107 protein-coding genes (1 of these 107 only partly in view) are annotated in these 111,610 nt (G+C 70.7%); 48 read left to right on the forward strand and 59 right to left on the reverse strand.

Annotated features, from left to right (window positions below):
- The 17 genes in view from fabG to LPC04_RS01120 are tightly spaced (each overlapping or abutting the next) and all read right to left on the reverse strand, a layout consistent with a single transcriptional unit that may run on beyond the window.
- Positions 1-451, reverse strand: partial view of a 3-oxoacyl-ACP reductase FabG gene (fabG, locus tag LPC04_RS01040; RefSeq protein WP_275680320.1) — the 5' portion only. It extends 302 nt beyond the left edge of the window; the window shows 451 of its 753 coding nt (coding positions 1-451); its start codon is at positions 449-451; its stop codon lies beyond the left edge, outside the window.
- Complete coding sequence (locus LPC04_RS01045) at positions 448-945, reverse strand: hotdog family protein (protein WP_275680321.1); 498 nt, start codon at positions 943-945, stop codon at positions 448-450. The genes fabG and LPC04_RS01045 overlap by 4 nt, the downstream gene beginning before the upstream one ends.
- Complete coding sequence (locus LPC04_RS01050; RefSeq protein WP_275680322.1) at positions 942-2,123, reverse strand: beta-ketoacyl-ACP synthase; 1,182 nt, start codon at positions 2,121-2,123, stop codon at positions 942-944. Before LPC04_RS01050 ends, LPC04_RS01045 begins: the two co-directional genes overlap by 4 nt.
- Entirely contained in the window at positions 2,120-2,683 is a 564-nt protein-coding gene (locus LPC04_RS01055) for a DUF3261 domain-containing protein (protein ID WP_275680323.1), read from the reverse strand. The genes LPC04_RS01050 and LPC04_RS01055 overlap by 4 nt, the downstream gene beginning before the upstream one ends.
- Positions 2,671-3,903 (reverse strand): NAD(P)/FAD-dependent oxidoreductase, encoded by a 1,233-nt coding sequence (locus LPC04_RS01060; RefSeq protein ID WP_275680324.1) that lies wholly within the window; start codon positions 3,901-3,903, stop codon positions 2,671-2,673. The genes LPC04_RS01055 and LPC04_RS01060 overlap by 13 nt, the downstream gene beginning before the upstream one ends.
- Positions 3,900-6,266: an MMPL family transporter gene (locus LPC04_RS01065; protein ID WP_275680325.1), complete on the reverse strand. Its 2,367-nt coding sequence runs from the start codon at positions 6,264-6,266 to the stop codon at positions 3,900-3,902. The genes LPC04_RS01060 and LPC04_RS01065 overlap by 4 nt, the downstream gene beginning before the upstream one ends.
- A complete protein-coding gene (locus LPC04_RS01070; protein WP_275680326.1) occupies positions 6,263-6,889 on the reverse strand; it encodes a LolA family protein in 627 nt (208 codons plus the stop codon). The genes LPC04_RS01065 and LPC04_RS01070 overlap by 4 nt, the downstream gene beginning before the upstream one ends.
- Positions 6,886-7,305 (reverse strand): acyl-CoA thioesterase, encoded by a 420-nt coding sequence (locus LPC04_RS01075; RefSeq protein WP_275680327.1) that lies wholly within the window; start codon positions 7,303-7,305, stop codon positions 6,886-6,888. The genes LPC04_RS01070 and LPC04_RS01075 overlap by 4 nt, the downstream gene beginning before the upstream one ends.
- Complete coding sequence (locus tag LPC04_RS01080; protein WP_275680328.1) at positions 7,292-8,842, reverse strand: HAL/PAL/TAL family ammonia-lyase; 1,551 nt, start codon at positions 8,840-8,842, stop codon at positions 7,292-7,294. Before LPC04_RS01080 ends, LPC04_RS01075 begins: the two co-directional genes overlap by 14 nt.
- Complete coding sequence (locus LPC04_RS01085) at positions 8,835-9,830, reverse strand: LpxL/LpxP family acyltransferase (RefSeq protein ID WP_275680329.1); 996 nt, start codon at positions 9,828-9,830, stop codon at positions 8,835-8,837. Before LPC04_RS01085 ends, LPC04_RS01080 begins: the two co-directional genes overlap by 8 nt.
- Positions 9,827-10,564 carry a glycosyltransferase family 2 protein gene (locus tag LPC04_RS01090; RefSeq protein ID WP_275680330.1) on the reverse strand — a complete coding sequence of 246 codons (738 nt, stop codon included), beginning with the start codon at positions 10,562-10,564 and terminating at the stop codon, positions 9,827-9,829. The genes LPC04_RS01085 and LPC04_RS01090 overlap by 4 nt, the downstream gene beginning before the upstream one ends.
- Positions 10,561-12,399, reverse strand: a complete 1,839-nt coding sequence (locus tag LPC04_RS01095) for an ApeI family dehydratase (RefSeq protein WP_275680331.1) — start codon at positions 12,397-12,399, stop codon at positions 10,561-10,563. The genes LPC04_RS01090 and LPC04_RS01095 overlap by 4 nt, the downstream gene beginning before the upstream one ends.
- Positions 12,392-13,015 carry a COG4648 family protein gene (locus LPC04_RS01100; protein WP_275680332.1) on the reverse strand — a complete coding sequence of 208 codons (624 nt, stop codon included), beginning with the start codon at positions 13,013-13,015 and terminating at the stop codon, positions 12,392-12,394. Before LPC04_RS01100 ends, LPC04_RS01095 begins: the two co-directional genes overlap by 8 nt.
- Complete coding sequence (locus tag LPC04_RS01105) at positions 13,012-13,266, reverse strand: acyl carrier protein (RefSeq protein ID WP_275680333.1); 255 nt, start codon at positions 13,264-13,266, stop codon at positions 13,012-13,014. The genes LPC04_RS01100 and LPC04_RS01105 overlap by 4 nt, the downstream gene beginning before the upstream one ends.
- Positions 13,263-13,538 (reverse strand): phosphopantetheine-binding protein, encoded by a 276-nt coding sequence (locus tag LPC04_RS01110; RefSeq protein WP_275680334.1) that lies wholly within the window; start codon positions 13,536-13,538, stop codon positions 13,263-13,265. The genes LPC04_RS01105 and LPC04_RS01110 overlap by 4 nt, the downstream gene beginning before the upstream one ends.
- The gene (locus tag LPC04_RS01115) at positions 13,525-14,337 is read right to left on the reverse strand and encodes a lysophospholipid acyltransferase family protein (protein ID WP_275680335.1); all 813 of its coding nucleotides are present in this window, start codon (positions 14,335-14,337) and stop codon (positions 13,525-13,527) included. The genes LPC04_RS01110 and LPC04_RS01115 overlap by 14 nt, the downstream gene beginning before the upstream one ends.
- Positions 14,330-15,091: a beta-ketoacyl synthase chain length factor gene (locus LPC04_RS01120; RefSeq protein WP_275680336.1), complete on the reverse strand. Its 762-nt coding sequence runs from the start codon at positions 15,089-15,091 to the stop codon at positions 14,330-14,332. The genes LPC04_RS01115 and LPC04_RS01120 overlap by 8 nt, the downstream gene beginning before the upstream one ends.
- A gap of 438 nt (positions 15,092-15,529) precedes the next feature.
- Between LPC04_RS01120 and LPC04_RS01125 the strand changes: the two genes are divergently transcribed.
- Genes LPC04_RS01125 through LPC04_RS01135 form a run of 3 tightly spaced genes read left to right on the forward strand, consistent with a single transcriptional unit; the run spans position 15,530 to position 17,995 of the window.
- Entirely contained in the window at positions 15,530-16,048 is a 519-nt protein-coding gene (locus LPC04_RS01125) for a DUF6622 family protein (RefSeq protein ID WP_275680337.1), read from the forward strand.
- A gap of 43 nt (positions 16,049-16,091) precedes the next feature.
- Positions 16,092-17,189, forward strand: a complete 1,098-nt coding sequence (locus LPC04_RS01130; protein ID WP_275680338.1) for a sensor histidine kinase — start codon at positions 16,092-16,094, stop codon at positions 17,187-17,189.
- A complete protein-coding gene (locus LPC04_RS01135; RefSeq protein ID WP_275680339.1) occupies positions 17,186-17,995 on the forward strand; it encodes a LytR/AlgR family response regulator transcription factor in 810 nt (269 codons plus the stop codon). Before LPC04_RS01130 ends, LPC04_RS01135 begins: the two co-directional genes overlap by 4 nt.
- On the opposite strand, the gene LPC04_RS01140 is transcribed toward LPC04_RS01135, so the two are convergent.
- Positions 17,925-18,359: a hypothetical protein gene (locus LPC04_RS01140; protein WP_275680340.1), complete on the reverse strand. Its 435-nt coding sequence runs from the start codon at positions 18,357-18,359 to the stop codon at positions 17,925-17,927. The genes LPC04_RS01135 and LPC04_RS01140 overlap by 71 nt on opposite strands.
- Positions 18,360-18,501: 142 nt before the next feature.
- Between LPC04_RS01140 and LPC04_RS01145 the strand changes: the two genes are divergently transcribed.
- The 4 genes from LPC04_RS01145 (at position 18,502) to LPC04_RS01160 (ending at position 22,925) form a co-directional block, all read left to right on the forward strand.
- A complete protein-coding gene (locus LPC04_RS01145) occupies positions 18,502-20,301 on the forward strand; it encodes a glutamine--tRNA ligase/YqeY domain fusion protein (RefSeq protein WP_275680341.1) in 1,800 nt (599 codons plus the stop codon).
- 98 nt (positions 20,302-20,399) lie between these two features.
- Complete coding sequence (locus LPC04_RS01150; RefSeq protein ID WP_275680342.1) at positions 20,400-20,723, forward strand: hypothetical protein; 324 nt, start codon at positions 20,400-20,402, stop codon at positions 20,721-20,723.
- Between the two features lie 279 nt (positions 20,724-21,002).
- Positions 21,003-22,133 carry a SphA family protein gene (locus tag LPC04_RS01155; RefSeq protein ID WP_275680343.1) on the forward strand — a complete coding sequence of 377 codons (1,131 nt, stop codon included), beginning with the start codon at positions 21,003-21,005 and terminating at the stop codon, positions 22,131-22,133.
- Between the two features lie 168 nt (positions 22,134-22,301).
- Positions 22,302-22,925, forward strand: a complete 624-nt coding sequence (locus LPC04_RS01160) for a chalcone isomerase family protein (protein ID WP_275680344.1) — start codon at positions 22,302-22,304, stop codon at positions 22,923-22,925.
- 66 nt (positions 22,926-22,991) lie between these two features.
- On the opposite strand, the gene gloA is transcribed toward LPC04_RS01160, so the two are convergent.
- The 3 genes from gloA to LPC04_RS01175 are packed head-to-tail and all read right to left on the reverse strand — an operon-like array spanning position 22,992 to position 25,668.
- Positions 22,992-23,387 carry a lactoylglutathione lyase gene (gene gloA / locus LPC04_RS01165; RefSeq protein ID WP_275680345.1) on the reverse strand — a complete coding sequence of 132 codons (396 nt, stop codon included), beginning with the start codon at positions 23,385-23,387 and terminating at the stop codon, positions 22,992-22,994.
- Positions 23,384-24,451, reverse strand: coding sequence for a tRNA dihydrouridine synthase (locus tag LPC04_RS01170; protein WP_275681900.1), 1,068 nt, complete (start codon positions 24,449-24,451; stop codon positions 23,384-23,386). The genes gloA and LPC04_RS01170 overlap by 4 nt, the downstream gene beginning before the upstream one ends.
- A gap of 20 nt (positions 24,452-24,471) precedes the next feature.
- Positions 24,472-25,668 (reverse strand): aminotransferase class V-fold PLP-dependent enzyme, encoded by a 1,197-nt coding sequence (locus LPC04_RS01175; RefSeq protein WP_275680346.1) that lies wholly within the window; start codon positions 25,666-25,668, stop codon positions 24,472-24,474.
- Positions 25,669-25,749: 81 nt separating this feature from the next.
- On the opposite strand from LPC04_RS01175, the gene LPC04_RS01180 reads away from it, so the two are divergent.
- Positions 25,750-26,226 (forward strand): hypothetical protein, encoded by a 477-nt coding sequence (locus LPC04_RS01180; RefSeq protein WP_275680347.1) that lies wholly within the window; start codon positions 25,750-25,752, stop codon positions 26,224-26,226.
- 7 nt (positions 26,227-26,233) lie between these two features.
- Here LPC04_RS01180 and LPC04_RS01185 read toward each other — a convergent pair whose 3' ends face one another.
- Positions 26,234-26,458 carry a hypothetical protein gene (locus tag LPC04_RS01185; protein ID WP_275680348.1) on the reverse strand — a complete coding sequence of 75 codons (225 nt, stop codon included), beginning with the start codon at positions 26,456-26,458 and terminating at the stop codon, positions 26,234-26,236.
- 208 nt (positions 26,459-26,666) lie between these two features.
- Between LPC04_RS01185 and LPC04_RS01190 the strand changes: the two genes are divergently transcribed.
- Together LPC04_RS01190 and LPC04_RS01195 are read left to right on the forward strand one after the other, a co-directional pair.
- Positions 26,667-27,251 (forward strand): GNAT family N-acetyltransferase, encoded by a 585-nt coding sequence (locus tag LPC04_RS01190; protein ID WP_275680349.1) that lies wholly within the window; start codon positions 26,667-26,669, stop codon positions 27,249-27,251.
- Complete coding sequence (locus LPC04_RS01195; RefSeq protein ID WP_275680350.1) at positions 27,248-27,697, forward strand: FKBP-type peptidyl-prolyl cis-trans isomerase; 450 nt, start codon at positions 27,248-27,250, stop codon at positions 27,695-27,697. The genes LPC04_RS01190 and LPC04_RS01195 overlap by 4 nt, the downstream gene beginning before the upstream one ends.
- Positions 27,698-27,703: 6 nt before the next feature.
- On the opposite strand, the gene LPC04_RS01200 is transcribed toward LPC04_RS01195, so the two are convergent.
- Positions 27,704-28,648 (reverse strand): hypothetical protein, encoded by a 945-nt coding sequence (locus LPC04_RS01200; RefSeq protein WP_275680351.1) that lies wholly within the window; start codon positions 28,646-28,648, stop codon positions 27,704-27,706.
- A gap of 103 nt (positions 28,649-28,751) precedes the next feature.
- Positions 28,752-29,825, reverse strand: coding sequence for an AraC family transcriptional regulator (locus tag LPC04_RS01205; protein ID WP_275680352.1), 1,074 nt, complete (start codon positions 29,823-29,825; stop codon positions 28,752-28,754).
- A gap of 136 nt (positions 29,826-29,961) precedes the next feature.
- Between LPC04_RS01205 and LPC04_RS01210 the strand changes: the two genes are divergently transcribed.
- From LPC04_RS01210 to LPC04_RS01235, 6 genes are all read left to right on the forward strand, one after another.
- A complete protein-coding gene (locus LPC04_RS01210; protein WP_275680353.1) occupies positions 29,962-31,137 on the forward strand; it encodes an alkane 1-monooxygenase in 1,176 nt (391 codons plus the stop codon).
- 51 nt (positions 31,138-31,188) lie between these two features.
- On the forward strand, positions 31,189-32,865 hold the full coding sequence (locus tag LPC04_RS01215) for a GMC family oxidoreductase (protein ID WP_275680354.1): 1,677 nt from the start codon (positions 31,189-31,191) through the stop codon (positions 32,863-32,865).
- 38 nt (positions 32,866-32,903) lie between these two features.
- Positions 32,904-33,179, forward strand: coding sequence for a hypothetical protein (locus LPC04_RS01220; RefSeq protein ID WP_275680355.1), 276 nt, complete (start codon positions 32,904-32,906; stop codon positions 33,177-33,179).
- Positions 33,180-33,389: 210 nt separating this feature from the next.
- Positions 33,390-36,995, forward strand: a complete 3,606-nt coding sequence (locus LPC04_RS01225) for a patatin-like phospholipase family protein (RefSeq protein WP_275680356.1) — start codon at positions 33,390-33,392, stop codon at positions 36,993-36,995.
- Positions 36,992-37,621 carry a hypothetical protein gene (locus tag LPC04_RS01230; RefSeq protein ID WP_275680357.1) on the forward strand — a complete coding sequence of 210 codons (630 nt, stop codon included), beginning with the start codon at positions 36,992-36,994 and terminating at the stop codon, positions 37,619-37,621. The genes LPC04_RS01225 and LPC04_RS01230 overlap by 4 nt, the downstream gene beginning before the upstream one ends.
- A 5-nt stretch (positions 37,622-37,626) precedes the next feature.
- Positions 37,627-38,403 carry a hypothetical protein gene (locus LPC04_RS01235; RefSeq protein ID WP_275680358.1) on the forward strand — a complete coding sequence of 259 codons (777 nt, stop codon included), beginning with the start codon at positions 37,627-37,629 and terminating at the stop codon, positions 38,401-38,403.
- A gap of 22 nt (positions 38,404-38,425) precedes the next feature.
- On the opposite strand, the gene LPC04_RS01240 is transcribed toward LPC04_RS01235, so the two are convergent.
- Positions 38,426-39,181 (reverse strand): DeoR/GlpR family DNA-binding transcription regulator, encoded by a 756-nt coding sequence (locus tag LPC04_RS01240; RefSeq protein ID WP_275680359.1) that lies wholly within the window; start codon positions 39,179-39,181, stop codon positions 38,426-38,428.
- A 75-nt stretch (positions 39,182-39,256) separates the two neighbouring features.
- Here LPC04_RS01240 and LPC04_RS01245 point away from each other — a divergent pair, with 75 nt between their 5' ends.
- Positions 39,257-39,877 (forward strand): NUDIX domain-containing protein, encoded by a 621-nt coding sequence (locus tag LPC04_RS01245; protein ID WP_275680360.1) that lies wholly within the window; start codon positions 39,257-39,259, stop codon positions 39,875-39,877.
- Here the strand turns inward: LPC04_RS01245 and LPC04_RS01250 are convergent.
- Positions 39,874-40,500, reverse strand: coding sequence for a TetR/AcrR family transcriptional regulator (locus LPC04_RS01250; protein WP_275680361.1), 627 nt, complete (start codon positions 40,498-40,500; stop codon positions 39,874-39,876). The two genes, LPC04_RS01245 and LPC04_RS01250, sit on opposite strands and share 4 nt — an antisense overlap.
- A gap of 116 nt (positions 40,501-40,616) precedes the next feature.
- Between LPC04_RS01250 and LPC04_RS01255 the strand changes: the two genes are divergently transcribed.
- Positions 40,617-42,017, forward strand: a complete 1,401-nt coding sequence (locus tag LPC04_RS01255) for an MFS transporter (RefSeq protein ID WP_275680362.1) — start codon at positions 40,617-40,619, stop codon at positions 42,015-42,017.
- Positions 42,018-42,086: 69 nt separating this feature from the next.
- Entirely contained in the window at positions 42,087-42,947 is an 861-nt protein-coding gene (locus tag LPC04_RS01260) for a HEAT repeat domain-containing protein (RefSeq protein ID WP_275680363.1), read from the forward strand.
- On the opposite strand, the gene LPC04_RS01265 is transcribed toward LPC04_RS01260, so the two are convergent.
- Complete coding sequence (locus LPC04_RS01265) at positions 42,948-44,837, reverse strand: ABC transporter ATP-binding protein (protein ID WP_275680364.1); 1,890 nt, start codon at positions 44,835-44,837, stop codon at positions 42,948-42,950.
- Positions 44,838-45,088: 251 nt separating this feature from the next.
- Between LPC04_RS01265 and LPC04_RS01270 the strand changes: the two genes are divergently transcribed.
- Entirely contained in the window at positions 45,089-46,201 is a 1,113-nt protein-coding gene (locus tag LPC04_RS01270) for a GGDEF domain-containing protein (protein ID WP_275680365.1), read from the forward strand.
- Between the two features lie 6 nt (positions 46,202-46,207).
- Here the strand turns inward: LPC04_RS01270 and ypfJ are convergent, their stop codons facing one another.
- The 3 genes from ypfJ to LPC04_RS01285 form a co-directional block, all read right to left on the reverse strand.
- Positions 46,208-47,125: a KPN_02809 family neutral zinc metallopeptidase gene (gene ypfJ, locus LPC04_RS01275; RefSeq protein WP_275680366.1), complete on the reverse strand. Its 918-nt coding sequence runs from the start codon at positions 47,123-47,125 to the stop codon at positions 46,208-46,210.
- Positions 47,126-47,195: 70 nt separating this feature from the next.
- Complete coding sequence (locus LPC04_RS01280; RefSeq protein ID WP_275680367.1) at positions 47,196-47,624, reverse strand: PilZ domain-containing protein; 429 nt, start codon at positions 47,622-47,624, stop codon at positions 47,196-47,198.
- 221 nt (positions 47,625-47,845) lie between these two features.
- Positions 47,846-48,367, reverse strand: coding sequence for a DUF1993 domain-containing protein (locus LPC04_RS01285; RefSeq protein WP_275680368.1), 522 nt, complete (start codon positions 48,365-48,367; stop codon positions 47,846-47,848).
- Positions 48,368-48,543: 176 nt separating this feature from the next.
- Between LPC04_RS01285 and LPC04_RS01290 the strand changes: the two genes are divergently transcribed.
- Positions 48,544-49,065: a BON domain-containing protein gene (locus LPC04_RS01290; RefSeq protein WP_275680369.1), complete on the forward strand. Its 522-nt coding sequence runs from the start codon at positions 48,544-48,546 to the stop codon at positions 49,063-49,065.
- Here the strand turns inward: LPC04_RS01290 and LPC04_RS01295 are convergent.
- From LPC04_RS01295 to LPC04_RS01325, 7 genes are all read right to left on the reverse strand, one after another.
- On the reverse strand, positions 49,047-49,898 hold the full coding sequence (locus tag LPC04_RS01295) for a glycoside hydrolase family 16 protein (protein ID WP_275680370.1): 852 nt from the start codon (positions 49,896-49,898) through the stop codon (positions 49,047-49,049). The genes LPC04_RS01290 and LPC04_RS01295 overlap by 19 nt on opposite strands.
- Positions 49,898-50,953: an ABC transporter ATP-binding protein gene (locus tag LPC04_RS01300; RefSeq protein WP_275680371.1), complete on the reverse strand. Its 1,056-nt coding sequence runs from the start codon at positions 50,951-50,953 to the stop codon at positions 49,898-49,900. Before LPC04_RS01300 ends, LPC04_RS01295 begins: the two co-directional genes overlap by 1 nt.
- Positions 50,954-50,955: 2 nt before the next feature.
- Entirely contained in the window at positions 50,956-52,305 is a 1,350-nt protein-coding gene (locus LPC04_RS01305; RefSeq protein ID WP_275680372.1) for a GH1 family beta-glucosidase, read from the reverse strand.
- Positions 52,306-53,172: a carbohydrate ABC transporter permease gene (locus LPC04_RS01310; RefSeq protein ID WP_275680373.1), complete on the reverse strand. Its 867-nt coding sequence runs from the start codon at positions 53,170-53,172 to the stop codon at positions 52,306-52,308.
- Positions 53,169-54,077, reverse strand: a complete 909-nt coding sequence (locus LPC04_RS01315) for a carbohydrate ABC transporter permease (RefSeq protein WP_275680374.1) — start codon at positions 54,075-54,077, stop codon at positions 53,169-53,171. The genes LPC04_RS01310 and LPC04_RS01315 overlap by 4 nt, the downstream gene beginning before the upstream one ends.
- 2 nt (positions 54,078-54,079) lie before the next feature.
- Positions 54,080-55,378 (reverse strand): ABC transporter substrate-binding protein, encoded by a 1,299-nt coding sequence (locus LPC04_RS01320; RefSeq protein WP_275680375.1) that lies wholly within the window; start codon positions 55,376-55,378, stop codon positions 54,080-54,082.
- Between the two features lie 261 nt (positions 55,379-55,639).
- Positions 55,640-55,882 (reverse strand): hypothetical protein, encoded by a 243-nt coding sequence (locus LPC04_RS01325; protein ID WP_275680376.1) that lies wholly within the window; start codon positions 55,880-55,882, stop codon positions 55,640-55,642.
- 191 nt (positions 55,883-56,073) lie between these two features.
- On the opposite strand from LPC04_RS01325, the gene LPC04_RS01330 reads away from it, so the two are divergent.
- The gene (locus tag LPC04_RS01330; protein ID WP_275680377.1) at positions 56,074-57,006 is read left to right on the forward strand and encodes a sterol desaturase family protein; all 933 of its coding nucleotides are present in this window, start codon (positions 56,074-56,076) and stop codon (positions 57,004-57,006) included.
- 11 nt (positions 57,007-57,017) lie between these two features.
- Here the strand turns inward: LPC04_RS01330 and LPC04_RS01335 are convergent, their stop codons facing one another.
- On the reverse strand, positions 57,018-58,079 hold the full coding sequence (locus LPC04_RS01335) for a LacI family DNA-binding transcriptional regulator (protein WP_275680378.1): 1,062 nt from the start codon (positions 58,077-58,079) through the stop codon (positions 57,018-57,020).
- Between the two features lie 70 nt (positions 58,080-58,149).
- Entirely contained in the window at positions 58,150-59,655 is a 1,506-nt protein-coding gene (locus tag LPC04_RS01340; RefSeq protein WP_275680379.1) for an FAD-dependent monooxygenase, read from the reverse strand.
- A gap of 288 nt (positions 59,656-59,943) precedes the next feature.
- Between LPC04_RS01340 and LPC04_RS01345 the strand changes: the two genes are divergently transcribed.
- Positions 59,944-60,486 carry a DUF924 family protein gene (locus tag LPC04_RS01345; RefSeq protein ID WP_275680380.1) on the forward strand — a complete coding sequence of 181 codons (543 nt, stop codon included), beginning with the start codon at positions 59,944-59,946 and terminating at the stop codon, positions 60,484-60,486.
- A 2-nt stretch (positions 60,487-60,488) separates the two neighbouring features.
- Here LPC04_RS01345 and LPC04_RS01350 read toward each other — a convergent pair whose 3' ends face one another.
- Both LPC04_RS01350 and LPC04_RS01355 read right to left on the reverse strand, forming a co-directional pair.
- A complete protein-coding gene (locus LPC04_RS01350) occupies positions 60,489-60,902 on the reverse strand; it encodes a DoxX family protein (protein ID WP_275680381.1) in 414 nt (137 codons plus the stop codon).
- 167 nt (positions 60,903-61,069) lie between these two features.
- Positions 61,070-63,067: an aminotransferase class I/II-fold pyridoxal phosphate-dependent enzyme gene (locus LPC04_RS01355; RefSeq protein WP_275680382.1), complete on the reverse strand. Its 1,998-nt coding sequence runs from the start codon at positions 63,065-63,067 to the stop codon at positions 61,070-61,072.
- Positions 63,068-63,627: 560 nt separating this feature from the next.
- Between LPC04_RS01355 and LPC04_RS01360 the strand changes: the two genes are divergently transcribed.
- The gene (locus LPC04_RS01360; protein ID WP_275680383.1) at positions 63,628-65,487 is read left to right on the forward strand and encodes a DEAD/DEAH box helicase; all 1,860 of its coding nucleotides are present in this window, start codon (positions 63,628-63,630) and stop codon (positions 65,485-65,487) included.
- Positions 65,488-65,590: 103 nt separating this feature from the next.
- Here LPC04_RS01360 and rsgA read toward each other — a convergent pair whose 3' ends face one another.
- Entirely contained in the window at positions 65,591-66,673 is a 1,083-nt protein-coding gene (gene rsgA, locus LPC04_RS01365) for a ribosome small subunit-dependent GTPase A (RefSeq protein WP_275680384.1), read from the reverse strand.
- 397 nt (positions 66,674-67,070) lie between these two features.
- Here rsgA and LPC04_RS01370 point away from each other — a divergent pair, with 397 nt between their 5' ends.
- Complete coding sequence (locus tag LPC04_RS01370) at positions 67,071-67,526, forward strand: YybH family protein (RefSeq protein WP_275680385.1); 456 nt, start codon at positions 67,071-67,073, stop codon at positions 67,524-67,526.
- 1 nt (position 67,527) lies between these two features.
- Here LPC04_RS01370 and LPC04_RS01375 read toward each other — a convergent pair whose 3' ends face one another.
- Positions 67,528-69,684, reverse strand: coding sequence for a M3 family metallopeptidase (locus tag LPC04_RS01375; protein WP_275680386.1), 2,157 nt, complete (start codon positions 69,682-69,684; stop codon positions 67,528-67,530).
- Positions 69,685-69,842: 158 nt separating this feature from the next.
- On the opposite strand from LPC04_RS01375, the gene LPC04_RS01380 reads away from it, so the two are divergent.
- The 3 genes from LPC04_RS01380 (at position 69,843) to LPC04_RS01390 (ending at position 72,866) form a co-directional block, all read left to right on the forward strand.
- On the forward strand, positions 69,843-70,373 hold the full coding sequence (locus LPC04_RS01380; protein ID WP_275680387.1) for an SRPBCC family protein: 531 nt from the start codon (positions 69,843-69,845) through the stop codon (positions 70,371-70,373).
- Positions 70,374-70,452: 79 nt separating this feature from the next.
- Complete coding sequence (locus LPC04_RS01385; protein WP_275681901.1) at positions 70,453-72,534, forward strand: prolyl oligopeptidase family serine peptidase; 2,082 nt, start codon at positions 70,453-70,455, stop codon at positions 72,532-72,534.
- Between the two features lie 53 nt (positions 72,535-72,587).
- Entirely contained in the window at positions 72,588-72,866 is a 279-nt protein-coding gene (locus tag LPC04_RS01390; protein WP_275680388.1) for a GNAT family N-acetyltransferase, read from the forward strand.
- Here the strand turns inward: LPC04_RS01390 and LPC04_RS01395 are convergent.
- Entirely contained in the window at positions 72,863-73,867 is a 1,005-nt protein-coding gene (locus LPC04_RS01395; RefSeq protein ID WP_275680389.1) for a bile acid:sodium symporter family protein, read from the reverse strand. The genes LPC04_RS01390 and LPC04_RS01395 overlap by 4 nt on opposite strands.
- 69 nt (positions 73,868-73,936) lie before the next feature.
- On the opposite strand from LPC04_RS01395, the gene LPC04_RS01400 reads away from it, so the two are divergent.
- Entirely contained in the window at positions 73,937-74,833 is an 897-nt protein-coding gene (locus LPC04_RS01400) for a LysR family transcriptional regulator (RefSeq protein WP_275680390.1), read from the forward strand.
- Between the two features lie 28 nt (positions 74,834-74,861).
- Here LPC04_RS01400 and LPC04_RS01405 read toward each other — a convergent pair whose 3' ends face one another.
- The 3 genes from LPC04_RS01405 to LPC04_RS01415 are packed head-to-tail and all read right to left on the reverse strand — an operon-like array spanning position 74,862 to position 77,383.
- Positions 74,862-75,233 (reverse strand): VOC family protein, encoded by a 372-nt coding sequence (locus LPC04_RS01405; protein ID WP_275680391.1) that lies wholly within the window; start codon positions 75,231-75,233, stop codon positions 74,862-74,864.
- Between the two features lie 43 nt (positions 75,234-75,276).
- Positions 75,277-75,588: a hypothetical protein gene (locus LPC04_RS01410; RefSeq protein ID WP_275680392.1), complete on the reverse strand. Its 312-nt coding sequence runs from the start codon at positions 75,586-75,588 to the stop codon at positions 75,277-75,279.
- A 25-nt stretch (positions 75,589-75,613) separates the two neighbouring features.
- Positions 75,614-77,383, reverse strand: coding sequence for a long-chain fatty acid--CoA ligase (locus LPC04_RS01415; protein ID WP_275680393.1), 1,770 nt, complete (start codon positions 77,381-77,383; stop codon positions 75,614-75,616).
- 214 nt (positions 77,384-77,597) lie between these two features.
- On the opposite strand from LPC04_RS01415, the gene LPC04_RS01420 reads away from it, so the two are divergent.
- Positions 77,598-78,164 carry a 3'-5' exonuclease gene (locus LPC04_RS01420; protein WP_275680394.1) on the forward strand — a complete coding sequence of 189 codons (567 nt, stop codon included), beginning with the start codon at positions 77,598-77,600 and terminating at the stop codon, positions 78,162-78,164.
- Positions 78,165-78,261: 97 nt separating this feature from the next.
- On the opposite strand, the gene LPC04_RS01425 is transcribed toward LPC04_RS01420, so the two are convergent.
- A complete protein-coding gene (locus LPC04_RS01425) occupies positions 78,262-80,100 on the reverse strand; it encodes a hybrid sensor histidine kinase/response regulator (protein WP_275680395.1) in 1,839 nt (612 codons plus the stop codon).
- A 274-nt stretch (positions 80,101-80,374) separates the two neighbouring features.
- Between LPC04_RS01425 and LPC04_RS01430 the strand changes: the two genes are divergently transcribed.
- Positions 80,375-81,250 carry a hypothetical protein gene (locus LPC04_RS01430; RefSeq protein WP_275680396.1) on the forward strand — a complete coding sequence of 292 codons (876 nt, stop codon included), beginning with the start codon at positions 80,375-80,377 and terminating at the stop codon, positions 81,248-81,250.
- A 620-nt stretch (positions 81,251-81,870) separates the two neighbouring features.
- Here LPC04_RS01430 and LPC04_RS01435 read toward each other — a convergent pair.
- Positions 81,871-82,518 (reverse strand): bactofilin family protein, encoded by a 648-nt coding sequence (locus tag LPC04_RS01435; protein ID WP_275680397.1) that lies wholly within the window; start codon positions 82,516-82,518, stop codon positions 81,871-81,873.
- Positions 82,515-82,853 carry a hypothetical protein gene (locus LPC04_RS01440; RefSeq protein ID WP_275680398.1) on the reverse strand — a complete coding sequence of 113 codons (339 nt, stop codon included), beginning with the start codon at positions 82,851-82,853 and terminating at the stop codon, positions 82,515-82,517. The genes LPC04_RS01435 and LPC04_RS01440 overlap by 4 nt, the downstream gene beginning before the upstream one ends.
- Positions 82,854-83,338: 485 nt before the next feature.
- On the opposite strand from LPC04_RS01440, the gene LPC04_RS01445 reads away from it, so the two are divergent.
- The gene (locus tag LPC04_RS01445; RefSeq protein ID WP_275680399.1) at positions 83,339-84,112 is read left to right on the forward strand and encodes a DUF72 domain-containing protein; all 774 of its coding nucleotides are present in this window, start codon (positions 83,339-83,341) and stop codon (positions 84,110-84,112) included.
- On the opposite strand, the gene LPC04_RS01450 is transcribed toward LPC04_RS01445, so the two are convergent.
- Positions 84,099-85,028: an SHOCT domain-containing protein gene (locus LPC04_RS01450; protein WP_275680400.1), complete on the reverse strand. Its 930-nt coding sequence runs from the start codon at positions 85,026-85,028 to the stop codon at positions 84,099-84,101. The genes LPC04_RS01445 and LPC04_RS01450 overlap by 14 nt on opposite strands.
- Before the next feature lie 97 nt (positions 85,029-85,125).
- Positions 85,126-86,154, reverse strand: coding sequence for a UDP-N-acetylmuramate dehydrogenase (gene murB, locus LPC04_RS01455; protein ID WP_275680401.1), 1,029 nt, complete (start codon positions 86,152-86,154; stop codon positions 85,126-85,128).
- Positions 86,155-86,212: 58 nt separating this feature from the next.
- Between murB and LPC04_RS01460 the strand changes: the two genes are divergently transcribed.
- Positions 86,213-86,707, forward strand: a complete 495-nt coding sequence (locus tag LPC04_RS01460) for a YajQ family cyclic di-GMP-binding protein (RefSeq protein ID WP_275680402.1) — start codon at positions 86,213-86,215, stop codon at positions 86,705-86,707.
- Positions 86,708-86,722: 15 nt separating this feature from the next.
- On the opposite strand, the gene LPC04_RS01465 is transcribed toward LPC04_RS01460, so the two are convergent.
- Positions 86,723-88,414, reverse strand: coding sequence for an AAA family ATPase (locus tag LPC04_RS01465; protein WP_275680403.1), 1,692 nt, complete (start codon positions 88,412-88,414; stop codon positions 86,723-86,725).
- On the opposite strand from LPC04_RS01465, the gene LPC04_RS01470 reads away from it, so the two are divergent.
- From LPC04_RS01470 to LPC04_RS01490, 5 genes are all read left to right on the forward strand, one after another.
- Positions 88,413-89,594 (forward strand): acyl-CoA dehydrogenase family protein, encoded by a 1,182-nt coding sequence (locus tag LPC04_RS01470; RefSeq protein WP_275680404.1) that lies wholly within the window; start codon positions 88,413-88,415, stop codon positions 89,592-89,594. The two genes, LPC04_RS01465 and LPC04_RS01470, sit on opposite strands and share 2 nt — an antisense overlap.
- Before the next feature lies 1 nt (position 89,595).
- The gene (locus LPC04_RS01475) at positions 89,596-90,735 is read left to right on the forward strand and encodes an acyl-CoA dehydrogenase family protein (protein WP_275680405.1); all 1,140 of its coding nucleotides are present in this window, start codon (positions 89,596-89,598) and stop codon (positions 90,733-90,735) included.
- Positions 90,736-90,835: 100 nt separating this feature from the next.
- Complete coding sequence (locus tag LPC04_RS01480) at positions 90,836-92,677, forward strand: ATP-binding protein (RefSeq protein WP_275680406.1); 1,842 nt, start codon at positions 90,836-90,838, stop codon at positions 92,675-92,677.
- Between the two features lie 44 nt (positions 92,678-92,721).
- Complete coding sequence (locus LPC04_RS01485; RefSeq protein WP_275680407.1) at positions 92,722-93,162, forward strand: hypothetical protein; 441 nt, start codon at positions 92,722-92,724, stop codon at positions 93,160-93,162.
- A gap of 170 nt (positions 93,163-93,332) precedes the next feature.
- Positions 93,333-94,328, forward strand: coding sequence for a bifunctional riboflavin kinase/FAD synthetase (locus LPC04_RS01490; protein ID WP_275680408.1), 996 nt, complete (start codon positions 93,333-93,335; stop codon positions 94,326-94,328).
- Between the two features lie 4 nt (positions 94,329-94,332).
- Here the strand turns inward: LPC04_RS01490 and LPC04_RS01495 are convergent, their stop codons facing one another.
- Positions 94,333-95,556, reverse strand: a complete 1,224-nt coding sequence (locus tag LPC04_RS01495; protein WP_275681902.1) for an NADH:flavin oxidoreductase/NADH oxidase family protein — start codon at positions 95,554-95,556, stop codon at positions 94,333-94,335.
- A 102-nt stretch (positions 95,557-95,658) separates the two neighbouring features.
- Between LPC04_RS01495 and LPC04_RS01500 the strand changes: the two genes are divergently transcribed.
- Positions 95,659-96,171, forward strand: a complete 513-nt coding sequence (locus tag LPC04_RS01500) for a MerR family transcriptional regulator (protein WP_275680409.1) — start codon at positions 95,659-95,661, stop codon at positions 96,169-96,171.
- A gap of 221 nt (positions 96,172-96,392) precedes the next feature.
- On the forward strand, positions 96,393-99,263 hold the full coding sequence (gene ileS / locus LPC04_RS01505; protein ID WP_275680410.1) for an isoleucine--tRNA ligase: 2,871 nt from the start codon (positions 96,393-96,395) through the stop codon (positions 99,261-99,263).
- A 466-nt stretch (positions 99,264-99,729) separates the two neighbouring features.
- Here the strand turns inward: ileS and LPC04_RS01510 are convergent, their stop codons facing one another.
- Positions 99,730-101,445, reverse strand: a complete 1,716-nt coding sequence (locus LPC04_RS01510) for a YXWGXW repeat-containing protein (RefSeq protein WP_275680411.1) — start codon at positions 101,443-101,445, stop codon at positions 99,730-99,732.
- 529 nt (positions 101,446-101,974) lie between these two features.
- Here LPC04_RS01510 and LPC04_RS01515 point away from each other — a divergent pair.
- Positions 101,975-103,618 carry an alkaline phosphatase family protein gene (locus LPC04_RS01515; protein WP_275680412.1) on the forward strand — a complete coding sequence of 548 codons (1,644 nt, stop codon included), beginning with the start codon at positions 101,975-101,977 and terminating at the stop codon, positions 103,616-103,618.
- Between the two features lie 27 nt (positions 103,619-103,645).
- Entirely contained in the window at positions 103,646-104,032 is a 387-nt protein-coding gene (locus LPC04_RS01520; protein ID WP_275680413.1) for a hypothetical protein, read from the forward strand.
- 28 nt (positions 104,033-104,060) lie between these two features.
- Here LPC04_RS01520 and LPC04_RS01525 read toward each other — a convergent pair whose 3' ends face one another.
- The 3 genes from LPC04_RS01525 to LPC04_RS01535 all read right to left on the reverse strand — a co-directional run bounded on the left by LPC04_RS01525 (position 104,061) and on the right by LPC04_RS01535 (position 105,864).
- Positions 104,061-104,477 carry a hypothetical protein gene (locus LPC04_RS01525; RefSeq protein WP_275680414.1) on the reverse strand — a complete coding sequence of 139 codons (417 nt, stop codon included), beginning with the start codon at positions 104,475-104,477 and terminating at the stop codon, positions 104,061-104,063.
- A 16-nt stretch (positions 104,478-104,493) separates the two neighbouring features.
- Positions 104,494-104,739 carry a hypothetical protein gene (locus LPC04_RS01530; protein WP_275680415.1) on the reverse strand — a complete coding sequence of 82 codons (246 nt, stop codon included), beginning with the start codon at positions 104,737-104,739 and terminating at the stop codon, positions 104,494-104,496.
- A 75-nt stretch (positions 104,740-104,814) separates the two neighbouring features.
- On the reverse strand, positions 104,815-105,864 hold the full coding sequence (locus tag LPC04_RS01535; RefSeq protein WP_275680416.1) for a sigma-70 family RNA polymerase sigma factor: 1,050 nt from the start codon (positions 105,862-105,864) through the stop codon (positions 104,815-104,817).
- Positions 105,865-105,977: 113 nt separating this feature from the next.
- Here LPC04_RS01535 and LPC04_RS01540 point away from each other — a divergent pair, with 113 nt between their 5' ends.
- Together LPC04_RS01540 and LPC04_RS01545 are read left to right on the forward strand one after the other, a co-directional pair.
- Positions 105,978-106,586, forward strand: coding sequence for a dihydrofolate reductase family protein (locus LPC04_RS01540; RefSeq protein WP_275680417.1), 609 nt, complete (start codon positions 105,978-105,980; stop codon positions 106,584-106,586).
- Positions 106,583-106,849: a hypothetical protein gene (locus LPC04_RS01545; RefSeq protein ID WP_275680418.1), complete on the forward strand. Its 267-nt coding sequence runs from the start codon at positions 106,583-106,585 to the stop codon at positions 106,847-106,849. Before LPC04_RS01540 ends, LPC04_RS01545 begins: the two co-directional genes overlap by 4 nt.
- 48 nt (positions 106,850-106,897) lie before the next feature.
- Here LPC04_RS01545 and LPC04_RS01550 read toward each other — a convergent pair whose 3' ends face one another.
- Positions 106,898-107,566, reverse strand: coding sequence for an energy transducer TonB (locus LPC04_RS01550; protein WP_275680419.1), 669 nt, complete (start codon positions 107,564-107,566; stop codon positions 106,898-106,900).
- Positions 107,567-107,836: 270 nt separating this feature from the next.
- On the opposite strand from LPC04_RS01550, the gene lspA reads away from it, so the two are divergent.
- The 4 genes from lspA (at position 107,837) to LPC04_RS01570 (ending at position 111,496) form a co-directional block, all read left to right on the forward strand.
- Positions 107,837-108,346, forward strand: coding sequence for a signal peptidase II (lspA, locus tag LPC04_RS01555; protein WP_275680420.1), 510 nt, complete (start codon positions 107,837-107,839; stop codon positions 108,344-108,346).
- A 5-nt stretch (positions 108,347-108,351) separates the two neighbouring features.
- Positions 108,352-109,176: a creatininase family protein gene (locus LPC04_RS01560; RefSeq protein ID WP_275680421.1), complete on the forward strand. Its 825-nt coding sequence runs from the start codon at positions 108,352-108,354 to the stop codon at positions 109,174-109,176.
- A 27-nt stretch (positions 109,177-109,203) separates the two neighbouring features.
- Entirely contained in the window at positions 109,204-110,139 is a 936-nt protein-coding gene (locus LPC04_RS01565; protein ID WP_275680422.1) for an LON peptidase substrate-binding domain-containing protein, read from the forward strand.
- A 109-nt stretch (positions 110,140-110,248) separates the two neighbouring features.
- Complete coding sequence (locus LPC04_RS01570; RefSeq protein ID WP_275680423.1) at positions 110,249-111,496, forward strand: YncE family protein; 1,248 nt, start codon at positions 110,249-110,251, stop codon at positions 111,494-111,496.
- Positions 111,497-111,610 lie beyond the last annotated feature (114 nt).

A 111,610-nucleotide genomic window follows, 5' to 3' on the forward strand; every position in this document is an offset into this window, starting at 1 on the left:
CCGACACCGAGGCCAGCGTGACGATGCGCCCCGGCTTGCGGCGCTGGATCATCGGCATCACGACCGGGTTGAGCACGTTGAAGAAGCCGTCGAGGTTGGTGTGGATGACGGCGTCCCACTCCTCGCCGCTCATCGCCGGGAACGCGTTGTCGCGCGCGATGCCCGCGTTGCAGACGACGCCGTAGTAGGCGCCGTGCTGCTCGATGTCGGACAGCAGCGCGGCCGACGCGGCGGCGCGGTCGGCGACGTCGAACGCCAGCACGTGGGCCTCGCGGCCAAGCGCCGCGATCTCGTCGCACACCGCGCGCGCCTGCTCGAGGCCCGTGCGGCAATGCACCACGACGTCGTGGCCGTCGCGCGCCACCGCGAGCGCGATCGCGCGCCCGATGCCGCGGCTCGCGCCGGTGACCAGCACGCGCTTGCGCTCGGCTGCCTTGTTCGTCTCAGTCATCGTTGTCCTTCCCTCGGGCCGTTCTGCGTCGACCCTTCCCCTGAATCTTGCGGCGGCTCGAACACGTTCAAGCGCCCGCTCGCCACCACGCGGCCGGCCTGTTCGATGCGGCAATCGAACACGCCAAGGCCGTTCTCTCCCGTCAGCTCGCACTGCGCGAACACCCGGAGCTCGGTGCCGGCCTCGAACGCCGGCACCATGGCCTCGTAGCGCCGGCTGCCCAGCAGGTAGCCGATTCTCGGCGATCCGCCGGCCGTGCGGGCGCGCGCGCCCGACCAGGCCGCGATCGCCTGCGCCATGTACTCGATGCCGACCCACGCCGGCACGCCGTCGGCGCCCTCGAACGGGCCGCCGGCGGGCACGCGCAGGCGCGCCTCGATGCGCTCCTCGTCGCAGTGCTCCACGGCGTCGAGCAGGCTCATCGCGCCGCGGTGCGGCACCCAGGCGTCCATGGCATGCGGCGGCCACGGCCCGTCGTTGCGGCCGGCGCTCATGGCTGCGAGAACAGCAACGACGCGTTGCTGCCTCCGAAGGCGAACGAGTTGCTCAGCACATGGCGCACCGGCCGGCCCAGCGCCATGCCCGGCGCCACCGGACGCAGCGCCGGCAGCGCGGGGTCGGCGACGCCGTCCCACCAGTGCACCGGCAGCCGGCCGTCCGGGTTGTCGACCAGCGCGTGCCACGCGAACGCGGCCTCGATCGCGCCGGCCGCGGCCAGCGCGTGGCCGGTCAGCGGCTTGGTGGAGCTCACCGGCACGTCGCGGCCCAGCACGCGGTCGACGGCCAGGCTCTCCATCGCGTCGTTCTGCGGCGTGGCGGTGCCGTGCAGGTTGACGTAGTCGACCTCGCGCGGCGCGACGCCGGCCCGTGCGAGCGCGCGCTGCATCGCCTCGGCGGCACCGCGCCCGCTGGGCTCGGGCGCCGACATGTGGTGCGCGTCCGCGCTCTCGCCCCAGCCCGCGAGTCGCACCGGTCCCTCGTCGCGTCCCATCAGGAACAGCGCGGCGCCTTCGCCGATGTTGATGCCCGCGCGGTTGGCCGACAGCGGGTTGCAGCGTTCGGCCGACACCGCCTCCAGCGCCGAGAAGCCCGCGATCGTGAAGCCCGACAACGCATCGCCGCCGCCCGCGACGACCGCGTCGACCAGCCCCGAGCGCAGCAGCCGCGCGCCGCTGGCCAGCGCCTTCGCGCCCGACGAGCACGCCGTGGAAATGACGAAGGCGGGCCCGCTGGTGCCCAGCTCCCGCGCGACGCATTGCGCCGCGTTGCCCATCTCCTGCAGCGCGTAGTCGTAGCCTGGCGGCCAGCCGAAGCCGGCATGCACCTGTCGGATCGCGGCGACGCCTTCGTCGAGGCCCGCGGTGCTGACGCCCAGCACCACCGCGACGCGCGACGGCCCGAAGCGGTCGACCGCGGCCTGCACCTGCGGGCGCAGCGGCGCCAGCGCGGCCAGCAGCAGCGCGTTGTTGCGGCTGCGCTGCTTCGCCGGAAGGCCGGCCACGGACGGCAACGGCGTCGCCACGCAGCCGAGGTTGAGCATGCGGCCCGGGGTATGCGCATCGGTGGGCGCGACGCCCGAGGGCGCGTCGGCCCACAGCGCAGCGCGGATCGCCTCGGGCGTGTCGCCGAGCGCGCAGACGCAGGATTGGGCTTGCAGGTAGATGGCGGTCATGGTCCGGGGGTCGCGTCGCTGGCGGCGCGCGACTCGATCTTCAGCTTGAAATGCTCGCGCCGCTGCTCGAGCTCGACGACCTGCGGCGCCGTGCGCGTGATCACCGTCACGACATCGCCGTCCTGGCGCAGCGTGCGCACGTCGCCTGCCTCCGCGAACGTCCAGCCCGCCGGCAGCGCGGCCTGGATCGCGGCGACCGGCCACAGCGTCAGCTGCAGGTCGCTCAGGATGCGCGCGCCGGAGACGGCCTGCGGCCACCAGGGCGCGCGTTCCTCGGTCAGCGTCGTGCCGTCCCACGCGAGGCGCGCGGCCACCTGGCCCATCGCCACGACGCCCAGTTGCACGTGCTGCGCGTCGGCCTCCAGCAGCACGTCGAGCTGCTGGTCGTGGCCGGGCGCCTGCAGCGTCAGGTGCTGCTGCAGATCGACCGGATGGCCCAGCAGCGCCGGCGCGAGGCGCAGCTGCGGCGCCTCGTGCGCGCTCGCGCGCGGCGGCGCGGACGCGCAGGCGCCCAGCGCGCCCAGCGCGCCCAGCGCGACGATCGCGATCAGTCGCTGCACAGTTCCTCCAGCACGCTCAGGCGCCGCTTGGCCTGCGCGACGTACGGATTGGCCTGGTCCCACGCATAGCCCGCGAGGATGGACGAGATCATGCGGCGGATGTCGGGCGTGTGGCGCTGGTGGAAGATGATCTTCTGGAAGCCGCCCGCGTACCACGCGTCGACGAACGCGCGGAAGGTGTCGACGCCGGCCTTCAGCGGCACGGCGTAGTCGGCCTGCCAGTCCACCGCCTCGCCGGCGAACTCGCGAGCGATGCACTGCGTGGCGAGCGACGCCGACTTGAATGCGATCGTCACGCCGCTCGAGAACACCGGATCGAGGAACTCGCCCGCGTTGCCCAGCAGCGCGAAGCCCTTGCCCCACAGCGACTTCACGTTGGCCGAGTAGCCGACGATCTGGCGCGCCGGCGTGTCCCATTCGGCGTCCTTGAGCAGTTCGCCCAGCGTGGGCACCTCGGCCAGGATCGCACGCAGGCGCTCGGTCTCGGTGCCGGTGTACTGCGCCAGGTACGCCTGTTCGGCGACGACGCCGATCGAGCAGCGGCCGTTGGAGAACGGGATCGTCCAGAACCAGACGTCCGCGCGGGTCGGATGCACCGTCACGCGGATCTTCTGGCGATCGAACGAGCCGCCCTGCGGGATGTGGTCGGCCACGTGCGTGAAGATCGCGCCGCGCACCGGGAAGCTGGACGGCGTCTCGAGCTTGAGCAGGCGCGGCAGCGTGCGGCCGAAGCCGCTGGCGTCGAGCACGAAGCGGGCCTCGACGTGCAACTCGTTGCCGTCCGCGTCGCGCGCCGACACGCGCGGCCGCTCGCCCTCGAGATCGATCGCGGTCACCTCGTGGCGGTAGCGGATCTCGGCGCCCATGCGCGCGGCGGCATCCGCCAGCACCTTGTCGAAGGTCGCGCGCTGCACCTGGTAGGTCGTGGCCCAGCCGTCGGAGAACTTGTCGCGGAAGTCGAAGTCGGTGTACTTGTCGCGCCATGCGAACGCGGCGCCGTTCTTGTACTGGAAGCCGGCCTCGACGACGTCGCGCAGCATGCCGGCGGCCTCGATGTATTCCATGCTCTGCGGCAGCAGGCTCTCGCCGATCGAGAAGCGCGGGAACTGCTCGCGCTCCAGCACCAGCACGCTTCGGCCCTGCTGGCGCAGGAAGCCGGCGGCGACGGCGCCCGCGGGGCCCGCGCCGATGATGAGGACGTCGGGGGATTCGAGAGTCATGGAAGCTTCGCGGTAACGGGTGCGGGTCGATAGAACGGTGCGGAGAACCACACCAGGAGAATGCCGAAAAGGAGCGTCAGTCCGAACGAGCGTAACGCCGGCGTGCTCGACAGCGCCAGCAGCCCGAACGACAGCCACGTGCCGCCCGCGCCGAGCACGACGGCCAGCCAGGCGGCGCCGGCGTCGGCGTCCTCGCGTTCGAGCAGGAAGATGCCGTAGTCGATGCCGATGCCCAGCAGCAGCGCCAGCGCGAGCACGTTGAACAGTTGCAGTGGCTGGCCGAACAGCGCGAGCAGCGCCAGCGTGCCCAGCGTCGCGACGGCCGTGGGCATCCACGCGCGCCACGCGCGGCGGCCATAGCGCCAGCTCAAGGCGAGCAGCACGGCCGCGTGGCCGGCGACCAGCAGCAGGCCCATCATGTGGCGGTAGCGTCCGAGCAGCGCCGAGACCGACTGCACCTGGTCGACCCAGCGCACGCCGGCCAGGCCGTCGGCGCTGCGCGCGATGTCCGGCAGGGACGCGAGGTCGCGCACGCCGCGCAGCATCACGACGCTCGCGAACGCGGTGCCGTCGGCGCCGCGCGGCACCGAGCCGATCCACAGCGCGCGGCCGGCCGTCGCCGCCGGCGACGCGAGCCAGCGCTCCAGCGTCAGCGGCGCGGCCTCGAAGCGCGCGCGCTGCTGCGACTCGCCCAGCACCTGGTCGACACCGGCGATCACGCCGTCCTCGACGCGCCGGGTCAACGCGGCATCGCTCGCCTGGAGTGACAGCGACGGCACCCAGTCCGACAACGCGCGATAGCCCGCGAGCTCGCCGCCGGCGACGCGCGCGTCGAGACGCATCTTCAACGCCTCCTCGCGCCGCAGCACGTCGTCGGCGCTCGTGCCGCGCACGACGAAGAACTGCGCGGGACTGGGCAAGCCCAGCAGGCGGCCGATCTCGCGCTGCGCGTCGACCAGCGCCGGCGGCGAGTTCTGCAGCTGGCGCAGGTCGTCGCTGACGCGCAGGCCGGCGATGCCTGCGCCGCAAGCCAGCAAGAACGCGGCGTGCACGATCCACGTTGCACGCGTCGCGCCGAAGCGCGGATAGCGCACGAAACTGGCGGCGATCCAGCGCGCGAAGGCGCTGCCGCGCGGCGTGCCGCGGTCGATCCACGGGAACCAGCACACCGTCGTCGCGAAGCTGGCCACGATGCCGACGACCGAGAACAAGGCCATCTGGCGCAGCCCCGGGAACGGCGGCAGGCCGAGCGCGACATAGCCCAGCACGCTGGTCAGCAGCGCGAGCGCGAGGCCGGGCAGCAGCGTCGACATCATGCGCAGCGGCGGCGTGTCGGGCGCGCCCTGGCGGTTGGCGAACCAGTACAGGCCGTAGTCCTCGGCGCAGCCGACCAGGCTGGCGCCGAAGACGAGCGTCAGCAGGTTGACCTCGCCGAACACCCACGCCGTCACCGACAACGCCGACGCCATGCCCACCAGCAGCGACACGGCCATCAGCAGCCGCGGCCACAGCGAGCGGAACGCGAGGATGGCCAGCAGGAGCACGCCGGCGACCGAGCCCCAGCCGATCGTGTTGATCTCGAAGTGCGCACGCGCCGCGGCGACCTCGGCATGCAGCGGGACGCCGCCGGCGATCACCTTCGCGCCGGGCACCGCGGACGTCGCGGCGGCCTGCGCCTTCGCGAGCGCGTCCGCGATCGGCGACTCGCCCGTCAACGCGAACGCCGGCCCCGTCGTCTCGCGAAACAGCGCCACCCATTCGAGGCCGCCGTCGCTCAGCGCCAGCCGGCCGTCGCGCGGCCGCGCCCGCGTGTCGCTCGCGCGCGCGAGCCACCACTGCGGCCACAGGCCCAGCGGGTCGGCGTTCCAGTCGGCCAGGCGCAGGCCGCCACCCGGTTGCGCAAGCGCGGCGAGCGCGCCCTGCACCAGCGACTGCGGCGCCGCCCGTTCGAGCTGCGCGCGCTGCGCGGGCGCCAGCAGGCGGTCGCGGTACGGCGCGTAGAACGCCATCGTGTCGCGCAGCGCGTCGGGGCCGGCCATCACGCTCGGCTTCAACTGCGCGGGGCCAGCGTCGATCGACTGCTGCCATGCGTCGGCGGCCCTCGTCGCGCCCGCCCAGTCGGGCGCGCCGACCAGCACGACGACCTGGCGCGTGACCTGGCCGGCAAGCTGCCGCGTGGCGCGGTCGACCTCGGGCGCCTGCTCGTCCTGCGGCAGCAGCGCCATCACGTCGGTGCCGAAGTGGCCGGCGCGCCAGAACGCCCACTGGTGCGCGGCCACGACCACGCAGAACGCCAGCCACAGCCACGCCGCCGCCTGCCAGCGCAGGCGGTGCAACGGACGCTCGCCGGGCCGCAGGCTCATCGCAGGCGTGCCGCCTCGTCCGAGCTCAGCGCCGCGGACGGCACCTGGTGCGAGAAGCGGATCTGCGTCGTGTCGCCGCGCGCCTCGTCGATGCGAACCGTCTGCACGTCGCGCTCGCCCGCGAGCGTCGCGCGTACAAGGAATTTCGCGAGGTTGGCGTCGCGCGGCGTCAGCGCCAGCGTCCAGCCGTTGGCGCCGACGGGCTGGGCGACGACGGCGAACTTGTCGGCGAGCGCCTCGGGATCGGCCGCCAGCAGCGAGAAGATCAGCTCGTTGACCTGCTTGACGCCGGGCTCGGCCTGCGCGTCCACGAGGTCGCTGGCGCTGCCGTCGGCATTGCGCGTGAACAGCCGCGTCCTCGTCACGACCAGCGTGGACTCGAACGGCAGCTTCGTGTGCCACCACACGCCCTGCCCGCGCGCGACGAGGAACTCGCCCCTCGACACCAACGGGTTGCGGAAGCCCTTGAGCGTCTTGGTCTGCTCGAACTCGCCCTTGAGCACCGGCGAGACCTTCAGGCGCTCGCGCATCAACCTGGCGAAGTCCACCGCGGGCTGCGCGAAGGCGCACGTCGCGAAGACGCCGGCCGCCGCCAGCACGATGAGGCGCATGGCCTTGATCACGGCGATACCCCCAGCCGTTCCCACAGGATGCGCGGGCACACGTACTGCATCTCGCGCGTCGCGATGTCGACCGCGACCTGGATCGACGTCGCGCTGTTGACGCGCTCGCCGGTCGTCGCGTCACGGATCGCGTAGTCCATCTTCAGCCGGTTCTCCCACTCGACGATCTCGGCGCGCACGATGAGACGCTGGTCGAACGTCGCCGGGCGGCTGTACTTCAGGCGCAGGTCGACGATGGGCCAGGCGTAGCCCGACTCGCGCATCCGCTGGTAGCCGTAGTCGAACTTGTCGAGCAGCGCGCAGCGCGCCAGCTCGAGGTACTTGACGTAGTGGCCGTGCCAGACGACGTCCATCGAGTCGATGTCGAAGAACGGCGGCACGACCTCGATCTCGTGCCAGAGCTCAGGCGTGGTCATGCAGGGTCCATTCGCGGGCGCGGATTGCGGTGAGCAGCGCGATCAGGTCGGTGTCGAGCGCGCGGTCCTCGGCGACGAAGGCGACGCGGCGTTCGAGGTCGGCCTGGAACGCCTGCAGCGCGGCGCCGGGCACCACGTCGTCCTGCGCGCAACGCAGCGCGACGCCCTGGCGCGCGGCGACCAGCATCGCGGCGCAGACCTGCTCGGTGAGCTCCAGCACGCGCAGGCAGTCGCGCGCGGCGATGGTGCCCATGCTGACCTTGTCCTGGTTATGGCACTCGGTGGAGCGCGAGAACACGCTGGCCGGCATCGTCTGCTTGAGCGCCTCGGCCGTCCACGCCGACACGCTGATCTGCAGCGCCTTCAGGCCATGGTTGATCGCGGCACGCGGGCCGGTGGCGCCGGACAGGTTGGCCGGCAGGCCGTGGTTGTAGCGCGTGTCGACGAGCAGCGCGAGCTGGCGATCGAGCAGGTCGGCCACGTTGGCGACCGCGTTCTTCAGGCTGTCCATCGCGAACGCGATGTGGCCGCCGTAGAAATGGCCGCCGTGCAGCACCTGCTCGCGCTCGCCGTCGATGATCGGGTTGTCGTTGGCCGAGTTGAGCTCGTTCTCGATCAGCTGGCGGAAGAACGGCAGCGCGTCCTCCAGCACGCCGACGACGTGCGGCGCGCAGCGCAGCGAGTAGCGATCCTGCAGGCGCTGCTCGTTGCGCGCGGCCGGCTTGTCGGACTCGATCGCCAGGTCGGCGCGGATGCGCGCGGCCACGCGCTGCTGGCCCGCGTGCGGCTTGACGGCGAACAGCGCCTCGTCGAAGTGGTGCGCGTTGCCCGCACTCGCCAGGACGTTGCACGCAGTGATTCGCGATGCGAGCCGCGAGACGTATTCGGCGCGTTCGTAGGCCAGGCACGCCAGCGCGGTCATCACCGCGGTGCCGTTCATGATCGCCAGGCCTTCCTTCGGCCGCAGCCGCAGCGGCGCGCGGCCCAGCGCGGCAAGCGCCTCGGCGGCGGGCTGCACGCGGCCGCGGAACAGCACCTCGCGCTCGCCGCACAGCGCCGCGGCCACGTACGACAGCGGCGTCAGGTCGCCGCTCGCACCGACCGAGCCTTCGGCGGGGATGCGGGGCAGCACGTCGTGCTCGATGAACGCGGCGAGCTGATCCAGCAACTCGACGCTGACGCCCGAGACGCCCTGCGCCAGCGACTGCAGCCGCGCGGCCAGCACCGCGCGCGTCTCCTCGGCATCGAGCATGCGGCCCAGGCCCACGCCGTGGTACGCGAACAGGTGGTGCGGCAGTTCGGCCACGAACTCGGGCGGGATCACGACCGTGCACGAGTCGCCGTAGCCGGTCGTCACGCCGTAGACCACGCCGTCCTCGCGCAGCAGGCGCTCGAGGAAGTCGGAGCCGCGGCGGATGCGGGCCAGGAACGTGGGGTCGCGGGAGAGCTCGGCGCGGGCGTCGCGCGAGGCGACGGCGCAGACGTCTTCGATCGTCAGCGCGCGGCCGTCGAAGGTGATGGACCGGGAATCAGTCATGGCGCGTGGGCGTGGGAGGCGCGGCGAGCGCCCCGGGTTGATTCCAGAAGGAAAAGAAGTTGAACCACTCGTACGGCGCCCGCGCCAACAGGCGCTCGATGCGGCCCGCGAACTCCGCGGCGTAGGCCGCGCACGCGCCGAGGCGGTCGCCGCGCGGCAGCACGACGCGCTCGGCGAGGCGTTCGAAGACGACCTCGTGCGTGTCGCCCTGGCGGATGCAGCCCAGCGCGTAGAGCGGGCACTTCAGCAGCGAGGCCAGCATGTAGGCGCCGGTCGGGAACGGCGCGGCGTGGCCGAGGAAGGGCACCTGCACCGCGCTCGCGCGTCCGGCGACGATGGGCACGCGGTCGCCCGCGATCGCGACGAACTCGCCGCGCTCGACGCGTTCGGCCAGCAGCACCGCGGTGGCCGGCGTGATCTCGGTCACCTGCATCAGCGCGATGCCGCGCCCCGGCGACAGCCGCTCCAGCATGCGGTTGAACTGCTGCGCGTGCACGGTGTGCACCAGCACGGTCAGCTTCATGCCGGGCGTGGCCTCGGCCGAGGCCTGGCACATCTCGAGGCAGCCCATGTGGGCGGTCACCAGCAAGCCGCCCTGCTTCGCGCGCACCATCGCGTCGATCGCCTCGCGGCCGACGAAGCGGATGCGGTCGAGCCGGTAGCGGCCGCCGACCGCGAGCATCTTGTCGAGGATGGTCTCGGCGAACGACAGGAAGTGGCGCAGCGTGTCGCGCCGGCCGGGTGCGTGGCCCAGCGCGCCGGTGGCCTGCTCGAGCCGCTGCAGGTATTCGAGCGAGGCCTCGCGCGCCGCGCGGCTGACGGCCCAGTACCAGAGCACCACCGGGTACAGCACGACGCGGAACGGCAGCCGGCCGCCGACGCGAAACAGCGCGTACATCAGCCACATGCCGCCGGCAAACGTCTCCTCGCCGATCGCCGACCAGTGCCGCTGCCCGGTGCCCGACGTGCGTTGCTGCACCGTGCTCATCGTGCCACCTTGCGCCACAGCAGCATCGGCGCGCGCAGCAGCATGCCGAACGCCAGGCGCGTGTGCATCTTCGTGATCAGCCAGTTGTCCAGCCCGAGCCGGAAGTGCGACAGGCCGTCCTGCGGATACGTGACGCGCGTGGGGATGCTGACGATGCGCAGCCCGCGCCAGTGCAGCCGCACCAGCACCTCGGGATCGAAGTCCATGCGGCGCCCGAGCCGCGCCTCGCCGAACAGCCGGACGACCGGCGCGAGCGGATAGACGCGGAAGCCGCACATCGAATCACGGATCTCCAGCGACAGCGAGTTGATCCATACCCAGATGTGCGTGGCATAGCGGCCGACGAGCCGGCCCATCGGCACCGACTCGTCGTAGACCGGCACGCCGCAGATCACGGCGTCGGGCTCCGCGGCGGCTTGCGCGAGGAACTTCGGGATGTCGCCGGCGTCGTGCTGGCCGTCGGCGTCGATCTGCAGCGCGTGCGAATAACCGGCGTCTGCAGCGGCGCGCAGGCCGGCCATCATCGCGCCGCCCTTGCCCTGGTTCAGCGCCAGCCGCACCAGCGTGACGTCGGGCGCCTGCGCGAGCGCGTCCAGCACGGCGGCGCAGCCGGCGGAGCTGCCGTCGTCGACGAGGATGCAGCGCAGCCCGTGCGAACGCACGTTGGCCGCGACGGCGCCGACCGCCTCGCCGTGGTTGTAGACCGGGATCACCGCGACGGGATCGAACGTCACGCGGCCCCCGCCTCGGCGAACACGATGCGGCCGCTGGAGTGGCGGCCGGCCGTGGAGCGGTACTCGAACTGCAGCGTCGCGGTCGCGGCGTTCCAGTGCAGTTCCAGGTCGATGGTCATGCCCGGCAGCGCCGGCTGCGAGAACTTCAGCGCGTCCATGCGGATGAAGCGCGCCGGCATCGCGAAGCGTTGGCGCGCGAAGACGATGGCCCAGTCCACCTGCGCCACGCCGGGCAGGATGGGCGCGCCGGGAAAGTGGCCGTCGAACACCAGCAGGTTGGACGACAGCGCCAGCGAGGCCTGCGCGTGCGCGGCCTCGGCGATGCGCCATCGAGGCGTCGGCCGCTGCGGCCGCGCGGCCACCGGCGGCGCGAACAGCGCGCCCAGCAAGGCCTCGGTCGTCTTGCCCTGCGCGTTGACGGGCAGCGCGTCGACGAAGCGCCAGCGCCGCGGCAGCGCGACGCGGTCGACCGCTGCCAGCAGCAGCGCGCGCAGTTCGGCGGACAGCGCCGGCTTGCCGACGCGCCGCAGCTTCGCGCGGCCGGCCTCGGTCAGCGCGGCGACCACCGCCGGCCGCAGCGCATGCGCCACGGCGGCGCCCGCGTCGTCGACCACCGGCGGCTCGTCGGCCAGCATCAGCACGCGCGCCTCGGCGACGTCGCCGCTGCCCGCCAGGCGCCGCTCGATCGCGGTGAGCGACACGCGCTTCTCCTCGATCTTGACGATGCGGTCGGCACGGCCGTGCAGCTCGAAGCCGTCCATGCCGTCGCCGGCCGGTGTCGCGCGGTCGGACGTGCGCCACCAGTCGAGGTCGGGCAGGTGCGGCGAGCGCACGCTGAGCTCGCCGTCCTCGATGCGGAACGCGATGCCCGGCAGCGGCTGCCAGGTGTCGCCGTGGCGCGCGCGCTGGCGCCAGGCGACGCCGCCGGTCTCGGAGCTGCCGTAGACCTCCACCGGCGCGCAGCCCAGCAGCGCCAGCGCGCTGTCGGCGGCCTCGGGCGGCAGCGGGCCGCCGGACGAGAACACCGCGCGCAGGTTGGCCCGCGCGGCCGACCAGTCGGCCGCCTCCGGCAGCCGGCGCAGGTGCGCGGGGCTGGCCACGAGCACCGCGGGCGACGCGATGCGCTGCGCGATCTCCTCGTTGAAGGCGAGGCGCTCGGCCGCGAACGGCCGGCCGGCGGCGAGCGGCCACAGCACGCGAAACAGCAGGCCGTAGATGTGCTGGTGCGTAACGGTGGCCCAGACCAGCGGCGCGGCGCCGTCGGCCTCGCGCGCGAGGCCCGCCACCGCATCGCCGGCGGCGACCGTCTCCGGCGCGAGGTTGACGGGCGCGAGGCCGGTGTCGCACAGCGTGCCGAAGCGCAGCTCGAGCGCGTGCACTTCGGCGTCGAGTTGCGCGAGCCGCTTGGGGATCGCGAGCGGCTCGCCGCTGGTGCCCGAGGTGTGGACGATCAGCTGCGTGGCCGCGCGATCGAGCGGCTCGAACGCGGCCGCGCGCGCGGGTGCGGGACGCGCGAGCGCGCCCGGCAGGTCGCCGAGGAAGCCGTCGCAGTCCGCGCGCAGGCGGGCGACGGTGTCGTCCTGCATGTCGCCCGGAACGATCACCGTCTTGCCGGCGTGCCAGGCGCCGAACAGCGCGGCGGCGAAGTCGAAGGTGTCCTCGGCGAACAGCGCCCAGCGCGTGCCGCCCTGAGTGGCAAGCAGGTCGCGCCAGGCGCCGGCCTGGCCGGCGAAGTCCGCTGCAGACAGTGGTTCGCACGCGCGCCAGGCCACCGCGGTCGAGGCGGCGGCGCGGGGCAGTCCGGTCAGCGGCCGCCAGCCGGCCGCGTCAGCCATGCGCCGCCCCGTCGGCGGCAATGCGCGCACGCACGCGGCGGCGCACCAGCCACTCCCCGCCCATCAGCAGGCCCATCGCGATGTACGACAGCAGCCCGTTGTAGAGCGCCCAGGCGCCTGCGCTGGCCCACAGCGCGGTGGCTGCGGCGATGAGGCCGTTGACGACGAAGAAGCCGCACCACACCTGCGTGACGCGCCGCGTGTAGGCCACCGCCGCGGGCGGGAAGTCCGGCTCGCGCAGGCGCGCCAGGCGTTCGACGACGCTCGGGCCGCGCCACAGGCTGCTCGCGAACAGGCCCAGCATCACGAGGTTGACGAGCGCCGGATAGAGCTTCAGCGGCCCCCACTGGTCGCCCAGCGCGCCGGCGACGGCGAGCACGCCGGCCAGCGCCGCCGCGACCAGCCAGAACGACTCGCGCGTGACCCACGCGCGCGCCAGCGCGAGCGCGACCAGCAGCAGCGCGATCCAGCGCGGGCTGACGTGCCCCAGCGCCAGGTACACGACGACCGGGTACGCCAGGCTCACGGCCAGCAGCACCGCGGCCAGCAGCGGCGGCGTCCTGCGCGCGGTCGCGGCGGCCGGGGCCGGCGTGGCGGTGGCCATCGAGGAGATCACGCGTGCGGCTCGTGCACGAGTCCGTACAGCGCGTCGACGACGTCCTGCACCGTGCGCACCGACTTGAAGGCCTCGGGCTGCAGCCGCTTGCCGACGAGCGGCTTGAGCTGCACGATGAGGTCGACGGCGTCGATCGAGTCGATGTCCAGGTCCTCGCCGAGGCGCGATTCGCGCGTGATGCGCGACGGCTCGATGTCGAAGGTCTGGTGCAGGATCTCGACGATCCGCGCGAAGATGTCGTCCTTGGTCATTGCGGGTTTCCTTGAGCCTTGCCCTGCGAGATCACGAAGGCGGCCAGCGCCTTGACGCTCGCGAAATGCGCGCGCACTTCCTCCGACTCGGCCGACAGGCTCACGCCGTAGCGCTTCTGCAGCGCGAGGCCGAGCTCGAGCGCGTCGATCGAATCGAGGCCCAGGCCGTCGACGAACAGCGGCGCGCTCGCGTCGATGTCGTCCGGCGTGACGTCTTCCAGCGCCAACGAGGAAATGATGAGTGCCTTGATGTCGTTCTCAAGCTGCTGCATGGGGTCTCTCAGCGCCGAGGAGGCGCGCCAGTTCGTCGGTGAGGCGGCGTGCGGCCAGCGCTTGCGCGCCGTCCTCGGCCAGGTGGGAATCGATCGGGATGTCCTCGCCGACGTCGATCGTGAAGTGCCCGGCGCGCGGCGGCACGCGCCACCACTTGTCGGTCTTGGCCAGCATCGGCTGCGAGCAGGTGATGCGCACCGGTGTGATGGACAACGCGCCGCGCACCGCCAGGTTGGCGGCGCCGCGCTGCAGGCGGCCCAGCGGGCTGCCGGCCGGCGTGCGCGTGCCCTCGGGGAAGACGATCAGGTTGTTGCCGGCGCGCACGGAGGCGACGCAGTCGTCGATCATGCCCGGGCCCGAGTCGTTGCAGACGAAGCCGGCGGCGCGCACCGGGCCGAGCGTGAACGGATTGCGCAGCAGCGCCGCCTTGACGATGCAGTCGGCGTCGCGCACCAGCGCCATCAGGAACACGACGTCGATCAGCGACGGATGGCTCGCGAGGATCAGCAGCCCGTGGCGCCGCAGCCGCTCGCGGCCGCGCACCTCCACGCTGCACAGGCGAAAGCCGCACATCATCGCGACGAACGCGCGGAACAGGTGATGGATGACGCCGCGCATCAGCGCCGAGCGGCGCCGGCGATGGCGCACGACGACCAGCATCAGCGGCGCGACCACGACGCCCAGCAGCAGCCCGCCGACGCCGAACAGCGCGAACGAGAAGCCGGTGGCCGCGACGCGCCACCAGCGGTTGAGCAGCGAGCTGCGCTCGATCTGCCCGATGACCGCGGCCTCAGACATCGCGGCTCCACACACAGCGGCGGCCGTCGACCTGCTGCACCAGTTCGGGCGCGTCGGACAGGCCGAACCACAGCGCCTGCAGGCTGGCCGGCAGCTGTGGCGGCATCGCGCCGGCGTCGCCGCCCGCCGCCTGCCAGTCCAGGTGCAGCGCGCGTTCGCCCGCGCGCGGGCGGCGCAGCTGCCAGGCCCAGGCGAAGTGCGCCGACGGCTCGTCCTCGAACGATGCGTAGCCCGCCGGCAGCGGCGAGTCGTAGACGATGAGGCTGGCGCTGCGCGCGCCGTCGTCCAGCAGCGCCATCGCCTCGACCACGCCCGCCGCGGCGGTGGCGCGGCCCGCCGCGATGGCCGACGAGTTGCGGCGGTCGCCGCGGGTCAGCGCGATCATCGCGCCGATCGCGTTGTGCACCGACAGGCCGAAGGCCGTGGGCGACAGCGCGTCGCCGCGCGCCTGGTCGGCCAGCAGCTCGAGGCAGCGGCCCGTCTCGCCGTAGCGCGATGCGTAGACGGTGGGGTTGTCGTCGGGATCGGCATCCTCGGGCAGCGTGACCGCGCCCGCCAGGTCGATCGCGGCCTGCGCGGCCAGCCGGCCCAGCGGCGCGAAGCGCCGGCGCAGCATCGGCGCGACCGCCGCCAGCGCGACCTGCGGCTCGCCCTCGGGCAGCCATGGCGCGGCCGCCCACTGCGACCAGCGCTGCGGCGTGTCCACGCCGGGCGCGCACGCCGCCCAGGACTCGATGACGAATGAAAGACTCAATTGGCTAGCCCTGACGCCGACGTTCGCCGCGGCCCGCGGCGTCGCTTTTGTGTTGTCCGCGGCTTCGCACCGCCTGACCTCCTGGCTCGCGTCGCTGCCCGGCAGGAACCCCTGCCGAGGTCGCGCTCGCGGCCTCCCCTTCCAGCGTCCCATTTTAGCCTCGGCCGGGGGGTATTTCAGGTGACGGAAAGCTAGTCGCGCACCTCCATTCACGAGGGAGCGCGGCGCATTTCACGCGAATCGACCGCAGGATGACGCTTGCGATCAGGGTTCACCCCAAAGGCGTCGCGCGGGCGACATCGCGCTCGCCGCGATTGGCGCCGTCCGGCGCGCATCCGGCGACGCCGGCTGTCGACTCGTCGCCTGCCGCTGGCGGCCCGCGGCCGGGGTCGCGACCATGCGTGCATTCCCGTTCGACACCTCACAAGGAACCACGCCATGCCCTCGCCGCTCGACATCGTCTCCCACACGCCCATCGCCGTCTGGATCGCCCTCGCCGTGCTGGTGATGGTCGGCCTGCGCCAGACGCGAACCACGAAGATGTCGGCCGGACGCGTCTGGCTCGTGCCCTTGCTGGTCGGCGCGGCCTCGCTGGCCGGCGCGCTGCGCGGCTTCGCCGGCGCCGGCGAGCTGCTGACCGGCGGCTGCTGGGCGATCGGCGCCGCACTCGGCTTCCTGTCCAACCGCTCGCTGGACCTGCCGCGCCGCGTCAGCGCCAACGACGACGGCAGCTTCACGATCGGCGGCAGCATCGCGCCGCTGCTGCTGTTCGTCGGCGTGTTCATGGTGCGCTACGTCGTCAACGTCGCGCTGGCGATCCAGCCGGCGCTCGCGCACGATCCCGTGGCCGCCGCGGCCGCCGCGATCGCCTACGGCCTGACCGCCGGCCTGCTCGCCGCGCGCTCGCGCAAGATCTGGATGACCCGGCGCGACCGCGTCGACCTGGTCGCGGCCTGAGGTCACAATCGACGGCTCCTGCCTTGCGAAGCTCTCCGCCAGCGTGCTGTTCCCTTCCAACGCCTCGCCCCTGACGCCGCCCGTTCGTGGCGGCGTGCTGCGGCACGGCCCGATCGTGGCGCTGGCCAACGCCGCGATCGCCGGACTGATGGCGACGATCAACGGCGGCCATTTCGGCCACCTGCTGGTCTATTCGGAATGCATCGGCCTGTCGATCTGGGGCCTGATCGAATTCGGCAGCCGCCTGCTGCCGGCGCAGCCTTCGGGCTGGCCGGGCGGCTGGGGCGGCATCGCGGTGGTGGCCGGGAGCTGCGCGCTCGGCTACGGCATCGGCGTCACCGTGGGCGATGCGATCTTCGGCTACACGTCCTGGGCCAATTACTTCCGCAGCCCCGTCCTGCTGATGCGCGACTTCGGGCCCACGGTGGTGTTCTGCACGGTGGTCGTCGCCGCGTTCTACGCCCACGGCCAGGTGCGCGCGCAACGCGCCCGGGCCGCCGCGGCGGCGCACGAGGCCACGCTCGCGCGGCTGAGCCTGCTGCAGTCGCAGCTCGAGCCGCACATGCTGTTCAACACGCTGGCCAACCTGCGTGCGTTGATGGCCGCCGACCCGTCGCGCGCGCAGGACATGCTCGACCACCTGATCGCCTTCCTGCGCGCGACGCTGGCCGCGAGCCGCCTGGCCGAGCATCCGCTGGCCGACGAGTTCGCGCGCATCGAGGACTACCTCGCGCTGATGCGCGTGCGCATGGGCGAGCGCCTGCGCGCCGGCGTCGCACTGCCGCCCGAGCTGGCGGCGATCGCCGTGCCGCCGCTGCTGCTGCAGCCGCTGGTCGAGAACGCGATCAAGCACGGGCTCGAGCCGCAGCGCGGCCCCGGCGAGCTGCGCGTCGACGCGGCGCTCGACGGCGCGACGCTGGTGCTGACGGTCGCCGACTCCGGCCGCGGCCTGGACGCCGCCGCCGCGGCGCGCGCCCGCGAGCCGGCCGACGCGGGCGGCGGCTTCGGGCTCACGCAGATCCGCGAACGCCTGCAGACGCTGCATGGCGACGCCGCCAGCCTCACGCTCGCGCCGCGGGCCGAAGGCGGCACGCGCGCCGAGATCCGCGTTCCCCTGCCCGCCCGGAAGCCGACCGCATGACCACCGCCCTGATCGCCGAGGACGAGCCGCTGCTCGCGCAGGCGCTGCGCGCCGAGCTGGCGCGCGCCTGGCCCGGGTTGAAGGTGCTGGAGCCGGCCGTCGACGGCGACGAGGCCGTCGAGCGTGCGCTGGACCAGCGTCCCGACATCGTCTTCCTCGACATCCGCATGCCCGGCCGCAGCGGGGTCGAGGCGGCCGAGGCGATCGTCGAGGAATGGCCGGACGACGCGGGCGCGCTGCCGCTGATCGTCTTCGTCACCGCCTACGACCAGTACGCGCTGCAGGCCTTCGAGCGCGCCGCGGTCGACTACCTGCAGAAGCCCGTGCAGCCGGGCCGGCTGGCCGCCTGCTGCACGCGGCTGAAGGACATGATCGCGCTGCGCGCGGCGGCCACGGCGTCCGCCCCTGCCGACGACGCGGCGCTGCTGGGCCGCCTGCGCGCGCTGCTGGGCGCGTCGCCGGAGGCGTCGGCACCGGAAGCGCCGCTGGCGATCCTGCAGGCCAGCATCGGCGCGACGCTGCACATGATCCCGCTGGCCGAGGTGGTCTATTTCGAGGCGGCCGACAAGTACGTGCGCGTGGTCACCGCGACACGCGAGGCGCTGATCCGGATGTCGCTGCGCGAGCTGCTGCCGCGGCTGCGTGCCGAAGAGTTCTGGCAGATCCACCGCGGCACCGTGGTGCGCGCCGACGCCATCGCCACGGCCAACCGCGACGATTCCGGCAAGGTCTTCCTTACCTTGCGCCAGCGACCAGAACGGCTGGTGGCGAGTCGCCTCTACGCGCATCTGTTTCGCGGGATGTGACCGACGCGGCCTGGCCGCGCATCGCCCTGTCCCAGCGCTGCAGGCGCTCGGGGCTGACGTCGAAATGCTGGCCGAACAGCAGCGGGCCCTGGCGCGCCATCATCGTTGCGACGCGCGCAGCGGCGGGGTCGCCGGCATCGGCCGCGGCCGACAGCTGCGCATAGGCCTGCGGCCACTGCTGCGCCTCGTACGCTTCCATCGCCATGCGGAATCGCCCCTGCGGCACATCCCCATTGCCGCGCAGGCCCGCGCCCGTCAACGCGATGCAGGCGGCGACGATCGCCGTCGCGCCGATCAGCACTTGTGCGCCGGTATCGATCCAGCGGGCCGTCGTGCTCATCGTCATCGTCATCGCGTGCTGCATGGTGCTCTCCTCGTTTTCGTGGCGAGTCGACCTTCCGACTGCCGAGCCGCGAGTATGGAAAACCGGCGGCCGCCAAGCCATCCCCCTTGAGAGGGGACGGCCTGCCGCCATCTGTAACTCCGCCAACTAGAATCGCCGGGACATGAACACGCCCAAAGCCCCCAACGCCTCCGTGTCGGCCGACGAAGCCGTCAAGCCCGCCAATTTCCTGCGCAACGTCATCGAGCGCGATCTCGAGGCGGGCACGTACGCGAATCGACAGTGGGGCGGCGGCCCGGGCGATGCGGCCAGGCACGCGGCCGGCGTGCCCGACGCGGCGCGCGTGCGCCTGCGCTTCCCGCCCGAGCCGAACGGCTACCTGCACGTGGGCCATGCCAAGAGCATCTGCCTGAACTTCGGGCTGGCGCGCGACTACGGCGGCGTCTGCCACCTGCGCTTCGACGACACCAATCCCGAAAAGGAAGAGCAGGAATACGTCGACGGCATCAAGGAGAACGTGCGCTGGCTGGGCTTCGATTGGGAGACCTCGTTCGGCAACAACCTGTTCTACGCCAGCGACGACTTCGACTTCATGTACCGCGCCGCCGAGGCGCTGGTGCAGGCCGGCCTCGCCTACGTCGACGAGCAGTCCGCCGACCAGATCCGCGCCAACCGCGGCGACTTCACGACGCCGGGCACCAACAGCCCGTTCCGCGACCGCACGCCCGTGCAGAACCTCGAGCGCCTGCGCGAGATGCGCGACGGCAAGCACGCCGACGGCGCGATGGTGCTGCGCGCCAAGATCGACATGGCGAGCCCCAACATCAACCTGCGGGACCCGGCGCTTTACCGCATCCGCCGCGCGCACCACCACAACACGGGCGACAAGTGGTGCATCTATCCGATGTACACGTTCGCGCATCCGATCGAGGACGCGCTCGAGCGCATCACGCACAGCATCTGCACGCTCGAGTTCGAGGACCAGCGCCCGTTCTACGACTGGCTGCTGGAGCGTCTCGTCGAGCTCGGGCTGCTGGCGCATCCGCTGCCCAAGCAGTACGAGTTCGCGCGCCTGAACCTGACCTACGTCGTCACCAGCAAGCGCAAGTTGCGCCAGCTGGTCGAGGAGAACCACGTCAGCGGCTGGGACGATCCGCGCATGCCCACGCTCGTCGGCATGCGCCGCCGCGGCTACACGGCCGGCGCGCTGCAGCTGCTGGCCGAGCGCACCGGCGCGACCAAGAACAACACCTGGATCGACTACGCGTGGCTGGACATCGCGCTGCGCGACGACCTCGAGGCGAAGGCCGCGCGCGCGATGGCCGTGCTCGATCCGATCCCGCTCAAGCTCACGAACTGGTCCGACGTCTTCGGCAGCGCCGCCACCGAGCCGTGCAGCGCCCCGGCGCATCCGCACCATCCCGACATGGGCACGCGCCAGTTCGCGCTGTCGCCCACCGTGTGGATCGAGCGCGACGACTTCCTCGAGGTGCAGACCAAGGGCTACCAGCGCCTGTTCCCGGGCAACAAGGTGCGCCTGAAGTACGGCGTCATCGTCGAGTGCACAGGCTGCGAGAAGGACGCCGACGGCAACGTCACCGCCGTGCTTGCCACCGTCGTGCCCGACACGAAGAGCGGCACGCCGGGCGCGGACCTCGTCAAGGTCAAGGGCACGATCACGTGGGTGTCGGCGCACGACGGCGTGCCCGTCACGCTGAACCTGTACGACCGCCTGTTCGCGGTGCCGCAGCCGGGCAGCGCCGACTCGCTGACGTCGGAGCTGAACCCCGACAGCATTAAGGTCACGCAGGGCTACGTCGAGCCCTCGGCCGGCAGCCTGCCCGCGGAGACGCGCGTGCAGTTCGAGCGCCACGGCTACTTCGTGACCGATCGCGTCGACCACCGGCTGGACAAGCCGGTGTTCAACCGCGTCACGACGCTCAAGGACAGCTGGGGCAAGTAAGCCTGCAGTCATCCTGGCCCTTGATATGGGCCGCGCCGTCCTCAATTGAGGCTCAAGGGCGACGCACGTCGCCCGTTGCCTGACCTCAAGGAGTCGTGATGGCTGCCGCCGCGCTGAAGAACCGTATCGAGAACCTGATCGCCATGGCCCAGTTGCTGGAGCGCGTGGACGCCAACCCGACGATCGTCGGGGCGCAGCAGTACCTGAACCTCGTCAACACGGTCAAGACGCTGCTGGGCGAGGACGACCTGCCCGAGGACGCCCTGCGCGCCGTGCTGCGCGCCTGCCCGGCATCGGCCACGCTCTACGAGAACCTGCACTACGACCGCTCGGGGCTGTCGCAGTCGCCGCTGGACGCCGCCGTCAGCTCGGAAATGGCGGCCACGGAGCTGATCTCCGGCCTGCGCGCCCGCATGCATTGACGCTTGCACGCAACAGTTACGACGTGCCGTCGCTGAAGCGACAGACACTCGACTGAGCTCCCCTCACATTCGAGCCGGCAATTGCCGGCTCGAGTCGTTTCCTGGGCACGACTCCGCTTCCGGCGCACGCCCTCTTGCGGTGCATCTGTCAACAACGCGCGACATTTTTCGGCGTACCTCCCACGGTACGTGCACTTGTTCGCGCAAATGGCATGCCCGCGGGGATTTAGCGCGACTAGACTCCGCCCATTGGAAAAACGAGTACGGAGACAAACTCACATGGCATTCCTGAACAAGAACACCGCCCTGGCCATCGCCGCCCTGGTCGCCTGCGGCTCGGCCGCCGCCACGGAAGACTATGACCTGCGCTACGCGCCGGGCTACGGCGCAGCCGACATGTCGGCCCCGTTCGAAGGCGGCTGGGTCTTCCAGGCACATGCCTACGTCTACAGCGGCAACGTCCGCGGCACGCAGACGGTCAACACCGACCTGACCGGCGCCATCTCCGCCGCCATCGGCAGCCCGCTGCCGCCGAACTCGGCCGGCGCCCACACCGTCATCCGCACGAACGACCAGCAGAACGTCAATGGCGTGCTGGCTCGCCTGAGCTACATGAGCGCGACCACCTTCCTCGGCGCGACCATCGGCGGCACCGCGCTGCTGCCGCTGATCAACAAGGGCAGCGAAGCGAGCGTCACCAACATCACCACGACGCTGACCGGCATCGCCGCGACGCTGCCGGCCCCCAACCAGGCCGGGCTGATCGGCCTGGTCAACGCCGGTGCCGCCCAGCAGGGCAACGCGCTGGCCGCCGCCAACTCCAACAAGACCTGGGGCCCCGGTGACCTCGAGGTCTCGCCGATCCTGCGCTGGAGCACCGAAGCCACGCAGACGCTGTTCGTCATGACGGTCGTGGCACCCACCGGCGACTACAACGCGAACCGCGCCGCCAACCCGAGCGCCGGCAAGTTCTGGACGTTCCGTCCGGCCGTGCAGTTCAGCTATATCGGCGACGGCTGGGACGTGGGCACGCGCGTCGCGTATTCGTACAACTCGCGCAACGTCGAGACGCACTACAAGAGCGGCGCCTACATGAACTGGGACCTGGCGCTGATGAAGTCCGTCAGCGAATCGACCCGCGTCGGCCTCTCGGCCTACGCCGTCGACCAGCTGAACAAGGACACCACCAACCTGACGGCCGCCCAGTTCGCAGCCAAGGATCCGGCGTTCCAGGCGCGCGAGGAAGGCACCCTCAACGAGAAGGGCCGCATCTTCGGCGCGGGCCCGGAAGTGGCCTACATCCACGGCGCCGGCGACTACCTGCTCGAAGGCCGCGTCATGAAGGAATTCGGCGACCAGACGCGTCCGAAGGGCTTCACGGCGATCGTGTCGCTGTCCAAGCCGTTCTGATCGGCGGGAAGAAGTCACGGCTGACCGCGCCGGCATCGCGCCCCGCGTTCAGCGCGCACCGATTCCGTCCGAAACAAGGGTTGCGACGTCCCGTCCCAGGAAGTCCGGACGGCGTCGTTCCCGCGCGGCACTGCAAGTCGCCGCGCCCAGAGTGAGGGTGAGTTGACCATGAAGAAGCAAACGTTGCGCCGCCTCGTGTCGGCACTGGTGTTGGGTTGCGCCGTCTCCGGCGCCTGGGCCGAGATCGACGTGTCCGGCGTGCCGCTGGACGAGACGGTCACCGTGGCCGGACAGCAGTTGCACCTCAACGGCGCCGGCTACCGCAAGCGCGGCTACTTCAAGATCGACGTCACCGCGCTGTACCTGCAGCAGAAGGCGACCACGCTGGAGGCCGTCGAGAACGCCGCCGGCCCGAAGCGCGTGCAATTGACCATCCAGCAGGACGTCACCGGCTCGCAGGCCTCGCGCTACTTCCTGATCGACTTCGAAGCGTCGGCCACGCCGGCGGAATTCGCCAAGCTGATCACCGAGGTCTCGCAGGTGGGCGACATCTACAGCTCGCTGCCCAAGATCAAGAAGGGCGACGTCGTCGTCATGGACTGGATCCCCGGCAAGGGGCTGCTCGCCACGCTCAACGGCAACGTCCTGCAGGCGCACGGCACGCCGTCGCCCTACATCAACAGCGAGCTGCTGGCCAAGGTGATGCTGCGCATGTACGTCGGCGGCAAGACGCCGGCCGAGCTGCACGACAACCTGCTGGGCCTGTCCAGCAGCATGCGCGACAAGAAGTAGTCGCGCCGCGACAGATCTCGAGGCCCTGACGCGTGGAAGCGCGTCGGGGCCTTTGCTCATCGCCGCCTAGACCTGGATCAGCTCGATCTTGTAGCCGTCCGGATCCTGCACGAAGGCGATGAACGAGGTGCCGCCCTTGACCGGCCCCGGCTCGCGCGTGACCTTGCCGCCGGCGTTGCGCACGCTGTCGCAGACGGCCGCGACATCCGGCACGCCCAGCGCGAGGTGGCCGAACGCGGTGCCGATCTCGTAGCCGGCGACGCCGTAGTTGAAGGTCAGCTCGATCTCGGCCGAGCCGACCTCGCCGTTGCCGTCGTCGGCGCCGTAGCCGAGGAAGGCCAGCGTGTACTGCTGCTCGGGCCGGTCGGTGGTGCGGCGCAGCGTCATGCCGAAGTGGCGCGTGTAGAAATCGATCGAGCGCTGCAGGTCGCCGACGCGCAACATGGTGTGGAGGAACTTCATGGCATCTCGAGGCTGTGGAGGGGGATCGCCCGCACGTTAGCAAACATCGCCGCGCCGAGTGCCGCAGGGTCATTGACCAGGCGCAGCTCGTCGTACGCGCGCTGCGCCTGCGGGTAGCGGCGGCGCAGCAGGTTGAGCCACTGCTTGAGCCGCCCCGCGCGATGGCGCGGCTCCACGCGGGCGCTCACGAGGCGCCAGAACTCGGCGAGCTGCGGCAGCAGGTCCTCCCAGGCGACGGCCGGCGGCGCGCCGTAGTCGGCGGGCGACTGCGGGCCGCCGGCCGAGGCCTTGACGTAGCCGCGCGCGTCGAGCGGGGCCTCGGTCGCATGGCGCGGCAAGGCCGTCGACGGCACGTGGCCCGCGCGACGGCTCGCGCGGATCGCCCGCGCCAGGCCGGGGTCGGCCACCATGCCGCGACCGAGCATGAGGCCGTCGCAGCCGGAGACGCGGCGGCAGCGCTCGGCGTCCTCGGGCGTCCAGATCTCGCCGTTGGCGATCACGGGGATCGCGACCGCCTCGCGGATCGCCGGCACGCGCTCCCAGTAGGCCGGCGGCCGGTAGCCGTCGGCCTTGGTGCGCGCGTGCACGACCAGCTCGCTCGCGCCCCCGCCCGCGAGCGCCTGCGCGCACTCGCGCGCGAGCGAGGCGTCCTCGTAGCCCAGGCGCATCTTGGCCGACACCGGCAGCGCGGCCGGCACCGCGCGCCGCACGGCCTCGACGATGCGCCCCAGCAGCGCCGGATCCTGCAGCAGCGACGCGCCGCCGCCGTGGCGGTTGACGACCTTGGCGGGACAGCCGAAGTTGAGGTCGATGCCGTCGGGCCGGAACGCGGCCAGCGCCGCCGCGTTGTCGGCCATGCACGCCGGATCCGACCCCAGCAGCTGCGGCCGCACGGGCACGCCCGCGCGCGTGCGTCCGCCCTGCAGCAGCTCGGGAACGATGCGCGTGAATACCCGGTCGGGCATCAGCATGTCGGTGATGCGGATGAACTCCGACACGCAGCGATCGATGCCGCCGACGGCGGTCAGGATCTCGCGCAGCGGGTGGTCGAGGAGCCCCTCCATCGGGGCGAGCAACAACAGGCTCACGCCGGCCACTCGTCGACCGAGTCCGCCAGGCGCTCGTAGTCCGACTCGTCGTTGTAGACCTGCGCCGCGAGCCGCACGCAGACGTGGCCGTCGATCGCGAGCACCTGCGCCTCGATGCGGCGTTCGAGGAACAGCCAGTCCTTCAACGCTGGCGCCGCGGACTCGCCGAGTGCATCGATGCGCGCCGGCAGCGCCACGCTGGCCATGCAGCCGACCATGGACTCGGGCGTCGTGAACGGTTGGCCCCAGCGCGCCGACAGCTCGTGCGCCATGCGCCAGACGAGGTCGTGGTTCCACGTGCGCATCGCAGCCAGGCCCAGCACGTCGCGCATGAACGCGATGCCCGCCGGCGCCGACAGCATCGCCGACGGATCGCGCGTGCCGGTCCAGTCGAACTCCTGCGCGAGGCCGACGTCGAGTCCCCACGAGATCGTCGGCGGATGGATCGCGACGCGATGCGCGGGCGCCACCCACAGGAAGCCGCAGGCGCGCGGCGCGAAGGCCCACTTGTGCAGGTTGCCGACATACCAGTCGGCGCCGAGCGACGAGATGTCGAGCGCGATCGCGCCCGGTGCGTGCGCGCCGTCGATCAGCACCGGCACGCCGCGCGCCTTGCAGCGCGCCGTCATCGCCGCCACCGGCAGCGTCAGGGCCGTGTGCGACGAGATGTGGTCGAGGATCGCGAGCCGCGTGCGCGGCGTGAGCGCGCGTTCCACGGCGTCGACGCAGGCATCGGTCGGATCGCCCTGCACGGGAAACGGCGTCGCCACGATGACGACCCGCGCGCCCGCGCCGCGCGCGACGAACTCGGCGGCCTTGATCACAGCGCCGTAGGCCTGGTCGAGCACGACGATCTCGTCGCCCGGCTGCAGCGCGATCGAGCGCAGCACGGCGTTGATGCCGGTGCTGGCATTGTCGACGAACACGAGGTCGTCGCCGCGCGCGCCGACGAATTCGGCGACCGCGTCGGCGGCCTGGCGCAGCAGCAGGCGCGGCGCGCCGGGCTCGTCGGCCGTCACGCGCATCAGCTCGCGGAACAGGAAGGCGGCCGGCTGCGCCTCGATGCGGCGCTGCCAGGCCTGCTGCGTCTCCAGCACCACGCGCGGCGTGGCGCCGACCGTGCCGTGGTTCAGGTAGGTGATCGCGGGATCCAGCCACCAGTGGGTGAGGAAGGAACGGCCGAAGGTGGGCACGGGTTTTCCAGAGCGCGGAGAAGCGGCGATTGTCGCCCGCCGCGCAGGTATAAAGCGCATCACCACAACAGGGAGGACACGATGGACAACAACCGTTTCGCGCCGCCGAAGGCGAACGTCGAAGGCGCCTACAGCGAGGTCGCGGCCGCGCCGCCGTTGTGGAACCCGAACGCCGCGGCGAGCTGGAGCCTGCTCTTCTCGCCGATCTTCGGGACCTGGCTGCACCTGAGGAACTGGCAGGCGATGGGAGACCACGAACGCGCGGGCCATGCGCGCAAATGGCTCATTGCGTCGTTCGTCATGCTGCTCGTGTCCATCGTGCTGGCAGTCTTTCTTCCGCCCCATCTCGGGGGCGTGACCCGCATCTTCAACTTCGCCTTCCTGATCGCGTGGTACTACGCCGCCGCCAAGCCGCAGGTCGCGTTCGTCAAGGGGCACTACGGCGACCACTACCCGCGCCGGGGATGGCTTGTTCCGATCGCGACGGCGATCGGCGTGATCGTCGCCTCGCTGGCGGCGCTCGTGGCGCTGGCAATGATGCTCGGCGCGCGCGCCTGAGCCCGGTTCAGTGCAGGTCGCTGAGCTGGACCGCCGGCGACGCGTACTCGCGGCCGACGCTGCCCTGCGCTCGCAGGAAGCTGGCGCGCGCGCCCTCGGTCATCGCGTCCCACTTCACCTCGCCCTGGTGGTCGCACGGGAAGGCCAGTGCGCGGCCCGAATGGAACAGCGACTGGAAGCGCAGTTCATAGCGGGCGAGGGATTCGGCGGCGGGCAGCGGGTCGGGGATCATGATGGCCTCGGGTGTTGCTGGTGAGGACTCGCGGCGTGGCAAGGGCGCCAGGATGAGTTCAGTGTGCGCGCCGGCCCGCGCGCACGATATCGGCGAACTTCCATCGGCAGGCTAGTCGCCGGCCTCGTCCGCCTGTAGTCGCGGCGGACGACGTCTTGTCAGTGCGCGTCTGACACACTGGCGTTCCGCTGCTCATCCGCACACGCCCGTGACCGCCCCGCTCATCCGCCCCGCCACCGTCGACGACGTCGACACCCTCTGCCGCCTCGGCGCCGCCACCTTCCGCGAGACCTACCGCCCCATCAGCGATCCGCGCGAGGTCGATGACTACGCCGACGAGCATTTCACGCGCGCCAGGATCGAGGCCTGGCTGCACAGGACGGACGCGCGCACGCTGCTCGCGTCCTTGGCGGACGCGCCGGTCGGCTACGCCCACGTGCGCCGCGCCGCGGTGCCCGACTGCGTCGCCGACCCCGAGGCCGTCGAGCTGTCTCGCCTGTACCTGTTGGGCTCGGCGCAAGGCGTGGGGCTCGGCAGCGCGTTGATGGCCGAGGCCATCGCGCAGATCGCCGCGCTGGGCGCCCGCACGGCGTGGCTGGGCGCGTACGACCGCAACGTCAAGGCGCTGGCCTTCTATGCGCGCCACGGCTTCGTGCAGGCCGGCACGCACGCGTTCGAGTTCGGCGGCCGGATCCACGCCGATCCGGTGCTGACACGTGCTGTGACACCGGCCGCGCGAGGCCCGTCTATCATTCGCGCCTCGCAAAACATTCCCCGGAGATTGCCCCGATGACTTCCCGCCTGAGTTCCGTCCGCCTTGCCGCCGCGCTGGCGATCGCCGCCGGCTTCACCGCCGTCGCCCACGCCGACGACGCCACGGCGCTGAACGCGGCCGCCAAGGAGCCGGGTGCGGTCGTCACGGCCAGCGGCCTCGTGTTCAAGTCGCTCAAGGAAGGCACCGGCGCCAGCCCGAAGGGCACGGACGTCGTCAAGGCCAACTATCTCGGCAAGCTCCCCGACGGCACCAAGTTCGACGCCTCGGCCGACCACGGCGGCCCGATCAGCTTCCCGCTCAACCGCGTGATCGCGTGCTGGACGGAAGGCCTGCAGAAGATGAAGGTCGGCGGCAAGGCCAAGCTGACGTGCCCGTCGGCCATCGCCTACGGCTCGCGCAGCATGGGCCCGATCCCGTCGAACGCGACGCTCGTGTTCGAGGTCGAGCTCGTCGGCATCAACTGACGACCGTCAGGGCTTGTCGTCGGCGTCCGTGTGGCCCGGCACCAGCCCCATGCGCTGGTGCAGGCCGGCCAGCATGGTGTCGAAGATCGTGCGGTGCGTGTCGGGCACCTTGGCGAGGATGACGTCGCGCCAGTCGTCGTGCGCGCAGTCGCCGGTGCCCACGCAATGCAGCGCCACCTCGACGCCGCCGCGGCAGTTGCCCACCAGCTCGCAGCCGACGATCTCGGCGCCCCACTCGTGCAACTGGCGGTCGGTGCCGTCGTCGCCGGCGGAGTTGCCGACGTCGAGGAAGTCGGCGTTGTTCCGCAGCGCCTCGGCGGCGGCCCAGCGGTCGCCGGTCTTGAGCGCGGCGTCGATGTCGGCATCGGCCGTCTGGCGCGCCGCCGGCGACACGATGCCGCGGCCGTCGGGCGGCATCAGGAAGTCGCGGCCGCCGCGCTGCTCCATCGCCACCTTGTACAGCGACTGGATGTCGGGGTAGGTCTCGAGCACGCCGGTGCAGCGCTTCTCGATGTCCTCGATCAGCGCCACCGCGCCTTCGTGGAACGCGTCGTTGCCCGTGTGCGTGGCGGCGATGCCCTTGTGCTGGTTCAGGTCGTTGCAGCGCTTCCACGCGAGCAGCGCGTAGAACTTGCCGCCTTCCTGCGGGCGGCCCATCGCCTGGCCGATGAAGTCGAGGTAGTTCGTGGCGCCCTCGAACTCGCTGCGCATCCGGGCCGAGCGCGCGTTCTGCTCAGTGCCGGCCTGCTGCGACGGCGTCAGGCTCCCCCCGCCGCCGGCGGCCGCGGTGCCGCTCGCGGATACGACGCCGCTCGCTGGCGCGGCCGTCCGCGGCTTCAGGTGATGCACGCGCCTGGACAGGTTCACCAGCGCGACGCAGCCGAGGATCACCAGCACCAATCCCGCCGTCGAGAGCTTGTGATCGCGGATCCACAGCAGCACCTGGTTCATGCGCGGGCTCCCGCGCGCGCGTCACGCGCGACGGCGCGCGAAGGGCGGAGGGTGGACAGGATCAGGGGCATGCGGCGTCCAACGAGAAGCGGACACCCATTCTCTACGAGGCCGGTGCCGGCCCGCCGCCGGTCTCGCGCAGTTCGCGCGGCGTCGCCCCGAACCAGCGCCGCACGGTGCGGCTGAAGTTGGAGGTGTCGGCGTAGCCCAGGCGCGCGGCGATCTCCTCGACCGGCTCGGCGGTATGCAGCAGCATCCACAGCGCGCGCTGCTTGCGCGCGGCGTCGAGCAGTTGCTGGAAGGTCGCGCCGTCCTCGTGCAGGCGGCGGATCAGCGTGCGCGGCGAGATGCCACAGCGCGCGGCGACGTCGGCCATGCGGGGATAGGCGCCGGAACCCGACACATTCGCGACGCTCGCCAGCAGCCCGGCCACGCGCTGCGCTAGGCTCGCGCCGGCGACCTCGGCCAGCGCCTCCTCGCACTCGCGGCAGGCGCCCGCATGCGCCTTCGCGTCGGCGCCGATGCAGGGGAGCGCCAAGTCGCGCTGCACGAAATGGAATGCGAAGGCCGGGCGGTCGAAGCGGATGTCGGCGACGCCGAAGCGCTGGTACTGCTCGCGCCAGGCGGGCGTGGCCAGCGGCAGCTCGATGCGCAGGTCGGCCGGGATCTGCCCGACGGCCGTCTCGAGCATGCGCAGGATCGCCGACAGCACCGTGTCGATGACGAAGGTTCGCACCCTGGCGCCGAGATCGGCGCGCTCGGTGGCCTGCATCGTCATACCCGTGGCCGTATCGACGCAGGTCCAGGCCATCGCGTCGTTGCGCGTCGTGCCGTAGCGCGCGAGCGTCGTCACGGCCTCGCGCAGGTCGCGGCTGGTTACGACCGCATAGCCGAGCGCGCCGTGCGCGGACACGGGCGCCCCGCCGCCCAGGTCCAGCCCCAGCCACGGCCGGCGCGTGGCCGCCATCGCGCCCTCGGCCAGGCGCACGATGGTGTCGCGGCCGAGGCGCTTGTCGTCGGTGACCAGCGTCGCCCAGTCGAGGCCGGCCGCGGCCAGCACGCGGTCGCCGTCGACGTCCGCGTGCTGCAGCAGCATGCGCAGCAGGCGGGCGTAGATCGGCGGCACGAGCGACGTCGGCTGCGGCAGCGGGGGATGGGCAATGTCGGGGCGCGGCATGTTCCAGGATGGGGCGGCCGTCTCAGTGTCTTCCCTTGAAAGGGGCGCTCGACGGCCTGTTTGTCACTTTATGACGATTTGTTGGCAGCTGCATCGGTGTCAGCCCCGGACCGGCGCCACCAAACTGGCCGCCACGATGAGTCTCGCCACTGCTCCCGATCCAGCCGTGCCCTACGTCGACCGCAAGCGTCACGCCTGGGTGTTGTCGCTGCTGGTGCCCACGCTGGTCGGGCTCGGGCCGGTGCTTTACCGTGCCTGGCCGATGACGCTGATGTTGTGGCTTCCGGTCATCTTCGTCTATTGCGTCGCGCCCCTAATCGACCTCGCGCTGGGCGCCGACACCAGCAACCCGCCCGAGGACGCGGTGCCGCAGCTGGAGGCGGATCCGTTCTATCGCCGCGTCACCTACGCGCTGGTGCCGCTGCTGTGGGGCGCGTTCGTCTACGGCGCCTGGTTCTGCATGCGCACGCCGCTCACCTGGGCCGGGCAACTGGCCATCGTGATGACGACGGGCATGGTCGGCGGCTTCTGCATCAACCTCGGGCACGAGCTGGGCCACAAGAAGTCGAAGCTGGAGCGCTGGCTCGCCAGGATCGTGCTGGCGCCGACGTTCTACGGCCACTTCACGATCGAGCACAACCGCGGCCACCATCGCGACGTCGCCACCGCGGCCGACCCGGCCTCGTCGCGCATGGGGGAGGGCATCTGGCGCTTCGCGCTGCGCGAGATGCCCGGCGCGTTCCGGCGCGCGTGGCAGCTCGAGCGCGCGCGCATGAAGGTGGACGGCCTGCCGTTCTGGTCGCTGCACAACGAGCTGCTGCAGCCGGCGCTGATCACCGTCGCGCTGTGGACGACGCTGGCCGCCTGGCTGGGCCCGCAGGTGCTCGTCTTCCTGCTGCTCGCGTCGCTGTGGGCCAACTTCCAGCTGACCACGGCCAACTACATCGAGCACTACGGCCTGCTGCGCCGCACCGAGGCCGACGGCCGCGTCGAGCGCACCGAACCGCGCCATTCGTGGAACAGCAACCACCTGTTCTCGAACTGGGCCGTGTTCCACCTGCAGCGCCACTCCGACCACCACGCGCACCCGATGCGGCGCTACCAGTCGCTGCGCCACTTCGACGACGTGCCGCAGCTGCCCAACGGCTACTTCGGCATGTTCACGATCGCGTACTTCCCGCCGCTGTGGTTTGCGCTGATGGACGCGCGGCTGGTCGCTGCTGTCCACTCGGATGCCTCGCGCATCAATTTCCATCCTCGCAGGCGTGCCGCGCTGATGCGCAGGCACGGGCTGGTCGATTTCCCCACATGATTCCCGTTCAAGAGGTCTTCGTTGACTGAGCAAAAGAAAGAAGAGCCAAGCATGAATTTCGACTACATCATCGTGGGCGGCGGATCGGGCGGCTGCGTGCTGGCGGCGCGGCTCAGCGAGGATCCCTCGGTGTCGGTGGCGCTGATCGAGGCCGGCCCGGTCGACAGGAACATCCTCATCCACGTGCCCGCCGGGCTCGCGCTGCTCGCGCAGACGAAGACGGCGAACTGGAACTTCGACTCCGTGCCGCAGAAGGGCCTCAACGGCCGCACCGGCTGGCAGCCGCGCGGGAAGGTGCTGGGCGGCTCGAGCTCCGTCAACGCGATGATCTACATCCGCGGCCATCGCGCCGACTACGACCACTGGGCGGCCGAGGGCAACGAGGGCTGGTCCTACGACGAGGTGCTGCCCTACTTCAGGCGCGCCGAGCACAACGAGCGCATCCACGACGAGTACCACGGCAACGACGGCCCGCTCAACGTGATGGACCTGCGCAGCCCCAGCCGCTATGTCCAGGACTTCATCCAGGCGGGCCGCGAGGCCGGCTATCGCATCACCGACGACTTCAACGGCGCCGACCAGGAAGGCATCGGCCCGTACCAGGTCACGCACAAGAACGGCGAGCGCTTCAGCGCGGCCAAGGCCTACCTGACGCCCAATCTCGGTCGCAAGAACCTGACCGTGTTCACCGACGCCCACACCACGCGCATCCTGTTCGAGGGCAGGCGCGCGACCGGCGTCGAGTTCCGCCGCGCGGGCCGCCTCGAGCAGATCGGCGCGAACCACGAGGTGCTGATGGCCGCAGGGGCCCTGCAGACGCCGCAGATCCTGATGCTGTCCGGCGTGGGCCCGGCCGCGGAACTGGGCCGGCACGGCATCGGCGTCGTCCACGACCTGCCGGGCGTCGGCCAGAACCTGCAGGATCATCTCGACGCCACGCAGGTGATGGTCGCGCCGCAGATGAAGGAGAGCTTCGGCGTCTCGTTCGGCGGCATCGCGCGCGTGCTCAAGGCCATCCCGCAATGGCGCCAGCATCGCCGCGGCATCCTCACGACCAACTTTGCGGAGGCCGGCGGCTTCATCAAGAGCCAGGCCTCGGAGCCCATCCCCGACCTGCAGCTGCACTTCGTGATCGCCAAGCTGGTCGACCACGGCCGAAAGACGGTGCTGGGCCACGGCTACTCGGGCCACGTCTGCGTGCTGCGCCCGCGAAGCCGCGGCAGCGTCACGCTGGCGAGCGGCGACCCGATGGCCGCGCCGCGCATCGACCCCAACTTCCTCGGCGACCCCGACGACCTGCAGCGCATGGTGCGCGGCTTCCGCCTGATGCGCGAGATCTTCAACCAGCCCGCGCTCGCGCGGCTGGGCGGCAAGGAGCATCCGCGCTCGGCCAACGCCACCACCGACGCCGAGATCGAGCAGTTCATCCGCAACTACGCCGACACCATCTACCACCCGGTGGGCACCTGCCGCATGGGCCCGGGCGCGGCGATGGACGTGGTCGGCGCCGACCTGCGCATCCACGGCCTGGAGGGCATCCGCGTGGTCGACGCCTCGATGATGCCGCGCCTCATCGGCGGCAACACCAACGCCCCGACCATCATGGTGGCCGAGAAGGCCTCCGACATGATCAAGGCCGCGCGGCTGGCGCGCGATCAGGCAGATCCCCAGACGCTGCAACCCTTCGCCGACACCGAGTCGCCGTCGATCGAGTCACTGGCGGCCTGAGCCCGCCGCTCGGCGGCCACGCCGACGCCCCTACTTCTATGGATGGCGCGAACGCAGCCGACGGTTCACCCTCGTCGAAGCGCTCGCTGGCCAGCGAAGCGTCCTCCAGGGTGGCGTCGGGCGTGGTCTCCCATGCGCTGTTCGAGCCGCTGACGACACGCATCTCCGGCTATTTCCTCTTGCGCAGCCGCAGCCCGGCCAACATCTTCGCGATCCTGCAATGGCCGAAGGGCGTGGTGGATGCCGTGACGCGAAAACGGGGCCCGCAGCAACAGGAGCGAGCCAGGAACGGCGTCTGCGTGCGGGTGGATTGAGCGGCGGTGTCGTGGGCCGCCCGCGCGCGTCATGCGCGTCTTCATCCCATGACTGGAGGATGCCTCACCGAACGGGCGCTCACATACTCGCTCCACAAAAGAGGACCCAGGGAGTGCGCCATGACAACAAGCAGCCCGGGCAGCGGCAAGCCCGACGCGTTCGACGACGTCGCCGCCCCTGACCATCGCATCCACGGGAGGGCTTGAGGCATGGCCAATCCGAGCCTGAAAGGCGCAGCGGCGAACCTGTATGACAACGTCTCCGCCGCCCTTCTGCGGGAGTACCTGTATCTCGGAAAGATCACGCCCTCGCAGCGAATCGACCTGCGCAACGCGCTCGCGAATTACCGGCAGAGGCGCCGGACGGCAGTGGAAGCGGACCCCGAATGGCTCCGATCCGATCAGGACCTGCTGCAGTTCCTCTACGAATCCATCCATTCGTCGCCCGAGCGCGAACGACCGACGGCGCTCTGCTTTTCGGGCGGCGGCATTCGCAGCGCGACGTTCTGCCTGGGCGTCCTGCAAGGCTTGGCCCGCCAGGACAGGTTGCACCAGTTCCGCTACCTGTCCAGCGTCTCGGGCGGCGGCTACATCGCCAGCTGGCTGACCAGCCTGCTGGGACAGAAGGGGGCCACGTTCGACAGCGTCACGACCATGCTGGCCGACACCGCCGGCGGCTCGGCCCCGGCGATTCCTCCCGGGCCGGCGCGCGATCCCATGACGGGCGGGCCGCACGACGCCATCAGCCGACTCCGCGCCTACAGCAACTACCTCAGCCCCGTGCTGGGGCTCTCGGGCGACATGCTCGCGCTCATCGCGACCTTCGTCCGCAACCTGGTGCTGAACCTGTGCGTCTGGCTGCCCCTCATGGCGACGTTGCTGCTGCTGCCGCGGATCTTCGTCCTCTGGATGCTGACGCCGCCCGCCCAGGTCTGCGTCGTGTATGCCAGCCTGGCGGCCGCCATCCTCCTGATCGTCTGGGGCGTCGCCTACATGGTGGCCGACATGCCCAGCGGCATCGGCCCCGGCAGGCCCGTGCGCGACCGATTCACGCTTGGCTGCTTCATTCCCGTGACGCTGGCGGCCTTCCTGTTCAGCCTGGTCGGCGTCTGGGGCGACCTCTGGTCGGCCAGCGCCTGGTGGCCTGGCGTGGCGGCGGCCGCAGGCGCCGGAGCCAACCTGGTGGGCATCTGCCTGGGCCTGCTGTTGCGCAAGCGCCGGCCCAATGCGCCCTTCAAGACGCAGGGGTTCACCGCGCTGCTGCTGATCGCCTGCGGAGCCGTCGGCGGCATCATCCTGGACCTCGCCCTCAGCTATGCGCACCACCAACTCGGCAAGGCGCAGGCGCCTGCGCTGCTCTACGCCACGGTCAGCGTTCCGTTGATGCTGGGCTGCTTCTGGGCCCAGATCACGCTGTGCGTCGGCATCACCGCGCGCTGGACGGACGAGAACATGCGCGAATGGTGGAGTCGAGCCAGCGGCCTCTGGTTGCGCGTCGCGCTCGGCTGGGTGGGCTTGTTCGCGATCGTCTTCTATCTGGCGCCGATGGCGCTCGCCATGCTGAGCAAGTCGCTCCCCGCCGGCGCGCAGCTGTCTCTTGGCGGCCTCATCGCAGGGGGTCTCACCAGCGCGATCGGGTATTGGAGCAAGAACGGCGACACGCTGAAGAAAAAGGGCGCGAGCCTTCTGTCCCGATGGGGCAGCCTCGTGTTCGACGCGATCGCAGGCGTCGTGCTGCTGGCGATCCTGGTCGCGATGAGCCTGGGGGTCTCGCAACTGCTGCAGACCTGCGGGCCGTTCGCGAACGAGCACGTCTGCCGGACCACGCTCTCGGCCCAGGCCGATTTCCTGCGCGAGGAATGGGCGCTCGAGGACGCCGCGATGGACGACGGCGACCGCCCCGTCGCCGCCGAGGCCGCCGTCTACGACTTCGTGGCGCTTCACGCCTCCTTCACCCACGCGCTGGCCCTCTGCGCGCTCTGCGCGATCATCGGCGCGGGACTGTCCGTGACGATCGGCGCGAACGCCTTCTCGTTGCACGGGATGTACGGCAATCGCCTCGTCCGCGCCTATCTCGGCGCGGCTCGCCGCAATCGGGATCCGCATTGGCTGACCGGCTTCGACCCGCGGGACAACTTCCGTCTTTCCAGGGCAGGCCGCACCAGGGCGCGCCGCGGCAAGGTGCTGTTCCCCGTCATCAACATGGCGCTCAACCTCGTGCAGCCTTCGAGCACGCGGATGGCGTGGCAGCAGCGCAAGGCCGCCTCCTTCACCGCCACGCCGCTGCATTGCGGCAGTGTCGGAACCGGCTACGTGCGCACGCCGTGCTACGCCGGCCCGCGAGGCATGTCCCTCGGCCGCGCGATGACGATCTCCGGCGCGGCAGCGTCGCCCAACATGGGCTATCACAGCTCGCCGCTCGTGACGATGATCATGACGCTGTTCAACGTCCGTCTCGGCTGGTGGGTCGCCAATCCTCGGCTCAAGTTCGCGCGGTCCTGGCGGCAGAAGGAGTTCATGGGCCTGCGCGCGCTGACCAGCGAGGCCTTCGGCTTCACGACGGACGATCGTCGATCGGTCTACCTGTCGGACGGTGGCCATTTCGAGAACCTGGGTCTCTACGAGATGATCCGCCGGCGCTGCCATCACATCCTCGTCGTCGATGCCGGGTGCGATCCGCATTACGAGTACGCCGACCTGCTCGGCGCCGTCCGCAAGATTCGCATCGACTTCGGCGTGCGCGTCGAGTTGCCCGATGTCCTGCCCGGCCAGCCCGGCGCCCGACGCAATTGCCGCATGGCGGTCGGCAGGATCCGCTATTCGGACCGCGACGCCGCTCCAGGCGCGACAAGCATCGATGGCTTCATCTACATCCTGAAGCCTCTGCTCACCGGCAGGGAACCGCTGGACCTGGGCGACTATGCGAGAAGCGCGCGCCCGGGCGAAGGGCCTTTCCCGCAGCAATCGACAGCCGATCAGTTCTTCAGCGAGTCGCAGTTCGAGAGCTACCGGATGCTGGGGCTGCAGTCGGTGCTGGAGGTCTTTCCGAAGGCAGGGGGCGGCCTGTGGCCCCGCCCGGTCAATCCCAGGCCCGGAGCGCCGGGCCCGAGGTTCCCGATGGGCGCGTCGAACGACGCCGGTCCGCCGCCACCGGATGACGAGACGATTCCGGAGCCCCCGCCGCCGCCGCCGTCCACCGGCATCGCGGGCATGGTGCAGGGCGTCGGCCCCGGCGTCGCGCTGGCAACCGCGCTCACCGTCGGCGGCACCGTGGGCGTGGTCGGCACCGTCAAGCTCTCGTCGAACCAGGTCAGCCTGTCCGCGCAGGATCGCAAGCTGCTGCGGGACGCCGCCGAGCAGAAGAATCCGCCGCCCGTGGCGCAGGCGCCCGCCTCCGGATCGCCGCTCGTGGTGTTCGACGGCGGCGCATCTCCTTCACCGCCGGAGCCGGATGCAGCCATCGCCCAGGTCGTCGAACAGGCGCGCGACGCCGCCCAGGCGTCCCGCAAGGCCGCGGAGGCGGCGGCGGCGGCGGCTTCCCATGCCGCCGCGTGGACAGCCCGTGTGCCCAGCGCGCCGTCCGGGCCGGACTACTCGAGCCGGCTCAGCGACATGTCGATCTCGTTGGAACGGATGAACTACGCGCTGAACGGCACGCCGATGTCGCCTGCCGCCGCAGCGTCGTCGGCCGCTGCCGGGAAGCCCGCGAGCGGAACGGTCGTCGACGGCCTGAACGACATGAAGAAGAAGTTGACGAGCATCGACAGCGCCGTCAACCGCCGGGTCGGAAGAACGACGGGAGTGTCCGAGCAATGACGCCATCCACCGCCAGCCTCTCGCGCGCAAGCGCTTCTCTTGCCATCGCGCTTGCACTGGCCGCCTGCGCCGCCACGCCGCCGGCCCTGCGCGTCGGCGTCTACGCGCAGGTGGCGACGCCCGCCGAACTCGCGCCCACGGCCGCCGGGCAGCCGGCCTCGGCACCGCCCATCGATCCGATGGCGGGACTGGATTGCGGTGCGGGCTGGAAAGCCACCGAGATCCCGCTGCCGGCAGGGCTGCCGGACGACGGCCCGCGATCGACCCTCCACGTCGCGCTGGTGCACGCGCTCGCACCGGAATTGACCTGCGTCACGCTAGAGCTCGACGCGCCCTTGCCGGAGAAGACGAGCTGGCGGGATTGGCTGAGCCGGCCCGACGCGGACCACAAGCAGAGCTGGAAGATCAACGTGCCGCGGTTGAAGGCGGATCAACTCTATGTCTGGCGCATCGAGCAGTTCAGGAAGTCGAACGACACCCCCTTCGACCACTGCCACGTCGTGACCCGCATCGACATCAGCTGCAAGCAGGACGCCGCCTGCCCTCGACACATCGACCTTCCGCTCCAACTCCCCGACCCGACGGCGCTCGACATCGTCAGCGACTGCGGCAGCCAGCAGAGGTGATCGCCATGCCCTTCCGCCCAGGCCTCATGCGACGGACCGGCATTGCCGGACTGGCGGGCGCGCTCGCCGTCGCCGCCAGCGCGGCGCCGCGTTCGGCCGACCAGGTCAAGCACGACCAGGCGTGGCTCGCGGCGCTCACGCAGGACCTGCACGACGACCTGCAGAGGCGAAAGGATCTCGACGCGTCCAAGGCGCTGCGCCGCCTCGAGCACCTGCGCCTGGTGTACGACCGCACGAGTGTTGCGCACGTCATCGTCCAGGGCGGCGCGGGCGGCACGACCGTCCATGTCAGCGAGGGCTGGATCGCGCTGGCCGAGGATGTCGCGTTGGCCGACCTGGTGGCGAGATCGACCACCGGGTCGACCATGTCGAGCCAATGCAACAGCGAGTACCTCAACTACATCGCCACGATCGTGAAGTCCAATCGCGCCTACGAACGCGGCGACCTGAGCACGCCCCAGGCCATCGAGGACTTCCACCGCTACGTCGATGCGGATCACCCGGAAGCGACCCATTGCCGCGAGCTGGCGGCCATGGCATGGCGCGACACGTGGCGGCCGCGCTGGCTCGAGGTGCGCACGCGCGTCGAGGCCGGGCTGCTGTGGTGGATGAGCTACGACCTCAATTGCCGCGCTCGCGTGGACATTGTCGTTCCCTGCCCGTTCAGCGGCGCCGAGGATCGCGACGCGATCGCTCTCGTCGCGGAACTCGGCACGCAGAAGGATCTGGAACAGCCCGTCAGGTTGCTGCGCCTGAATGCCTTCTCGGAGGTTCCGAACTAGGCCTGTCGGCGCCCGTCGATGTTCAGACCTTGCGCAGCTGGACGCCGCCCGCGAGCAACGCGCGCGTCACGCGCGCGGGCGTCTCGCGCGCGACGGCCAGCAGGCTGATCTCCGGCAAGGCCGCCACGACGAAGGGCGACGCCGCCATCAGCTTCTCGGGCGACGCGAGCACCACCGTCTCGGCCGCGCGGGCGTGCAGCGCGCGCTTGACGGCGGCCTCCTCCGCGTCGCCGGTGCTCAGGCCCGCGTCGGGGTGGACGCCGGTCACGCCGAGGAAGAACAGGTCGGCGCGCAGGCGCGATGCCGCGGCGATGACGTCCGCGCCCACGTTGACCATCGAGTGCCGGAACAGCCGGCCGCCCAGCAGCAGGATCTCGACGCCCGCGTGCTGCGCGAGCTCGATCGCCACGGTGGGGCTGTGCGTGACGACGGTCGCGCGCAGGCCCGGCGCCAGGTGGCGCGCGACCTGCAGCGCGGTCGTCCCGCCGTCGAGGATCACGACCTGCCCCGGCTCGACCAGCGAGGCGCCGAAGCGCCCGAGCGCGACCTTGTCGGCGGTCGAGACCTGCTCGCGCACCGCGAGGTCCCCCATCGCCGCTGACGCCGGCAGCGCGCCGCCGTGCACGCGCTGCAGCAGGCCCTCGGCGGCGAGGTCCCGCAGGTCGCGGCGGATGGTGTCCTCGGAGGTGCCGAGCTCCTGCGCGAGCGCCTTGGCGACGAGCTGGCCCTCGGCGGCGAGGCGCGCCAGCAGCAGCTTCTTGCGTTGGGTGGTGAGCATGCGTCCTTCACGAAACCGGGGATTTGGCGGAATCGCGCGTTTGCACGATACTGCACGAAACTACGCAATCATGCCATGCCTTCGCCGAACGTCGATCCGAGTCCCTTCGCCGGCAACGCCGACATCCGCATCCTCGAGCAGCGCGTGCTGGCGCACGACTGGTACCTGCTGCGAAAGACGACCTTCGAGCACCGCCGGCGCGATGGCCGCCTGCAGGTGGTCAGCCGCGAGACCTACGACCGCGGCAACGGCGTCGCCCTGCTGCTGTTCAACGCGCCGCGCGGCACCGTCATCCTGATCCGCCAGTTCCGCTTCCCGTGCTGGGTCAACGGGCTGGCCGACGGCATGCTGATCGAGGCCTGCGCTGGCCTGCTCGATGGCAACGACCCGGTCGCGGCGATGCGGCGCGAGGCCATCGAGGAGACGGGCTTCGCGGTGCAGTCGCCGCGCAAGGCGTTCGAGGCCTACATGAGCCCGGGCTCGGTCACCGAGAAGCTGCACTTCTTCGTCGCGGCCTATGACGATGCCGATCGCCGCCACGCCGGCGGCGGCGACGCGCACGAGGGCGAGGACATCGAGGTGCTGGAGCTGCCGCTGCGCCGCGCGCTGGAGATGATCGCCAGCGGCGAGATCCAGGACGGCAAGACCATCATGCTGCTGCAGCACGCGGCGCTCGTCGGCCTCGACAAGCTCTAGCCGTCGACGCAGGCCTGGATCGCCGCGCCGATGGTCGCGACGGTCTTGCGCCGCGTCGCGTCGCCCAGCAGCGGCGAGCCGAGGGCGTGCTTCATGGTCGCCAGCCCGATCAGGTAGGACGCGATCAGCGCGGCGCGCAACTCGGCGTCGCGCCCGCGCAGCAGCCGGGACAGCGGCAGCACGAAGTCGGCGTGGAAGCGGGCCGAGACGCGCTCCTGCGTGGCCGGGCTGCCGGACGCGCGCAGCAGGATGCCCAGCGCGTCGAACCTGGCCTCGCGGCGCTCCTGGCTGCCCTCGATGACGAGCGTGGCGATGACTTCGCCGAACGTGCTCATGTCCATGCCGTCGAAGTGGTCCTTGATCGCGAACGCGTCCACGATCGCCTCGTCGAACAGCTTCTCCTTGCCGCCGAAGTAGCGGTTGACGAGCGCGGCGTCGACGCCGGCGTCGGCGGCGATGTCGCGCGTGCCGACGTTCTCGTAGGCGTCCTGCGCGAAGCGGACGCGCGCCGCCGCCAGGATGCGCGCGCGGGTGTCGCCGGCGTTGCGGGCGGGCTTGGGCAGCGCGCTCATCGCGGCGGGCAGGTCGGCAACGGTTCGCAGCATCTTCTGGCGGGAGGGCATTCGAGGCACGGGGTGGGGGCGATTCCGGCATTTTGTCAGCAGCCGATGACATCTACAAGGCCGACGCTTCGTCAGCGGGCGAAGCACCGCGGTCGTCGCGTCGCTACGATGACGCCATGAGTTCCGACACCAGGTTCCTCGCCGCCGCGGCCGATCGCCCCGCCCCGTCCTTCGCGCTGGTCGTGCTCGCCACCTCGATGGCCTTCGTCGTCGGCCAGCTCGACGTCACGATCGTCAACGTCGCGCTGCCGGCGATGGGGCGCGAACTGGGTGCGGGCGTCGACGGGCTGCAATGGGTCGTCGACGCCTACGCCGTGGCGTTCGCCGCGTTCATGCTGTCGGCCGGCGCGCTGGGCGACCGCTTCGGCGCGCGGCGCGCGTTCCAGTGGGGCATGGGCCTGTTTGGCCTGGCCTCGATCGCCTGCGCCGCGGCGCCCGGCATCCTCGCGCTCGACGCCGCGCGCGTGCTGCAGGGACTGGGCGCGGCCGTGATGCTGCCCAACTCGCTCGCGTTGCTGAACCACGCGCTCGCGCACGAACCCGCGCGGCGCGCGCGCGCGATCGGCTACTGGACGGCCGCCGGCGCGATCTCGATCGCGCTCGGCCCGGTGCTGGGCGGCCTGCTGGTGGCCGGCGTCGGCTGGCGCGCGATCTTCTGGGTCAACGTGCCCCTGTGCCTGGTCGGCGGCTGGCTGTCGACGCGCCTGCGCGAGACGCCCACCGCCGGTGCGAAGCCGCCACTCGACATCGCGGGCCAGGTGCTGGCGACGCTCGCGCTCGGCGCGCTGATCGCCACGCTGATCGAGGCGCGCGCACTGGGCCTGCACGACTCGCGCATCTGGCTCGGCGGCGCCACGACGCTCGTGCTGGGCGTCGCACTCCTGTTCGTCGAACGGCGCGCCGCGGCGCCGGTGATCGCCACCGACCTGTTCGCGCTGCGCGACTTCCGCAACGCCGTGTTCTTCGGCACGGTGGTCAACGGCACCTACTACGGGGCGATCTTCGTGATCGCGCTGTTCCTGCAGACCGCGCGGCACTACACGCCGCTGCAGGCCGGCCTCGCCTTCCTGCCGCTGACGGCCGGCTTCTTCCTGTCCAACGTGCTCAGCGGCAGCGCCATCACGCGCTTCGGCACGCGCAGGCCGATGATCGTGGGCGCGCTGGTCGACCTGCTCGGCTTCGGCGTGCTGGCGCTCGCCTCGACGACGCGGAGCCTGCCGCTGATGCTCGCCGGCTTCCTGCTGATCCCGAGCGGCATGGGCCTGGCGGTGCCGGCGATGACGACGACGGTGCTGTCGTCGGTCGACAAGAGCCGGTCGTCGCTCGCGGCGGCGATCCTGAACACCGCGCGGCAGTCGGCCGGCGCGATAGGGGTGGCCGTATTCGGCGCGCTGGCGCACGGGGACGCGGGGCAGATCGGCCTCGGGTTGCGGATCACCTGCGCGGTGGCGATGATCCTGCTCGGCTTCGCGGCGCTGGCGGCGGCACGGCTGAAGGGCGTGCCGCCGCACGCCTGAACGCGCGCCGCGCGCGCCCTGCGGCGGCGGCGTCACGCGGGCGTCACGGTCGCGCCCGACAGTCGCGGCATGCGACGCATCGTCAAATCCCGCATCCGCGGCTGGACCACCGACTGCCTGGTCCACCTCGCGCTGGCCCACGGCTCGGCGCCGCGCGGGCGCGCCGCCATCGCGATCCTGCAGGCGCGCGGGACGCCGGAGATGCTCGCGCGCATCGAGGCGCTGGTGCGCAGCAGCAGCGTGCGTCGGCGCGTGCTCGGGCTGGAGATCGCGGCGCAACTGCGCGCGCCCGGCCACGCGCACGACTACCAGGCCGATCCCTACGCGCTCGAGGCGACGCAGGCGATGTTCGTCGAGGCCTTGCGCGACGCCGATCCCCGGGTGCTGCGATCGGCCATCAGCGGCCTGGGCCACCAGCCGCTGCCCGCCGCGCTGCCCGCGCTCCTCGCGCACCTGCGCCATCCCGACCTGCGCGTGCGCTTCGCGCTGGCCTACACGCTGGGCAGCTATCCCGGCCCGCAGGCGACGGCCGCCCTGATGCACCTGGCCATCGACCGCGACGACCTCGTGCGCGAATGGGCGACCTTCGGCATCGGCACCCTCAGCGAGGCCGACGACGACGCCATCCGCACGCTGCTGTGGACGAACGCGCACGACCCCTACCGCGACGTGCGCGGCGAAGCCGTGGTCGGCCTCGCGCGCCGCAGCGACCCGCGCGTCATCGAGCTGCTGAAGACACGCCTGCTGGACGACGACTGCCGCGTCTACGAACTCGAGGCCGCCGAGGAGATGCCCAGCGCCGAGCTGCTGGAGCCGCTGCAGCGCCTGCGCGACGACGCCGAGCAGCGCCAGGATCTCGACCCGTTCTGGCATCGCCACCTGCTCGAGGCGATCGACGCCTGCGCGACGATTGCCGACGCCACCGCCTGATCACTCGGCCTCGTCTTCCTCGGTCACGAGCACGTCGGCGCGCTGCGGCGGCGCGTCCGCGTCGACCTCCTCGCCGAGGAAGCCGCCGCTCTGGTGCGCCCACAGGCGCGCGTAGAGCCCGCCCTTGGCCAGCAGCGAGCGGTGGTCGCCCTCCTCCACGATGCGGCCCTTGTCGAGGACGACGAGGCGATCCATCGCGGCGATCGTCGACAGCCGGTGCGCGATCGCGATCACCGTCTTGCCCTCCATCAGGCTGTAGAGGCTGGCCTGGATCGCGGCCTCGACCTCGGAGTCGAGCGCGCTGGTGGCCTCGTCGAGCAGCAGGATGGGCGCGTCCTTGAGCATCACGCGCGCGATCGCGATGCGCTGGCGCTGGCCGCCCGACAGCTTGACGCCGCGTTCGCCGACGTGCGCGTCGTAGCCCTTGCGGCCCTTGGCGTCGGCCAGCGTCGCGATGAACTCGCCGGCCTCGGCGCGGCCCGAGGCGGCGATCATCTCGGCCTCCGTCGCGTCGGGACGGCCGTAGAGGATGTTGTCGCGCACCGAGCGGTGCAGCAGCGAGGTGTCCTGCGTCACCATGCCGACGTGCGCGCGCAGGCTGTTCTGCGTGACCCGGGACACGTCCTGGCCGTCGATCAGCAACCGTCCCGACTCGACGTCGTAGAAGCGCAGCAGCAGGTTGACCAGCGTCGACTTGCCCGCGCCCGAGCGGCCCACCAGGCCGATCTTCTCGCCCGGCTTGATCGTCAGCGAGAAGCGGTCGATCACCTGGCGCTTGCCGCCGTACGCGAAGCCGACGTCCTCGAACTTCACCTCGCCGCGCGGCACCGCCAGCTCGGTGGCGTCCGGCGCGTCGACGATCGCGTGCGGCCGCGACAGCGTGTTCATGCCGTCGGTGACGGTGCCGATGTTCTCGAACAGCGAGGCCAGCTCCCACATGATCCAGTGCGAGATGCCGTTCAGGCGCAGCGCCAGCGCGGTCGACGCCGCGACCGCGCCCACGCCCACGCGCCCCTGCGTCCACAGCCACAGCGTGACGCCCGCCGTGCTCATGATCAGCCCCATGCTCAGCACGTGGTTCACGATCTCGATGCCGGTGATGTAGCGGCCCTGCTGGTAGGCCGTGACGATGAACTCCTGCATCGCCTGCTTCGCGTAGCTCGCCTCGCGGCGCGCGTGCGAGAACAGCTTGACCGTCGAGATGTTGGTGTAGGCGTCGGTGATGCGCCCCGTCATCAGCGAGCGCGCGTCGGCCTGCAGCTGGCCGACCTTTCCGAGCCTCGGCACGAAGTAGCGCAGCGCGCAGCCATACAGCGCCAGCCACGCGAGGAACGGGCCGAGCAGCCACAGGTCGAAGCCGCCGACGACGGCGATCATCGTGACGAAGTAGATGACCACGAAGACCAGGATGTCGGTGATCGTCGTGACGACGTCGCGCACGCCCAGCGCCGTCTGCATCACCTTGGCCGCGACGCGGCCGGCGAACTCGTCCTGGTAGAAGCTCATGCTCTGCGCGAGCATCATGCGGTGGAAGTTCCAGCGCAGGCGCATCGGGAAGTTGCCGAACAGCGTCTGGTACTTCAGCGAGGCCTGCACGGCCACCAGGAGCGGGCTCAGCGTGAGCAGCGCCGCCAGCAGCAGCAGCTTGCCGCGTTCCTGCGACCACAGCTGCGCGGGCTGCACGTGGCTCAGCCAGTCGACCACGTGGCCCATCACGGCGAACAGCAGCGCCTCGAACGCGCCGATGGTGGCCGTCAGCAGCGTCATGCCCAGCACGAAGCGGCGCACGCCGGCCGAGCAGGCCCAGATGAACGGGAAGACGCCATTGGGCGGCGGCGGCGGCTCGCCGTCCGGCCAGGGGTCGACGAGTCTTTCGAAGTAACCGAACAAGCGAGGCTCCTGAGGCTGGCGCCGGGCTGGAATGCGGCGCGCAACCCGCAAGGCTACGCGAAATCGCGCCGCCGCGTGACGCATTGGGCACCTGCCCCGGCGCGCAGGCGGATAACCGGCGCCTGCAGCCACGATCATGGGACGGTCTCCATCGACGACGTGCCCGGAACGAGGCGCGCGCAAAATGGGGTCGTCCGCCAGAAACCGCCTGCCGAACGAGGGTTCGAGCCCGCGAGCCAGCCCGAAAGGCCATGGTGCAGAACAGCGACGTCGTCTACAGCGCCACCCAGCACATCGACCGGCTCATGCGCCGCGTCGTGCTGCTGATGTTCGGCGCGGGCGTGCTGGCGGTGCTGGCGATCTGGCACATGGAGGCCGCGGACGGCACGATCGACGCGATCGACCGCGTCGGCTATCCGGCGATGGTGATCGTCTTCAGCGTCAGCCTCGTGGCGCTCTGGCGCGTTCCACGCGTGCTCGCCACCGTGCGATGGCTGGGCTTCCTGACCATCACGCTGCTGCTGATGCTGGACCTGTGGAACCAGACCCACATGCCCGGCCCGCTGCTGGACAACTACAACTCGCTGACGCTGTGGAACTGGCTGCCGCTGTGCTACGCGATGGCGTTCTTCATGCTCGCACCGCGCCACGCCTTCCTGGCCGCGGCCGCCATGCTCGCCTTCTTCGCGGCGTGCACGCTGCTGCGCACCACGGCCCACACGCCCTACGCGGCGCAGGACCGCTCGCTGATGCTCAACACGCTGATCTCGCACGCGGTGCTTGTCGTCTGCCTGACCGGCATGGTGTGGCTCAAGCACGTCGTCACCGTGCAGGGCGAGCAGGCGACGCGGCTGAACCTGCTGGCCGCCACCGACCCGCTCACCGGCCTGGCCAATCGCCGCCTCACGCTGCAGCTGCTGGACCAGCTCGCGCGCGACGGCCGGCTCGACCTCGCCCCGGTGGTGATGCTGTGCGACCTCGACCACTTCAAGCACATCAACGACGGCTGGGGCCACGCGATGGGCGACCAGGTGCTGGTGGCCGTCGCGAACGCGCTGCGCGCGAGCACGCGCGACGCCGACACCGTCGCCCGCTGGGGCGGCGAGGAGTTCCTGATCGTGCTGCCCGTCTCGCGCGACGTCGACGCCTCCGCCCTCGCGGAACGCCTGCGCGCGCGCGTGGAGGCGCTGCAGGTGGCCGACCGCCACCAGTGCCCGGTGCCGGTGACGCTGAGCATCGGCATCGCGCCGCTGGCGGCCGGCGAGTCGGGATCGAGCTGGCTCAAGCGCGCCGACGAGGCGCTCTACCGGGCCAAGAACGACGGCCGCAACTGCTGTCGCGTCGCGGAACCGCCGGAGGCCTGACCACGCTCACTGCGACCCGGCCTTGAACGTGTCGCACTGCTCGATCTGCCCGGTCTCGTAGCCCTGCTTGAACCAGTGCACGCGCTGCGCGCTGGTGCCGTGCGTGAAGGTGTCGGGCTGGACGGTGCCGCTTGCCTTGCGCTGCAGCGTGTCGTCGCCGATCTGCGAGGCGGCGTTCAGCGCCTGGTCGATGTCGCCGGCCTCGATGATGTTCTTGGTGGCCTGCGCCCGGTTGGCCCAGATGCCGGCGAAGCAGTCGGCCTGCAGCTCGAGACGCACCGACAGCGCGTTGGAACGTACCTCGCTCGAGCCGCGGCGCGCCGCGTCCACCTTCGCCGAGATGCCCATCAGCTTCTGCACGTGGTGGCCGACCTCGTGCGCGATCACGTAGGCCTGCGCGAAGTCGCCCGGCGCGCCGAGCTTGGTGCGCAGCAGGTCGTAGAAGCTCAGGTCGATGTAGACTTTCTCGTCGCCGGGGCAGTAGAAGGGCCCGGTCGCCGATTCGCCGCGGCCGCAGGCGGTGGGCGTCGAGTCCCGGAACAGCACCAGCTTCGGATCGCGATACGTGCCGCCGCGCTGCTGGAAGACCTGCGTCCACACGTCCTCGGTGTCGGCGAGCACGATGGACACGAAGCGCTTCATCGGGTCTTCCTGCCCGTGCGCCACGGGCGCCCCGGGTTGGCCCGTCTGCGCAGGCACGGGCGCCGGCGCGCTGTGCTGGACAGGGGCGCCGCCGCCGCTGATCACGCCGAGGATCGTGAGCGGATTGATGCCGAAGATCCAGCCGCCGATCAGTGCGATGACGATCGTGCCGATGCCGATGTGGCCCATGCCGATGCCGCCGAAGCCGGAACCGCCGCCTCCGCCGCCCTGGTCGCGCAAGTCCTCGACATTGTCGCTCTCGCGCTGGCCGTCCAGTTTCATGGTTTGCTCCTTGGGCGTTGGTTGCGACGCCAGGGGGCAATTGTCGGGCCGACTCGGCAGCGCGGCGAAACTATTGCAGGCCGCCGCTCGCGCCCGGGAACTTGTGCGCGAACTTGGCGATCCACTCGCCGGCCGCTTCCTCGGAGCTCAGCTCGCGGCCCTCGGCGCGCGCGATCGAGCGCCGGTAGTCCTCGATGTAGCAGACCTGCGCGACCATGCGGGCGCGGAAGACGTCCTCGGCATCGAGGAAGCTGACGCCCACCTCGTGGCCGCTGCCGTCCCGGCACGGGCGGCACCACGCGACGCGGGCGCGCGCCTCGAACGCCGGCTCGACGTAGGCGATGCGCACCTCGATGAGCGAGCCCGGCTCGACCGGCACGTCCGAATGCACCGCCAGGCCGCCGAGGCTGATGTCCTGGGTCTGGAAGGCGGCGCTGCCGCGCTGCGCCGTCCTGATCTCGATCGGGACGTCGAGCGGATGCCGGATGAACTGCCTCATGCCTGAAACTTCCTGGTGTTCGGCTGCTGTCGCTGAGAGGGCAGGCAGACGATTTGTACGACTCGGAGCGAAGCCCCGCACCACCAATGGTTGTACAGATGTTCGACGGCCAACGGGCGGATTCGAACGTGGGATTCCCTCCAGATCCGCGCTTTGCCCGGCGGTGGCCATGAAAAAGAGGCCCCGCGGGGCCTCTCGATCACGCAAGCGGGGCGAAGCGTTCACTTGCCTTGCGAGGCGCCGCCGCTGAGGTAGTCCTTCTTGCCGATCTCGACGCCGCCGTGGCGCAGCAGCGCGTAGGCCGTCGTGATGTGGAAGTAGACGTTCGGGTTGGCCCACTGCGTCAGGTAGACGTCGCCCTTGAACTCCATCTTGCGGTCGCGCAGCTGCAGCACGATGTCGCGCCCGGCGGCGCCTTCGAACTGGGCTTCGGTGAGGGTGTCGAGGAAGGCGATGGTCTTGTCGAGGCGGGCCTGCAGCTCGGGGAAGCTCTTCTCGTTGTCCTCGAACTTCGGGATCTCGACGCCGGCCAGGCGGGCGGCGGCACCCTTGGCGTTGTCCGTGGCGATCTGCACCTGCGACGTGAACGGCAGCATGTCGGGATACAGGCGCGACGCGAGGAAGGCGGCCGGATCGATCTTCTTCGCTTCGCAGTGCGCTTCGGCCTTGGCGATGACGGCCGAGAGGTTCTTCAGCATCGAGCGGTACGAGGTCACCGTGGCGGTATACATGGACAGGGACATGACGGGTCTCCGGATTTCGGGTTTGACGGGAAAGGCCGTCATTGGAGCGCAGCGGGGCCGTTCTTGCTCGCCGCCGCCGGATAGCCCTTTTCGGCTGCGGCGCCGGTGGGCCGCTGCCGCGCGGCGGGCAATGAGCGCCGCAGGCAGACGCCGCCGACATCGCTAAGATCCCGCACATGGCCTCGTCCACGCGAAGAATGACCGTCCTGCTGATCGGCTTGCAGCTGATCGCATCCGTCGCACAGGCACAAGCCGCCTCGGCGCCTGCCGAACGCAAGAACTGGTTCGACGACCCGTTCATCCAGGCGACCCACGGACTCCCCGGCTGCCCGATCCCCGATCCCCCGCTGCTGACCGAGCCCGAGATGCAGCACGAGACCCACTGGCGCGCCGAACGCGGCACGAGTTGCTACCGGTCGGGGCGCTGCCGCCTGCCCAACGCCTATCTCTACGACAAGGAGATCGCCCCGCGCGTCGTCAAGGCGATCGATGCCGCAGGCGGCTACGAGAACACCACGATCTGGGTCGAAGGCCAGCGCCGCTGGGTGTGGCTCAAGGGCTGCGTGTCGACGCAGGAGCAGGCCGCGGAACTCGAGCGCATGGTGCGCCTGATCGACGATGTCGAGGCCGTCATCCCGCAGCTGATCGTCGGCACGACGATGCCGCCGGGCCGGCCGGTCTATCGGCTGCCGCCCTGAGCCGGCGCCTGCCAGACGCGCACGTAGTCCACTTCCATCGTCACCGGGAAGATGCTGTCGTCGATGGGGCCGCCCAGGTCGCCGCCGATCGCGATGTTCAGCAGCAGGAACTGCGGGCCGTCGAACGGCCACGCGCGCGCGGCGCCGGCGGCGCCGACGTCCAGGCGCGGATAGGTCAGGTTGTTGACGCCGTCGACGCCGAACGTGATGTCGCGCTCGGTCCAGAGCATCTGGTAGCGGTGGAACGCGTCGCAGGCGTCGGCCAGCGTCACCGCGGCGCCCACGCCGTGCGCGCCGCTGCCGGCCGGCGTGTGGATCGTGCTCATCACGCGGCCCGGGTTGCGCCCGATGTGCTCCATGATGTCCAGCTCGCCGTTGGCCGGCCAGTCGCCATGCGTGCCCAGCATCCAGATCGCCGGCCACGTGCCGAGGCCGCAGGGCAGCTTGGCGCGGACCTCGAAGAAGCCGGTCGTCCATTCGGCGAGGCCGCGCGTGAACAGGCGCGCCGACGTGTAGCGCTGGCCGCCCCAGTCGATCGCCGCGGAGCGCGTCTCCTTGCGCGCCGTGATGACGAGCCGGCCGTCGCGCACCACCGCGTTCTCGGCGCGCGGGCCGGCGTAGTACTGCTGCTCGTGGTTGAACCAGCCCTTCTGGTTGAAGAAGGTGTCGTAGCCCCACTTCTTCGGATCGGGCAGGCCGTCGACGTCGAACTCGTCGCTCCACACCAGCTGCCAGCCCGGCGGCGGCTTGAGCGTCTCGGGCGGCGGCGGCGCGTTGGCGGCCGCCGCGGCGCCGGCGAGTGACGCCAGCGAAGCCGCCAACAGGCGCCGCATCACTGCACCCGCCTTCCGCCGGCGTCGAACGCCAGCACCGATCCGGCGACCGGCATCAGGCCCACGCTCGCGCCCGCGGCGAGCTGCGAGTGGCTCGCGTCGACCTTGGCGTGCAGCAGGTCGGCGACGCCGTCGACGCGCAGGTGCAGCACCGACACGTCGCCCAGGTGCTCGGCCATCACCACCGTCGCGGGCACGCCGTTGCCGAGCGCGGCCACGCGCAGGTGCTCCGCGCGCACGCCCGCGCGGGACGCGCCCGCGGGCGCGGCGGGCAGCAGCAGGGACCACAGCGCGCGGTGCACGGGGGCGGCGTCGGGGCCGGGTGCGTCGACGAGGTTGATGCGCGGAGCGCCGAGGAAGGCCGCGACGAACTCGTTGGCCGGCGCGTTGTAAAGCGACAGCGGCGCGCCGAGCTGCTCGATGCGGCCCTGGTTGAAGACGGCGATGCGCGTGCCCATCGTCATCGCCTCGACCTGGTCGTGCGTGACGTAGATCATCGTCGTTCCGAGTTCGCGATGCAGGCGCGACAGCTCGATGCGCATGTTCACGCGCAGCGCGGCGTCGAGATTGGACAGCGGCTCGTCGAACAGGAACACGCGCGGCTTGCGCACGATCGCGCGGCCGATGGCCACGCGCTGGCGCTGGCCGCCCGAGAGTTCCTTGGGCATGCGCCCGAGCAGGTCGGCGATGCGCAGCACGTCGGCCGCACGCCTGACCTGCTCGTCGCGCTCCTTGCGGCCGACGCCGGCCATCTTCAGGGCGAAGCCCATGTTCTCCGCCACCGTCATGTGCGGATAGAGCGCGTAGTTCTGGAACACCATCGCCGCGCCGCGGTCGGCCGGATGAATGTCGTTGGCGCGCTGGCCGTCGATCAACAGGTCGCCGCTGTCGATGCCTTCGAGGCCCGCGATCATGCGCAGCATCGTCGACTTGCCGCAGCCCGACGGCCCGACGAAGACCAGGAACTCGCCGTCGTAGACGTCGAGGTCGATCCCCTTGATCACGTCGACCGTGCCGAAGGACTTGCGCACGTTGCGCAGGCTCACGCGTCCCATCGTCAGGGCCTCGCCGGGCGCAGCGCGCGGCTTGCGGCGACCAGGTCGCGGTACCACAGCGCGCTGTCCTTGGGCGTGCGCGCCAGCGTGGCGTAGTCGACGTGCACGATGCCGAAGCGCTTGGCGTAGCCGCTGCTCCACTCGAAGTTGTCCATCAGGCTCCAGACCATGTAGCCGGCCATCGGCACGCCCGCGGCGAGCGCCCGGCCCACCGCGGCGATGTGCGTGGCGAGGTAGTCGATGCGGTCGGCGTCGTGCACGTGTCCGTCGGTGGTCGGGTCGGGGAACGCGCCGCCGTTCTCGGTGATGTAGGTGGGCGGCAGCGCGTATTCGCGGTGCATTGTCATCAGGAGTTCGTACAGGCCTTCGGGATAGATCTCCCAGCCCATGTCGGTCTTCGGGTACGGCTTGTCCTTGGCCTCGACCGGGCCGGCGGCGCTGGACAGCGCGCGCGAGTAGTAGTTGATGCCGATGTAGTCCATGGGCGTGGCGATGACCGCCAGGTCGCCGGCCTCCACCACCGGCGCGTCGGCCCCGAGCTCGGCCAATACCTCCGCCGGGTATGCGCCCTTGAACAGCGGGTCGGCGTACCAGCGGCGGCCGCGCGCGTCGTCCAGCCTGGCCTTGGCCTGGTCGGCGGCCGAGTCGGTCAGCGGCATCGTCCAGGCCATGTTCAGCACGATGCCCAGCTTGGCGGTGGCGCCTTCCGCGCGCAGCGCTCGCAGCACCAGGCCGTGGCTCAGCAGCAGGTGGTGCGCGACCTGGATCGCCGTCCTGCGCGACTGGATGCCCGGCGCGAACGTGCCCTCCTCGTTGCCCAGCACCGCGACGACCCACGGCTCGTTGTGCGTCGTGATGGCCGCGAGCCGGTCGCCGAGCCGGCGCTGGATGCCGAGTGCATAGTCGACGAAGCGGTGCGCCGTGTCGCGCGACGCCCAGCCGCCCTTGTCCTGCAGCGCCTGCGGCAGGTCCCAGTGGTTCAGCGTGAGATGCGGCGCCAGCCCGCGCGCCAGCAGGCCGTCGACGAGGCGGTCGTAGAACGCGAGGCCCTTCTCGTTCCACGCGCCCTCGCCCAGCGGCTGCACGCGCGGCCACGACACCGAGAAGCGGTACAGGTCGACGCCGAGGCCGGCGATCAGGTCGAGATCCGGGTCGAGCCGGTGGTAGTGGTCGCAGGCGACGTCGCCGTTGCTCGCGTCGGCGATCACGCCGGGGACGCGGCAGAAGCGATCCCAGATCGATTCGCCCTTGCCGTCCTCGAAGGCGGCGCCCTCGATCTGGAACGCGCTGGTGGCCACGCCCCAGACGAAGTCGGGCGGAAACAGGCGGGTGAGGTCGTTGGTGTTGGGCATTTACTTCACTGCCCCGGCGGTCAGGCCGGCGATGAGTTGGCGCGACGTGATCGCGAACAGGACGATGAGCGGAATCGTGGCGATGGCGGAGCCGCACATCAGCGCGCCCCACTCGGTGTTCATCGTCGATTGCAGGCTGCGCAGCGCGAGCGGCAGCGTGTAGTTGGGCAGGCTGCGCATCACGACCAGCGGATTGATGAAGTTGTTCCACGACGTGATGAACGTGATCAGCGCGAGCGTTCCCAGCGCCGGCTTCATCAGCGGCAGCACGATGCGCCAATAGATCGCGAACTCGCCGCAGCCGTCCATGCGCGCGGCCTCGACCAGTTCCTTCGGCACGGCCGACGACGCGAACTGGCGCATCAGGAAGATGCCGAACGCGCTCGCGGCGCCGGGCACGTACAGCGCGCGCTGCTGGTCGATCCAGCCGAGGGCGTCCATGATCATGAAGGTCGGGATCATGTTCATGAACGACGGCAGCAGCATTGTCGCCATCACGAGCGCGAACAGCGGCTTCTTGAAGCGGAACTCCATCAGCGCGAACGCGTAGCCGGCCATCGAGCAGAACAGCAGCGTCAGCCCGGTGGCCATCAGCGCGACGTAGATGCTCCAGCCGAGGTTGTTCCAGAACGGGATCCGCTCGGTCAGCAGCTTGAAGTTGTGCGCGAGGTCGTTGCCGAACCAGACCGGCGGCGGCAGGTTGAAGATCTCGCCGCGCGAGTGCGTCGCGAACACGAACATGAACCAGAACGGCGCAAGCATGAACAGCGCGCCGATCGCGACGATCAGATAGGCGATCCAGCGCGCCGCGAGCGCGCCGGGCTCCTGCCGGCCGATCCCGGGGACGGTGCCTGCCGCGGCGCTCATCGCAGCCCCTTGCGCGTGCGGAACGCGAGGTTGGTGATCCACGTCAGCAGCGCCACCACCAGGAACAGCAGCCACGACATCGCGCTCGCGCCGCCAAAGTCGTTGAAGTCGAAGGCCTCGCGGAACAGGTAGACCGCCGACGTCATCGCCGCCTGCTGCGGGCCGCCCTTGCCACCGGTCAGGATGAACGGCTCCTCGAACAGCTGCAGTCCGCCGATGACGCTCAGCGTGACGCCGAAGAAGATCATCGGCTTGATGCTGGGCAGCGTGATGTGGAAGAACTGGCGCCAGCGGCTTGCGCCGTCCAGCGTCGCGGCTTCGTAGAGCTCCCCGGGGATGGTCTGCATCGCCGCGAGGTACAGCACCGTGTTGAAGCCGACATAGCGCCAGAACACGATGAACGCGATCGCCGGCTTGATGCGGCCCACGTCGTGCAGCCAGTCGACGTGCGACATCCCGAACAGCTGCGCGAGCGCCGCGTTGACCATGCCGTAGTCCTGCGAGAACAGCGCGTTGAACATGATCGCGATCGCGACCGTCGACGTGATGTAGGGCAGGAAGTACACCGCGATCACGCCGTCGCGCAGGCGCTTGAACGCGGTGTGGATGAACGCGGCCAGCGGCAGCGCGACCAGGTGCTGCGGCACGCCCGAGGCGACCGCCAGCCACAGCGTGTTGCGCAGCGCCTTCCAGAACCAGGCGTCCTGCAGCGCGAACGCGAAGTTGGCGAGGCCCACGAACTCCATCGCCTTCAGGCCGCCGGTGGGCTCCCACGACTGGAACGCGAGGTACAGCGAGAAGCACAGCGGGAATACGCCGAACACCGCGAACAGGATGAGGAACGGGCTGATGAAGACGTAGGGCGCCCACTTGGGCGACAGGCGGAGAAAGACGGGCAGGCGCATGGTCAACGCTTTGCGCGAAGTTCGAGCAGGCGCGCCACGTCCGACAGCGCCTGGCTGATCGGCATGCCGTCGTCGAGCACGCTGTCAAGCGCGGCGTTGACGGCGTCCTCGGCGAACTTGGCCTGCTTGTGGACGGCGGTCGCGGTGATGTGCCGCGCGGCCTCGCGCCACAGCTCGCGCGCGCGCTGGCCGCCGAGGAACGGCTGCGGCTCGTCGATGAGCGGGTCGTCCTGCGCGGCCAGCAACGCGGGGAAGGCGTCCTGGGTCTCCAGCGCGGCGAGCTGGCGCGACGGGTCCAGCGTCATCATCTCGATCAGCTCCCAGGCGAGCGCCTTCTTGGCGGGGTCGGAATCGCGCGGGATCGCGTAATACGTGCCCCCGTATGAGACCCAGGTGCTCTCCGGCAGCTGCGTGGCGCGCCACAGCCCCTTGGTGGCGGGCGCGACCCAGTTGGCCATCTGGCCCACCATCCACGAGCCGCCCAGTTCGGTGGCCGTCATGTTGCGGCGGAACCCCTCGGCCCACTCGTTGGTCCAGGTCTCGAGGTGGCCCTCGAGGTGGTTGCGCCGCATGCGCAGCGACAGCTCGAAGGCACGATGGAAGCGCGGCGTGTCCACCAGCACGTTCGAGTCGCTGTCGAAGTAGATGCCCTGGCCCTTGCGCAGGCCGCCGCGGATCATCAGGTCCTTGAACGTGCGGACATTGCCGATCAGGTTGGCGCCGGTCGCCTTCTTGATCCTGATGCCGGCGTCGACGTAGGCGTCCCACGACGGCTGCATGTCGGCCGCGGCGACGCCGGCGCGATCGAGCAGGTCCTGGCGATAGAGCATCGTGCCCGGGCCGATGTCGGTCGGCGCGGCGACGACCTGCCCCTTGCGGTTGATCGCCTGGTCGTAGGCATAGGCGACGAAGCGCGCGCGATGGCGCCCGATGTCGTAGCGCGGCTGCAGCAGGTCGGACAGGCCGCCGCCGTCGGAGAACTTGCCGACGTACGACGCCTCCAGCGCCATCACGTCGGGCAGGTAGACCGCGGTCGACAACGCCGTCGTCATCGCCGTGTGGTGGTCGTCGTACTGCCGCATGACGACGTTGATGGCCACGTCGGGATGGCGCTTCGACCATTGCGGGATCGCATCCTTGACGATCTGGTCGACCAGCGGGAACGCGGCCACCGTCAGCGTGCGGGCCGGCGCGGCGCGGGCGCCGGGCACGACCGCCGCGGCCAGGCCCGCGGCCAGCACCGTGCGGCGCGTGGTCGCGAAGGTGCGGGGGCCCGGCTCGACGTCGGAAGATGTTGTCATCGGGCCCCGACGCGCGGGCAGGCGGGCGCGTGTTCGCGGGCGCGCGGGGCGGGCGTCGTCTGCATGGTTTGTCTCGGCTGTTCTTTTGTCGGCAACGGGAAAGCGCTGGTTTGAAAGCGCTTTCAGCATTGTCGACTGCGGCGCTGTGCGGACGTTACAGCGTAAACCCGAGCATGGATGGCCGCGCGGCGAACGCGTCGTCGCGTCGCCATCTTGCAAGCGCTTTCACGACGCCGCCGGCGCGGCGCGGACCGCCTCGGCTCACCGGCCCCAGCGCCAGCCAGGCTTCTCGCCCTTGAGCAGACAGATGCCGACCAGCGCCGCGCAAAGTCCGGCGACCGCGAGGGCGAACCCCAGCGGATCCCGGTCGGGCCGGAACAGCACGGCGCTGCCCGCGAGCAGCGCGATGAAGCAGGCATACACGAGCCAGCCCTGCCATGTGGTGGCCGGTCCCCAGCCCCAGCCGTAAGTCTTCGCCTTGAACCAGGGACGTGGGTTGCTCATGGTCGACTCCTGTTTGGAACTTCGATGACATCCATCGATCGAGGCAGTGTTGCCGGCCGGGAGTAAGGAACGCATATGGAGCGCGGTCATCCGCCGTTTCGCGAACGCCGGCCGCATTTCGTCGCAACCGGATCGCCGAGCGCGACCATCCCGGCGATCATCCCGATCTCGCCCGATCTTCCGGACCAGCAATGACTCCTCTCGAGCACTTCTCGCTGTTCGTCGCCGCACCCGGCGTGTTCGTGCTGGCGTTGATCGAAGCCATCGTGCTGGCGCGCTCGCGAGGCGTCGACTGGCGCTCGTTCGCGATGTCGCGCTTCGACCTCGTCGCGCGGATCGCCTTCGGGCTGCTGGTGCCGGTGTCGATCGCGCTGCCGCTGCTGCGCTGGGCCGTCCATCACCGGGTGGGCAACATCGCGATCGACAATGCGGCGGCCGTGCTGTGGCTCTTCGTCGGCCAGGAGTTCTGCTATTACTGGTACCACCGTGCGGCGCACCGGGTGCGCTGGTTCTGGCTCGTGCATTCGGTGCATCACTCGCCCAACGAGCTGACGCTGGCCGCGGCGTTTCGCATCGGCATCTTCGGCAAGCTGACGGGCACCTCGCTGTTCTTCGTGCCGCTGGTCTGGCTGGGATTCGACGTGCGCACCGTGTTCTCGGTGCTGACGCTGAACCTGCTGTACCAGTTCTGGATCCACGTGACCTGGATCCCGCGCCTGGGCTGGCTGGAGGTCGTGCTCAACACGCCGTCCTCGCACCGCGTGCACCATGCGTCGAACACCGAGTACCTGGACGCGAACTTCGGCGGCGTGCTGATCGTCTTCGACCGCCTGTTCGGCACCTACGTCCCCGAGCGCGACGACCTGCCCTGCCGCTACGGCCTCGTCGAGCCGCAGACCAGCTACAACCCGCTGCGCGTCGAATTCGGGCCGTGGGCGAACCTGGCGCGCGACCTCGCCCGGGCGCGCAGCGTGCGGGCGGTGCTGGGGCACCTGTTCATGCCGCCAGGCTGGCGGCCCGATGGCCAGGGGCACACCACGGCCGATCTGCGCAAGAGGCAACCGACGGCCGGGGCGCCGGCGCGATCGCCCGATGTGCGGGGCACGACGACCGGCCCGGCCTGATCGGCGACGCCTCAGCGTGCCACGCGCCGCGTCGACTCGCGCGCCACCAGCTCCGGCGGCGGCAGCTTGGCCGCCGGCGTCTCGCCCTTGAGCATGTCCAGCATCGCCGCCGCGGCCTCCGAGCCGATCTCGTAGACCGACTGCCGGATCGTCGTCAGCGGCGGCACCGAGAACTTGGCCGGCGCGAGGTCGTCGAAGCCCACCAGCGAGACGTCGTCCGGCACGCGCACGTTGCGCCGGTAAAGGCCCAGCGCGGCGCCGATGGCGGTCTGGTCGTTGGCCGCGAAGATCGCGCTGAACGCGAGGCCGCTTTCGAGCAGGCGGTTGACCGCCATCAGGCCGCCGGCCTCCGTGAAGTCGCCGTTCAGCACGAGCGCAGAGTCGAACGCGATGCCCGCGCGCTCCAGCGCCGCGCGGTAGCCGGCCTCGCGATCGAGCGCGTCCTTGTGCAGCGGATCGCCGGCGATGAACGCGATGCGGCGGTGGCCGCACTCGATCAGGTGCTGCGTGGCGAGCAGGCCGCCGGTGAAGTTGTCGAAGTCGATTGAGAAGATGCGGTCGGTGTGCAGCTCGCGGCCGACCACCACCATCGGCACCTGCTGCGAGTAGGCCTGCAGCGCGTCGTTGGACATGCGCCCGGCCAGCACGATCAGCCCGTCGACGCGGCGCGACATCAGCGCCTCCATCGCCTTGTGCTCCTCGGCCTCGTGCCAGTGGCCGCTGACGAAGATCGGGATGTAGCCGGCCACCTCGAGCCGGTCCTCGATGCCACGCAGCGCCTCGCCGTAGAACGGGCTGTTGATGGTCTGCGTCAGCACGCCCACGCTCAGCGTGCGGCCGCCGGCCAGGCCGCGCGCGACGGGGTTGGGCCGGAAGCCCAGCGTGCGGATCGCCTCGTCGATCGCCTCGCGCTTCTCGGGGCTGACGGTCGCCGTGCCGTTGAGGATGCGCGAGACCGTGCTGGGCGAGACGCCGGCCGCCTTGGCCACCATCCCGAGCGTCACCGTGCCCGTGCCGGCGGGCGTGGAGGCGGTGCTGGGAGAGCGCTTGCGGCGGGTGGGCGGCTGGGTCATCGATCGGCGGACGTGGAGGTCGGGAACCCCGCGAGTGTAGGCTTGGAAGCGCTTTCGCGCGCGCGGGCTGCTACCGAGTCGCGCGCGCGGCGGGGCCGAACCATCGCGTCAGGGCGCCTTCGAGCTCGCTCGTGCTTGCCGCATCGTCGTCGGATGCCCAGGCCACGACGCCGTCCGGCCGCACCAGCAGCGCCGCCAGACCCAGTGCCTTGCCCACGCCGCCGCCGACGACCCGGACGCGCTCGCCCCATCGCGCGGCGGCCTGTCGCAGGCGCTGCGAGCCTGCGAGGTCGACCAGCACGCCGCGCCCCTCGCGCAACCATGAGGCGAGCCGGCGGCCGTCGTCGAACGCGAGATCGGGCGCGCTGCGTCCGGTCATCGGATGGCCGCCGCCGAGGTCGTGCCGCAGCGTCACGCCCCACAGCTGCCCGGCGAACCAGGTGGCCCCGTCGCGGGTCGCGGCCAGCTCGCGCACGATGCCTTCCATCGCGCGCGCCTGCGGGCCGGGCCGCATGATGGCGACCTGTGCCCGCGACCAGTCCAGCAGCCATTGGCCGACGGGGCGGCGCTCGGCCTCGTAGGTGTCGAGCAGGTCGTCCGGTGCGCGGCCGCGGACGGTGGCCGCGAGCTTCCAGCCCAGGTTCATCGCGTCGCCCAGGCCCGCGTTGAGGCCCTGGCCGCCGAGCGCCGAGTGGACGTGCGCGGCGTCGCCGGCGAGCAGCACGCGGCCACGTCGATACGTCGTCGCGAGCCGCGCCCGATCGGTGAACGTCGTGGCCTGGTGCAGTGTCGTCAGCCTGACCTCGGTGCCCGAGACGCGGCGCAGCACGGCCTGCAGGTGCGCTCGCGTCACCGGCTGCTCGCGGTCGTGGGCGCCGCCGTCGAAGTCGGCGATCGCGATGCGCCCGGGCTGGCTCATGATGAAGCCCCGGGGCGTCGCATGGCGTCCGGGCTTCAGCACCGCGGGATCGGCGATGTCGACCAGCGCGGAATAGGCAGTGAACTCCGGCTCGGTGCCGGCGAACTCGAAGCCGGCCAACTTGCGCACCGTGCTGCGGCCGCCGTCGCAGCCGACCAGCCAGCGCGTGCGGAACGCGAGATCGTTCGCGTGGACGGCCAGCTCGTCATCGCGCTCGTCGAGACCGGTGACGCCGAGCCCGCGGCGGATGACGACGCCCAGCTCGAAGGCCCGCGCCGCGAGCACGGCCTCCAGGGTCGCGATGTCGGACGCGAGCGTCGTCAAGGCCGGCCCCGCCGCTCGCCACGGCCAGGCCGACGGGTCGACCTTGGCAGCGTCGATGGCGATGCCCGCGAAGTGGCCCGCCTGCGCCGGGCGCGGCACGGCGTCGAGCAGGTCGTCCAGCAGGCCCCGGCGATCCAGCGCCTCGCTGGTGGCGACGGACAGGCCGCGCAGGCCCAGCGGCGCCGAGTTCAGCGGCGCCTCGGGACGCTCGTCGCGTTCGAGGACGAGCACGTCGACACCGGCGAGGGCCAGCTCGCAGGCGAGGAAGAGGCCCACGGGGCCGGCGCCGGCGACGACGACATCGTGCAGGCGCGAAGAAGAACGGGGATTCATTGAAGGACTCCGGAACGGTCGACCCCACGCCCGCGCGCGATCGCGTGCGGCGTCGGGAAACGGGTCGACAAGAGGTGAGGTTGGCGGGCGCGGCTCGAACGAGCGCGGCGCGCGAGGTCAGCACGTCGCCGTCAGGGCAACGTGGTCGAAGGTTCGACAGTGCGAAGAAGAATGGATCCGCTGACCGATAGGCCGCACCGATTGGTGGGAGTCCTGCAATGGCCGCGCTGGGCGCGCGGGCGTGGCGTGATTCTAGCGAGGCCGGGCGGCGCTTCGTATCATCGACGCATGCCCGTGCCCAAGGACGTTCTCGATTTCTGGTTCGATCCCGCGACCGAGCCGAACTGGTGGAAGCGCTCCGACGCCTTCGACGCGACCATCGCCGCGCGCTTCGGCGCACTGCACGAAGCGGCCACGCGCTGCGAGCTGTTCGCGTGGCGAGCGAGCGCCGAAGGGCGGCTCGCCGAGGTCATCGTGCTCGACCAGTTCTCGCGCAACCTGCACCGCGATTCGCCCCTCGCCTTCGCGGCCGACCCGCTCGCGCTGGCGCTGGCCCAGACCGCGGTGGCGCTGGGCGTCGACCGCGACCTCGACATCCGCCGCCGCGTGTTCCTGCACATGCCCTACATGCACAGCGAGTCGCGCGCGATCCACGAAGAGGCGCTGCGGCTGTTCGCCGCCGACCACTCGGCCAACGACCTCGACTACGAGCGCCGCCACAAGGCCATCATCGACCGCTTCGGCCGCTTCCCGCATCGCAACGCGGTGCTGGGACGCGCCTCGACGCCCGAGGAACTCGAGTTCCTCGAGACGCCCGGCTCGTCGTTCTGACTTCAGCGGGCCCGGGTCAGCGCGCGGAAGCGCTCGTCGCGCAGCCACAGCGCGCCCCAGACGATCGCGCAGATCGCGACGGCGGCGATCGTCGGGCCGACGATGTCCTCGCCCACGCGCACGTGCGAGGCGACGGCACCGCCGAGGTAGCCAGTGATCAGCAGGCCGCCGAGGAAGGCGGTGCGCGGGATCGCGTACAGCAGCGTCGCGGCCGCGAGCACGGCGCCGACGCATTGCCACAGCGCGGGCGTGGACGGCCAGCCGATCGACGCCGCGGCGTTCAGCACCGGCGGGATGGCCAGCAGCTGCGCCACGGCGTCGGCCAGCAGCACCAGGATGGCGAGCCCGCTCAACGCGAGGCCGATGCGACGCGGCGTCGCGGACGGGAGCGTGGCTCCCAGCTGGATGGTGTTCATGGACTTGGTTTCCCCGATTTGGTTGTGTTCGCCGCGCCAACATCGGCGCGACGGAGACGAACTCTAGGGAACCGGTTCCAACGCACCAAGCCGCGCGCGACGAACCGCCCGCTCGCGCGGACGGACCGTTCAGGAAGCGGACGGACCGGAAGCCAGCGAACGCGGGCTCAGAGCACCGTGCGGCTCGCCATCGCCTCCAGCTCGCCCGGTGCCAGCACGCGCAGGCAGGGCTCGCCGTCGTGCGTGGCCAGGCCGTGCATCTCGATGGACTTCTGCATGCGCATGATGCGCGTCAGGAAGGCAATGATCTCCGGCGTGATCACCTGGCCCGGCACCAGCACCGGGATGCCCGGCGGGTACGGCGTGATCTGGTCGCAGCACACGCGGCCCGCCAGCGCGGCGTTGGGCTGGCCCTGCTCGTCGAGCAGGGGGATGCGCTCGCCGTACTCGTAGAACGCGTCGCGCGGCAGGCAGGCCAGGCGCGTGAAGTGCGGCAGCTCGGGCATACGCGCGCTCGTGCGCTCGGGCCGGCGCTCCTTGGCCAGGCGCAGCAGCGCGTCGAACAGGCGCGACACCTTGGAGCGCGTCGTGCCCACCGTCAGCAGCAACGTCAGCGTGTTGTGCGTCGACTTCTCGACCTGGATGTTGAAGCGCTCGAACAGCTCCTCGCGCAGCTCGTCCGACGAGAAGCCCGAGGCGGTGATGTCGATCGTGATCTTGGTCGGGTCCAGCCGGATGCCGTCGTTGGCGAGTTCCTCGGGCAGCAGGTCGGCCAGTTCCAGCGCGCGGAACACCCCGGTCGCGTTGATCTTCTCGCGCAGCTCCTGCGCGTACTTCAGCGAGCGATCGAGCAGCCGGTAGCCTTCCATCACGGCCTGCTTGCGCGCCACGTCCAGGCTGGCGATCAGGTTGTATTGCGGGCTGGTCGACGCGTGCATGTTGAAGTTCTCGCGGAACAGGTGCTCGTCGAACAGCGGGTCGTTGACGTGGATCATGCTGGCCTGCGAGAAGGCCGACAGCACCTTGTGCGTGCTCTGCGTGCAGTAGTCGGCGCCGCTCTCCAGCGCGGTCGGCCGCAGCTCGGGGTGGAAGCGCGCGTGGCCGTACCAGGCCTCGTCGACGATCACCTTGATGCCGGCGGCGTGCGCGGCCTCGATGATGGGCTTCAAGTCGTAGCGCAGGCCGTCGTAGGTGCAGGACGTGAGGATCAGCACGCGCGCATCCGGATGCTGCTCGATGGCGGCCAGCACCGTGGCGCGCGGCACCGGGCCGAACAGGCCGTACTTGCGGTTGACCGACGAGTCGAGGTACACGGGCTGCGCGCCCGACAGGATCACGCCGTGGTGGACCGACTTGTGGCAGTTGCGATCCAGCAGCATCTTGTCGCCCGGCGCCAGCAGCGTCTGGAAGATCACCTTGTTGGCGGTCGACGTGCCGTTGGTGGCGAAGTAGGTCTTGCGTGCGCCGAACGCCTGCGCCGCGAGGCGCTGGGCCTGCACGATGACGCCGGTCGGGTGCAGCAGCGAGTCCAGCATCTCCACCGAGACGGACAGGTCGGCGCGCAGCAGGTTCTCGCCGGCGAAGTCGTAGAAGTCGCCCACCCACGGGCTGCCCTTGTACGAGTCACCGCCAGCGTGGCCCGGCGTGTGCCAGCTGTCCTTGGCCATGCGCACGTAGTTCTTGAGCTCGTCGTAGAACGGCGTGGCCGACTTCTCGGCGATCTCGGCGGCCAGGATGCGCGCCCAGCCCGCGAAGTCATGTTCGCCGCGATAGAAGTAGCCGTGCACGACGTTGCTGGCGAGCTGCTCGAGCAGCAGCTTGTTCTCGTCGTCCTCGAGCGTCACGTACAGCGACAGCTCGGGACGCAGCGCGATGATCTCCTGCGCCATCGCCGCGACGTCCTGGTGGCGCGCCGCGCCCTTGCCCGACCTGGCGGCCGGCGCGTGGTCGCCGTGGTCGATCAGCACGATCTGCACGTCGCCGTCGGCGCGCACCGCGGCGACGGCGGCGCCCGCGTCGGCGGCGGGCACGGCCAGCAGGTCGAACGGGTTGTCGAGCTTCTGCGCCGCGGCGTTGATGCCCGCGACCACCTCGTCGCGCCAGCCCGCATCGGCGCTCACCACCAGGACGTGGCTCATCGGTTTGGTCGTCTTGTTCTCGGGCATGGAGGTCTCGCGGTGGCGGCCGGCAGCCCATCGATGGGGGCGCCTGGAATCGTTTTGGGAAGGCAGTGGACGCTTCCGGCGACGGCGTGAAACGCGTCACGGAACGGCCGTCCCTGCAAACCCGCCATCGTAGAACACAACACGATGTGAGAAATTCTGGCAAAATACCAGTTGACGCTGCGAATGCACTTCCAAACCGTCCTCCCGTCATAGGGAAGACCGCCGAAAAGGCCGCACGTCTTCGCTCATCCCCTCTGACCTTCTCAAGCCGGTCTGCTGCAAATCCCCGACAGAACCAAGGGTTATCCCTGAAGTTCCTGCCCCGGTGGAAACGCACTCGGAAACGGTTGTGGTCGGCGGCGATGCCGTCGCTACCAGACGTTTCCTGGGCAACAACCCTCCGCTGACCCCCTTGGTCAAACGCGGTGGCCGCCCCGTTATCTTCTTACGCGACCTGATTGGTGCTGCCGAGTCCTCATCTTGGCAGGCGGCGCCGTGGCGCAACTCCGTGCTCGGGACAACCCCGAGCGCGTGGGGAGTGCTGTGCTTGAAAGTGATCCATGAGTTTCGATACCCAATCCCCGCTCGGCAACGAAGAACAACAAGACGCCGTGCAACCCGAAGCGCAAGCCTCCGGCTTCGCCACGCTGGGCCTCGCCCCTGAAATCCTGCGCTCCGTGACGGAAGCCGGCTACACCGAGCCGACCGACGTCCAGTCGCAAGCCATCCCCGCCGCCATCTCCGGCGTCGACCTTCTCGTGTCCTCGCGCACCGGCTCCGGCAAGACCGCGGCCTTCGTGCTGCCGGCGCTGCAGCGCGTGATCGAAGCGCGCCGCGACCCGGCCAAGAAGCGCGAACGCGGCCAGCCGAGCGGCCCGCGCGTGCTCGTCCTCGCGCCGACGCGCGAGCTGGCGATGCAGGTCAGCAAGGCCTGCTCCGTCTACGGCCGCAACGTGCAGGGCCTGCGCGTCGCCACCGTCGTCGGCGGCGTGCCCTACATCGCCCAGCTCAAGGCCCTGCGCGGCCCGCTGGACATCCTGATCGCCACCCCGGGTCGCCTGATCGACCACATGGGCAGCGGCAAGGCCATGATGTCGCAGGTCGAGCTGCTGATCCTCGACGAAGCCGATCGCATGCTCGACATGGGCTTCATCGACGACATCCACCACATCGCCAAGGAACTGTCGGCCGAACGCCAGACCATGATGTTCTCGGCCACGTTCGACGGCACCGTCGGCGGCCTGGCCAAGGAACTGACGCACGACGCGCAGCGCATCCGCATCTCGGCGCCCACCGAGCAGCACACGCAGATCGAGCAACGCCTGCACTGGGCGGACAACCGCAAGCACCGCGACGACCTGCTCGACCAGCTGCTGACCGACCGCAACATGGAGCAGGCCGTCGTCTTCACGAGCACGCAGCGTGACGCCGACGAACTCGCCGACCGCCTGCAGCAGATCGGCCACTCGGTCGCCGCGCTGCACGGCGGCATGCCGCAAGGCCGCCGCAACCGCGTCCTCGGCGCGCTGCGCATGAAGCAGCTCAAGGTGCTCGTGGCCACCGACGTCGCCGCGCGCGGCATCGACGTGCCGACGATCACGCACGTCATCAACTACGGCCTGCCGATGAAGGCGGAGGACTATGTCCACCGCATCGGCCGCACCGGCCGTGCCGGCCGTTCGGGCCTGGCGATCACGATCGCCGAGCGTCGCGACATCCCGATGATCCGCCGCATCGAGCGCTTCACCACGCACAACATCCCGGCGTCCGTCGTTCCCGGCCTCGAGCCGCGCCTGCAAGCGCCGGCCGCGCAGCGTCCGGGCAGCGGCCGCTTCGACGAGGAGCGTTCGTTCGGCCATCGTCCGAGCTTCGGCGGCAACCGGGGCGGCTTCAACGGCCCGCGCAACGGCGACCGTCCGGGCTACGGCCCGCGTCCGGGCTTCGGCGGCGATCGCCCGAACTTCGGCGGCGACCGCGGCCCCGGCCACGGCGGCGATCGTCCGCAGTTCAACCGTGACGGCGGCGCGCCGCGCGGCAACTTCGGCGGCGACAACCGCGGCAACTTCGGTGGCGAGCGCCCGGCCTTCAACGGCCCGCGCGGCGACAGCCCGTTCCAGCGCCCCGAAGGCGGCCCGCGCGGCGACTACCGCGGCCAGCGCCCGCAACAGCCGTTCAACGGCGGCGACCGGCCGCAGTTCAACCGCGAAGGCGGCGATCGCCCGGCATTCAATCGTGAAGGCGGCGATCGTCCGTTCGCTCGCCCGCACGGCGATCGCCCGGCGTTCAACCGCGAAGGCGGCGACCGCCCATTCGCGCGCCCGCAAGGCGACCGTCCGGCCTTCGGCGGCGAGCGTCCGGCGTTCGGCGCGAAGCGCAGCGGCCCCGGCGGCCCGGGTCCGCGCGGCCGCACGCCGCGCTGAGCGTGATGCGCGCCACGGCGCGTTGACCTGACCTCGCAAGGCCGCCCCGCAACGGGCGGCCTTTTTCGTTGGAGCCGAGATTCCTGAAGGGTCTGGCACGACCTCAGCGATCCCCGCGCGCCGCGTTGCGCGCCCGGTTGTCGCGCGTCCGCTGCTTCATCACGGCCACATGGCGCCGGCGCTGGAAGATGTCGTCGTTCTCGCGATTGGCCTCGCGCAGCAGCTTCTGGAAGCTCACGAGGCGCTCGGGCGACACCTGCTCGCGCACCGCGCAGCCCGGCTCCCGCGCATGGCGGCAGTCGCGGTAGCGGCACTGCAGCGCCAGCATGCCGATCTCGGGGAACGCGCCGTGGAGCGTGTCGGCATCGGCGTCCAGCCACAGCTGGCGCAGGCCCGGCGTGTCGATCAGGCAGGCGCCGCCGGCGGTGCGGTGCAGCGTGCGCACCGTGGTCGTGTGGCGGCCCTTGTCGTCGTCGGCGCGTACCGATTGCGTCGTCGAGGCGGCGCGGGTGAGCGTGTTGGTCAACGTCGTCTTGCCCGCGCCGCTGGAGCCGAGCGTGACCAGCGTGCTGCCGCGCGCGAGCCACGGCGCCAGCGCCCGGGCCGCGTCGGGCGAGCGGCCGTCGACGGCGATGACGGCGACGTCGTCGCGCGCGTCGCCCAGGTGCGCTCGCACGCGCGCGAGCGCGCCCGCGACGTCGGCACAGCCGTCGGCCTTGGACAGCACGACGGCCACGCGCGCGTCGGCCGAGTGCGCCAGCACGAGGAAGCGGTCGAGGCGGCGCAGGTTGAAGTCGTGGTCCAGGCCCATCACGATCAGCGCCGTGTCGATGTTGGCGACGAGGCCTTGCCGCCCGCCGGCGGGGTCGCGCCGCGCCAGGCGGTTGCGCGCGGGCAGGCGCGCGACGGCCCAGCCGCGATCGCCATCCGACGCGGCCGCGCGCCACCACACCCAGTCGCCGACGACCAGCGGGTCGCGCGACTGTTCGAGCGCGGCGCGCAGCGTGGGCCAGGGGACGACGGCGTGCGCGTCGACGCCGTCGTGCACGACCAGGTGGTCGCGCTGGATCTCGACGACACGCGCGAGCCGCGTGCCGTCCGGTCGCGGCCGCGCGAGCGCTGCCTGCACCGTGTCGTGGGAAAGTCCGATGTCGCGCAGCGCGCGAAGATCGAGGGAGTCTTGCATTGGAAGGATTCCGGACGCGCCGCAGCGACGGTCTCGCCGATGCGGCAGCTTCGCCCGCGCTCGATGGCGCACGGGCGAGACAAGGCCTTGCACGGTCAAGGCCGGCTGTGGGAAAGGTGGGCGTCGGAACCGGCTGCCGTCGGTGCGGGAAGATGCACCGGGGGCGGGGCGTGATCGCGAGGATCAGTGGCCGAAAGCCTTCGAGAACCGTGACGGCACGGCGGTCGACGCGCTGGCGAAGTGGCTATCCATGGCGACCTCCTGAAAGTCGATCGGTTGAAGGGAGCCGCGACTTTGCGCGCGCGAGGCGAGGCTGTCAAGACCGTGCGCCCGCATGGCGTGGCGCGCGCCACACGCCCACAATCGGCGCACCACGACTTGCAACGGACCCGACGCCATGCGCCCTGCCCTGCTCGCCTGCACCCTGTCGCTGTTCGCGATCCACGCCGTCGCCGCGGCCCTGCCGTCCGAGGCCGACGTCAACGCCACCGCCGCCGAGGTCAAGGCGGCCGAGATCGCCTTCGCCAGGAGCATGGCCGACCGCCGGTTCGATCGCTTCACCGACTACGTCGCCGAGGACGCCGTCTTCAACGGCCGCGAGATGCAGATCGGCCGCGCCGCCGTCCTCAAGACCTGGAAGGCGTACTTCGACGCGCCCAAGCCGCCGTTCAGCTGGGCCCCCGACGCCATCGCGCCGACCGCGGACCGCCACCACGCGATCTCGACCGGCCTGGTGCACGATCAGGACGGCAAGCTCATCGGCCGCTACACGACGATCTGGCGCAAGGAGGCAGACGGCCACTGGCGCGCCGTCGCGGACCAGGGCGTCGGCGTGGACTGCCCCATCAAGTGATTCAGTACTCGACGTCCTCGGGCAGCAGCCCGCGCTTGCGCAGCAGCGGCTCGATCGACGGCATGCGCCCACGGAAGGCCGCGTAGGCCTGCTGCGGCGCGACGCTGTCGCCCGCGCCGTAGATGCACTGGCGCAGCCGCGCGGCCGTCACCGGGTCGAACGCGCTGCCGGCCTCCTTGAAGGCGTCGAAGGCGTCGGCGTCCAGCACCTCGGCCCACAGGTAGACGTAATACCCTGCGGCGTATGCGGAGCCGGAGAACAGGTGCTGGAAGTGCAGCAGCCGGTGGTTGACGCCCACCTCGGGCGGCAGGTTCAGCCGCGCCAGCGTGGCGGCCTCGAACTCGGGCAGGTCGGCCGGCGGCTCCTTGTCGGTGCGCGAGTGCACGGCCATGTCGACCAGCGCACTGCCGGCGTAGCGCACCGTCTCGTAGGCCTGGCCCCAGCGGCGCGACTCCTGCAGGCGGCGCACCAGCGTCTCGGGGATGGGCTCGCCGGTCTGCCAGTGGCGGGCGTGGCGCGCGATCACCTCGGGCTCGAGCAGCCAGTGCTCGTACAGCTGCGAGGGCAGCTCGACGAAGTCGCGCAGCACGTTGGTGCCGGACAGCCGCTGGTAGGTCACGTTCGACAGCAGCCCGTGCAGGCCGTGGCCGAACTCGTGGAACAGCGTGCGTGCGTCGTCGAAGGACAGCAGCGTCGGCTCGCCGGGCGCGCCCTTGGCGAAGTTGTTGTTGTTCATGATGACCGGCAGGTCGACCGGGCCGTTGCGCGACTGCAGCCGCAGCGAGCTCATCCACGCGCCGGAGCGCTTGGTCTGGCGCGCGAAGTTGTCGTGCAGGAAGATGCCGATCAGCCTTCCTTCGCCGCTTGCGCGGCCGCCGCGCTCGGCCGCTCCGGAGCCAGGCCGCGCCCCCCCTGGGGGGTGGTTCGGCGTACCCGCCGAATCGGGGGCCGTGTCGTCCCACACCTCGTAAGGCACGACGTCGGGGTGGTAGACGGGAATGGCGTCGTTGCGCACCATGCGGATGCCGAACAGCCGATGCGCGCAGTCGAACGCCGCCTGCACCATGCGATCGAGCGAGAAGTACGGCTTGACCTCGCCGTCGTCGAAGGCGTAGCGCTGCTGGCGCACCTTCTCGGAGCCGTAGCGCCAGTCCCAGGCCATGTACGGCGCGGCGACGCCCGCATCGCGCAGCGCCTCGTGCACCGCCTTGCGCTCGTCCTGCAGCGCGGCGAGCGCGCGCGAGTAGACGTCGTCCAGCAGCGTGTTGACCGAGGCCACGTTGCCGGCCATCGTGTTGGCCAGCGCGTACTCGGCATAGCTCGCGTGGCCATGCATCCAGGCCTGCTCCTGGCGCAGGCGCAGGATGTCGCGCGCGACCTCGCGGTTGTCCGTCTCGCCCTCGTTCTCGCCGCGGCCGACCCAGGCCTTCCACGCGCGTTCGCGCAGCTCGCGCCGCGTCGAGAACGTCAGGAAGGGCACGATCAGCGAGCGCGACAGCGTCACCACGTGCGTGCCCTCGGCGAGACCGCGGTCGCTCGCGGCCTGGCGCGCGGACGCGCGCACGAAGGGCGGCAGGCCGTCGAGCTCGTCGTCCGACAGCTCCAGCTGGAAGCCGGCCTCGTCGGCCAGCACGTTCTGCGCGAAGCGGGTGGTGAGCTGCGCGAGGCGCTCCATGATCTGCGCGTAGCGCGGCTGCTTGTCCGCGCCCAGCTTCGCGCCGGCGCGCACGAAGTCGACGTGCAGGCGCTCGACGAGGCGCAGCTGTTCGGGCGACAGGCCGGGCTCGTGCCGCTTCGCATGCACCGCGTCGAGCCGCGCGAACAGGCCCGCGTGCATCATCACGGCGCTGTCGTGCGCGGCCAGCGGGGCGGCCAGCTCGCGCTGCACGGCCTGGATGTCGGGCGAGGTGTGCGAGGCCGCGAGCGCGTGGAACGCGGCCTCGATGCGCGACAGCAAGCGGCCGCTGCGATCGAACGCGGCCACCGTGTTGTCGAAGTCTGGAGCATCCGCATTCGCGGCGATGGCCTCCACCTCGGCGCGCTGCGCCTGCATCGCGGCCTCGAAGGCCGGCGCGAAATGGGACGCCCGGATCAGGTCGAACGGCGGCAGTGCGAACGGCGTCGTCCAGTCGGCGAGAAGGGGATTGGTGGCGGTCATGGCGGAAGGTTGGGCTTCTTGTGGAGGCGCTTCGGGCATCGGGTCGACCCGCTGTCGGGCACCCGCGAACGCGGCGATCATGCCAGTGCTCATGCATCGGGCACATCGGGAAGGATACGGCCCCCGCCGACCTCCCCATTCATCGAGAGGAGATTGACATGCGCTGGCTCGTCCGGGTCGCCGCAGGCCTGGTCGCCGTCGTGCTGCTGGCGGTCGTCGCCGGCTTCCTGCTGCCCGACACCTACCGCGTCGAGCGCAGCGCCGTCGTCAACGCCCCGCCCGAGCGCATCTACCCGCTGGTGGCGGCGCCGAAGCGCTGGCCGGAATGGTCGATGTGGAACCGCCGCGACCCCGCGATGGCGATGACGTTCTTCGGCCCCGAGTCGGGCGCCGGCGCCGGCTGGAGCTGGGACAGCAAGACCGAGGGCAAGGGCCGCATGACCTTCCTCACGGCCGATCCCGCCAGGGGCTTCACGTACCAGCTGTACTTTCCCGACTACGACTCGACGTCGACCGGCGACATCCGCTTCGAGCCGCAGGGCGACGCCACGAAGATCACCTGGACGAACGCCGGCAGCGTCGGCCGCAACCCGCTGATGCACTACATGGCGCGCTTCATGGACCGCATGGTCGGCCCCGACTTCGAGGCCGGCCTGGCCAACCTGAAGACGCTGGCGGAGCGCCGCTGATCAATGGCCCGGCGGCGTCATGGGGACGTCGCTCTGCGATGATCCGGCCATCCCGATTCCCGACCGCGACGACCCCAAGATGGCCAACGATCCCGCTGCCTCGACGCCCGAGTCCGACGACCCTCACCTGTGGCTGGAGGACGTCCTCGGCGACGACGCGCTCGCGTGGGTGCGCGAGCGCAACGCGCAGTCGCGCGATGTGCTCGAGGCCTGGCCGCGATTCGCGCAGACGCGCGACCGGCAGCGCGCCATCCTCGACTCGAAGGAGCAGATCCCCGGCGTCGTGCGCCGCGGCGACTGGTTCTGGAACTTCTGGCGCGACGACCGAAACCCGCGCGGCCTGTGGCGCCGCACCACGCTCGACGAATACCGCAAGCCGCAGCCGGCCTGGGACGTCGTGATCGACCTCGACGCGCTGGCTGCCAGCGAGAACGAGAACTGGGTCTGGCACGGCACCCACTGCCTCGCGCCGAAGTACGAACGCGGCCTGATCATGCTGTCGCGCGGCGGCTCCGATGCACAGGTCGTGCGCGAGTTCGACATCGCCAGGCGCGAGTTCGTCGCCGACGGGTTCGTGCTGCCCGAGGCCAAGTCCAGCGTCGACTGGGCCGACGAGGACACGATCTACATCGCCACCGATTTCGGCCCCGGCAGCCTGACCGATTCCGGCTATCCGCGCGTCGTCAAGCGCTGGTCGCGCGGCACGCCGCTCGAGAGCGCGGTGACGGTGTTCGAGGGCGAGGCCGCGGACGTCGCCGCCGGCGTGCACGTCGACGACACGCCCGGCTTCGAGCGCACGACGTTCAGCCGCTCGCTGGATTTCTACACCTCGCGCATCTGGCTGGTCACCGGCGAAGACACCGGCGGCAAGCCGACGCTGGCTCTCATCGACAAGCCAGCCGACGCCAACCTCGCGTTCTGGCGCGAGCGCGTGCTGCTCGAGCTGCGTTCCGACTGGACGATCGCCGGCACCACCTGGCCACGCGGCTCGCTGCTGGTGGCCGATGCCGATGCCTACCTGAAGGGCGAGCGGCGCTTCGAGGCGCTGTTCACGCCGACGGCCACGCGCTCGCTGGCCGGCTACGGCACGACGCGCAGCAAGGTGCTGCTCAACGTGCTCGACGACGTGGCGGGCCGCATCGAGGAGATCACGCCGACGGCCGACGGCTGGCGGCATCGCGCCGTCGCGGCGCCGTTCCCGGGCTCGCTGTCGACGTCCGGCCTCGACGACCCGCACACGCCCGACGACCCGCTGGCCGAGGCCTACTTCCTCAGCTACACCGACTTCCTCACGCCCGACTCGCTGTACCTCGCCCACACCGGCAGCGACGAGCGCGAGCTGCTGAAGGCGCGTCCGCACTTCTTCGATTCGACGGGCATGCACGTCGAGCAGAAGTTCGCGGCGTCGAAGGACGGCACGCGTGTGCCCTACTTCGTCATCTGGCCGAAGGGGGCGACGCACGATGGCGCGAACCCGACGCTGCTGTACGGCTACGGCGGCTTCGAGATCTCGCTGACGCCCAGCTACTCGGGCGGCATCGGCACGGCATGGCACGAGCACGGCGGCGTCTGGGTCTACGCCAACATCCGCGGCGGCGGCGAATACGGCCCGGCCTGGCACCAGGCGGCGCTGCGCGAGCATCGGCAGCGCAGCTACGACGACTTCATCGCCGTCGCCGAGGACCTCGTCGCGACGAAGGTGACGAGCCCGCGCCACCTCGGCATCGAGGGCGGCAGCAACGGCGGGCTGCTCGTCGGCGCCGTCATGGTGCAGCGGCCCGAGCTGTTCAACGCCGTCAGCTGCCAGGTGCCGCTGCTGGACATGCGGCGCTACAACAGGCTGCTGGCCGGCGCGTCGTGGATGGCCGAGTACGGCAACCCCGACATCCCGGCCGAGTGGGCCTGGATCTCGAAGTACAGCCCGTACCAGAACGTGCACGCCGGCAGGCGCTACCCGGCGATCCTCTTCACCACGTCCACGCGCGACGACCGCGTGCACCCGGGCCACGCCCGCAAGATGGCCGCGCGCATGATCGAGCAGGGCCACGAGGTGCTCTACTACGAGAACATCGAGGGCGGCCACGGCGGCGCGGCGGACAACGAACAGCGCGCCGACATGCAGGCGCTGCAGTTCGCGTTCCTGTGGCAGCAACTGGGATGATGACGGGTGGCGCGCGACTTGCCGTATCCCAGCGTCACCTGCCGGAGAGCCCGATGAACATCGCCGTCACCCACAACGAGTCCCGCCAGCGCTTCGAGGCCACCGTCGACGGCCAGCTGTGCGTGTGCGACTACCAGCTGCGCGGCAAGGTGATGTGGATGACGCACACCGGCGTGCCCCCGGCCGTCGGCGGGCGCGGCATCGCGGCGGAGCTGGTGCGCGTGGCGCTCGAATGGGCCGAGCAGCGAGGCTTCAGCGTCGAGCCGTCGTGCAGCTACGTCGAGGTCTACATGCGCCGGCATCCGCAGACGCAGAAGCTGCTGGCGCGCTAGTTCGCGACCCGCACGGATGCGCTGGCGGACGCGTCGTCGACCCGGCGACGGTAGCGCGTCGCCAGCACCGCGCACACCATCAGCTGCATCTGGTGGAACAGCATCAGCGGCAGCACGATGGCGCCGACGGACTGCGCCGGGAATAGCACCTTGGCCATCGGGATGCCGCTCGCGAGGCTCTTCTTCGAGCCGCAGAACACGATGGTGATCTCGTCGGCCTTGTCGAAACCGAGCCGGCGCGCGAGCCAGCCGGTCGACGCCAACGCGCAGGCCAGCAGCACCGCGCAGACCACGAGCAGGCCAGCGAGCGCCTGCAGCGGCACCTGCTTCCACAGGCCCTCGACGACGGCCGCGCTGAACGCCGTATAGACCACCAGCAGGATCGAGCCGCGGTCGACGACGCCCAGGATCTGCTTGCGGCGATGCAGCCAGCCGCTGATCCACGGCCGCAGCAGATGGCCGGCGACGAACGGCAGCATCAGTTGCAGCAGGATGCGACCGATGGAGTCGAACTCGCTGGTCGAGCCGGCGGCGTGCGGCAGCACCACGAGGTTGACCAGCACCGGCGTGACGAACACGCCCAGCATCGTCGACGCCGACGCGCTGCACACGGCGGCGGGGACATTGCCGCGTGCGATCGACGTGAACGCGATGGCCGACTGCACCGTCGCCGGCAGCACGCACAGGAACAGCACACCCGTGTAGAGCTCGCGCGTGACCAGCGGCTGCAGCAGCGGCTTGAGCGCCAGCCCGAGCAGCGGGAACAGCACGAAGGTGCAGGCGAACACGAGCAGGTGCAGCCGCCAGTGCGTGATGCCCGCGCGGATCGCGTCGCGCGACAGCTTGGCGCCGTGCAGGAAGAACAGCAGGCCGATCGCGAAGGTCGTGAAGTCGTCGAAGAAGCGCGCGGCCAGGCCCTGCGCCGGCAGCAACGTGGCCAGCGCCACGGTGGCCACCAGCAGCAGCGTGAAGTTGTCGGGCAGGAAGGCGGGGCGTTTCATGGCGCCATTTCAACGTCTTCCTGCTCAAAAGAGAAATCGATTTATTCCATGGACTTATGATTGTGACTCATGAATGCCACCCTGCGCCAGCTGCGCGTCTTCCAGTCGGTCGCCCAGACGCGCAATTTCAGCCGCACCGGCGAGACGATCGGCCTGACGCAGCCAGCCGTCAGCCGCGCCATCGCCGAGCTCGAGCGCGAACTGGGGCTGCGGCTGCTCGATCGCACCACGCGCGAGGTCGAGCTGACCGAGGCCGGACGCTCGCTGGCCGCGCGGCTGGATCGCGCGCTCGACGAGCTCGACGCCACGCTGGCCGACGTCGCGGGCCTGGCCGACGCCGATGGCGGCAAGGTGCGCGTGGCCAGCAGCCCGACGCTGTCGGCCTACCTGATGCCCGGCTGCATCGCGGCCTGCGCGCGCGAGGCGCCGCGCGTGCGCTTCCTGCTGCTCGATCGCATCCAGCAGGACGTGCTGGAGAGCGTGCGCGGCGGCGAAGTGGACTTCGGCGTCGTCGTCGAGCCGCCGTCGGTGGACGACCTGCACTGCGAGGTGATCCTGCACGACCCGTTCGTGCTGGTGACGCCCGCCCGCCATCGCCTCGCGCGCGCCGCCAGCGTGCGCTGGAAGGCGCTGGACGGCGAACCGATGGTGTTGCTCGAGCCGTCCTCCGGCAGCCGCCGCTACGTCGACGACGCGCTGGCGCGGCACGGCGCGGCCTGCACGGTGGAACAGGAGCTCGCGCATCCGACCACGGTGTTCCAGATGGTCGAGGCCGGCATCGGCCTGACCGTCATGCCGCGCCTGGCCGTGCCGCCCGGCGGGCTGCACGGGCTTGCCGTGCGGCCACTGCTGCCGCGCGTGGAGCGCACGGTGATGCTGGTGCGCCGCCACGACCGCGCGCTGTCGCCGGTGGCCGAGCGAGTGTGGAGGATCGTCAGCGCGACCGTGCGCGCGGGCGGGCGCTGATGCGTGGCGCGCAGGCGCGCGAGCCGGATCAAGCCGTCATCGAGTGCAGCGCGACCCGGTTGCCTTCAGTGTCGGCGATGATCGCCCGAAAGCCGTTCGGCGCGATCGAGTGCTTCGCCTTGAGCACCTTGCCGCCGTTGGCCTGCGCCGCCGCGATCGCCGCGTCGAGCCGGCCTTCGGCGGCGATGTAGACCAGCGGGCCGGTCAGCGACGGCGCGACGCCCTCTTCCGGCTCGATCAGGCAGCCCCCGACCTCGCCGCCCTGGTGCTCGAACAGCCCGAAGTTGAAGCCGGGGCCGCCGATCCTGCCGACGGGGCGGCCGACCACCGCGCTGTAGAAGCGGATGGCGCGGTCGAGGTCGGCGACGGGGATGTCGACCCAGACGAAGGTGTTGCTCATTCGATGATCTCCCGATGGATGGGGTGCCGGCGGCTCTCGCCGGTCAGAAATGCCAGGCGGAAACGATCGCCAGCAGCACGACGAGTGCGAACAGGCCCAGCAGCCCGAGCACGATGAAATTGACCACGTAGATCCTGGGCGACTTCTCCCAGGTCACGGGGCCGCCGCGCGTCTGCAGGGGCGCGCGCTCGCTGAAATTCTGCGCGAGGATCGCGAAGTACGCGAGCTCCCACGCAAGTCCGCCCGCGAGGGCGAAGCGGCCGCGGTGCGGCTCGTCGACCGCCGCGACCACGATCGCGGCGAACCCGGCGAGTGCCAGCGCCAGCGCGACGAGCGACGACTTGCGCGCGTGCATGCGGGGTCCCGTCCGGCCTCGGCGCTCAGGCAGCCCGGCCGGCGTTCTCCTTGTCCTGCAGCAGCCGCCACATCACCTTGCCCGCGCCCGACTTGGGCAGCACGTCGACGAACTCGACGAGGCGCGGGGCCTTGTAGGCGGCCATGTGCTCGTGCGCCCAGGCGACGATGTCGCGCTCGGCCACCTTGCCCCGGGCCTCGGCGCGCAGCACGACGATCGCCTTGACCGTCTCGCCGCGGTACGCGTCCTGGGCCGAGATGACGCAGGCCTCCTGCACGCCCGGATGCTTGTACAGCAGCAGCTCGACCTCCGACGGCCACACCTTGAAGCCGCTCGCATTGATCATGCGCTTGAGGCGGTCGGTGATGAAGAAGTAGCCGTCGCCATCCATGTGCCCGAGGTCGCCGGTGCGGAAATAGCGATGGCCGTCGATCTCGACGAACGCCGCCGCCGTCGCCTCCGGATTCTTCCAGTAGCCGCGGAAGACCATGGGCCCGCGCGTGACGATCTCGCCGACGTCGCCGGGCGGCAGTTCCTTCAGCGTGACCGGGTCGACGACGCGCGAGTCGACGCCGAAGAACGGGATGCCCAGGCACTGCAGCTTGGGCCGTTCGGCCGGGTTGGCGTGGCTGGGCGCGGCCGTCTCGGTCAGGCCGTAGCCCTCGCAGAAGTGCAGGCCGAACTCGTCGAGCAGGCGCTGCGCCACGGCCTGCGGCATCGCGGCGCCGCCGCCCGACAGCCAGCGCAGGCTGCTCAGGTCGAAGCTGCGGTAGTTCGGGCTCGCGAACAGGTCGATGATCATCGTGGGGATGCACGTCCAGTGCGAGATCTTGTGGCGCGAGATCAGGCGTCCGGCGAGCTCGCGATCCCAGCGCGGCATCACCACCACCGTGGCGCCGCCGAACATCGGCGAGATCACGCCATAGAGCATCCCGGTGATGTGGAACATCGGCACGACGCCCAGCACGATGCTCTCGGCGCTGCCCGAGCCCCATTCGGCGCCGCCGATGACGTTGGCCATCAGCGTGCGGTGCGTGTGCATGCAGCCCTTGGGCAGGCCCGTGGTGCCCGAGGTGTAGGGCAGCAGCGCCAGGTCGTCGGGCCCGTTGACGGTGGGCCCGGGCACATGGCCCTCCGCCAGCGCATCGCGCCAGCGCGCGGTGCCGGGCGGCAGCGGCGGGTCGGCCAGCAGCCAGTCGCGCATCGCGGGCGTTGGGGCGAGGTCGTCGTCGAAGACCTCAGGCAGTTCGTCGGCGTAGCGAGTCGCGAGCACGCGCGCGACTCGCTGCGACGATGGCAACGCGGCGTTGGCGCTGGCGACGATTCCCGCCAGCTCCGCGCCGCAGATCACCACCCGGGTGCCCGGATCGACGATGTAGTGGCCGAACTCCTCGGCCTTGTTCATCGCGTTGACCGGCACGACGACGGCGTCGGCGCGCAGGATGGCGTGATACGCGACCAGGTATTGCGGACAGTTCTGCATGAACAGCGCGACGCGGTCGCCGCGCTTGACGCCCTGCGCCTGCAGCCAGCCGGCAAGCGCCTCGGCCTCGGCCCGCAGCGCGGCGTAGCTCTTGGCGCGGCCGAAATAGATCGTGGCGGCCTTGGACGGATAGCGCGTCGCCGCCACCTCCACGTTGTGCCACAACGAGGTCTCGGGCAGCGTCACCTTGCGCGCCAGGCGCTTGGGCCAGAACGCGAAGTGCGGTCGATCGGCGGGCACTTCGCCGGCGTTGGTGTCCACCAGCGAGGGATCGATCGGGGACGAGCGGGACGGGTCTTCGGACACGGACATCGGGATCCTTTGGAGCGCGGGCAAGACGGCCCGACGCCTCCGTTGCTGCACCGCAGCGAGCCTGCGGCGATCGAAACCCCAGACTACTTCGCGACGCCCGTGCGCACCATAGTGCCAGCCCCGAGCAGGGTTGTCACAGAGGGGACAGCGCCGCTTTGTCCGGTATCGTCCGAATATTGCTGGTGAAGCGCAACAGGTGCCTAGCCCCCCGTTCATGGCCTCCTCCGCTGACCGCGACCCCGCCGCCGATGTCGACCCTCCGCACGACGGCCTGCCGTGCGTGCTCGACATCGAAGCCTCCGGCTTCGGACGCGGCAGCTATCCGATCGAGATCGGCTTCGTGCTGCCCGACGGCACGGCCTATTGCACGCTGATCGTGCCCGACGAAGGCTGGACCCATTGGGACGGCGACGCCGAGCGCATGCACGGCATCTCGCGCTCGCTGCTGCAGCGCCACGGCCGCAGCGCGCGCGAGGTTGCGCTCGAACTCAACCAGCGCCTGGCCGGACGCACCGTCTACTGCGACAACTGGGCGCACGACTACGCCTGGCTGGCGCGCCTGTTCGAATCCGCCGCGATCAACCCGAGCTTCAAGCTGCGTCACCTGCGAGAGCTGATGAGCGAGAACGCAGCCGAGCGCTTCGACGACGCGCGCGAGATCGTCGCGCGCAACCTGCAGTTGCGCCGCCACCGCGCCAGCAGCGACGCCCGCGTGCTGCAACTGAGCGTGGCCAAGGTCTGGCGCAACGGCGCGTCGGCGTCCGACCAGTCGCTGGCCTGAATCGCTGTCGAAGCGTCCGCGGTGACATTTCACCCACGCTCGCGTGACGAGTGACGCGTGCCGGTGCGTGCGACGCACGCGACGCGCTCGATTTCGTTCACGGCGAGGCACGCGCCTGCGCGGCCAGGCCCAACGCCGCCATCAGCTCCTTGCGGCCCGCGGGCTTGTCGATGCGCGCGTCGAACAGGCGATCCAGCGTGGCGTCGTCGAGATCGTTGTAGGCCGAGACGAGCGCGAGAAAGGTGTTCTGGTGCCGATCGCCCGCCTGGCGCAGCCGCTGCGCCACCTGCAGGCCCGTGAGGTCGGGCATCTGCAGATCCAGGAAGATCGCCTGGAAATCGCCGGCGGCGGCCGCGGCCAGGCCACTGGTGCCGTCGGCCGCCTCCACGACCTCGATGCCCAGCGATCGGATCACGTCGGCGATGGCGCGCCGCGCGTCGCGCGAGTCGTCGACGACCAGCACCGGCCGCCGCGCGTCGACACGCGCCGGCGCGTCCACCACCAGCCCGTCGGTGCCTTCGGTGATCGGCACCTCGAGGGTGACGACCGTGCCCTGGCCGACCTGCGAATCGAAGCGGATCGTGCCGCCCATCAGGTCGACGAGGCTGCGCACCACGGCCAGGCCCAGGCCGCTGCCCTCGGCCATGCCGGCCGTCAGCGGCGACCGGTAGAACGGCTCGTACAGGCGCGCCATCGCCGCCGGATCGATGCCCACGCCGGTGTCGGCGATCTCGATGCGCATCACGCCTTCCTGCGCCAGCAGACGCGCGGAAATGGAGATGCCGCCGCGTTCGGTGTACTTGATCGCGTTGGTCAGCAGGTTGTCGATCACCTGGCGTAGCCGCGCCGGGTCGGAATAGAGGCGCTGGCTCAGCTCCGGGCCGGCCTCCCAGTGCACGTCGAGGTTGCGGTCGGCCAGCACTTCCTCGACGTCGCGCAGCGCGGTGTCGATCAGCTTGTCCAGCTGGAAGCCGCGGATGCGGGTCTCCAGCCGGCCCGACGACATCTTGGCGAAGTCCAGCAGGTCGCTGATGCGGCCGCGCAGCGAGCGCGTGGCCTCCTTGAGGCGCCGGAAGGACGGCTCCGTCGCCTCGACACGGCCGCGCGATTCGATCACGTCGATCGTGCTCCAGATCGACTGCAACGGCGTCAGCAGCTCGTGGCTGAGCATGCCGAGAAAGCGACCCTTCTCGCGGTCCGCGGTCTCGGCGCGCGCGCGCTCGGCCTCGGCCACCTCGGCCAGGTGCTCGGCCCGTCCGCGGCTCGCGCGCTCGCGGCGCGCCACCAGCACCCATTGCGCGGCCAGCGCGACCACCAGCACCAGCATCGCCACGATCACCGAGATCGCGATCAGCACCTGGTGGCGCACGTCCTCCACCTCGTCGAGGAACACGGCCGACATCGACTGCCGCTGGCGCGCCTCCCGGCCGATGCGCGCCAGCGCGTCCAGCACGGCCTGCGCGTGCGCCGGGGCGTGCGCGCGCTCGTACGCGACGTGCGCGGGCTGCAGGTCGTCGGACAGCGTGGCCACCGCCTGCGTCCAGGCCGGCCCCTGCGACAACATCAATGGCCCGGGCTGCCCGATCTCCGCCTGCAACGCGTTGGACGTCTGCGCGAAGCGCAAGGCATCGGCCTGCAGGCTGTCGGCCGCGGACCGCGATTCGCTCGCGGCCAGGTCCCACTTGACGGCCAGCACGGCCTCCTTGGCGGCGTCGTGCAGCGTCCAGAAGCGTTCGAAGCGATGCACGGTGGCGTCGAACTTGATGCTCGACTCGTGCAGGCGGTTCTGAAGCAGATCCACCGTGAACCAGGCCAGGTAGGCCGCCAGCACCAGCACGGCGCCCATCAGCCATGGCATGGCCAGCGCCCACGGGCCTGCGTCGCGCACGCGCCGCGTGACGCGCGCGGGCGCCGGCGCCGTGGCGGGCGCGGACACCGGCGCCGCCGCGCGTGCCGCGGGAGGCGCGGGGACGACGGCTGCGGAGTTCGCGACGGTGACGGGCTTGATGGACAGGTTGAAATCTCCGGGCGCCGTGTCGATGCCGACACGGACGGGGTTCGTCCGGCGATGATACGAGCGGGGTGCCGTCCGCGACCGCGATCGACGGCGAGTTGTCAGCCTGGAGCCGTCGCCGGTGACATCAGGCCCCGAAATGCGGCATTTGGCGCGCCGCGACGCCGCGGCGACTTCGGGCGGCCTGTCGGCGCCGGTGGAATTCACGCTGTTTATCGGCCAGTTTGCCGCGCGGTGCCTGCGCACTTCGGACTTACCGTGGAAGCCTTCAACGGAGGCCGACGTGGACGTCAACAACACCCTTCAACCCGCCATCGCCGAGCGGCCCGCGCCGACCATCGACAGCACCGTCCTGCCCTGCGGCGCGCGCTGGCGCCGACGCGGCGCGGCGATCGAGACGCACGAGCATGTCGAACTGCCGCTGGTCGACGCGCCCGAACCGGGCGGCGACACGTCGCGCACGCCGCCGCAGCTTGCCCCGCGCGACGCCGAACTCTGGCTGCTCGCACGCCGAACCCAGGGCGCCGCGCTGCGCCTCGACTTCGACCTGTGCACCAGCCTCGTGCGCCAGGTCTTCCGGCGCGACTTCGTCTATGTGTCGCGGCAGTTGCACGGCCTGGAGACGAGCCGCCGCGTGCAGGGCCTCGACCGCGCCTGCCTGAGCGACGCGCTCGCCGCGCTGCAGCATCGCACCGACGACGTGCTGGCCCTGCTGCGACGCATCGCGACCGACCTGGACGCGACCCTCGCCAGCCACGCCCCGGCCAGCGCCCGCCTCGCATTCGCCCGCCCGGCGCGCTTCCAGGCCACGATCGTCAGCCCCACCGCGCATCGTTATCTCGCGCTGCTGATCCAGGCCGACGAAACGCTGGCGCGTCTCGAGATGGCGTGGCTGCTGGGCCTGGTGGCGGCCGCGCATCGCAGCGCGCTGCTGAGCGACTGCCGGCGCGCGCTGCACGGATTCAAGGAGCTGGCGTGCCAGCGGAGACAGGTGGTCGGCGAGCGGGTGCGGGAAGTGAATGCACGGCACAGGGACGGCGTTCCAACGGGCGCGAACGATGGCGCCGACTGATGCTTGCCGGCCCGGTTCCAGAGCGGGTCCGGCCGATCGCGGAACGGCGGCCGGCATCCAGCCCGCTCCATGCGAACGACGCGGCCATCGCGACGTCGTCCGTGTCGCGCGAGCCGCCCATCGGCCCCGGATGGCGCGCCTCGGGGTCGGACAGCGACGCCGCCGAGTCAGACCGGGACCCACCGCGATCACGTACAAAGCACTGTCGGTACTGACGGTCGCGGTCTCGATCCCGCCACGGGCTCACGAAGCCCGCGAGATTGCCGACCGCTTCGACCGCGCGATGCCCGCGGCTGCGCCCCGAGGAACGACGGCGGCAGCAGCCAGAACCGTGTCAGGCGGCCGGTCAGGATGCCACTGGGCGTGATCGTCAGCGGCACGATCGCCCGCAGGGGGATCCGCGGGACGCCCGTCTCGATCGCAAGGCCCGGCGCCCCCCCCATGCCCGGAACCGGCGTTGGTGTGCACGCTCCGGAACGACGACTCGACTTGCGCCGTCCCGGCTCGTCGCCGCCGCTTCAATCCGAAGGATGCGACGGTCCCGAGCGGGCGCCCTTGTCAGCCCTCGCAGCCCTCGCCGCCCAGATCAACGCCGCCCAGTCGGCGACGCAGCGCCTTGGTCAGTCTTCGCAGCCCTTGGCTGCGCCATTGAGCATCGCCCCGTCGTACAGGTCGAGCCACCCGCTGCGCACATCGCCGTCCACCCGCGCCCCCGGCGCCAGTGTGAGCTTGCCGCGCGTGGTGATGACGGCGCCGCCGCCGGTGTCGCCGACGGTGCCGCAGACATAGACATCGCCCGAGGCCACCAGTCGCCCTTTCAGGCTGGCGCCCGAGCGGATGACCACGGGCCCGGCCGTGCAGTGGACGTTGCCGACGACGTCGCCCACCAGCAGCAAGGCCCGGCAGCGCACATAGCCCCGAATGAGCGCGCCCGCCGGGACGACGAGCGCGTCGTCGAGGCGCAGGCCCGCGGCGGTCGACGCGGCGGCCGCTGCGGGAGGCGAGCCAGTCGTCGTCGCCGCCGCGAGCACCTCGCCCGGCAGCGGCGCCAAGCCGGTGCCTGGAATCGGATCGACGAAGCGGGTGGCGGCCGTGTCGGACGAGCGCAGGCGACGCTCGGCAAACGACGACTTGGCCATCGGCGAATCGCTTTCGCGGCCGCCGCCCAGGCCGACCACCAGCGCGCGTCGCTGGCGGGCGGCCAGCACCGCCGGAGAGGCCGTTGGCGGCTCGGGCTTGAGTTCGAGGTCGAGATCGAGCCGTTTCATGGGCGGGCCCCCTCGGGATCCGGTGCCGGCACAACGCCGGCATCGATCGCCGGGGTCAGGATCGCGGACACCGACGCCGCCGCTTCGCCACGAGCCTGGCCCGCGGCGGCGCCACGCATCGCCGCCGGCGCGGCGTCCGCGGTCGGCGTCCTGCCGACGGCCGGCGCGCCGGCAACGAATACGGCGCCGGTCACGAGGCCGGCCACGGTGCCGAGCAGCGTCGACGCGAATGCCCCCAGCGGCGCTCGCGTCGGGACGGCCGGTCGTGCGTGCGTGGCGCGCGCGCGCACCGCGCCGGGCGGCGGGGAGACGACGATTCGAGTGGCGGAGCTCATGGTGCAAGCGACCGGGAAGCGGGATGTGCGTCCATCGTGCGCCAGTGGACGAAAACTGCCCGTGTCCGGACAGCCCCGAAATCGGGTATTTGGCGCCGGACGGCGGTGACGATCGTCCGGTCCGCCCGCCTCGCGCCCCTCGAAGCATTCAACTCCACGGCAAATCGGCCGATGAACAGTGTCGAGTGCGCCAGGGCGCGCCGCGCCGGGTCGTGCTCGCCCGGCTGGGGCGCGTCGTGGCCGCCATCCCAGGAACGACGCGCGAGGCGCGCGGTGCCCGCTCACCGCCTCTCGTGTCCACTTCGCAGAAGCGCCGCCGGACGGGTTTGCGCCCGGCCGCGCGTCGAGTGACGGCTCCCGGCCCCAACGCCGGGCGTCGCGGCGGATGACGCCGTCAAGCACGTCGTCCGTCCTTGCGCGCCTCCGACCTCGGTCGGGGGCGTTTTTCTTTGCAGACGGGCGCGGTGCTTGCTCAAGGCGTGTACATGCGCAAGCCCTGCAACACCCCGTACATCGGCACCGCGGCGTGGAGCATTCCGCGCGACGTCGCCGAGCAGTTCCCCGGCGACGGCCCGCACCTGGAACGCTACGCGCGCCGCTTCGCATGCGTCGAGATCAACAGCTCGTTCTATCGATCGCACCAGGTCGAGACCTACGCGCGATGGGCCGGCATGACGCCGCCGCAATTCCGCTTCGCCGTGAAGCTCCCGCGCGCCATCACGCACGACGCCGCGCTGCGCGGCGCGCGCAAGCCGCTGCGCGCTTTCCTCGACGAGGTGGTCGGACTGGGCGACCGGCTGGGCGTGCTGCTGGTGCAATTGCCGCCGTCGCTGGCCTGGGACGCCCGCGTCGCGCGCACCTTCTTCGCGCTGCTGCGCGAGTCGTGGGACGGGCCGCTCGCCTGCGAGCCGCGCCACGCGAGCTGGTTCGAGCCGGCGGCCGACCGCGCCCTCGCGCGCCTGCGCGTGTCGCGCGTGGCGGCCGATCCGGCGCGCATCGCCGCGGCGGCGCGCCCGGGCGGCTGGCTCGGGCCGGACGGCGACGGCGTCGGCGCGCTGCTCTATTACCGTTGGCATGGATCGCCGCGCGTGTACTGGTCGAGCTACGACGACGGCTGGCTGGCGCGCCAAGCCGGGCAACTGGCCGCGTGGCCGCCGGGCGCCGTGCCCTGGGTCATCTTCGACAACACGGCCTCTGGCGCGGCGACCGCCAACGCGCTGGCGCTGCAGTCGCTCGCGGCGACGGTCACAGCCCCTTGATGATCTCCGCGCGCTTCTTCTCGTACTCGGACTTGGTGAGCAGGCCCTTGTCGTAGAGACGCTTGATCGTCAGCAGCCGCTGCTCGGCGTCGTTGGCCGCCGCGGGTGCGGCCGGCGCGGGTGGCGACGGCGGGATCGGCGCGACGACCGCCGGGGCGGCCGGCGCGGCGGGCGCCGCCATGGCCGGGGCGGGCGGCACGACCGGCGCCGCGGGCGCGGGCGCGGGCGGGGGCGCCACCGGGCGCGGCGGCTCGGGCGGCGTCGGCACGAGGCCCAGCAGCAGCCAGTCGGCCCGCTTGTTCGTCGCGCCCGCGCTGATCACCGGCCACGTGCCTTCCGATGTGCGCGAGCCGCTCGTGAAGTGCGGCGCCATGCCGCTGCCGCGCGCGGCGTCGTAGAAGTCGACGCGGGCGTCGTGCACGATCATGTTCAGGTGGCCGTCGACGACGAACAGCCGCGCCGTGACGGCCGACATGCTGAAGAAGCTGTTGTCCTCGTGGTGCGCCGAGCTCACGAGCGCGATGTCCTGGTCGGAGCGTGCATTGGCCAGCGCCTCGGCGATGGCCGGCGAGATCTTGTAGAGCTCGTCGCTCGCGAACAGCGGCCTGGGCTTGCCGTTGCGCAGCACGTTGATCCGCTGCAGCCACGAGCGCAGCGTGTCCGGATCGATCGTCCACGGATGCTGGTTGTCGGCCGCGCCCGGTTCGCGCGCGACCAGTTCGACGGTCGTGTAGTCGGCCAGGCGCCACAGTTGGCGGCCGGTCGTGCCCTTCATCACGGGCGCGGTGCTCGATCGGCCCGTCGACGAATCGGCCTGGAACGCCGGCGCGGCCAGGGAGGTGAGCATCAGGACCGAACCGAAGACGACGCTGGCGCCGACCGAGAGGGAAGGTTTGCGAAAGGCCGCGATCGTCATCGAAAGGATCTCCTGGTGTTGTTCGACGTTGGCGCTGCACGACGGCATGCCGCGCGTGCACTCTAACGCAGGAGACGCCTGCCTGCCGGGCACGGGTTCAGAGAACCACTGGTTCCGGTTCCAGACGGATGCCGAAACGGCCGTAGACGCTCTCCTGGATCGCCTTGGCGAGCGTCACCACTTCGGCGCCGATCGCATCGCCGCGATTGACCAGCACCAGTGCCTGCTTCTCGTAGACGCCGGCGCGCCCGATCGACTTGCCCTTCCAGCCGCAGGCGTCGATCAGCCAACCCGCCGCCAGCTTGAAGGTGCCGTCGGCCATCGGGTAGTGCACGACATGCGGATCGCGGCCGATGATGTCGCGGCACTGGTCCTCGCTGACGATCGGGTTCTTGAAGAAGCTGCCCGCATTGCCGATCACCGCCGGGTCGGGCAGCTTGGCGCGCCGGATGCCGCAGATCCAGTCGTGGACCTGGCGCGGCGACGGCTCGGCGATGCCCGTCTCGGCGACCTTGCGCTCGAGCTCGAGATAGCCCAGCACCGGCTGCCACGGCCGCGGCAGGCGAAAGCGCACGCGCGTGATGATCGCCTTGCCGGCGAGCACGTTCTTGAACACGCTGTCGCGGTAGCCGAACAGGCATTGCGCGCGGTTCAGCGTGATCCCCAAGCCGGTGACGAGATCGACGCCATCGAGCGAATCGAAGCGGTCGGCCATCTCCAGGCCGTAGGCGCCGATGTTCTGCACCGGGGCCGCGCCCACCGTGCCGGGGATCAGCGCCAGGTTCTCGAGGCCCGGCCAGCCGCGCGCGATCGTCTCGGTGACGACGTCGTGCCACGTGAGGCCGGCGCCGGCCTCGACGATGAAGGCGTCGTCGCGCGTCTGCACCAGCCGCAGGCCGCCGACCTCCACCTTGAGCACGACCTCGTCGACGTCGCGCGTCAGCACGAGGTTGCTGCCGCCGCCCAGCACGAGCTTGGCGGCGCGCCCGACCTCGGGCGAATCGAGCACGCGGCGCACGTCGGCGTCCTCGCGGATGCGCGCGAGGCGACGCGCGGTCGCGGGCAGGCCGAAGGTGTTCAAGGCCTTCAACGAGACATCGGTTTCGAGCCAGGGGGCTGAGGACATGGCAGAATTTTCGCAGGTCTCGCCTCACCCACCGTTTCAGTCTTCCGGAATTGCCTCCATGCCCAGCTTCGACGTCCTCCTCGAACCCGAGATGCCCGCCATCAAGAACGCGGTGGAAAACACCAAGAAGGAGATCGGCACCCGCTTCGACTTCAAGGGCACCAGCGCCGCCGTCGAGCTGAAGGAGAAGGAAAAGGAGATCCAGCTCATCGGCGACGGCGACTTCCAGATCGAGCAGATCAGCACCGTGCTGCTGGGCAAGCTGACGAAGCAGAACGTGCTCGTCAGCTTCCTCGACATGGACGCCAAGATCGAGAAGATCGGCGGCGACAAGGTGCGCCAGACCTACAAGATCAAGGCCGGCATCGATTCGACCTTGGCCAAGAAGATCGTCACGGCGATCAAGGAAGCGAAGCTCAAGGTGCAGGGCTCGATCCAAGGCGACACGGTGCGCGTCAACGGCAAGAACCGCGACGACCTTCAGGTGGGGATCGCGTTGCTGCGCAAGGAGTTTCCGGATCAGCCGTTGAAGTACGACAACTTCAGGGACTGAGGCCCAGGCGGCCGGCTATTGCTCCCGCGGCCGCGCGGCGGGCTTGATGGCCGAGGCCGTCTGGATCTTGCGTCGGGGCGACGTCCGTGGTGTATGCGCCGCAGTTCCGGCGACGCTGGCAGCGGGCGCCGCGTCGGGCGGCCCGGACTGGGCAACCGCGGCGGATGGCGCCGGCCCCGCGCCCGTCGGCGCCTCGTCGATGGCCCGCCGCGCGGCCGCCAAGGCATCCGGAGTCGGCGCGATCGGCCCGGCCGCGGGGCCGGCCTGCAACGCGGAGGTCGTCGTCGTCTGCGCCGCCGCCGTCTCCTGCCTGGAAAACGCCGCCGCCGCTGCCGCGAAGCGGGACTGCTCCGAATAGGCGCCCGCCACGCGCAGGATCGAATGCCAAAGCACGCCGCCGCAGACCAGCAGGGCGACCACCGCGACGCTTCGCGGCAGCCCGCGGCGCTGCGGGCTCGGCACGCGCCGAACGGGCGGCGCGGGCCGCACCGCCACCGCGCGCCGCGGTTCCGCCGGGCGCCGCGCAGGCGCGACGTCCTTGATCGGCGCGGCCGGTGGCACCTGGATGTCCAGGTCCAGGTCGCCAACCTTCGTGGACAGCACGGGCGGGGCAGTGTCCGCGCGCGGACGCGGCGGTGGCAGCGGCGGCATCTCGAGCGCCGCGGGTTCGCCGTTCAGCTCGGAGTGCAGCAACTCGTCCACCTCGCACACGACCTGCAGGTCGATCTCGTGGCGACCCTGCATGAACAGGTGCAGCAGCATGCGTCCGCACAGGCGATTGATGCGTCCCGGGCTGCCAAGGCAGCGCGCGTGGATCTCCGCCGTCGTGCGCGCGTCGAAGAGGGGGCGGCCTGCCCAGCCCGCGCGGCGCAGGCGCTCCAGGATGTATTCGCGCGTGTCGTAGGCATCCAGCGACCCCATGCGCACGGGCGCGCCGATGTTGAGCGGCCGTCCGATGCGCCGGAGCTCGGCGATGCCCGCGGGTGCCGAACGTCCCACCAGGAAGACATGCAGCGCCGCGCGGCCGTCGACGCGCACGGACGACAGCTTGCGCAGGCGGTTCAGCGCGCCGACGCTCAGCGAGTCCGCCTCGTCGACGAGGAGCCATGCATCGCGCCCGTCGCGCGCGAGTGCCTCGAACTGGGGGATCAGGGCGCCCATCGGCGGCGCCCCTTTCGCGCGGCGCATGCCGAGCGCTTCCGCGATGCGGTCGAGCAACTCGTCGCCCTCGACCCGCACGTGCGGCAGCTCGGCGACGACATGCCGCGCCGGGTCGGCCTCCTCGAGCAGGCGTCGCGCGACGGTGGTCTTGCCCATGCCGAACTCGCCGATGAGCGGCGTGAAGTCCTCGCCGCGGCCGAGTCGGTCCAGCAACGCACGGATCGCCGCGCGATGCGGTGCTGCATCGACATAGAAGCGTGGATCCGGCGCGATGCGGAACGGCAGTTCCGCCAGCCCGAAGTGGGCTTCGTACATCGATGTCTCCGGCGGCCCGCCACTCCACGGTGCCGCATGTGATGAGTTGGGCCGCGACAGTAGCACCTTGCCCGGAAGCGTCAATCCCGACCCTGTCGGAGCGGCTCGCGGGTGGCCGGCAGGCTCACGGGTTCGCCGGCGAATCTCCTGTCGCAGCCACGACACCGAAATTCGCACGACCGTGCTAAAACACGCCCTGCGCCACCAACCGGCGCAGGAGACACGATCCATGGATCTCGATTTCACGCCCGAACAACAGGCGTTCCGCGCCGACATCCGGGCCTGGGTGGCGGCCAACCTGCCCGAGGACATCGCCCACAAGGTGCACAACGGCCTGCGCCAGTCGCGTGACGACATGCAGCGCTGGGCGAGGATCCTCGGCAGCAAGGGCTGGCTCGGCTACGGCTGGCCCAAGGAGTTCGGCGGGCCGGGCTGGGACGCGATCCAGCGCCACCTGTTCGAGGAGGAATGCGCGCTGGCGGGCGCGCCGCGCATCGTGCCGTTCGGGCCGGTGATGGTGGCGCCGGTGATCATGGCGTTCGGCTCGCCCGAGCAGCAGAAGAAGTTCCTGCCCGGCATCGCCTCGGGCGACGTGTGGTGGAGCCAGGGCTACAGCGAGCCCGGCTCGGGCTCCGACCTCGCCTCCGTCAAGACGCGCGCGATCCGCGAGGGCGACAAGTACATCGTCAACGGCCAGAAGACCTGGACGACGCTGGGCCAGTACGGCGAGTGGATCTTCTGCCTGGTGCGCACCACCACCGAGGGCAAGCCGCAGACGGGCATCTCGTTCCTGCTGATCGACATGAAGTCCCCCGGCGTCACCGTGCGCCCCATCGTGCTGATGGACGGCGAGGCCGAGGTCAACGAGGTGTTCTTCGACAACGTCGAGGTGCCCATCGAGAACCTCGTCGGCCAGGAAAACCAGGGCTGGACCTACGCCAAGTACCTGCTGGCGCACGAGCGCACCAACATCGCCGACGTCAACCGTGCCAAGCGCGAGCTGGAGCGGCTCAAGCGGATCGCCGCGGCCGAGGGCGTCTACGACGACCCGCGCTTCCGCGACCAGATCGCGCTGCTCGAGGTCGACATCGTCGCGCTCGAGATGATGGTGCTGCGCGTGCTGAGCGCGCAGGCGGGCGGCAAGAAGGCGCTGGACGTCGCCGGGCTGCTGAAGATCCGCGGCAGCGAGATCCAGCAGCGCTACACCGAGCTGCTGATGCTGGCCGGCGGCCCGTTCAGCCTGCCCTTCATCGAGGACGCGATGGAGGCCGGCTGGCAGGGCGACTACGTCGGCGCGGCGCACTGCGCCCCGCTGGCGGCCAACTACCTCAACACCCGCAAGACGACGATCTACGGCGGGTCCAACGAAGTCCAGCGCAACATCGTCGCGCAGACGATTCTCGGGGTGTGACATGAATTTCGAATTCAGCGACGACGAACAACAACTCAGCGAAGCGGTGCAGCGCTGGGTCGAGCGCGGCTACGGCTTCGAGCGCCGCACGGCGATCGCCAGGGCGGGCGGCTTCAGCGCCGAGGCCTGGGGCGAGATCGCCGAGCTGGGCCTGCTGGGGCTGGGCACGTCGGAGGACGACGGCGGCATGGCGATGGGCCCGGTGGCGGCAATGCTGGCGCTCGAGGCGCTCGGCCGCGGCCTGGTGCTGGAGCCGGTGGCGGCGGTGGCCCTGGTCGCCGCGTCCGTGATGGCGCAGGCGCCTGCGGACGTGCGCGCGAACTGGGCGCCGCGCATCGCGTCGGGCGAGGCGCGCGTCGTGCTCGCGTACCAGGAGCGCGCGGCGCGCTACAAGTTGAACCGCGTCGACACGAAGGCCACGCAGGCCGGCGACGCCTGGACGCTCAGCGGCACCAAGAGCCTCGTGACGATCGGCGACCAGGCCGACGCGTTCATCGTCAGCGCGCGCGTCAGCGGCGCGGCCGATGACGCCGCCGGCATCGCGCTGTTCCTCGTCGAACGCGGCGCGTCCGGCGTGAAGACGCAGGGCTACGCGCTGCAGGACGGCTCGCGCGCCGCCGAAGTCACGCTGGCCGACAGCCCGGCCACGCTGCTCGTCGCCGCCGGCCCGGCCTTCGCGGCGCTGGAGCTGGCCATCGACATCGGCATCGCGGCGCTGGCCGCCGAGGCCGTCGGCGCGATGGACAAGCTGTTCGAGCTGACCGTCGACTATCTCAACACGCGCAAGCAGTTCGGCGTGGCCATCGGCACCTTCCAGGCGCTGCGCCACCGTCTCGCCGACATGAAGATGCAGCTGGAACTCGCGCGCTCGATGAGCTACTACGCGACGCTCAAGCTGGGCGAGGCCCCGGACGTGCGGCGCCGCGCCGTCGCCCAGGCCAAGGTGCAGCTTGGCAACAGCGCGCGCTTCCTCGGCCAGCAGGCGATCCAGCTGCACGGCGGCATCGGCATGACCGACGAATACATCGGCAGCCACTACTTCAAGCGGCTGACGACCATGGAGATGCAGTTCGGCGACACGATGCACCACATCGGGGAAGTCAGTGCCCGCATGCTCGATACCGCCGGCGTCTTCGCCTGAAACAGCGCCACTCGCTTCGCGGCGTGACGCGACCGTGACAGTGGAAACTCGCTAGACTGCGGCGCATGACGCCTGCCGCCGTTGCCTGACAGATTCCTCCGTGGGCATTCAATCCAGCCCGATCCCCGCGCCGCCCGCGGACGCGGGCACGAGCGCGCGCGAGGCGCCGGCCGCGATCGAGCGGCAGATCGGCTTCGAGCGCCTCAGTTCGCTGTACGCGATCACGGAGCCGATGCTGTTCGGCGGCTTCGCGTTCACGGTGGTGACCGGCGTGCTGCTGGCGTCCAGCGTGCCGCGTCTGCTGCTGGCCACGTGGCTGGCGATCAAGATCGCGCTGACGGCCGCGCGCCTCGTCGATGGCCGGCTGTTCCTGCGCGACCGCCATCGTTCGCTGCGGCAGCGGCACTGGAAGTCGCGCTTTGTCGCCGGCGTCGTGCTCGACTCGGTGTCGTGGGGGCTGCTCTCGGCGCTGTGCATGCCGACCGCCGACCCCGCGATCAACGGCGTCCTGCTGGCGGCCCTGGTGGCCGTGGCCTCGGCCGGCGCGATCGCGCTGTCCGCGGACCGGCTGACCTCGGGCTTGTCGATGGTGCTCGTTCTGGGGCCGCTCGTCGAGCAACAGGCGCTGACGCCCACGCTGCTGGCTCGCTACACCGCCGCGGGGCTGGTGATCTACGGCGCGCTGCTGTTCGTCGAGGCGCGCAACAGCCACCGCCGCTTCACCGAGGCGATGCGGCTGCGCTTCGAGAACGCCGCCATCGCCGAGGAGCGTCGCCGCGCGCTGGTCTACGCGGAGCATTCCAACGCCGCCAAGACGCGCTTCCTGGCGTCGGTGAGCCACGAGCTGCGCACGCCGCTGAACGGCATCATCGGCATGACGCAGCTGGTGGCGGTCGAGACGCTCTCGACGCTGCAACGCCAGCGGCTCGACGTGCTGCGCCACTCCGCCGAGCACCTGGTCAACGTCATCGGCGACCTGCTCGATCTCTCGCGCATCGAGTTCGACCGCATCGAGCTCAACGCGCAGCCCACGCTGATCGCGCAGACGGTGCGCGACGTCACCGACCTGCTGCAGCCGGTGGCCGAGGAGCGCGACCTCGCCTTCGAGGTCATCTTCGACCTGGGCCTGCCGGCCGCGGCGCTGATGGACGCGTCGCGCGTCAAGCAGGTGCTGCACAACCTGATCGGCAACGCGCTGAAATTCACCGCGCGCGGTGGTGTCGGTGTCGCGGTGGCGATGAGCGACGGGCTGCTGCGCTTTCGCGTCAGCGATACAGGCGAGGGCATCCCGCCGGAGGCCATCGAGCGCATCTTCGACGCCTTCGAGCAGGGCCCGTCCAGCACCGCGCCCGCGCGTTCGGGCGCTGGCCTGGGCCTGACGATCTCGCGCCGGCTCGCGCGCGCGATGGGCGGCGACGTCACCTGCCGTTCGGTGCCGGGCGTCGGCACGACCTTCGAGTTCACGATCGCGTTCCGCCCGACGCCGCGCACGCCCACGCCGCGCCCGTCGCTCAGCGAGGAACTGGCCGCCGCCGGCGAGGCCTCGGCCGAGCCCGTCGCGCGGGTCGGCCGCGTGCTGGTGGTCGAGGACAACGAGGTCAACGCGCTCGTGGTGCGCGGCATGCTCGAACAGATGGGCGTCGACGCGGAGCTGGCCGTCGACGGCGAGCAGGCGCTCGCGCGCATGGGCGCGGCCGCGTTCGACCTCGTGTTCATGGACTGCCAGATGCCCGTCCTGGACGGCTGGGAGGCGACCCGGCTCTGGCGCGCGCGCGAGACGCGCCTGCGCCAGAAGCAACGCCTGCCGATCGTGGCGCTGACCGCCAGCGCCGCCGCGGGTGAGCGCGAACGCTGCCTCGAGGCCGGGATGGACGACTACCTCAGCAAGCCGTTCTCGCGCGAGGCGCTGGGCGAGCTGGTAGATCGGTACCTCGCTGTCTGAACGAGCGACGCCTGTTCGCCACGCCGCGCAAGCCACAATGCTCCATGACGTATCGAATACTCTCGCTGGGCGCGTTGTTCTCGTGGTTGTTCTGGCAGCCAGTGCAAAGGATGGCCTCCAGCGGACTGATCCCAGAACAATTCTTTGAATCCCACGTGTTTCTCTGCAACGAAGTGCCCTGGGTCGCGCCTTGGCTGCTGGGCAGCGTGATCGCAGCAGTCATTGTCATGTCGGTGCACAAGCTCACGGGCTGGTTCGCAGCCGCGCCGCTCCGTGGCCGACGCATCATGCGTGCTGCGGTCCTCGTGCAAACCTCCGCCACGCTACTGCACCTGCTAATGTGGCCTGCGATTGCATGGGAAATCGTCAGCGGCGTGATGACGCTCGGCCTCTTTCTTTTGTCGACGGCACTAGCGCTAGTGGGCTGGCTTACGTTCATCATCGGCACGCTCCGCGCTCGCTTTCGCCGCGCCCGAGCCCAATAAAAAGGGCCGGGCGAACTCCCATTCGCCGGCCCCGGACCCAACGACGCCTTCAGGCGTTCGTCTTTGAATTGCACGATCCGTTTGTAGTCGATGCCGGCACCGGCCACCAAGGAAATAGTTCCGGTTTCCGCGTTGTGCGACAGCCGCACGCGAGCGCCGATAATCACGCCATGCAGATCCACCGCGGCCTCAGCTCCCTCGCCACCCTCGCACTCGCGAAAGGCGGCACGGCGCTGACCATCGGCAACTTCGACGGCGTCCATCGCGGCCACCAGGCGATGCTGGCGCTGCTGCGCAACGAGGCGCGCCATCGCGGCGTGCCCGCCTGCGTGCTCACCTTCGAGCCGCACCCGCGCGACTTCTTCGCCCGCCGCGCCGGCAAGCCCGAACTCGCGCCGGCGCGCATCGCCACCTTGCGCGACCAGGTCGTCGAGCTGGAGCGCTGCGGCATCGACCACGTGATCCTGCTGCGCTTCGACGAGCACCTGGCGTCGCTGTCGCCCGATGCCTTCATCGCCAACGTGCTCGTGAAGGGCCTGGGCGTGCGCTACGTGCTGGTGGGCGACGACTTCCGCTTCGGCGCGAAGCGCGCGGGCGACTACGCGATGCTGGACGCCGCGGGCGGCGCGCTGGGCTTCGACGTCGCGCGCATGATGAGCTACGAAGTGCACGGCCTGCGCGTGTCGAGTTCCGCGGTGCGCGAGGCGCTGGCCGCCGGCGATCTCGCGAAGGCGGCATCGCTGCTGGGCCGGCCCTATTCCGTCAGCGGACGCGTGGCCCACGGCAGCAAGCTGGGCCGCGAGCTCGGCGCGACGACGCGCGGCGCCGGCGACGGCTTCCGCACGCTGAACCTGCGCATGCCGGAGGCCCGGCCCGCGGCCTCGGGCATCTTCGTCTCGCGCGTGCACGGCCTGACGCCCGAGCCGCTGCCGGCGGTCTCGAGCCTGGGCGTGCGGCCGACGATCGAGAAGGCCGGCCGCGTGCTGCTCGAGACGCACTGCCTCGCCTGGCCCGAGCCGCTCGGGCGCGAGGCCGCGTACGGCAGGCTGATCAGCGTCGAGCTCGTGCAGTGGCTGCACGAGGAGCGCAACTACGGCTCGCTGGCCGCGCTGCAGGCCGGCATCGCGGCCGACGTGATCGCGGCGCGCGACTTCTTCGGGCTCTGACGCCTCAGCGCCCGGCCCATTGCCGATAACGCGCGCCCAGCTTCTTCGTGCGCACCTGGTCGACGATCAGCGTGAACAGCGGCGAGTAGGCGCGCGGCGCGCCCTGCCCCGCGGCCAGCGCGCGCAGCCGGCGCTTGACCAGCGCCATGCCCGCCAGGCCGGCCATGCCCTTGTCCTTCCAGGCCACCGTCTGCAGCGGGACGTCGGTCTCGCGGCCGGCGAACCAGGCGGCCGGCAGGTCGGGACGCACGGCCAGCGCCGTGGCCACGCCCACCATCGCGACGCCGCTCGCCAGCACCTGCTCGGCGACCGCGCGGCGACGGATGCCGCCCGTCGTCATGACCGGCATCGTCGCGACCGCCGCGAGATCCTTCGCGAACTCGAGGAAGTAGGCCTCGCGCGCCAGCGTGCGGCCGTCGGCGGCGCGGCCCTGCATCGCCGGGGCCTCGTAGCTGCCGCCCGAGAGCTCGACGAGGTCGACCGGAAGCTCGTTGAGCCAGCGCAGCACCTGCTTGGCGTCGTCCTCCGAGAAGCCGCCGCGCTGGAAGTCGGCCGAGTTCAGCTTGATCGACACGCAGAAGGCCGGCGACACCTTCGCGCGCACGGCCTTGACCACGTCCAGCAGCAGGCGCGCGCGATTGGCCAGCGAGCCGCCCCAGGCGTCGGTGCGGCGGTTGGTCAGCGGCGACAGGAACTGCGAGATCAGGTAGCCGTGCGCCGCGTGGATCTGCACGCCGGTGAAGCCGGACTCCTCGGCCGCCCTGGCGGTGTCGGCGAAGCGCGTGACGACCTCGGCGATCTCGGCCGGCGTCATCTCGCGCGGCTGCGCGAACAGGTTGCTGTGCTTGCCGAGATCGAGCGCCACGGCCGACGGCGCCCAGGCCTCGCCCTTCATCGCCGCGAACACCTGGCGGCCCGGGTGGTTGATCTGCATCCACACCTGCGCGCCGCCCGCGCGTGCGTCGCGCGCCCACGCGGCGAAGGGCTCGCGCGGCGTGTCGCGCTCCAGCACGACGCCGCCGGGGCCGGTCATGGCGCGGCCGTCGATCATCACGTTGCCGGTCAGGATCAGCCCCGCGCCGCCGCGCGCCCAGGCCGAGTACAGCGCGCGCAGCGCCGGACCGGGCAGCTGGCCGGCGTCGGCCATGTTCTCCTCCATCGAGGCCTTGGCCACGCGGTTGGGGATGACGGCGCCGTTGGGCAGCGCGAGCGGGGTCGAGAGCGGCAGGGAAGCGGGCGATTTCATGAGGGTCAAGCCTTGGAAATGTGCAAAGTGCCGCGATGTTAGGATTCAAGTCAACTTGAAGGTCAAGCCCTTTCGGAGCCCGCCATGAAGATCGGTGAACTTGCCGCCGCCACCGGCCTCGCGCCGTCCGCGATCCGCTTCTACGAGCAGAGCGGGTTGCTGCCGGAAGCGCAGCGCTCGCCCAACGGCTACCGCAGCTACTCGGCCGACGCGGTCGACCGGCTGCGCTACATCCAGCTCGCGCAGGCCCTGGGCTTCACGCTGGACACGCTGCGCGCCGGGCTGGTGGACCGCGGCACGCGAACCCAGACCGAGATGCACGACGAGATGCTGCAGCGCCTGGACACCCGCCTCGCCGAGGTCGACCACATGCTCGCGACGCTGCGCGCGCAACGCAAGGACCTGCTCACGGTGCGCGAGCGCCTGCTCGCCACCTGGGCCACCGGCGAGTGCCTGGACCCCGCCAGCGTCGAGCTGTGCCCCCCGCTCGAGTCCGCGCCCGCGCCCGTGTCGGCGGCGCCGCGCGCGCGCCGCGTCACGCGCGCGAGCGCGCCGGCAGCCGCGCCCGCCCCGGCGCCGCGGGCGCTGCGCCGGTAGAATGGACGCCATGTCGCTGCCCTTCAGCCTTCGCCTCGCCCCCTGCCGCTGGCACGCCGCCACGCGGCGCCAGGCCACGCGCGACCGAATTATTCGCGGGCTCGCCTGAGCCCGCCAAGGCCGCGCGCACGCCTTGCGGCGCGGTCAACCGGCACCCCCGCCGTCGTCCTCGACGGCTCCCCGCACCGCCTCTCGCGCGTCGCCACCGGCGCGCCACCGCCATGACCGCCGACACCGACAAGACCGCCCCCGCCACCGACTACCGCGCCACGCTCAACCTGCCCGACACGCCGTTCCCGATGCGCGGCGACCTGCCCAGGCGCGAGCCGGGCTGGGTGCAGCAATGGGAGAAGGAAGGCCTGTACAAGCGCCTGCGCGACGCCCGCGTCGGCAAGCCGCTGTTCGTGCTGCACGACGGCCCGCCCTACGCCAACGGCCAGATCCACATGGGCCACGCCGTCAACAAGGTGTTGAAGGACATGATCGTCAAGACCCGTCAGCTGATGGGCTTCGACGCGCAGTACGCGCCGGGCTGGGACTGCCACGGCCTGCCGATCGAGAATGCGATCGAGAAGGAGTTCGGCCGCAAGCTGAGCCGCGACGACATGCAGGCCAGGAGCCGTGCCTACGCCACCGCGCAGATCGGCCAGCAGATGGTCGACTTCAAGCGCCTGGGCGTGATCGGCGACTGGGAGCATCCGTACCGCACGATGGACTTCGCCAACGAGGCCGGCGAGCTGCGCGCGTTCAAGCGCGTGATCGAGCGCGGCTTCGTCTACCGCGGCCTCAAGCCCGTGTACTGGTGCTTCGACTGCGGCTCGTCGCTGGCCGAGTTCGAGATCGAGTACGCCGACAAGAAGAGCTTCACGATCGACGTCGGCTTCAAGTGCGCCGAGCCGGCCAAGCTGGCGGCGGCCTTCGGCCTGCCGTCGCTCGCCAAGGACGCCTTCGTCGTGATCTGGACGACCACGCCGTGGACGATCCCCGCCAACCAGGCGCTCAACCTGAACCCGCAGCTGGAATACAGCCTGGTCGACACCGAGCGCGGCCTGCTGCTGCTGGCGTCGGCGCTGGTGGAGAAGTGCCTGGAGCGCTACGGCCTGACCGGCACGGTGATCGCCACCACGCTGGGCCAGTCGCTGGACGAGATCAGGTTCCGCCATCCGTTCGCCGAGGTCGATCCGGGCTACGACCGCCTGTCGCCGATCTATCTCGCCGACTACGCGACCGCCGACGACGGCACCGGCATCGTCCACTCGTCGCCCGCGTACGGCGTCGACGACTTCAACTCCTGCGTCAGCCACGGCATGAAGATCGACGAGATCCTCAACCCGGTGCAGGGCTCGGGCGTGTACGCGCCGGAGCTGCCGCTGTTCGGCGGCCAGTTCATCTGGAAGGCGCAGCAGGCCATCGTCGACGCGCTGCGCGACGCCGGCCGCCTGTTCGCCACGTCGCAGATCACGCACAGCTACCCGCACTGCTGGCGCCACAAGACGCCGGTGATCTACCGCGCCGCGGCGCAGTGGTTCGTGCGCATGGACGAGGGCGAGGGCGTCTTCACCAAGGACAAGGCCCCGGCCACGCTGCGCCAGCTGGCGCTCGCGGCCATCGACCAGACCACGTTCTATCCCGAGAACGGCAAGGTGCGCCTGCGCGACATGATCGCCGGCCGCCCCGACTGGTGCATCTCGCGCCAGCGCAGCTGGGGCGTGCCGATCCCGTTCTTCCTGCACAAGGATTCGGGCGAACTGCATCCGCGCACGATGGAGATCCTCGACCAGGCCGCCGACATCGTCGAGCGCGGCGGCATCGAGGCCTGGAGCCGCGTGACGACGGAAGAGATCCTCGGCGCGGAAGACGCGCCGATGTACACGAAGTCGACCGACATCCTCGAGGTCTGGTTCGACTCCGGCTCCACCTTCTTCCACGTGCTGCGCGGCACGCACAAGGGCACGCCGGCGCACCCGGGCTTCCATTCCGACGGCCCCGAGGCCGACCTCTACCTCGAAGGCCACGACCAGCACCGCGGCTGGTTCCACTCGGCGCTGCTGCTCGCCTGCGCGCTGTACGGCCGCGCGCCCTACCGCGGCCTGCTGACCCACGGCTTCACCGTGGACAGCAAGGGCATCAAGATGAGCAAGTCGCTCAAGAACGGCATCGAGCCGCAGGCCGTCAGCGACAAGCTGGGCGCCGAGATCATCCGCCTGTGGGTGGCCGCGTCCGACTACTCGGGCGACATCGCCGGCGACGACAAGATCCTCGCCCGCGTGGTCGACGGCTACCGCCGCATCCGCAACACGCTGCGCTTCCTGCTCGCCAACACGAGCGACTTCAATCACGAGACCGATGCGGTGCCGCTGGAGGACCTGCTCGAGATCGACCGCTACGCGCTCGCCCGCGCGGCGCAGCTGCAGGCCGAGATCCTGCAGCACTTCCAGGTCTACGAGTTCCACCCGGTCGTCTCCAAGCTGCAGATCTACTGCTCGGAAGACCTGGGCGCGTTCTACCTCGACGTGCTGAAGGATCGCCTCTACACGACGGCGCCCAAGTCCTTCGCGCGCCGCTCGGCGCAGACCGCGCTGTGGCACATCACGCACGCGATGCTGCGCTGGATGGCGCCCATGCTCAGCTTCACCGCGGAAGAAGCGTTCCCGGTCTTCGCGCCGGGCGCGTCGTTCTCGATCTTCACCGAGACGTTCTGGCACATCGAGAGCGGTGACTCGGCGCTGATCGCCAAGTGGGATCGCGTGCACGCGATCCGCGAGGCGGCCAACAAGGCGATCGAGGAAGTGCGCAAGGACGGCGGCGTCGGCTCGTCGCTGCAGGCCGAGCTCACCATCGCCGCCAACGCCGAGGATCGCGCGCTGCTGGCCTCGCTCGGCGACGACCTCAAGTTCGTCACCATCACGTCGGCCGTCACGGTGGTCGAGGGCGACGAGCTGGTGGTCACGGTGACGCCGTCGACGCACGCCAAGTGCGAGCGCTGCTGGCACTGGCGCGCCGACGTCGGCGCCGACGCCGCGCATCCGACGATCTGCGGCCGCTGCACCAGCAACCTGTTCGGCACGGGCGAAGCGCGCCGCATCGCCTGAGCCCGCGCGCCTGGAGGCGCCCACGCCAGAAGCAATGACGAGACGCGTGTCGACGATTCCTCGTCGGCACGCGTCGCCGCTGTTGCGCCCTCTCTTCCCTGGCCTGCCGATTGCGATACCTGGCCTGGTATCAAAAAAATCCGCTACGGCCTCGGCAGGGTGCCCGACGGCGTTCAACAAATACGTCCACGGCCTGGTGGGAGTGGCTTGGCCACCCTGGAGCATCTCGTCCCGGACGACCCGGGCAATCGAGGCGGATTCACCGTGATGGCCCTCCGCCCGCGCCTTGGACTGCCGCAGAACGGTCACGCACGAAGGGCAGCCCCTGGCCGGACAGAGACGGCCGACGTGCCTCGCTCGCCCATCGCCCGATCGCGACGGGATGACGAAGGAGCGGTCGGCGGTCGAGGCACCGAGTCCGTTCACACGGTGACCCGGTCGCCCGACTCGCAGTCGCGACGGGCGCTCAGTTGGACGGTCGGCTCGCCTCTTCCCCACGAGGGCGAGCCGCTTCGCCGCGCTCCTGCGGCGCGCGCTGCGGCTGTTGCCGCTGACCCTCCTGCTGGGCGCGTTGCTGCTCGGCGCGTTGGGCCTGCTCCTGCTGCGCTCGTTGCTGGGCCTGCTGCTGCGTCCGTGCCTGCGCTTCCTGCTGGGCACGTTGCTGTTCTGCGCGTTGGGCCTGCTCCTGCTGCGCTCGCTGCTGGGCTTGCTGCTGCGTCCGTGCCTGCGCTTCCTGCTGGGCACGTTGCTGTTCTGCGCGCTGAGCCTGCTCCTGCTGCGCTCGCTGCTGGGCTTGCTGCTGGGCTTGCTGCTGAGCCTGCTGCTGCTGCGTCCGCGCCTGCGCTTCCTGTTGGGCGCGTTGCTGTTCTGCGCGTTGAGCCTGCTCCTGCTGCGCTCGCTGCTGCGCGTCCTGTTGGCCGCGTTGCTGCTCGGCGCGCTGCGTCTGCTCCTGTTGCGCCCGCTGCTGCTCCTGCACTTGCGCGCGCTGCTGGGGCGGCTCCTGGAGGGCACGCTGCGGCTCGGCCGGCTGGGCGCCCGGCCTGGCCTGGAGCGTGGTCGGAGGCTGCGCCGCTCGCGCCCCTTGTGGATTCGCCGCCGCGGAAGGCAGGTGCGCGGTATCGACGTCATGGCCGCCGGCGCGAGTCTGGCGAGCCTCGGCAGGCGTCATCGGCGCGTGACCCATCTCTGCGCGCTGGGCCTGCGGCACGGTGGCCGCCCCGTGCGATGGCACGGCGGGCAGGCCCTGCACCTTCTGCGCCGCGGGCAGCGCGGCCAGCGTGTGGCCCGGCGCATAGGCAGCGACTGCCGTGCGCATGGCGGGCGTCGGCGCGCGTGCGGCGACTTGCGGATGCATCGCGGCGGCAAGGTGGGCCTGATGCGGCACCTGCGCCTGGAATGCGCGTCCGCTTGCGGTGGCGCCCGCCGGCGCCTCGACGATCACGTTGGTGATGTTGCGCACGTTGGTGACCGAATAGTTGGTCACGCGGTTGTCGTTGACGGTGTGGCGCGCATCGATCGCCACGGCGCCGGTGACGCGCATGCCGACCGCCATCACCGGAGGCGCGCTGATCACGACCGCCGGCGGCGTGCCGATCGGTGCGGGAACGATCAGGCCAGGGCGCGAGCCGGGCGGCGGCGGAATGAAGATTCCGACCGGACCTTCGGGCGCCGGCCCGATCACGACCCCTTCGTTGACGTACGCCCAGGCGATCGGCCGCTCGACCGGCGGCGCGACGAATTCGACCTCGGGCGACGACCAATAGCCGGGGATGAAGATCACGCGACTGTCACGGTGCTCGTAGTACGGCTGCACCCACACGTATTCCTGCCGCGGCGGATCCATCCAGCGGCCGGCACACCACACCCAGTCACCCTGCCACGTCCAGTAGCCCCCCGTCCAGACGGCGTAGGGATCGGGCTGCGGCGGCAGTTCCTCGACCAGCATCGGCGGCGGTGCCCACGCCACCGCCACCGGTTCCGGCTCCTGCACGGGCGGATCGATGAACAGGCTCACGACGGCACCGATGTCGTAGAGCCAACCGGACTGCGCCGTGACGCCGACGTCGACGGACACCTGAGCGTACGCCGTGCCGGTGGCGGCGCAGCCGAACGCGACGGCGATCGACAGCGCGATGACAGGTCGGCGCAAGATGAAGCGATGAGAAGGAACGCGATGGGCCATGGTGGTCTCCTGCGGTTTCATTCGTGGCGCGCGGATGCGCGATGTGCGGCTGGGGCGTCGGCGTTCGCCGTGCCGCTCGTCTGTTCAACGCAGGGGCCGCCTGGCGCGATGTCGGACAACGCCGCGTCCGGTGCCGAAGGCGCGTGCTCGAGCTGCCGGGCGCTCGAATAACGACTGCCGCGCGGTCCCTGTCGAACTCGAATTAGCTGCGCGTTAGTTCGGCGCTGTCGCGTTGCGAGTTTTCCGAGTGCGTTCGACTTCACGCAAGGTTCGACACCGACCGGACCTCGCGTCACGCATCGGTCACTCGCCAGGCCTAAGTTGCGCGGGCCCCTCGGTCACATCCATGGCCGGCGGGGCGTTGCGTGAAGGCCCGAGCCGACTTGGCAGGACGACGCGCAATGCTCATGCACGTGAATGAGCTTTCTCCGCATGCGGCCTCGCGCGCCGGTCACGGCGAATCGAAAGTTTCGCCAGTGAAGCCGTGCCACGCGTCGCCCGCCCCAAGAACCAACCATCGAGAGACACCATGAAGTCCCTTCTTGTCGGAACCGCGCTGCTCTCCAGCACCGCACTCTGCCTGGCCGATGACCATCGGCATTCCATCGACCATGTACTCATCGTCAGCATCGACGGCATGCATCAGCAAGACCTCGCGCGCTGCATTTCGGACAAGACCTGCCCGAACATCGCGGCCCTCGCGCGCCACGGCGTGACCTACACCAATGCCTACACGCCGGGCCTGTCGGACTCCGTGCCCGGTCTGGCCGCGCTGGTCACCGGCGGCGGCCCGCGCTCGACCGGCCTGTTCTACGACGACGTCTACGACCGCACGCTGTATGCCGGCACGGACACGCACTGCACCGGCACGCAGGGCGTCGAAGTCTTCCTGCAGGAGCAGGTGGGCATCGACGCGATGAACGGTGGTGCGCTGGTGCACCTCGACGGCGGCGGCGCCTTCAATCCGCAGCAGATCCCGCACCGCAAGGTCGGCGGCAAGTGCGTGCCGGTGTACCCGCACGACTTCATCCAGACCAATACGATCTTCGAGGTTGCCAAGCAGAACCTGCGTCATGCGCACACGGCCTGGTCCGACAAGCACGCGTGGGGCACCGACTGGGTCAATGGCCCGTCGGGCAAGGGCGTGGACGACATGGCCCGCACCGAGATCAACTCGATCGACGGCCCCGCGGGCAACGACTTCACCGGTTCGTACGACGGGATCGCGCCGGCCTACCTGCACACCGAGGTATTCGACGACATCCACGTGGAGAACATCCTCAACGAGATCGACGGCAAGGATTCGGCCGGCAAAACTCCCGCGCCCGTGCCGACGATCTTCGGCACGAACTTCCAGACGCTGAGCGTCGCGCAGAAGGCCACCAACCTGTCCGGCGGCGGCTACGCCGACGCGGCGTTCACGCCCAACCCGTTCGTGAAGGACGCGATCGCCTACGTGGACGCGGCGATCGGCAAGTTCAGCGCCGCACTCGCGGCGCGCCACCTGAGCGATTCGACGTTGTTCGTGCTGACCGCCAAGCACGGCCAGTCGCCCGCGGACCACGCCCGGCTCAAGAAGATCGGCCATGCCGTGGGCACCACGCTGACGGCCTATGTCGGCGGCGGCAGCGATCCCGTCACGGGCAACAACCTGGGCAACGGCCAGGTCACCGACGACGACGTCGCGTTCGTCTGGCTGAACGACCCGTCGCAGCGCGCGGCCGCGGAGGCCTTGCTGGCGGCGTCGACCGCCTGCCCGCCGGTCGATCCGACGACCAGGACAGTCGTCGCCGTCGTGCCGCGGATCTGTGCGGACAACGGCGGCGCCGTGATCGACCTGGGCGCCATGCCCTGGAAGTTCGGCGATCCGGCCAACGGGCGCACCCCGGACTTCATGGTGCAGCCCAATCCCGGCGTCATCTACACCACGAGCCAGGCCAAGGACATGGAGCATGGCGGCTTCGCGCCCGACGACGGTCATCTCGCCCTGGTGGTCTCGCATCCGTCGCTGCGGGCGCGGACGGTCGACAGCCGCGTGACGACTGCCCAGGTCGCACCGACGGCGATCCGGGCGCTCGGCCTGGACCCGAGGCTGCTCGAATCCGTTCGCAAGGAAGGCACGCGCGTCCTGCCGCATGCGCTGTCCGAGTATCGCGACGACGACGACAACTGAGCGGCTTGGCCCCGCATCCGCGGGGCCGTGCAGACGCGCGACGCTCCAGCGTCGCGCGATCCAGGCCTGGCGCTTGCCCTCGTTTCTCTCCATTTGGAGACTACGATCGACGACGCCCGTCTCGGCATGGCGACCGAGGCCCCGGCAAAGGAACTGCAGATGACCGAAGCAAGAAAGCCCGAGGGGCAAATCCTGCGAACCCGCATACGCTTTGCGCTGCGCCGGGCGACGGGCGTGGTGTTCGACATCGATGCGATGCTCCGGAGACCCGAGCATCGAGCGCTTCGAATTCGCCTCTGGCGCGACGTCGGTTCGCACGAGTTGAGCAGCCTGCTCGATGAGCTCGAGACCGAATTCCAGGCCGACGGCGTCGCGGCTGAGGCCGACGCGTCCCCGGCTGTTCACGCCCGGTAAGTCCTGCGGGCCCGCGAAGGCCTGCGGCTCATCCGCGGCTCACGGCGTGCGCGTTGTTCTTGTCTCGCCAGGCCCGCAGCGTCGGCAAGGTGTCCCAAAGTGCGGCGTCGGCAGGTCGCTGTTCGAACGCCAATGCGTCCTCGGAGTCCAACGTCCCGCCCGCCGCCGAGATTGCAGCGACGAAGGCCTCGCGACAAGCCTCGGCAGCGGCGCGCACGTCCGCACCGGGCGCGGGAAGAGAGGGATCCAGCTCGTGAGCGGCCACCGCCGAGTGGCAGACCACCGCGCGCCCGGCCGTCACGCCCCTGGATTCGAGCACTTCACGGGCGGCTGCCAGTCCAGCGGCCAGTTGCTCGTCGTTCGCGTTCCAGACTCTCAACTCGAGCTCCCCTTCAACCTTGACGGATTGCTCGATCTCGCGGTTGTCCCGTTCGGCTTCGGTCATGGCGCAGGGCTCCGAGTCAGCGTCCGCCGGGTGCGCTTGCGGCCGCGGCCCGCTGTCGAGCCAGCGCCGCGTCTTCCTTGCGCTCCTGCTTGACCTTCATGTGGTGACCGACCGCGCAGCCCACGACTGCGCCGGCAATGGCATGGTGGCCCGCAACGTGGCCGCCGACGCCACCCACCGCGGCGCCGCTCAGGCATCCGGCAGCGAAGCTGGGCGCAGCAGCAAGCAGCGCAACAAGAGTGAAGGATTTCAGGCCGAGCATGGAAGGCTCCAGGAAGGTGGTCTGCCTTCCGGTAGCAAGGCGCAGTCCCATGCAGGGCAGGCCGTTGATCGCATGTCAGGACAAGCCTGGAAGGGACGGCGGCAGGCCGAATGCGGGAAGGACTGTCTCTTCGAAGCGGGTCACGGCGCCGATCCGGTCGCCCGCGACGGTGAGGACGAACAAGCCGACGCCCGGGATGCCGGTGGGCGTGCGCAGATAGACCCCGAATGCCGGCTGGCCGTTGGCTCGCGTCGGCACCAGCTGGAATCCCCGTGCCTGGCCGAAGACGAACGCGAAGAAGGCGGCCACGCTGTCCCGGCCCCGATATTCCAGCGGCATTGGGGGCATCGACAGGAAGACGTCGTCGGTGAACAGGGCCACCAGCGCGTCGATGTCGGCGGCTTCGTAGGCGCTGACGAACCTCGCCACGATCGAGGCCCGGGCGGCCGGATCGATGTCGGGCGGGCGCTCCGGCCCCGTCGTCGGCGGCAGTAGACGCTGCAATCCCGCACGCGCGCGCTTGAGGGCGCTCTTGACCGATTCGACGGTCGTGCCCAGCATGCCGGCGACTTCGTCCGCGTGGAATCCGAGGACGTCGCGGAGGACGAGGACCGCCAGTTGGCGCGGTGGCAAGGCCTGGAGGGCGGTCACGAAAGCCAGCGACAGGGACTCGGCCCGTTCGTAGCGCGCCTCCGGACCGGGCGACGCAGCGATCGCACCGTCCGAGAGGGCGTCGGGATACGGCTCCAGCCAGGAGATCTCGCCGAGGCCCGTGGGTGCCGGCGGTTCGATGCCCGGGATGTCCCATTGCTTCGCTGGACGTCGGCGACCGGCGCGCAGCGCGTCGAGGCACCGGTTGGTGGCGATGCGGTAGAGCCAGGTGCGAAGCGACGCGCGCCCGTCGAACCCGGCCAGGCCTCGCCAGGCGGCGAGCATCGCGTCCTGCAGGGCGTCCTCGGCGTCGTGGAACGAACCGAGCATCCGGTAGCAGTGCACCTGCAGCTCGCGACGGTGCGGCTCGGTCAGCGCCCGGAATGCCCGACCGTCGCCGGCCCGCGCTCTCGACATCAGGTCCGTTCCCGCCAACGCCACCCCCGCCATTTCATTGCCCATGTGCAGTTCCATTGTGGATAGACGTCGGCCCGGGCGCAAAGGGGGCGGTCGCGGAGCGCCTCCTTTTGCGGTGTCGCGGCGTCTAAAGCAGGGAACGTCGACAACACTGCGAAAGGAACGCGGAAATGGGAAAGATCGTCATCAGCACCAACGCCGCCCTCGACGGCGTCGTCCAGGACCCGGACGGCCAGGAAGGCTTCGAGCGGGGCGGCTGGTTCCACCAGTTCGCGGGCGCCAAGGACCTCGAGGAATGGGTCGCCAACGAGACGCGGGAAGCCCAGGACGCCGAGGCGCTGCTGCTGGGCAGGAGAAGCTTCGAGTGGTTCGCGTCACGCGCGCCGGTCATGGCCGAGCGCGTCAGCCGCGAGTGGGCGGACAGGATGGACAGCCTGCCGAAATACGTCGTGTCGTCGACGCCCGACATTCCTCCGTGGAGCAACACCACGGTGCTGGGCCGTGATGTGGAGGAGGAGATCTCGGCGCTGAAGCGCAGGTGCGACGGGGACATCCTGGTCTACGGCAGCTATCAGCTCGCGCGCGCCCTGATGGCGCGGAGCCTGGCCGACGAACTGCGGCTGGTCGTCTTCCCGATCGTGCTGGGAGCCGGTCGGCGCCTCTTCGACGGGATGTCCGACAAGAAGCCGCTTCACCTGGTCGACACGCGACGGATCGGCGACGGCCTGGTGCACCACACCTACGCGTTCGCGCCGGCTGGGATGGGAGCGACATCATGAAGGCAGGGAACCAGGATCCGCCTTCGTCCGCCGCGACGGAACGGGACTTTCTCTATCAGCGGCGTCTCGTGTCGATCCGCCCGTTCGTCACCGATGATGGCGTCCCGGGGCTGAACCTGAGATTCGCGGGCGATGAAACGATGGCCGTGCGGATCGATGTCCCGCTGCTCGATCTCCTCCTTCAGGCGATCTGGCGACTCAAGTCGAGCCGGGGGCTCGAGCGCCAGCCCGCGCGTGACGCGCAAATCGAAAGATCGTTCTAGACCGCCGCGCCAGCTCCCGCGATCCAGGGTCGCGCACGGCCTGCCGCATCAGTCCAGCTTCCAGACGTACTCGACGTCCGTCGTCGTGCCCACGGGACGCCCCTGTTCGTCCGTGCCCACCTGCACCGGGCATTGCGCGAGTGCGTCTGCTGCGGCCTTGTCCATCAGGCGATTCTCGCGTGACGAGCCCGAGGCCTGCAGGATCTGCGAGCCCGAGATGCGGCCGCTCGCGTCGACGCTGAATCGGATGCGCGTGACGCCCGTGACCCCGGCGCGCTGGGCCGCGGCCGGGTAATCCGGACGGCACTGCGACGCGCCGGCGTTGATGCGGGCGGCGCGCGCAAACACGCGCGCGACGGCGTGCACGGTGTCGTCGTCGTGCCTGCCGACCGAGGCGACGACCTCGTCGGTCTTCTGCGGATGGTCGTCGACCTTCGCGGTGATCACGTCCGGCGGCGGCGGATCCGTCTTGATCAGCGGCGGCTCGACCAGCAGCGGACGGATCTGCGGCTTGGCCGGGTCCGGCAGCTTCGTCGGCTTGGGCTCCACCGGCTTGACTGGATCGAGCGGCGTCAGCGCGATCGTCGGCGGCTCGCCGGGCTTCTGCGCCAGCTTGGCGGTGACCAGCACCGCCGCCAGCAGCGCGTGCAGGCCGACGACGACGAGCAGGCCGACCGGGTGGCGGTCGGTGCGGCGTTGCGACAGGGCGAAGCTCATGCGAAATCCTCCAGTGAGACCGATGGGGCGCGCGGACGGCGCGTTCGTCCTGGTGAAACGGGCCGGGCCGGCAAGCGGGGTGAAAACGATTTCCCGTGGATTTCCCTGATCCCCGCGACCCGGGGACGCGCGCTAGGCGACCCGACCCGCGGCGGTCAATGCGGACACGCCGCCCTTTCATACGTTTGCTAACAGTCTGGAATCGCTCGACAACGGCTAAAGTAGATGCTTTTGCGCGGAGTCAATCCCGCATCCAATTCCAGCGTACGAATGGCCACCCGATCCCTTTCCCGTCCCGCCGGCAACGGCCCCTCGATGTGGCTGTGGCTGGGCATCGCCCTCGCCGTCGTCCTGCTGGATCAATTCGCCAAGGTGCTGATCGTCCGCGGCTTCGCCATCGGCGAGAACCGCACCGTCACCTCGTTCTTCGACGTCGTGCGCCTCGAGAACACCGGCATGGCCTGGTCGCTGCTCGCCAACGCGGGCGGCTGGCAGCGCTGGTTCTTCATCGTGCTGGCGCTGGCCGCGAGCGGCTTCATGATCTACCTGCTGGCGCGCAACCGCGCGCAGAAGCTGTTCTCGTTCGCGCTGGCGATGGTGATGGGCGGCGCGGTCGGCAACGTCCTCGACCGCATCACGCGCGGCGCGGTGGTCGACTTCATCTCGCTGCACTGGCACAGCGCCTACACGTTCCCGGCCTTCAACCTCGCCGACAGCGCGATCACGCTGGGCGCCATCTGCATCGTGGTCGACGAGCTGCGGCGCGTGAGAAAGGGGTGATGGCGATGAGTCGTTCGCCTTTCCCACTCCTTGCGAGCGCCGCCATCGTCCTGTTCGCGCTTTCCGCGCCCGCGGCCCACGCGGCCCTGTCCGCCGGCCTCGCGGCCAACGACCTCGAGGCGATGACCAGCGTCGAGCTGCGCGAGCGCATCGCGCACGGCGCCACCACGGTCATCGTGCCGATCGGCGGCACCGAGCAGAACGGCGCCCACATGGTGCTGGGCAAGCACAACGTGCGCGCGCACGTCCTGGCCGACCGCATCGCCGGCGCGCTGGGCAACGCCATCGTCGCGCCGACCATCGCCTACGTGCCCGAGGGCAGCATCCATCCGCCCGCGGCGCACATGAAGTACGCCGGCACGATCTCGGTGCCCGACGCCGTGTTCGAAGCCCTGCTCGAGGCCACCGCGCGCTCGTTCAAGCAGCATGGCTTCAAGGATGTCGTCTTCCTGGGCGACCACGGCGGCTACCAGTCCGACCTCACGCAGGTCAAGGACAAGCTCAATCGCGAGTGGGCCAAGGATCCCGCGTGCCGCGCGCACGCGCCGCTGGAGTACTACCGCATCACGCAGACCGCCTACGTCGCGGCGCTGAAGGCGCACGGCGTCAGCGATGCCGAGATGGGCTCGCACGCCGGCCTGGCCGACACCGCCCTCGCACTCGCCGTCGACCCGGCGCTGGTGCGCGAGGACAAGCTGGCGGGCCCCTACCCGGCCGGCGTGACCGGAAACCCGAAACGCGCCACCGCCGAACTGGGCGAGCTGGGCACCAAGCTGGTCGTCGAGACGACCGTCGCCGCGATCCGTCGCGAAACCCAGGCCCCGCGCTGACTCATCCGAACGCCGCACACTGACCCGATGCCCGTCGCCGTCGACTACCCGATGCTGCCGCTGCTGGACATGACGCTCTTCCCCGGGAGCGAGACGTCGCTGTTCGTGGGCCGGGCGTTGTCGCGCGCGTCGGTCGAGGCGGCGGTCGCGAGCAACGGCGAGCTGGTCGTGGTGCGCCAGCGCGAGTTCGGCACGCTCGAATTCACCGCCACCGACCTGCACACGGTGGGCACGCTGGCCACGATCACCTCGCTCACCCGGCTGCCCGACGGCACGCTCAAGATCACGGTGTCGGCGCACGACCGGGTGTCGATCGACGGCGTGCGCCGGGCCGACCACTTCCGCGTCTTCGCCACCACGCTGCCCACGCCGCCGTGCCCGCCCGCACGTTCCGCGCGCCTGCGCGCCGCGCTGCTGCGCCGCGTCGGCACCGCGCTGACGTCCGACCAGCTCGCCATCCTGCGCGACATCCCCGAGGCCGGCCGCCTCGTCGACGCCGTCATGCCGCTGCTGGCCGCGCCGAGCGCGCGCAGCATCCATCCGCACCACTCGCTGCACCAGGGCCTGCTGGAGAAGCTCGACGGCGAGCAGCGGCTGCTCAAGCTGATGAAGATGCTGCCGCACAACCGCCGCGCCGAGGTGCCGCACAACGGCGACTTCACGCAGGCCGTGCCGCTGCCCGGCTTCGACCCCGCCGGCGAGCCGCAGGCCCGCACGACGGCCGACGGCAGCCTGTGGCTCGTGTTCAGCGCGATGCCGCCGTCGTGGTTCCAGCCGACCGACTCCAGCGGCCCGCTGGGCCCGTGCACCGACCTCGACCGCCTGCTCGAGCGCGCCACCGGCTGCCCCGTGTTCTGGGACAGCATGAAGCTGCTGCTGATCGACAACCCGAAGCCCGATACCGTGGCCCGCATCGAGCGCTTCCTGCGCGGCGTGCGGCAGAGCTGGGCCGCGACGACCTGAGGCCGGCGGCTTCGAATCCCGGCGAGAATCGGGGCCGAAACCCTGCACGCCGCGGAACGTTCCGTGCCGCGCCGCCTCGAACCCCGATTCCTGCAAGCGAAGCCAGTCCATGAATGCCTATTCCCGCAGCGCCCTGTCGCTGCTCGCGCTCGCGGCGGTCGCCGCCATCGTCCACGCAGCCGACACGCCGGCCCCGGCCGCACCGCGCGCCATCGCCACCATCGCCGGCATGCCGCCGGTGGTCGACCCGAACAACCTCTACAGCGAGACCAGCGGCCCCGAACACGTCAGCCCCGCGCTGAAGGACGACCTGGTGCGCGTGTACGTGCCCAACCTGCGCGGCAACTCGGTCAGCGTGATCGATCCGGCGCAGATGAAGGTCGTCGACACCTTCAAGGTCGGCCAGGCGCCGCAGCACGTGGTCGTCGGCTACGACCTGCGCACGCTCTGGGCCGCCAACAACGCCGAGCGCAGCGCCAACGGCAGCCTGACGCCGATCGACCCGCGCACCGGCAAGCCGGGCAAGGCCATTCCGGTCGACGATCCGTACAACATGTACTTCACGCCGGACGGCAAGTCCGCGATCGTGGTTGCCGAGGCGCGCCACCGGCTCGACTTCCGCGACCCGAAGACGATGGCGATGCAGTACTCGATCGACGCGCCCAAGTGCGGCGGCATCAACCACGCCGACTTCTCCATCGACGGCAAGACCGCCTTCTTCACCTGCGAGTTCGACGGCTCGATCGCCAAGATCGACCTGGTCGAGCGCAAGGTGGCCGCCTACCTCGTGCTGCCGATGCCTTCGACGCGGTTGAAGGACAAGTTCGTCGCCGCCGGCGGCCCGACCACCGAGGTCTGCACCTCCCGCAAGGGCATGCCGCAGGACATCCGCTTCTCGCCCGACGGGAAGAAGCTGTACGTGGCCGACATGGAGGCCGACGGCGTCCACGTGGTCGACGCCGCGTCGTTCAAGGAGACGAGCTTCATCACCACGGGCGTCGCCGCGCACGGCCTCTACCCGAGCCGCGACGGCCGCAAGCTCTACATCGCCAACCGCGGCTCGCACAGGATCCACGGCCCGCGCCACGGCCCGGGCAGCGTGACGGTGCTGGACTTCGCCACCGACAAGATCGTCGCCAACTGGCCGGTGCCCGGCGGCGGCAGCCCGGACATGGGCAACGTCACCGCCGACGGCAAGTACCTGTGGCTCTCGGGCCGCTACGACGACGTCGTCTACCGCTTCGACACCGCCAGCGGCGCGGTGCAGCAGGTCGCGGTCGGCCAGGAGCCGCACGGCCTGACCGTGTGGCCGCAGCCGGGTCGATACTCCTTGGGGCATACCGGCAACCTCCGCTGAACCTGAGGTATGCTCTGCGCCGCCTCAGCCCGGCCTGACCGGGCAAGGCAGCACCGCGCGCACTCCGGTGCGCTTTTTTTCGTCTGCATCGATCGAATCCCAGGGAGGGATCAC

This window comes from Scleromatobacter humisilvae (assembly GCF_023231945.1).
Classification (GTDB): domain Bacteria; phylum Pseudomonadota; class Gammaproteobacteria; order Burkholderiales; family Burkholderiaceae_C; genus Scleromatobacter; species Scleromatobacter humisilvae.

Coding starts and splice junctions, on each gene's coding strand:
- LPC04_RS01170 (WP_275681900.1), bottom strand. CDS start 24,451: ATGGAGGGGCTCCTCGACCACCCGCTGCGCGAGATCCTGACCGCCGTC.
- LPC04_RS01105 (WP_275680333.1), bottom strand. CDS start 13,266: ATGACCAAGGACGACATCTTCGCGCGGATCGTCGAGATCCTGCACCAG.
- LPC04_RS01250 (WP_275680361.1), bottom strand. CDS start 40,500: ATGCCCTCCCGCCAGAAGATGCTGCGAACCGTTGCCGACCTGCCCGCC.
- LPC04_RS01155 (WP_275680343.1), top strand. CDS start 21,003: ATGGCATTCCTGAACAAGAACACCGCCCTGGCCATCGCCGCCCTGGTC.
- LPC04_RS01340 (WP_275680379.1), bottom strand. CDS start 59,655: ATGAATCCCCGTTCTTCTTCGCGCCTGCACGATGTCGTCGTCGCCGGC.
- LPC04_RS01545 (WP_275680418.1), top strand. CDS start 106,583: ATGAAGGCAGGGAACCAGGATCCGCCTTCGTCCGCCGCGACGGAACGG.
- LPC04_RS01255 (WP_275680362.1), top strand. CDS start 40,617: ATGAGTTCCGACACCAGGTTCCTCGCCGCCGCGGCCGATCGCCCCGCC.
- LPC04_RS01295 (WP_275680370.1), bottom strand. CDS start 49,898: ATGCGGCGCCTGTTGGCGGCTTCGCTGGCGTCACTCGCCGGCGCCGCG.
- ypfJ (WP_275680366.1), bottom strand. CDS start 47,125: ATGAAACTGGACGGCCAGCGCGAGAGCGACAATGTCGAGGACTTGCGC.
- LPC04_RS01205 (WP_275680352.1), bottom strand. CDS start 29,825: ATGCCGCGCCCCGACATTGCCCATCCCCCGCTGCCGCAGCCGACGTCG.
- LPC04_RS01335 (WP_275680378.1), bottom strand. CDS start 58,079: ATGACCCAGCCGCCCACCCGCCGCAAGCGCTCTCCCAGCACCGCCTCC.
- LPC04_RS01270 (WP_275680365.1), top strand. CDS start 45,089: ATGGTGCAGAACAGCGACGTCGTCTACAGCGCCACCCAGCACATCGAC.
- LPC04_RS01290 (WP_275680369.1), top strand. CDS start 48,544: ATGGCCTCGTCCACGCGAAGAATGACCGTCCTGCTGATCGGCTTGCAG.
- LPC04_RS01350 (WP_275680381.1), bottom strand. CDS start 60,902: ATGAACACCATCCAGCTGGGAGCCACGCTCCCGTCCGCGACGCCGCGT.
- LPC04_RS01470 (WP_275680404.1), top strand. CDS start 88,413: ATGGATCTCGATTTCACGCCCGAACAACAGGCGTTCCGCGCCGACATC.
- LPC04_RS01380 (WP_275680387.1), top strand. CDS start 69,843: ATGCGCTGGCTCGTCCGGGTCGCCGCAGGCCTGGTCGCCGTCGTGCTG.
- LPC04_RS01310 (WP_275680373.1), bottom strand. CDS start 53,172: ATGAGCGCCGCGGCAGGCACCGTCCCCGGGATCGGCCGGCAGGAGCCC.
- LPC04_RS01050 (WP_275680322.1), bottom strand. CDS start 2,123: ATGACCGCCATCTACCTGCAAGCCCAATCCTGCGTCTGCGCGCTCGGC.
- LPC04_RS01060 (WP_275680324.1), bottom strand. CDS start 3,903: ATGACTCTCGAATCCCCCGACGTCCTCATCATCGGCGCGGGCCCCGCG.
- LPC04_RS01485 (WP_275680407.1), top strand. CDS start 92,722: ATGACGTATCGAATACTCTCGCTGGGCGCGTTGTTCTCGTGGTTGTTC.
- LPC04_RS01550 (WP_275680419.1), bottom strand. CDS start 107,566: ATGAGCTTCGCCCTGTCGCAACGCCGCACCGACCGCCACCCGGTCGGC.
- LPC04_RS01405 (WP_275680391.1), bottom strand. CDS start 75,233: ATGAGCAACACCTTCGTCTGGGTCGACATCCCCGTCGCCGACCTCGAC.
- LPC04_RS01490 (WP_275680408.1), top strand. CDS start 93,333: ATGCAGATCCACCGCGGCCTCAGCTCCCTCGCCACCCTCGCACTCGCG.
- LPC04_RS01355 (WP_275680382.1), bottom strand. CDS start 63,067: ATGCCCGAGAACAAGACGACCAAACCGATGAGCCACGTCCTGGTGGTG.
- LPC04_RS01065 (WP_275680325.1), bottom strand. CDS start 6,266: ATGAGCCTGCGGCCCGGCGAGCGTCCGTTGCACCGCCTGCGCTGGCAG.
- LPC04_RS01450 (WP_275680400.1), bottom strand. CDS start 85,028: ATGACGATCGCGGCCTTTCGCAAACCTTCCCTCTCGGTCGGCGCCAGC.
- LPC04_RS01185 (WP_275680348.1), bottom strand. CDS start 26,458: ATGATCCCCGACCCGCTGCCCGCCGCCGAATCCCTCGCCCGCTATGAA.
- LPC04_RS01115 (WP_275680335.1), bottom strand. CDS start 14,337: ATGTCTGAGGCCGCGGTCATCGGGCAGATCGAGCGCAGCTCGCTGCTC.
- LPC04_RS01370 (WP_275680385.1), top strand. CDS start 67,071: ATGCGCCCTGCCCTGCTCGCCTGCACCCTGTCGCTGTTCGCGATCCAC.
- rsgA (WP_275680384.1), bottom strand. CDS start 66,673: ATGCAAGACTCCCTCGATCTTCGCGCGCTGCGCGACATCGGACTTTCC.
- LPC04_RS01080 (WP_275680328.1), bottom strand. CDS start 8,842: ATGACTGATTCCCGGTCCATCACCTTCGACGGCCGCGCGCTGACGATC.
- LPC04_RS01385 (WP_275681901.1), top strand. CDS start 70,453: ATGGCCAACGATCCCGCTGCCTCGACGCCCGAGTCCGACGACCCTCAC.
- LPC04_RS01565 (WP_275680422.1), top strand. CDS start 109,204: ATGCCCGTCGCCGTCGACTACCCGATGCTGCCGCTGCTGGACATGACG.
- LPC04_RS01500 (WP_275680409.1), top strand. CDS start 95,659: ATGAAGATCGGTGAACTTGCCGCCGCCACCGGCCTCGCGCCGTCCGCG.
- LPC04_RS01180 (WP_275680347.1), top strand. CDS start 25,750: ATGGACAACAACCGTTTCGCGCCGCCGAAGGCGAACGTCGAAGGCGCC.
- LPC04_RS01045 (WP_275680321.1), bottom strand. CDS start 945: ATGAGCGCCGGCCGCAACGACGGGCCGTGGCCGCCGCATGCCATGGAC.
- LPC04_RS01415 (WP_275680393.1), bottom strand. CDS start 77,383: ATGTCCGTGTCCGAAGACCCGTCCCGCTCGTCCCCGATCGATCCCTCG.
- LPC04_RS01085 (WP_275680329.1), bottom strand. CDS start 9,830: ATGAGCACGGTGCAGCAACGCACGTCGGGCACCGGGCAGCGGCACTGG.
- LPC04_RS01075 (WP_275680327.1), bottom strand. CDS start 7,305: ATGACCACGCCTGAGCTCTGGCACGAGATCGAGGTCGTGCCGCCGTTC.
- LPC04_RS01440 (WP_275680398.1), bottom strand. CDS start 82,853: ATGAGCTCCGCCACTCGAATCGTCGTCTCCCCGCCGCCCGGCGCGGTG.
- LPC04_RS01375 (WP_275680386.1), bottom strand. CDS start 69,684: ATGACCGCCACCAATCCCCTTCTCGCCGACTGGACGACGCCGTTCGCA.
- LPC04_RS01305 (WP_275680372.1), bottom strand. CDS start 52,305: ATGCCCAACACCAACGACCTCACCCGCCTGTTTCCGCCCGACTTCGTC.
- LPC04_RS01395 (WP_275680389.1), bottom strand. CDS start 73,867: ATGAAACGCCCCGCCTTCCTGCCCGACAACTTCACGCTGCTGCTGGTG.
- murB (WP_275680401.1), bottom strand. CDS start 86,154: ATGTCCTCAGCCCCCTGGCTCGAAACCGATGTCTCGTTGAAGGCCTTG.
- LPC04_RS01140 (WP_275680340.1), bottom strand. CDS start 18,359: ATGCAGCACGCGATGACGATGACGATGAGCACGACGGCCCGCTGGATC.
- LPC04_RS01460 (WP_275680402.1), top strand. CDS start 86,213: ATGCCCAGCTTCGACGTCCTCCTCGAACCCGAGATGCCCGCCATCAAG.
- LPC04_RS01135 (WP_275680339.1), top strand. CDS start 17,186: ATGACCACCGCCCTGATCGCCGAGGACGAGCCGCTGCTCGCGCAGGCG.
- LPC04_RS01475 (WP_275680405.1), top strand. CDS start 89,596: ATGAATTTCGAATTCAGCGACGACGAACAACAACTCAGCGAAGCGGTG.
- LPC04_RS01515 (WP_275680412.1), top strand. CDS start 101,975: ATGAAGTCCCTTCTTGTCGGAACCGCGCTGCTCTCCAGCACCGCACTC.
- LPC04_RS01465 (WP_275680403.1), bottom strand. CDS start 88,414: ATGGATCGTGTCTCCTGCGCCGGTTGGTGGCGCAGGGCGTGTTTTAGC.
- ileS (WP_275680410.1), top strand. CDS start 96,393: ATGACCGCCGACACCGACAAGACCGCCCCCGCCACCGACTACCGCGCC.
- LPC04_RS01525 (WP_275680414.1), bottom strand. CDS start 104,477: ATGACCGAAGCCGAACGGGACAACCGCGAGATCGAGCAATCCGTCAAG.
- LPC04_RS01315 (WP_275680374.1), bottom strand. CDS start 54,077: ATGCGCCTGCCCGTCTTTCTCCGCCTGTCGCCCAAGTGGGCGCCCTAC.
- LPC04_RS01570 (WP_275680423.1), top strand. CDS start 110,249: ATGAATGCCTATTCCCGCAGCGCCCTGTCGCTGCTCGCGCTCGCGGCG.
- LPC04_RS01160 (WP_275680344.1), top strand. CDS start 22,302: ATGAAGAAGCAAACGTTGCGCCGCCTCGTGTCGGCACTGGTGTTGGGT.
- LPC04_RS01220 (WP_275680355.1), top strand. CDS start 32,904: ATGGATGGCGCGAACGCAGCCGACGGTTCACCCTCGTCGAAGCGCTCG.
- LPC04_RS01235 (WP_275680358.1), top strand. CDS start 37,627: ATGCCCTTCCGCCCAGGCCTCATGCGACGGACCGGCATTGCCGGACTG.
- LPC04_RS01145 (WP_275680341.1), top strand. CDS start 18,502: ATGAACACGCCCAAAGCCCCCAACGCCTCCGTGTCGGCCGACGAAGCC.
- LPC04_RS01195 (WP_275680350.1), top strand. CDS start 27,248: ATGACTTCCCGCCTGAGTTCCGTCCGCCTTGCCGCCGCGCTGGCGATC.
- gloA (WP_275680345.1), bottom strand. CDS start 23,387: ATGAAGTTCCTCCACACCATGTTGCGCGTCGGCGACCTGCAGCGCTCG.
- LPC04_RS01240 (WP_275680359.1), bottom strand. CDS start 39,181: ATGCTCACCACCCAACGCAAGAAGCTGCTGCTGGCGCGCCTCGCCGCC.
- LPC04_RS01345 (WP_275680380.1), top strand. CDS start 59,944: ATGCCCGTGCCCAAGGACGTTCTCGATTTCTGGTTCGATCCCGCGACC.
- LPC04_RS01510 (WP_275680411.1), bottom strand. CDS start 101,445: ATGGCCCATCGCGTTCCTTCTCATCGCTTCATCTTGCGCCGACCTGTC.
- LPC04_RS01095 (WP_275680331.1), bottom strand. CDS start 12,399: ATGGCTGACGCGGCCGGCTGGCGGCCGCTGACCGGACTGCCCCGCGCC.
- LPC04_RS01540 (WP_275680417.1), top strand. CDS start 105,978: ATGGGAAAGATCGTCATCAGCACCAACGCCGCCCTCGACGGCGTCGTC.
- LPC04_RS01210 (WP_275680353.1), top strand. CDS start 29,962: ATGAGTCTCGCCACTGCTCCCGATCCAGCCGTGCCCTACGTCGACCGC.
- LPC04_RS01535 (WP_275680416.1), bottom strand. CDS start 105,864: ATGGAACTGCACATGGGCAATGAAATGGCGGGGGTGGCGTTGGCGGGA.
- LPC04_RS01390 (WP_275680388.1), top strand. CDS start 72,588: ATGAACATCGCCGTCACCCACAACGAGTCCCGCCAGCGCTTCGAGGCC.
- LPC04_RS01300 (WP_275680371.1), bottom strand. CDS start 50,953: ATGGGACGCGTGAGCCTGCGCAACGTGCGCAAGTCCTTCGGCACGGTC.
- LPC04_RS01150 (WP_275680342.1), top strand. CDS start 20,400: ATGGCTGCCGCCGCGCTGAAGAACCGTATCGAGAACCTGATCGCCATG.
- LPC04_RS01245 (WP_275680360.1), top strand. CDS start 39,257: ATGCCTTCGCCGAACGTCGATCCGAGTCCCTTCGCCGGCAACGCCGAC.
- LPC04_RS01225 (WP_275680356.1), top strand. CDS start 33,390: ATGGCCAATCCGAGCCTGAAAGGCGCAGCGGCGAACCTGTATGACAAC.
- LPC04_RS01320 (WP_275680375.1), bottom strand. CDS start 55,378: ATGACAACATCTTCCGACGTCGAGCCGGGCCCCCGCACCTTCGCGACC.
- LPC04_RS01420 (WP_275680394.1), top strand. CDS start 77,598: ATGGCCTCCTCCGCTGACCGCGACCCCGCCGCCGATGTCGACCCTCCG.
- LPC04_RS01260 (WP_275680363.1), top strand. CDS start 42,087: ATGCGACGCATCGTCAAATCCCGCATCCGCGGCTGGACCACCGACTGC.
- LPC04_RS01285 (WP_275680368.1), bottom strand. CDS start 48,367: ATGTCCCTGTCCATGTATACCGCCACGGTGACCTCGTACCGCTCGATG.
- LPC04_RS01325 (WP_275680376.1), bottom strand. CDS start 55,882: ATGAGCAACCCACGTCCCTGGTTCAAGGCGAAGACTTACGGCTGGGGC.
- LPC04_RS01530 (WP_275680415.1), bottom strand. CDS start 104,739: ATGCTCGGCCTGAAATCCTTCACTCTTGTTGCGCTGCTTGCTGCTGCG.
- LPC04_RS01435 (WP_275680397.1), bottom strand. CDS start 82,518: ATGAAACGGCTCGATCTCGACCTCGAACTCAAGCCCGAGCCGCCAACG.
- LPC04_RS01200 (WP_275680351.1), bottom strand. CDS start 28,648: ATGAACCAGGTGCTGCTGTGGATCCGCGATCACAAGCTCTCGACGGCG.
- LPC04_RS01560 (WP_275680421.1), top strand. CDS start 108,352: ATGAGTCGTTCGCCTTTCCCACTCCTTGCGAGCGCCGCCATCGTCCTG.
- LPC04_RS01330 (WP_275680377.1), top strand. CDS start 56,074: ATGACTCCTCTCGAGCACTTCTCGCTGTTCGTCGCCGCACCCGGCGTG.
- LPC04_RS01125 (WP_275680337.1), top strand. CDS start 15,530: ATGCCCTCGCCGCTCGACATCGTCTCCCACACGCCCATCGCCGTCTGG.
- lspA (WP_275680420.1), top strand. CDS start 107,837: ATGGCCACCCGATCCCTTTCCCGTCCCGCCGGCAACGGCCCCTCGATG.
- LPC04_RS01360 (WP_275680383.1), top strand. CDS start 63,628: ATGAGTTTCGATACCCAATCCCCGCTCGGCAACGAAGAACAACAAGAC.
- LPC04_RS01215 (WP_275680354.1), top strand. CDS start 31,189: ATGAATTTCGACTACATCATCGTGGGCGGCGGATCGGGCGGCTGCGTG.
- LPC04_RS01400 (WP_275680390.1), top strand. CDS start 73,937: ATGAATGCCACCCTGCGCCAGCTGCGCGTCTTCCAGTCGGTCGCCCAG.
- LPC04_RS01280 (WP_275680367.1), bottom strand. CDS start 47,624: ATGAGGCAGTTCATCCGGCATCCGCTCGACGTCCCGATCGAGATCAGG.
- LPC04_RS01230 (WP_275680357.1), top strand. CDS start 36,992: ATGACGCCATCCACCGCCAGCCTCTCGCGCGCAAGCGCTTCTCTTGCC.
- LPC04_RS01445 (WP_275680399.1), top strand. CDS start 83,339: ATGCGCAAGCCCTGCAACACCCCGTACATCGGCACCGCGGCGTGGAGC.
- LPC04_RS01110 (WP_275680334.1), bottom strand. CDS start 13,538: ATGCAGCAGCTTGAGAACGACATCAAGGCACTCATCATTTCCTCGTTG.
- LPC04_RS01410 (WP_275680392.1), bottom strand. CDS start 75,588: ATGCACGCGCGCAAGTCGTCGCTCGTCGCGCTGGCGCTGGCACTCGCC.